The following is a 113,654-nucleotide window of genomic DNA, read 5'->3' as shown; positions in this document are numbered from 1 at the left end:
ACCCGAGTGATCGAGGAGCACGATCTGTCGATCGCCCAGAAGCTGGCGCACCACGCCAACATCCAGACCACGGCCAGTTATGACCGCCGCGATGACAACGAGCGCCGACGTGCGGTCGAGCGCTTCGACTACTGAACGATGGCTCCAGGCGCGTCACCGGGCGGGTGTGCAGGATGCTGCATCGTCAGCCAGCCCGAAGCGATAACCCACATCGATATCGGCCGCTGGCCGCCGGCAGTGGGTGCGGCTGAGGACGAATTCGAAGGCAGGCTCGTAAATGCCTTCGCGCATCACCGCACCGGCTAGGATTTCGACCTGGTACCAGCCGTTGTCCAGTTCGATCTGCGGGCGGCCCGGTGCCTGGTAGCGGGCGAGCAGGTCGCCCAGGGCCCTGGGAGTGAAGTGCTGAAGGATACGCCAGGTGAACAGCATCAGCGCCCCGTGCTCCACATGCACGACATACCCGGCACGGCGATGGACCAGGCGGCTGTCCGGCTGCAGGAGGGCCGGTATCGCCTCGTCGAGGCTGAAGATGATGTGGTAGGGCAGGTTGTCGATACCGGCCAGCGGCACGACCACGCCTTCGAGCACCGCGCGATCGCCGCTGTCCCCGGTGGTGAAGGCGTGGGCCAGGTCATCCGGCAGCGCATTGTCGTCCTGAAACCGCGCCAGGCGCTGGATATCGCCGAGCAGGAAGTAGTCGATCAGGTCGTTGAGCACTTCGCTGAATTCATAACGCATCGGGCGGCTCGCTGTTCAAGGGTGCGCCAGCAGGTCTGGGGAATGGATCGCAGGCTGCCGGGGACTCGACAGCCTGAGCGCTCATTGACGTTGGCTGATCTGGATGAGGTTGCCGCAGGTATCGTCGAACACCGCCAGGGTCAAGGCCTCATGGGTGATTGGCGGCTGGGTGAACACCACGCCGCTGGCGCACAGGCGGGTGTACTCGGCCTGGACATCGCGTACGGCGAACGAGGTGGCGGGAATGCCATCGTCCTTCAGCGCGGCCTTGTAGATCCGCGCAGCGGGGTGAACGTCCGGCTCCAGCAGCAACTCCACGCCGTTGGGATCGTTCGGCGAGGTGAGGGTAAGCCAGCGATGGCGGCCCATGGGGCGGTCGTCCTTGGGTTGAAAGCCGAGGACATAATGGTAGAAAGCCAGTGCCTTGGCCTGGTCGTCGACGAGGATGCTGGTCACCACGATCTTCATAGGCAGCTCGCTCTATAGGGCTTAGCTGTAAGTAAAGACGCTACGCTGGGTTTGGCCAGCCCTCACTGTGGGGAACCGAACATTGCGGTCCAGTAGATGCCCGCATCGCTTTTCGGGTCGACCGCATACGCCGCACCCAGCTCACGGTAATCGGGATTCATCAGGGTGGCGCAGTGCCCGGGACTGGCCAGCCAGCCGTCAACCACCTTGCGCGGAGTGTCGCGGCCTGCCGCGATGTCCTCGCCGATCTGCTGATACAGGTAGCCTGCCAGTTCGGCGCGATCCCCTGGGGTGCGGCCGTCACGGTCGATATGGTCGAAGAAGTTCTGGTTGGCCATGGCACGAGTATGATTGGCCGCGGCCCCGGCGAGAATCGCATTCCAGGTCAGGGGTTGGGCGGCGGCGAAGGGCTGGCCACCGCACTGGCGAGGCAGCTTGCGTGCCGCGTTGACTTCCTGCAGGAGTTTCTGTCCCTCGGCCTGCCAGTCGCCCAGGCGTCCGCTGAGCAGGGGACGGGCCAGCACGATGCGCCAGTCGCGGCCTTCCTGGCTGACCCCGATATCGACGAACTGCGGGTCGAGCACGACCTGGCAGAAGCTTTCCTCGACAGCGCTCATGGCCGCTTTGGCATCCCGCGGGCCAGACAGGCTGATGGCCTGCACGTTGACCATGGGGTAAGCCGCGCGGGTCATGGCTTGCTGCAGATCCCGGGTACCCTCGGGAGACAGTGCCAGGCGAGTGTCGCTGTTGAGCGGCGGGAGTTCCAGCGACGCTTCGCCGCCGCAGCGCTGGGCCTGGCTGCGGTAGGCGTTGATCGCTTCGATCAGTTGCGCTTCGTCGCCGCTGGTGGCCTGGGCACTGGCCGAAAACGCCAGGCTCGACCAGACGAGGCCGAGGCAGGCGAGGGATGACAGGACACGCATCAAGAATCTCCCTATGACTGGCAGCGGCCTCGTGGGGGCGCTGCCCATCCTACACAAGCTACCGGCTTTTGGCCTGGCCCGTGTGTTGCGATAAACCACCGGCGACTCAGTGGCGGCAAAAGAGGCAATAGACCGCGAATGAACAAAAAAGTGCAATTGATTGGAAATGGTTCTCAATAATCAGTATAAATGCGGCTCAACTTCATTTGCATTCGCCAGGGAGGCTCTAATCAGCACCAGGAGCCTTCCATGGCCAACACTCGCCCCTTGCGTCCGACTCTGCTCGCCCTCTGCTGTTCCCTCGGCTTCAATGTTCACGCCGCCGACGCCCCTCTTGAACTGGGCGCCACCGCCATCAATGCCGATGCCCTGAAACCGGCTTCTGGCCAGCTGCCGGAAACCTTCGCCGGTGGCCAGGTCGCGCGAGGAGGACAGATGGGCGTGCTGGGCAACCAGGACATGATGGATGTGCCCTTCACGCAAACCAGCTACACCTCGCAGTTGATCGAGGATCAGCAGGCCGAAGACATCGGCGACGTACTGCTCAACGATCCCTCGGTGCGCCAGTCGTTCGGCTTCGGCAATCAGTCCCAGGTGTTCGTCATCCGGGGGCTGCCACTGAGCGGTGACGACGTCTCCTTCAACGGGCTGTATGGTGTGCTGCCCCGGCAGATGATTTCCACCGATGCGCTCGAGCGGGTCGAGCTGTTCAAGGGGCCCAACGCTTTTCTCAACGGCGCCAGTCCTACCGGTACCGGGCTAGGCGGTAACGTCAACCTGCAGCCCAAGCGTGCAGGCGACGTGCCCACCCGTCGCTACACCCAGGACATCAGCAGCGATGGGCGCATCGGCGAACACCTGGATATCGGTCAGCGTTTCGGTGAGGACAATCGTTTCGGCGCACGCGTGAATCTGTCCCAGCGCGAGGGTGAGACGGCCGTCGACGATCAGGATCAGCGCAGCAAGTTGTTCGTCGCCGGCCTGGATTATCGTGGCGACGCGTTGCGCCTGTCGGGTGATTTCGGCTACCAGAAACAGCGTGTCAACCATATGCGCAACACCGTGCGCCTCGGCGCGGGCGTCACCGACATTCCGCGTGCGCCCAGCGCAGATCACAACTATGGCCAGGACTGGGGATGGACCCAGACCGAGGACACGTTCGGCATGCTGCGTGCCGACTACGACTTCAACGAGCACTGGAGCGGCTACGTGTCCGGGGGTGCCAAACGTACCCATGAAACCGGCTTCTATGGCACCCCGGTGTTGACCGACGCCGCCACGGGCGCCGCGACCATCGGCGGTTCGCAGATTCCCCATAACGAGGACAACGTCAGCTTCATGACCGGGCTGAACGGTCGTTTCCAGACCGGGCCGGTCAGCCATCAGCTGAACCTCGGCGCTGCGACCATCTGGACCGAGCAGGAAAACGCCTATGTGTTCTACAAGGCCAAGCCGACCAACATCTACGACACCACGCCGCTGTCTCGGCCGACCGCAGTCAGCCTCAGTGCCGGGCGCTTGAGCGATCCCGGGGTGACGGGCAAGACCCATAACCGCAGCCTGGCGCTGTCCGATACCCTTGGACTGTTCGATGACACCTTGCTGCTCACCGCTGGCGTGCGCCGTCAGCAGCTGCGGGTGGAAGGCTATGCCTACCGCGGGACCGGCGTGGATGCCGGCCGTACGGCTTTCTATGACGAAGCGGTCACCACACCGGTGTACGGTATCGTGTACAAACTCAACCCCTCCGTTTCACTCTATGCCAACAGTATCCAGGGCCTGGCCCAGGGCGCCACGGCCAGCGGTGAGGTGGTCAACCTCGGACAGGTGTTCCCACCCGCCAAGACCAAGCAGGTGGAGGCGGGCATCAAGCTCGATCGCCAGAGCTATGGTGCCAACCTGGCGGTGTTCCGCATCGAGCGGCCTACCGATGGCTATCGCGAGGGCAACCTGTTCGTGCAGGACGGCCAGCAGATCAACAAAGGCGTGGAACTGAGTGTGTTCGGCGAGCCGATCCAGGGCCTGCGCCTGATGGCCGGCGGCACGCGCATGGACACCGAACTGAAGAACACCCAGAACGGTACCAACGATGGTAACCACGCCGTCGGCGTGCCGACCTTCCAGCTCAACGCCAGCGTCGACTGGGACGTGCCGGGACTCGATGGCGTGGCGCTCAACGCGCGCATGCTTCGCACCGGCGGGCAGTATGCCAATCCGGGCAATACCCTCACACTGCCGACCTGGAACCGCTTCGATGTGGGCGCGCGCTATCGTGTCAAGGTCCAGGAAAAGGATGTCACCTTGCGTGTCAATGTGGAAAACCTCACCGACAAGAACTACTGGGCGTCGGCCAACGGCGGCTACCTGACTCAGGGCGATCCACGCCTGGTCAAGTTCTCCGGCACCATCGATTTCTGATCCTCTATCAGGGTTCAGGTCCTGGGCCGATAGAACAGGAAGTGCCGCGTCTGGGCGGTGCGTTCATACGCGCTCGCCCAACCGGGGCGCACATGGCGGTCATGAAAGAACAGTGCGCCGGCCGTGCTGTCCGGCAACTGCTGGTTCAGCGCCTTTCGCGCGATCTCCCTGGCCACGGCATAACGCGCCGGTTCCTCGACCTGGTCCGGACGGCCGTCGCACCACCAGGAGAACTGGCAACTGCGGGTGTGCACGCCCTGTTTCACCACGCCGCAGATGCTGTCGGAAAAGCCTTCCTTGCCGAGTCGGTTGAGTACCACGCTGGCCACGCCGCGCATGTCCAGGGCATCGGCGCCCTTGGCCTCCCAATAGACGGTGCGGGCCAGGCAGGTGAGGCTGTCATCCAGCGGGGCTTGCCCGCTCGGGTCGACGGCCTGGGCTTCGCTGCGGGTCAGTTTTTCCGTCGGCGCGGGCGGGGCGGCCTGCTCCACCACCCGCTGCTCCAGGGCCTGGGCCTTGTCTTCGGCGACGGCAGCTACAGCACTCGCGGCAGCGTGCGCAGCCGCCATCGGCACGGCGAGGGACAGGCAGATAAGGCTCAGGCAGTGACGCATGTCGCGGTATCCGTACGAATGGCAATCACCCATTCTAGCCAGACCGACTCAGCCCAGGGCAAGACTCAACATCAGCGGCAAGGTGACCGCCGCCACCATCGTCTGCAGTGCGATGATGGTGGCCATCAGCGGCGCGTTGCCGCCCATCTGACGCGCCATGACATAGGACGACGAGGCTGTGGGCAGAGCCTGGAACAGCACTGCGACCACGGCCGCCTGGCCGCTCAGGCCCACCAGCCGGCACAGACCGAAAGTGGTCAGGGGCATGACCAGGAATTTGAACAACGAGGCGGCCACCAGCGGTTTGACCTGTTTGCCCACGCGTGCACCGCCCAGTGCGGCGCCCACGCACAGCAGGCCCAGGGGCAGGGAGGCCTGGCCGAGTGTCTTGACCGTGGGCTCGAGTCCGGCCGGCAAGCCCATGCCGGTAACGCGCAGCAGCAGACCACCGGCGCAGCCGAGGATAAGCGGATTGGCGAAAATCGCCCGCAAAACGGTGAGCGCCGAACTGTGTCGCGCGCTGAAACGGGCGAACACCAGGACGCAGAGCAGATTCACCAGCGGCACGATCGAGGCATTGGCCACTGCGGCCAGGGCGATACCGGCGCTGCCATAGAGGCCGGCGGCCAGGGTCGCGCCGATGTAGTTGTTGAAGCGCACCCCGCCTTGGAATATCGACGTGAAGTCGGCGCCGTCGTGGGCGGCGAGCCCTTGATAGAGGATCAGGGACAACCCGCCGAGCACGGTCGAGAGCATCAGCACCGCGACCATGCCCAGCACGGGCACGCCGTCGAGGTTGGCGGTGGCCAGACCGTGCAGGAACAGCGACGGCAGCAGGACGTAGTAGCTCAGCCGCTCGGCGCCGGGCCAGAACTCGTCGGCGAGGAATCCGCGCAGGCGCAGCACGGCACCCAGGGCGATGAGCAGAATGATGGGCACCAGGGTGGTGAGCAGCAAGGACAGCATGGCGGGATCCGAGGTCGGGTACCGGCACAGAGTAGCGGGCCGTGCGTTTCAGCGACATCGTTATTCGAAGCGTGGCGTGAATCAGTACGCCCATACCTCCACGCGACGATTGCGCAAGCGACCTTGCGCCAGCTCGTTGTCCGCCACCGGCAGTTCGTCACCCATGCCTATCACCGCCCTGACCTGCACACCCTGGCGGGCCAGCTCACGGCGTACGGCCATGGCTCTGAGGCGCGAGAGCAGGGCTGCGCGGCCCGGGGTTTCGTTGGAGTCGCTGAAACCTACCAGCACGGCCTGATCCGCCAGCTTGCCTGTCTGGCGCAAGTAGTCGCTCAGGCGGCGTACGTCGCGCAGGGCCTTGTTGTCGAGGCTGGCGCTGCCTTCCTGAAAGCGGAAGTTGACGCTCAGCCGCTCGGCATCCGCTGACAGGCTGCGGTAGGCCGGTGGCAGCCCTGGGCGGGGCGGCACGGCAAACGCGCCGATCTGCTGGGACACGAAGCCCTGACGCGCGACGATCGCCTGTCCGGCCGGGCTCTGGCTGAAGTCGGCGAGCGCCCTGGCCAGCGGAGTCGGTTCGGCAGGCAGATAAAAGAACAGACGGCGCGACAGCGGATAATCTTCGCTGGCCACGTTCGCAGGCGTCGGCAGCAGGGCCGGGGCATCGCCTTCGGCGATCGCCAGCAGCCTGGCTCCATGCACGGCACTCAGGCTGCTGAAGCCGATGGCAGCGGGATCGGCTTGGACCTGCTGGGCGAGGGCTTCACCGGACTCGAAGCGTTCGGCGCCCACCGCCAGGGACAGGCCCTGCGGGTGCAGTACCAGCCTGCGAAAGGTGTCGAAGGTGCCGGAGCGATCGTCGCGGGCGTACAGGTGAATCGCGCCGCCTGGCACGCCCAGTTGCTCCCAGCGCGCGATTCGCCCGGAAAAGATGTCTGCCAACTGCACGGTGGTCAGAGCCTTCAGGCCATTGCCGGGGTGTACGATGATCGCCACGCCATCCAGGCCGATCACCTGTTCGCTCGGTGCGCTACGCAGCTCGCCCAGGTGCGCGAGCGCGAGGGCTTCTTCGGCGGTGATCGGGCGCGAGGCCGCTGCCATGTCGGCCTCGCCACGGCCAAGGGCGCTGAAGCCGGTGCTCGACCCGTGGGCCGCGACGAGGACGTTCAGGAGGGTGCCGCGAGCATCCTGCCCGCTGATCCGAACTTCGTTGGGCTGGCTGCCGGGTTGGGTGTGGATGTCCCGGGCGCCCTGGCTCAGCAACAACCCTCGCACCAGCGCAGGCGCCAATGCAGCACCTATGGTGTTGGAACCCTGGATTCTCAGCAGCACCGGCTGCGCGCACACCAGCGAAGGTATCAGGCAGATCAGCAGGAAGAGGACGCGAAGCATGCCGGAATCCTTGGGCACAGGCGTGTCCGGCAGACTACGACACGCTCGTGACCGAGGCGTGACAGGCGCGTCTAGCGCGGTGGCGGCTCGATCAACGTCGCCGGTGCCAGCGATGCCTTGTTCCGTGCGATCCAGTAGTACAGCAGGCCTGGCACCACCAGTCCGATCAGCCAGGACACATCGACGCCGCCCAGGTGCGCCACCATCGGTCCGGTGTACAGCCGTGTGTCGATGAAAGGCATCTGCACCAGAACGCCAGTACCATAGACCGCGATACCTGACCAGTTCCAGCGCCCGTAGCGGCCGTTCGGATCACCCAGGGCCGGAATGTCGTAGCGCTCGCGAGTGATGAAGTAGTAGTCCACCAGGTTCACCGCGCTCCACGGCACGAAGAAGGTCAGAAGAAACAGGATGAACGACTTGAACGCGCCGAGAAACGCATGCTGGCCCAGCAGCGCGACCAGTGTGGAGGCGCCGACGATCGCGAGGACGAACAGCAGCCGTTGCCTCCGACCGATGGCCACCTGCCCGCGAAACCCGCTGATGATCGTGGCGATGCACATGAAGCTGCCGTAGCTGTTGAGGGTGGAGATGGTCACCTTGCCGAAGGCGATGGCGAAGTAGAGCAGTGTCGCAGTGGCGCCGACACTTCCAAGCCCGACGATGTAGGCCACCTCGTGCCCGGCGAACCCATCACCGGCGATGGCAGCGGCGAACACGCCCAGGACCATCGATGCCTGCGCACCGATGACCGAGCCCAGCCCTGCGGCCAGGAAGGTGCTCAGTGCCGAAGTGCTGCGCGGCAGGTAACGCGAGTAATCGGCGACATAGGGTCCGAAGGCGATCTGCCAGGAGGCAGCCAGCGAGACGGCGAGCAGGAAAGACGCCCAGCTGAAGTGACGGTTGTCGAGTAGTTGGCCGATATCGGCGAGCGTCAGGATTCGGCTGAACAGATAGACGAAGGCGACGAGGCCAAGGACGCTGGCCACGCGGCCGATCCAGTGGATCACCCGGTAGCCGGCCAGGGTGACCAGCACGATGACCGCGGCGAACATCAGGATACCGGTAGTGTCGGCCACGCCGAGCAACTGCCCGATGGCTTGCCCGGACAGTACCGTCCCCGTGGCCGTGAAGCCCAGGTACATCAGGCATACCAGCACCATGGGGATCGCGGCGCCGTAGACGCCGAACTGCACGCGGCTGGAGATCATCTGCGGCAATCCAAGCCGGGGTCCCTGAGCGGCATGCAGGGCCATGACCGTGCCACCGATCAATTGCCCGAGCAGCAGCCCGATCAGCGACCAGAACACGTCACCGCCCAATACCACCGCCAGGGCGCCGGTGACGATGGCGGTAATTTGCAGGTTGGCGCCCAGCCAGAGAGTGAACTGGCTGTAGACGCGGCCGTGCCGCTCGCTTGGGGGAATGTAGTCGATCGAACGCCGCTCGATCAAAGGCTGGACAGGCATGCGTGTACTCCGCTTGGTTGTTGTTGTAAGGCGGGATGAACGACGATTAGCGTCCTCATATGAGCATGTCTATACAACTCGGTCAATTCATTCGCATGACTGCCTGAACAGCCTACTGTTGCGCAACGCTGGCGCCTAACTGTACTGGCCGGGATCGGCGCAATGGCCTTATGCTGTAACGAAATATGTCTATAAAAGTCTGAACAAGGAACCTGCAATGCCAGTCAAGGACCTGCTGATCGCCCTGGTGGTCATCGTCGCCTGGGGTGTCAATTTCGTGGTCATCAAGGTCGGTCTGGACGGCCTGCCACCGATGCTGCTGGGCGCGTTGCGGTTCTTGCTGGTAGCCTTTCCTGCGGTGTTGTTCGTCAAGCGACCCAAGTTGCCGTGGCGCTGGCTGATCGCGTACGGGGCGACGATCTCCCTTGGCCAGTTCGCATTCCTGTTCCAGGCCATGTACAGCGGCATGCCCCCAGGGCTGGCGTCATTGGTGCTGCAATCGCAGGCGTTCTTCACCCTGGGCTTTGCCGCGTTGTTCCTGGGCGAGCGGCTGCGTCCGGCCAGCGTGCTGGGCCTGTTGGTGGCGGCTGGCGGCCTGGCGCTGATCGGCAGCGAGGACGGCAGTCACGTGCCATTGGTGGCGTTGCTGTTGACGCTGTGTGGTGGGGCCATGTGGGGCATGGGCAATATCATCACTCGGCGTTTCGGCTCGGTGGATCTCGTGGCCTTGGTGATCTGGGGCGGATTGATTCCCCCTCTGCCGTTTCTCGCCCTGTCATGGTGGCTGGAAGGTCCGGAGCGCATGGGCCATGCGCTGGCCAACATCGGCCTGAATTCCATCCTCGCGCTGCTGTATCTGGCCCTGGTCGCCACCATGCTCGGCTATAGCCTGTGGAGCACGTTGCTATCGCGCCATCCCGCCGGGAAGGTGGCACCGTTCTCATTGCTGGTACCCGTGATCGGCCTGAGCTCCTCGGCCTGGTTGCTTGGCGAGCGCCTGAGCGCGATTCAGGGCTGGGGAGCGCTGCTGGTAATGGCCGGGCTGTTGATCAACGTGTTCGGCTCGCGGCTGGGACAGCGCCTGCGTGCGGCCAGCGTGCGGTAGACCACGGGGCAACGGGACGCTTCCGATGGCGGCAATGTGCCACTGGTCGGATGCCCGCTATGTCGGCCAGGCGTATCATCAGGAGCCGGCTAGTCTGCAAGCACGCACTGTCTGCCGAACGGTGGTGCTAACTCACCCCTTATTGATCCGGCGCAGCGGATCGGCGAGTAGCGCTCGCTACGGCTTGAGTGTTGTGGTTTTCTGGTGCGGCATTTCGGAAAAGGAGGATGTTATTCCATGAGAGTCAGGGACCAGACCTATTGGACGTGGGCCGATGGACAACTGCATAGCCGCTGTCACGATGAACGATTGAGCGACGGCACCAGTATCGACGTCCAGGTGCGACTGTCGCGACTTGGTGCCACCCAGCTGTTCCTGGGAATCTATGGCCCAAGCGGCAAAGCGCTCTGCGAGGAATATCACCGTGCGCTGCCGGGACAGACCATGACTCGCGCTCTGGTGTGGGGTGTGGATCGCGCTCGCGCCCTGGCCACTGGTGCCCTGGATACCGCGCAGCGCTGTCGCCTTCAGGCATGAAAAAAAGCCCGGCCGTTGTAGCCGGGCTCTTTCAACGACGAAGTTTCAGGCCAGTGGATCGATCACCCTCACGGACTGCCGCTCCCGAGCGGCAGGCCACTCTTGCTGCAAGGTCATCAGCACCCGTTCGACGAAACCGGTATCAGCTGCCGCTTTCTTGCCGACATACCCCTGACCACGACGGTAGACCTTGAACCGTGCGCACATGCTTTCGGGCATGTGCCGCTCGGATTCGTGCTCCACCGTGTTGGCCGGCAGGCGATCCAGGCGTACTTCGCCGGTCTGGCTGACCCAAAGCAGGTGATCGTCCTGGCTGTCCTTTCGCGCTGCGAACAGACGGGCCAGTTGATCGATCGTCGGATTGTTGTTCAGGTTCATCATAAAGCCCCCATTTCCCATTCGTTGGTGATTTTCACAGTTGGCGCTACCTCGATGTAGCGCACTACCTAGGCTGCTACAGCAGCATCGCAACAGGGGCTTTCTCACGCTGCCTTTTGGACAGATTCCCTCTCCAAGGACGGCCTGCGTTACCGCGCAGGCCGTCTGGAACACCCTTGCCATGGCCCCCGATCAGGGGGACGGCCTCATCATGCCCAAGCTTGGGGAAACCCGTCAATGATTTTGTAGTGATATTTTCAGAGCACTACATATTGTCGGACAATCCCTATTTTTCGACACCCATCAACTTCAAGGCACGACTTTGGACAGGATCGCGTAGGCAGCGCGGACCCGGTCGTCGTTTGGATAATTGCGGTTGGCAAGCAGGGCTATCGCCACGTCCTTGCCAGGTACGAACGCTACGTAGGCGCCGAAGCCGCTGGTGGCGCCGGTCTTGTTGTACCAGTAGTCGGGGCCGGCCGGCAGGGCAGGCTGCAGCTGCTGCGTCGCGTGAGGCTCGCGTACCATGCTGGCGTCGTTGCCGGCCACCAGCGTCTCAAGGTTCACGGGGTAGGGGTAGCGCTCCCAGCCCAGGCCCTGGGTCATCTTGCCCACCTGGAAGTATCCGGCGTGGGTGATGTCGATGGCCTGGCCGAGTGCGCGCGGCAGACTCTTGGGCTCGATCTGCAAGCGCAGATAGCGAAGCATGTCGGTGGCGTTGGTCTTGATGCCATAGGCCTGGTCGGCATAAGGGCCGGGGCTGAGGCGAACCGGTCGGTTCTGAGCGTCGTAGCCCTGGGCATACTGGGCGCGGGCGGTGTCCGGAACCTGAAGATAAGTGTGCTCGAGCCCCAGGGCGGGCAACAGTCGCTGGCTCATCAATGCGTGGAACGGACGCTGCTGTGCTCGCGCGGCCAGGTCGCCAAACAGGCCCAGGCTGGAGTTGGAGTAGCAGCGCTCGGTGCCTGACGGGGTCTTCTGTTTCCACTGTTGCATATAGCTCAGGGCTTGCTGCTCGTTGGTCACCTCGTCAGGAAATTGCAGCGGCAGGCAATCGGCACTGTAGGCGCCCAGGGCCAGTACGCTGGCCTTTCCCAGGTCGCTGCCGACGAGCGACGGCTGGTAGCGGCTGGCGGGCGCGTTCAGGTCCAGATGTCCTTCGGCGCTGGCCAGGGCGACCAGCGTGGCGGTGTAGGTCTTGCTGATCGAGCCGACCTCGAACAAGGTCTCGCGGGTGACCGGCCGTTCGCTCGCCTTGTCGGCGACGCCGTAGTTGAAATAGTGCTCCTGGCCATTGGCATAGACCGCCACGGCCATGCCGGGAATGTCCTGGGCCTGCATCAGCGGCCGGATGATCGCGTCGACCTGATGGCGCAGGTCGTCGGCCACAGCCGAGGTGCAGCCCAGTACCAGTGTCAGGGCCAGGAGGGTAGGGCGTAAGGTGGGCATCGTCTTGAATCCTTGCATGCAACGGGTCGATGTCCGTTCGGCGACATCGGTAGGCGTTCCGGCGTTAGCGCCGAGCGAGCGTAGACCTTATCGTCGAGGCCTGCATTTCGACAAGCCGTACGCTCGCTGAAGTGACCGTCCAATGTTTTCGACTGATGTCGAAAGCTCGCCTGACCACCCAACGGATGTCCCATGAAGTCTCTGCGCATGCTGTTCGACAAATTCACCCTGACCCTGTTGTCGGTGGTGCTGATCGCCACCTTCCTGCCCTGCTCGGGTGAGGGAGCGGTGATCTTCGGCTGGCTCACCAACCTGGCTATTGGCCTGCTGTTCTTCCTGCACGGTGCCAAGCTCTCGCGCGAAGCCATCATTGCCGGCGCCGGCCACTGGCGGTTGCATGCGCTGGTGTTCTCCTGCACCTTCGTGATGTTCCCGTTGCTGGGCATGGCGCTCAAGCCGCTGTTCGTCCCCCTGGTGGGTAATGAGCTGTATCTGGGCCTGCTGTACCTGTGCGCCCTGCCGGCCACCGTTCAGTCGGCCATCGCCTTCACCTCCCTGGCGCGCGGTAACGTGCCCGCCGCGATCTGCAGCGCGGCGGCCTCGAGCCTGCTGGGCATCTTCCTGACGCCGCTGCTGGTGATGTTCTTGCTCGGCGCCGCTGGCGACACCGGCTCGGGCCTGGATGCCGTGCTGAAGATCACCTTGCAACTGCTGGTGCCGTTCGTGGCCGGTCAGATCGCCCGGCGCTGGATCGGTGCGTGGGTCAAGAAGAACGCGCGCTGGCTGAAACTCGTGGACCAAGGTTCGATCCTGCTGGTGGTCTACACCGCCTTCAGTGAGGCCGTGATCACCGGCCTGTGGAGCAGCGTGTCACCGCAACACTTGCTCGGGCTGTTCGCCGCATGCGCTGTGCTGCTGGCCGTGGTGCTGCTGGCCACTCGCTTACTGGGACGTGTCCTGGGCTTCAGTCTCGAGGACCGCATCACCATTCTGTTCGCCGGCTCCAAGAAAAGCCTGGCCACCGGGGTGCCGATGGCGCAGGTGCTGTTCGTGGGCAGCGGAATCGGCGCGATGATCCTGCCGTTGATGCTGTTCCATCAGATTCAGCTGATGGTCTGCGCGGTGTTGGCCCAGCGCTATGCGGCGCGTGAACAACCCCTGCTGGACGAGCCGGCCGCCGGGTCCTGAGGGTGAGCGGCTGCGGTATGTCAGGCCGGCACCATGGCAAAACCTACGCCAAAGCGATTCCAGGCATTGATGGTGGCGATGGCCAGCGTCAGGTTGACCACTTCGGTGGGCTCGAAGTGCGCCAGCAATGCCTCGTACTCGGCCTGCGGCGCGCCGCGTTCGGGTAGTCGCGTCAGGCTTTCCAGCCAGGCCAGTGCAGCCCGTTCGCGGTCGGTGAAGAAGCGGGTCTCCTGCCAGACGCTCAAGGTCTGCAGGCGTGCTTCACCCTCTCCGGCCTGGCGCGCGTCGTTGGCATGGCGGTTCACGCAGTAGGCACAGCCGTTGATCTGCGACGCGCGCAGGCGCACCAGTTCCAGCAGCGAGTGCTCCAGGCCGCAATTGGCCAGGGCCTGCTCCAGGCCCGCCATGGCCTTGTAGGCCTGCGGCGCCACTTTGGCCCACTCGATTCGATCGTGCATCGTCATTCTCCGGTCCGCTGGGTTGAGGGCGAGCAGAGTAGCCCGCGGACGCGTCCGGGCCGATAGCCAATTTGCGCAATTCACAAGAGGCCAATGCCGGGCCGTCAATGGCACGCCGTGGTCTACGTCCAGGCCGTCGCAGCGAGGTCGACGTTGCCTGGATGGGTCCCAGCCCGCGGCGGTCAGCCGTGCTAGCCTTGCCACGACAGGACGCCGGGTGTCGGTCAGGTCTGACGTTCCAGAACAGCACGCACGCGATCCAGGGCTGGGTCGATATCCAGCAGCTCGATGGCGCCGAAGCCCATCAGCAGGCCGGGCTTGGGCGGTGTTTCGACGAAGAACGGCGCCAGTGAATACAGGCCCACCTCTGCCTCCCGAGCCTGGCGGACCAGTCGTTCGATGTCGACGCCAGGTGCAGCCAGTGCGCTCAGGTGGAACCCGGCACTGGCCGGCACGGCGCTCAGCCAGGGCGCCAGATCGCCTTCGATGCGGTTCAGCAGCCGCGCGCGCCGGGCAGCGTACAGCCCGTGGCAGCGACGGATGTGTCGGCTCAGATGACCTTCGTCGATGAACCGTGCCAGCGCCCACTGAGGCAAGGTAGGGCTGTGCCAGTCGCTCAGATGCTTAGCCACGCAGGCGGCGCGCAGCACGCTGGGCGGCAATACGGCATAGCCCAGGCGCAGCTCGGCCAGCAGGGTCTTGGAGAAGGTGCCCACGTAGGCGACCAGGCCATGTCGATCCAGGCGCTGCAAGGCGTCGACCGCCGGGCCCTGGTAGCCGAACTCGCAGTCGTAGTCGTCTTCGATGATCAAGGCGCCGAGCTCGGTCGCGCGGGCCAGCAAGGCCTCACGGCGCGCCTGGCTCATGGGCATGCCGAGTGGAAACTGATGCGACGGCGTGACGTAGATCAGCCGGGTTCCCGGGGCGATCTGCTCCACGCACAGCCCCTCGGCGTCCACGGCTACCGATTGCACGCGAGCGCCCAGGGCCAGGAACAACTGACGCGCCGGAGGATAGCCCGGGTCTTCCATGGCGACTTGCGTGCCTGGCTCGATCGATACCCGGGCGATCAGGTCGAGTGCCTGCTGGGCGCCGTTGCACACCAGCAGGTCATCGGCGTCGCAATGCACGCCCCGGGCGAAGGCGATGTGCCGGGCGATCGCCTCGCGCAGCTCGGGCAGACCCTGGGCGGGCACGCCGCGCTCGGGGTGGTGCTGGCTGCGGCGCAGCGCATGGTGAAGGCAGGTGCGCCAGCGATCGTATGGGAACTGCGCCTTGGCCGACAGGCCCCCAGCGAAATCGTAGCGCGACGGCGCCTGCAGCGCTGGGCGCGCCAGTACGGTGGCGCGCTGCTGCCAGCGTTCGAGGGTGTCGGCAGCCGCCAGTCGCACCGGCTGTCGAGCCGGTGGACGCGCCGTTCGACGGTCGCTGACGAAGGTGCCGCGGCCCACCACGGCATGTAGCCGGGCGTCGCTGGAGAGTCGCGCATAGGCCTCGGCCACGGTCTTGCGCGAAATGCCCAATTGCTCGGCAAGCAGCCGTGTGGGCGGCAGTTGCGTGCCGATTGCAAGATAGCCGCTGTCGATGGCCTCGCACAATTGCTGGTAAAGCTGATCGGTCAGGCCATGGCGGCCGGTGAGGCGGATATGCAATTCCATGGAGTTTTCCTAGTCGGCAGCACTAGCTTCCCGGTTCAGGCGAGCGACAGCAAGTCGCAAGCTGGCACGGGGTGGCGGCACGGGTCGAGCTGGGCGACAATCGCTGGTCCGACCCTGCCGCATTTGCGAGGACTTTCGATGAACGCTCATTTCCAGCGCGTGGACCTGAAAAAAGCCTACCGGCTGCTCAATCATGGGCCCACGGTGCTGGTATCCGCCGGCCATGAAGGGGTCGATGACGTCATGGCTGCAGCCTGGGCTTGCGCCCTGGATTTCGATCCGCCCAAGCTGACCGTGGTGCTGGACAAGAGCACCTTCACCCGAGGGCTGGTCGAGGCCAGCGGTTGGTTGGCCATTCAGGTGCCGACCGCTGCCCAGGCTCAGCTGGTTCATCGCCTTGGCACCCGTAGCCTGGGCAGCGAACCGGACAAGCTGGCCTCGAGCGGTGTGGTGATCGAGCGTGTCGATGCCTACGCACCGCCGCTGGTGCAGGGTTGCGCGGCCTGGCTGATGTGCCGGGTGATCGCAGAGCCGCACAACCAACAGGCCTATGACCTGTTCATCGCCGAAGTGGTGGAGGCCTGGGCGGACGACCGTGTCTTCAGCGACGGCCACTGGCAGTACGAGCGAGCGCCGGAGTCGTTGCGCAGCCTGCACTACGTGGCGGGCGGGCATTTCTACGCCATCGGCGAGGCCGTGGTGGTACCGGTCGACGCGTGAGCCCGGCCGCGGCTCAGTGCACCTGGCGGCGCTGCGTCACGCAGGCCTGCGCTTGCAGTTCCAGGGCATCGAGCCTCTGGTCGCGCTGGCGCTCGGCCTGGATCATCGCCGCTTCGCCGTGCTGCTTGAGCAGGTAGGCGTGGATCTGCCGGACTTCCAGCGTCTGGTAGATCGGCGCCGTATCCAGGCGACCGATCAACGCACCGCTGGCAACGCCGCTGCTGCTCATCAACACCTGCGCGTCGCGTACGCCTACTGCCTGCAGCCCCATGGCCTCGAACCAGGGGACGGCGTGGGCGAAGGCGGCGAGTTCGATGCAGTCGTAACGTCCGCCCAGGTCTGCCAGCAGTGCACGAGCGATACCCTGGCGGCGATGGCGGGGCGAGACCACGAGAAACGCCAGCGCGCAGGCTCGGGCGTCGTCCTGCGCCGGCAGGGCCAGGGCGAAGCCGAGCAGGCGATCGGGGGCGTCGGCCTCCAGCGCCAGGATCAGTTCGACGGCCAGGCCGCGCGTGCCGTCGAGCGCTTGCAGGTACTGGTGCACCTCGAGGCCAAGCGCGTACTGGTACAGCGGATACAGCGGATTGTCGGCGGCGATGGCGACGCTGCTCAGTTCGCCGACCTGCTCGATCACCAGTTGGCGGATCTGGTTCTGGAACGATTCGGGCGGCACGCCGGTCAGGCGACTGAGGATGAACATCAGGTACGGTCTCCGGCTGATTGAGACACCCCGTGGCGGGGGCGGGGTGCACAGTCTAACCGGTTTTGTCGGCCCGCCTCAGTGGCGCAGGGCGGCGAGCATCAGGTCGAGGTTCTGCACCGCCGCGCCCGAAGCGCCCTTGCCCAGATTGTCGAACACTGCGGTCAACAGCACCTGGCCGTGCTCGGGGTTGGCGAACAGCGCCAGGCGCAGGTCATCGGTATCGTTGAGGGCCTGTGGATCCAGGGCGGCGGCCGCACCCTGCTGGTGCAGCGGCATCAGCTGAACATGGCGTGCGCTTTGGTAGCGTTGCTCAAGGCACGCCTGCAGGTGCTCGGCGGTGGTTCCGGGCGGCAGCAGGCGCAGATGCAAGGCGATGCTGAGCACGATGCCCTGACGATAGTCGCCATAGCCCGGCAGGAACAGGGGCCGCGTGCCCAGGCCGGCATGGGCCTGGATTTCCGGCACATGCTTGTGGGTCAGTTCCAGGCCGTATAGTTGCAAGGCCGGGCCGCGCTGTTGCCCGGCTCGCTCGTGGCGCTCCACGGCCGGGCGGCCACCGCCCGAGTAGCCGGAGATGGCATTGATGGCCAGTGGATAGTCAGCGGGTAGCAGTCCGGCGTCCACCAACGGTCTGAGCAGAGTGATGGCGCCGGTCGGGTAGCAGCCAGGGTTGCTGACACGCGTGGCGCCCGCGATGCGCGCGGACTGATCGGCGTTCAGCTCTGCCAGTCCGTAGACCCAGCCCGGGGCGGTGCGATGGGCAGAGCTGGCATCGATCACCCGCACCCGCGGGTTGTCGATCGTCGCGACGACCTCGCGTGCGGCGGCGTCGGGCAGGCACAGCAGGGCGATGTCGGCGCTGTTGATGGCCTCGGCACGGCGGCGTTGATCCTTGCGCTCGGAGTCGGGCAGCGTCAACAGGCGCAGGTCGCTGCGACCGTGCAGGCGGGCGTGAATCTGCAGGCCCGTCGTGCCTTGGTCGCCGTCGATGAAGATCAAGGGCTGGTGCATGGTGGGGATTCCGTCATGAATGAGGGCAGGTGACCATCCTCGCGGATGTGCGGAAAAAATAAAATTTGAATATCGTGAGGCAAAGGTTCAGATTCTCTGAACGTCATATCGTCTTTGCAGTGGAGCCACGCTTTGCGCGAGATCAGCCTCGACCGCCTGCGTACCCTGGTGGTGATCGTCGACCTGGGCTCGTTCGCCCAGGCCGCTCGCCAGCTCAACCTCGCGCCGCCGACCATCAGCCTGCACGTCGCCGAACTGGAAACACGTGTCGGCGCAGCGCTGCTGACCCGTGCCCGAGGCCAGGTGCGGCCCACCGCGGTGGGTCAGACCCTGCTCGCGCGTGCTCGCCGCTTGCTGGCCGATGCCGACCAGGCGCTGGAGGATGTTCGTCGCCAGGTCGCCGGTTTGACCGGACACGTGCGCCTGGGCGCCTCCACCGGAGCGCTGGCGCACCTGCTGCCCAGCGCCCTGGCCGCGCTGCGCCGTGACCATCCGGGCATCGATGTGCAGGTGCAGGTACTGACTTCCCAGGCGTCTCTGGCGCGGCTGCGCGACGGCAGCCTGGACATCGGCCTGGTGGCCTTGCCCCAGTCGGCGGTCAAAGGCGTGAAGCTGTTGCCGTGGCGGCGTGACCCGATCCTGGCCTACGTACCGGCGGACTGGCAGCCGCCGGCACGGGTGACGCCGGCATGGCTGGCGGCGCGGGCCTTGATCCTCAATGACGGCAGTACTCAGTTGTCGCGCGTGACCGGCGAATGGTTCGCCGCGGCGGGTCGCTATCCGCAGGCGCGCATCGAGCTGAACTACAACGACGCGATCAAGAGCCTGGTGGCCGCCGGCTACGGCGCGACCTTGCTGCCCCAGGAGGCCGGGGCCGCCGAGCTGGACCGGCGTATCCTGTGCCGGCCTTTGCGGCCCGGGCTGTGGCGAGCACTGGGCATCGCTGTGCGGGAGCACGATCAGGAGCGTGCCACCGCTCATGTTCTGGCGGCGCTCGAGCATCTTCGTCAGTGAAGGTGGTGCAGCTGCGGGGTGGCCGAGCCCTGGGCAGTACGTGCTTCCCTGTGCCGACCAGGTCACGGATAATCCTCGACCACTCCAATTAGAAAGCCTGTGAGTCGGTAATGAACGAACCGCAAGTCAGCCCCGTCCCGCCTGCTGCCGGTGTGCGCAAGGCGCGCAAGAACAATCCGGAAAAAACCCGCGAGGACATTCTCCAGGCGGCCATCCACGAGTTCGTCGAGCAGGGCCTGGCCGGTGCACGGGTCGATGCCATCGCCGAGCGTACGGCCACGTCCAAGCGCATGATCTACTACTACTTCGGCAGCAAGGAGCAGTTGTACCTGGAGTGCCTGATCAAGCTGTACGGAGATATCCGCAAGACCGAGCACAGCCTGGACCTCGAATCCCTCGGCGCCGAGCAGGCCATCCGTCGACTGGTGGAGTTCACCTTCGACCACCACGACGGCAATGTCGAGTTCGTGCGCATCGTCTGCACCGAAAACATCCACTATGGCGAGTTCGTCAAGCAGGCGCCGGTCATCGGCGAGATGAGCAGCCTGGTGCTGCAGTCGCTTGGGCGTGTGCTTCAGCGGGGTGTGGAGGAGGGGGTGTTTCGCGCCGGCATCGAAGTCATCGACCTGCACATGCTGATGAGTTCGTTCTGCTTCTACCGGGTGTCGAACCGGCATACCTTCGGCGATATCTTCAAGATCGATCTGGCCGACGAATCCATCAAGGGCCGGCACAAGCAGATGATCGGCGACGCCGTCCTAGGCTACATTCGCGCGGAATGAGGGCGCTACCGGGCGTAGCTGAGTTGCAGGGCGCTCGGCCAAAGGGCCGCCGAGGCGGCCCCGTGACCGTCGCTGGTATCAACGTCGCAGCAGACGGTTGGCTACCAGGACAATGGCGGCACCGACCGCCAGTGCGGTCAACGGCTTTTGCTTGACGAACTGGGAGACATTCTCCACCGCGTCGCCATAGCTCTTGGTCAGCTGGCCGGCGGTCTGGCGCGCATCGCCTTCAGCGGCCAGTTCCGGATCTTCGAGAAATTCGCCAGCGGCGCTCTGCGCCTTGCCGATCACCTTGTCTGCGACGCCTTCGATCTGTTCACGCTTCATAGAGGTCAATCCTTCCTGTGAGTGGCCATGGATGATGGGTCACAAATTAGGGAGCCTCATCCGCGCATTAGTTCCGCGCGCGTGCAGGCTCACTCGCCCAGGCGCTGCTCGCGAGAAGGCGGGTAGCCGAAATAAGCGGCGTAGCACTTGCTGAAGTGCGAAACCGAGACGAAACCACAGGCCACCGCCACGTCCATCACGGACAGATCGGAATATTGCAGCAGGCGCCGGCTCTTGGTGATGCGCAGTTCCATGTAGTAGCGCCGTGGCGAGGTGCCGAGCTGGGCCTGGAACAAGCGGTCTATCTGACGCCGCGAGCGGCCGCTGTAGACGGCCAGCTGATCGAGGCTCAGGGTTTCCTCCAGGTTGTTTTCCATCAGCTCGACGATGGTCCGCAATTGCAGGCTCATGGATTTCTTGGCGCCTGGACCGACCTGGCGGTAGCGGGCGCCGGAGAACGACAGGATTTCCTCGACGCCTTCGGCCAGGGCATCGCCGTAGAGCCGTCGCACCAGCCCGAGCATGAGTTCCATGGCGCCATTGGGGCTGGCGGCAGTGAGCCGGTCACGGTCCAGGGTGAAGCTGGCGGGGGTGATGCGCGTCTGCGGACTGCGCTCGGCCAGGCTGGCGCGTTGCTCGGGGTGAATACTGCAACCGTAGTCGCCCAGCACGCCTGCGCGGCCGAGAAACCATGCGCCGTTCCACAGGCCGCCCAGCGCCATGCCCTGAGCGCAGCATTCGCCGATCAGGCGGTCGAGCTCGGGGTACTTGAGCAGGGTGCGCAGGCCGCCGCAGATCACCAGCAAGTCAAGTGCCTTCACTGCCTGAGGTTCGAGCTCGCTGGCGATCAGCTCCAGGCCCAGGTCGCTGAGTATCCGGTCACCGTCCAGAGACAGCGGAATGAACCGGAAGCTGTCGCCACGCAACAGATTGGCGGTGACCAGGACATCCATGGCTACGGTGAAGCTGGCCATCGAGAAGTGCTCGAGTAGCACGAAACCCACGCGATAGGGCGCCTGCTCGTCGCTGTTGCCAGACTTGAGCCTGAGCATGTTGCTGGTGCTGGTCTTCTTGCTGAACTGGCGAGGCGTGGGCACAGCGGACTCCGTTTCCATCGAGGGCGCAGCGAGTGTGCTACCCGGGCTCGGGAAAGACAATCATCCTGCATCTGCAGCAGTGTCTGGCCGCCGAATCGGGCGTGCATCGGAATGAACCCTTGCCGTTTGGCGCGAACCAATACAGTACAATCACACAGGAGAGCGCTCATGGAAATCGGAACGATCTGGATCGTCGTCGCGGTGGTGGTGATCCTCCTGCAGATCTGGGCGATCTGGCACATCATCGGCAGCGACCGGCGCGCCGAGCGCAAGATGCTGTGGGTCGTGTTCGTGGTCTGGGCGCCTATTCCCGGCTTGCCGATCTGGGCCTGGCGAGGTCCTCGCGCAGTGAAGGGCAAAGCGGTGCTCGAGGAAAAATAACTCCTCACACGAAGCGGCGGGCGAGGCGGGTGTTCGCCCGCCTCGCGCGAATCGCGCCCAGGCTTGACTATTGCAGCATCACGCGGAGCCTGGAACTCACCAGTACCGAAGCGCTATTTTGCGCAAGAAACTGCTCGTCTCGACCCTCATATCCATTCCCCGTCCTACCGCATCTCTTCTACACTAGCCCTGTCATTGGCGCCGCGAGTCCCGAATGTCCAGCACTCCGTTATCCGGCGTCAATCACCCGCTGCACGGGATCGCCCTCGTGGTGGCGGCCACGTTTCTGTTCGCCAGTCATGACGGCTTGTCGAAGTACCTCGGTGGGCTCTATCCAGTGGTGATGGTGGTATGGGCACGGTACGTGGTGCACACCGTGCTGATGGCAGGCATCTTTCTGCCACAGGCCGGCCTGCGCGTGCTGCGCACGCGTCGGCCCGTATTGCAGACCCTGCGTGCGCTGAGCCTGCTCAGCACCAGCCTGCTGTTCACGGCAGGCCTGCAGTACCTGCCGTTGGCAGAAGCCACCTCGGTCAACTTCCTGGCCCCTGTACTGGTCACCGCGCTGTCCGTGCCGCTGCTCAAGGAGCGGGTCACGGTCGGGCAGTGGGTGGCGGTGGTGATGGGCTTCATGGGGGTGCTGGTGGTGGTCCATCCGGGCGGTGCGATGTTCAGCCCGGCGATCCTGTTCCCCTTCGGCTCGGCCCTGGGGTTCTGTTTCTATCAACTGCTGACACGGATTCTGGCCGCTCACGACAGCCCCACCACCAGTAACTTCTATGCGGGCCTGTGCAACACCCTGATCATGAGTGCCCTGGTGCCGTTCTTCTGGCAGACGCCACAGCCTTCGCACCTGGTGCTGATGCTGGCGCTGGGCGGCTGCGGCATGACCGCGCATCTGCTGCTGACCAAGGCCTTTCGCCACGCCGCACCCGCCTTGCTGGCACCCTTCAGCTACTGCCAGATCGTGTTCGCCGGGCTGCTGGGGCTGCTGGTGTTCGGCCAGGTGCCGGACGCCATCAGCGTGGCCGGCATCGCCATCATCTGCCTGAGCGGATTGGGTGCAGCCTGGATGCAGCGCCGCCGCTAGCCGCTCAAAGACGCAGTCTATCGCCTTCGATCACTCGCTCTATTAGACCTGCGCGCAGTCTGGGCTAGGCTTTCCCCTGGTCCTGCCTTCTGCGCCTCGGGCGCCTTGGACCCAATCGTCACCCTGATGAGCGAACGGAACGAGCCGCGTGCTCGGCCCGCAGATCACCCGGCACAGACCGGCAAATCCGGATAACCGAACCTGCAAGGTAATCGCACATGTCCAACGAATCGAAATGCCCGTTCCACCATACCGCCGGTGAGGGCACCAGCAACCGTGACTGGTGGCCCGAGCAATTGAACCTGAGGGTGCTGCATCAGCACGGCAGTCAGTCCGACCCGATGGAGGCGGATTTCGACTACGCACAGGCCTTCAAACAGCTGGATTTCCAGGCGCTCAAGCGGGACCTGATCGCTTTGATGACCGATTCCCAAGAGTGGTGGCCCGCGGACTTCGGCCATTATGGGCCATTGTTCGTGCGCATGGCCTGGCACAGCGCCGGCACCTACCGTATCGCCGACGGTCGCGGCGGCGCAGGGTCCGGGCAACAACGGTTCGCCCCGCTCAACAGCTGGCCGGACAACGTCAGCCTGGACAAGGCGCGCCGGCTGCTCTGGCCGATCAAGCAGAAGTATGGCCGCAGCATCTCCTGGGCCGACCTCATCGTGCTGACAGGCAACGTCGCGCTCGAGTCGATGGGTTTCAAGACCTTCGGGTTCTCCGGCGGGCGTGCCGATGTCTGGGAGCCGGACGAAGACGTGTACTGGGGTTCGGAAAAGGTCTGGCTGGGGGGTGATACCCGCTATGGCAAGGCCCAGGCGCCAGGCCAGGGCGACCTGGTGGCCGAGCCTGCCAAGCATGGTGAAGAGCAGAGCCGCACCGACGCGGGCACGCGCGAGCTGGAAAATCCCCTGGCGGCCGTGCAGATGGGCCTGATCTACGTGAACCCCGAGGGGCCTGAGGGGCATCCCGACCCCGTCGCTTCGGGCAGGGATATCCGCGAAACCTTCGGCCGCATGGCCATGAACGATGAAGAAACCGTGGCCCTCATCGCCGGCGGCCATGCCTTCGGCAAGACCCATGGCGCCGGTCCTGCAGACAACGTCGGTGCCGAGCCCGAAGCCGCCGGCCTGGAACAGCAGGGTCTGGGTTGGGCCAACGCCTTCGGCAGCGGCAAGGGCGCCGACACCATCACCAGCGGCCTGGAGGTGACCTGGACATCGACGCCGACTCGCTGGAGCAACGAGTACCTGAACAACCTGTTCGACTTCGAGTGGGAACTGACCAAGAGCCCCGCCGGAGCGCACCAGTGGCGCCCCAAGGATGGCAAGGGTGCCAACACCGTGCCGGATGCCCACGATCCGTCCAGACGTCATGCGCCGATGATGCTGACCTCCGACCTGGCATTGCGCTTCGATCCGCTCTACGCGCCCATTGCCAGGCGCTTCAAGGACAACCCGGAGCAACTGGCCGATGCCTTCGCCCGCGCCTGGTACAAGTTGATCCACCGCGACATGGGACCGCTGGCCCGCTATCTGGGTCCAGAGAATCCACAGGAGGAGCTGATCTGGCAGGATCCGATCCCCGCCGTCGACCATCCTCTGGTCAACGAGCAGGACATCGCCGAGCTCAAGGCCAAGGTGCTGGCCTCCAGCCTGAGCGTGGCCGAACTGGTGGCCACGGCCTGGGCGAGCGCCTCGACCTTCCGCGGTTCGGACAAGCGCGGCGGTGCCAATGGTGCGCGGCTGCGCCTGGCGCCTCAGCGCTCCTGGGCGGCCAACCAGCCTGAGCAGTTGGACAAGGTGCTCAAGGTCCTGGAGCAGATTCAGGCCGACTTCAATGCGACCGGCAAACGGATCTCCCTGGCGGATCTGATCGTACTGGCGGGCTCGGCTGCGGTCGAGAAAGCGGCCAGGGACGGCGGGCAACCTGTCAATGTGCCCTTCCATCCTGGTCGGACCGACGCTACCCAGGCGCAGACCGACGTGGAGTCCTTCGCCGTGCTCGAGCCCCTGGCCGACGGCCTGCGCAACTTCAGCAAGGCCCGCTACAGCGTCAAGGCCGAGCGTCTGCTGCTGGACAAGGCACAGTTGCTGACACTTACCGCGCCCGAGCTGACGGTGCTTGTGGGTGGGCTGCGGGTACTGGGGGCCAATCATGGCGGCAGTTTGCACGGGGTGTTCACCGACAAACCCGGCGCACTGAGCAACGACTTTTTCCGGCACCTGCTGGACATGAGCACGCAATGGAAACCGGTGTCCGGTGACAACCATGTCTTCGAGGGTCGTGACCGCCAGACGGGGCAGTTGAAATGGACCGCCACCCGGGTTGACCTGGTGTTCGGTTCCCACGCCCAGTTGCGCGCCTTGAGCGAGGTGTACGGCGCCAGCGACAGCAACGCCAAGTTCGTCAAGGACTTCGTCGCTGCCTGGGTGAAAGTGATGGAGCTTGACCGTTTCGATCTGAAGTGAGCGCCGTGTCCGTGGCCCGTCCAGGGCCACGGCATTCCGATGAGATGGCACTCTGCAATCGCGACGTAAGCGCTTACAATCGCCGCGTTTGATTCCCATCACAGGCATGCTGGTCCATGACGCTCGATCCACCCACCCTGCTGGCACTCAGTGTCGCCCTCGCTGCTGCGGCAGCCTTGTACCTGGCCATCGAGTGGCGCAGTGTCCGCGAGCCTTCCCTGCTGTACTGGAGCGCCGGTTTCGCCATCATCATGGTGGGCTGCGTACTTGCACTGCTGCGCATCAACGGGTTGCTGGTGATCGGCATCTGGTTCGCCAACGGCCTGCTGATCCTCGCGCATTGCTGTTTTCTGCTCGGGGTGGCGCGCTTTACCGAAGTTCGCTTGTCTTCGTACTGGTGGCTGATCGCGCTGCTGTGGGGCGCCATGCTGGCATTGCCCGACGGCCCTTCGTGGTCGAAGACCATGATGGGGGTGCAGTCGCTGCTGGTGGCGCTGGTGTCACTGCGCGCGAGCCTTCTGCTGCGCCCGCACGGCGTCTCGCTCAGCGTGGGGGCGGTGCAACTGCGCTACGTGCTGCTGCTGCACGGGCTGTTCTACGTGGCCAAGGCCTTGACCGTGGTGCTGCCTGGTGCCTTGGTCGACCTGGCGGCCTTTCGCGGCGCGATCATTCAGATTTCCCTCATCGAGGGCGCCATGGCGATCATGCTCATCGCCTTGTCGATGACCGGCACGGAGCGCTACCGGCGCGAGGAGCGCATCGCCGTGCTGGCTGCGCGCGATCCGCTGACGGCGCTGTTCAACCGCCGCGCGCTGGAGATCCGTGGGCCGGTGCTGTTGCGCAACGTCGACCCAGCCCGCCCGGGCGCGGCCTTGCTGATCGACATCGATCATTTCAAGTTGGTCAACGACCTGTATGGTCACATTGCCGGGGATCGGCTGCTGGTGGCCCTGAGCGAGACCCTTCAGGCATTGTTGCCATCCCAGGCACTGGCGGCGCGACTTGGAGGTGACGAATTCATCGTGCTGTTGGGCAACGCACGGCGCGAGGAAGTGGAGGTGCTGGCTGCGCAGGTACGCGAGCGATTTGCACGCATTGCGCAACAGGCCTTCACAACGCCGGCGGCGGTCACCCTGAGCATTGGCGCGCACCTGTTCGACCAGCCGCCCGCGAGCATTGGCGCGCTGATCGAACTGGGCGACGCCGCGCTCTACCAGAGCAAGCGCGGCGGGCGCGACAGCCTGAGGGTGGTCGATGCGACCTGCGCCTGGATACCCGGCACGTGAATCACTCGGACTGCTTGGGTTGCACCACGATCGCCAGTGCATCGGGCTCGGCGCGGGCCTTCCAGCGCGTCTTTTCAGTCCAGTTGGCGGTGTCGATCACCGCGATTTCGTCGCCTCCGCTGATCGCCACATAGACGCGCTGACCATCAGGGGACACCACCGCGCCAATGGGCAAGGCTTCCTCGCCCAGTTGCGTGCGGCGGTACTCCACACCTTCGCGGGCCAGGCCGATGCGCTTGATCTCCTTCTTCGCCACCACGTCGAACACGGCCAGTTCGGCGGATTTGGCGCAGGTCACCAGAGCATACTTGCCATCTGGCGTCATCGCCACGCGGATCGGGAACACCCCTGTACGCAGTCGGTCGGTGACCTCCCTGCGCTGCGGGTCGACGATCACCACTTCATTGGCTTCGCGGTTGCTCACCCAGACCTGCTTGCCATCGGGCGTCACGGCAACACCTTCGCTGCCATTGCCGGTGGGAATGTCATAGAGTTTCTTCTTGTGCAACAGGTCCACCACCGACAACAGGCCACCGTCGACGTGGGTGACGTAGGCGCGCTCCGCGCCGGGCGCGACCGCGACCATGTGCGGCTTGCCACCGCCGACCGCGATGCGATCGGTGACGGTGCCCTGGACCAGGTCCACCACCAGCAGGCTCTGACTGTCTTCGGTGGTGACCACTACCCGCTGGCTGTCGGGCAGGAAGCGGATACCGTGGGGGCGCGAATCCTTGCCCAGGTCGATGGTGCGTACGACGCTGCGGGTTGGCCAATCGATCACGCTCAAGGTGTTGTTGGCCGTGCCTTGAGTGCCGTAGTTGCCGACCACCGCCAGCAGGTTGTTACCCGAAACGACTACCTCGTGGGGGCCGTTGCCGACCTTGAGGTAAGCCATTTCCTTGCCAGTGCCAGTATCCAGCGCCGAAACACTGGCGTCGGCCTTGTTACCCACCAGCAGCACGTCATCGGCGTGCACCAGCGCACTGCAGGCGAGCAGGGCGCTGGTCAGCACGACGCGGCGAATGGCAGAGGGTAGGGGGGCGAATAGGTTGGGCATGTCCGTCTCCTTCAGGGATGAGTTCCATGTTCACGCCCAATCTGTGACCTGCGCATCCACTTTGGAGTTCGCCCGCAAACGCTGCAGCGACCTGCGCTCAGCGCTTCTGCGAAGAGGGCAGGATGCGGTTGAGGACGGTACTGCCGTCGTTGCTGCGGGTCAGGTAGACCGGCAGAACCTTGGGCAGGTTATCGACCAGCTGGCGAACGTCGCGCGTGTCGTAGATACCGCTGATATGGATGCCGCCCACGGCGTTGTCGGCGAGCATCAGCGGCTTTTCCAGGTAGCGGTTGATCATCGGCAGCGCCTGGGACAGGCTGAGGTTGTCCAGCACCATGCGCCCGCTGCGCCAGGCGAGGCTGTTGGCGTAATCGTCGCTTTGCGCCAGTTGCGGCTCGAAGTCACCGGTACGGTAGCTGGCCTGCATGCCGGGCCCCAGATGATAGCCGCCCTCGTCGCCGTGGCTGGAAACCAGCACAGAGCCTTCGACCAGGGTCACCTTGACCTGGTCCTGGTATTTCCACACGTTGAACTGGGTGCCCGTAACGCGGATCTGGCCACGGCCTGCGTGGACGATGAACGGGTGCGTACTGTCATGGGTGACTTCGAAGAAGGCCTCGCCCTTGATCAGGTCGACCTGTCGATGGTGCTTGAAATTAAAGTAGCGCAGCTCGCTGTTCAGGTTGAGCTCGACCTGGCTGCCATCGGCCAACTGCACGGTGCGCACCTGCCCGGCACTGTCGAAGTGCTGGTAGCGATTGGGTAGCAAGCCCTGCTCCCAGCCAATCCACGCAATCGCCGGCAGCGCCAGCAGTGCGATCACTGCCGCCGAGGCCAGCGGCCGCCAGTTGCGCGGTGCAGTGGGACGGGCAGGGCGTGCGCGGGCAGGGGCCATGCGTGGCAGCAGGTCGGCGGTCTGCCAGATCTCAAGAACCGCCTGGTACTCCTCGGCATGCCGCGCGTCCATGGCCAGCCAGCGAGCGAACGCCTCGCGTTCCGCCTCCGAGCAGTCCTCGGCGTGCAGGCGCATGCACCAATGCGCCGCAGCATCGGTAATGGCATCGTCATCGGCAGCGGTGGGTCGGTCCTGGTTCATTGGGTCTCCGGGTTTTGCGCATTCTACCTTCAGCTGCAGATGGCGAGAACCGAGATAACGGTGAATCCCTATCAGTTGCGAGATTTTTGAGCGGTTCAGGCGCAGTGAGGCCTCGAACATGCCCGACAGCGCAGATGAACAATGATTTAGGTAGCAGCCTAATAAAGGCTTTGACATCTACTGCCTAGGCAGTAATATTTTCTAACATTATTGCGAGACGCATCGATGGCCCACTTCACCCCCGAGACCTTCGCCACTTGCTCGATCGGCATGCTGCTGGGGCGTGCGGCCTTGCTGAAGGACCGCATCCTGGACTGGCATCTGGAAGCCGACGGCGTGACGGCGGCGCAGTTCAAGGTGTTGATCATCATGACTCAGTATCGCGTCGATACGCCCGCCGAACTGTGCCGCTGTCTGGGTCTGGACAGCGGCTCGATGACTCGCATGCTCGACCGGCTGGTGCACAAGGGCCTGCTGCTTCGCACCCGCTGCCCGCAGGATCGGCGTCAGATCCGCCTAGCCTTGACCGTGGACGGTCAGCGCCTGGCTGATCGCCTCCCGGAAATCGGCGCCATGGCGTTGAACGAACTGGTCGGCAGCCTTGCGCCGGACGAGCTGAGCACGCTGGAAACCCTGCTGGCGAAGGTGCTCCTGGCCGCCGGCGACCCAATGACGATCGCCCGCTTCGGCGATCGCACTCCTGATCCGACTTGATTCGAAGGTAACGTCATGGCTACTTCCCCGGATGCACCCGCCAGCGCCGAAGCGCCGGGCGCCAATCGCAAGCGCAAGACCTGGCTGCTGGGCCTGCTGCTGGTGCTGGTCCTGGCGGGTGTTGCCGCCTGGGCCTGGTACACCCTGGTCGGGCGCTGGCATGAAAGCACCGACGACGCCTACGTCAACGGCAATGTGGTGGAGATCACGCCCCTGATCACCGGCACGGTCACCAGCATCGGTGCCGATGACGGTGATCTGGTACAGGCCGGGCAAGTGCTCCTGCGCTTCGATCCGAGCGACAGCGAGGTGGCGCTACAGGCCAGTCAGGCCAAGCTGGCACGGACCGTACGCCAGGTTCGCGGCCTGTACAGCAACGTCGATGCGCTCAAGGCGCAACTGTCCGCGCGCCAGGCCGAGCTAAAGAAGGCCCGCGAGAACTATGACCGTCGCAAGGTTCTGGCCGACAGCGGCGCCATTGCCGCCGAAGAGTTGTCGCATTCGCGTGATGACCTGGCTTCCGCGCAAAGTGCCCTGGACAGTGCCCGTCAGCAATTGAACACCAGTACCGCACTGGTCGATGACACCGTGGTCGCCTCGCATCCTGATGTGCTGGCCGCCGCCGCCGACCTGCGCCAGGCCTATCTGGACAATGCCCGCACCACGCTGGTGGCACCGGTCACAGGCTACGTGGCCAAGCGCACCGTGCAGCTGGGCCAGCGCCTGCAGCCTGGCACGGCGACCATGGCCGTGATTCCCCTGGACCAGGTGTGGATCGACGCCAACTTCAAGGAAACCCAGCTGCGTGACATGCGTATCGGGCAGCCGGTGGAGATCACCTCCGACCTCTATGGCAGCGACGTGACCTATCGTGGCCACATCGACAGCCTCGGCGCGGGCACAGGCAGTGCGTTCGCGCTGCTGCCGGCGCAGAACGCCACCGGCAACTGGATCAAGATCGTCCAGCGGGTGCCCGTGCGCGTGCATCTGGACCCTGATCAGTTGCGCCAGCACCCGCTGCGGATCGGCCTGTCGACGGTGGTCGAGGTGGACCTGCACGACCAGAGCGGTGCGATGCTGGCCCAGCAACCACCGCAGCAGGCCAGCTATGCGACCCAGGTGTACGATCGGCAGTCATCCGAGGCCGATCGCCTGATCGCCAAGCTCATCCATGACAACAGCGCCGCCAGCGGCAAGACGGCGCAACAATGAGCAACGGCGGCTCCGCCCAGTTCACTCCGCCCAGCCTGCTGCTGACCACCATCGGGCTGTCGCTGGCGACCTTCATGCAGGTGCTGGACACCACCATCGCCAACGTGGCGCTGCCGACCATTTCCGGCAACCTGGGGGTGAGCTACGAGCAGGGCACGTGGGTCATCACCTCGTTCGCGGTGAGCAACGCGATCGCCTTGCCGTTGACGGGTTGGCTGAGCCGACGCTTTGGTGAGGTCAAGCTGTTCATCTGGGCGACGCTGTTGTTCGTGCTGGCCTCGTTTCTCTGCGGGATCGCCCAGTCGATGCCTGAATTGGTGGGCTTTCGTGTGCTCCAGGGGGTGGTCGCTGGTCCTCTGTATCCCATGACCCAGACCCTGCTGATCGCTGTCTATCCGCCAGCCAAGCGCGGCATGGCCCTGGCGTTGCTGGCCATGGTCACGGTGGTGGCACCGATCGCCGGCCCCATCCTCGGCGGTTGGATCACCGACAGCTACAGCTGGCCGTGGATCTTCTTCATCAACGTGCCCATAGGTCTGTTCGCCGCGGCGGTGGTGCGTCAGCAGATGCGCGAGCGGCCGGTGACCACCAGTCGCCAGCCCATGGACTACATTGGCCTGCTGACCCTCATCGTTGGCGTCGGCGCCTTGCAAGTGGTGCTGGACAAGGGCAACGACCTGGACTGGTTCGAGTCCTCGTTCATCATCACCGGCACCCTGATCGCCGCCGTGTTCCTGGCCGTGTTCGTGATCTGGGAACTGACCGATCGGCATCCGGTGGTCAATCTGCGGCTGTTCGTGCACCGCAATTTCCGCATCGGCACCCTGGTGCTGGTGGGCGGTTATTCAGGGTTCTTCGGCATCAACCTGATCCTGCCTCAATGGCTGCAGACGCAGATGGGCTACACCGCGACCTGGGCCGGGCTCGCCGTCGCGCCAATCGGCCTGCTGCCGGTGATCATGTCGCCCTTCGTCGGCAAGTACGCCCATCGCTTCGACCTGCGACTGCTGGCGGGTCTGGCGTTCCTGGCGATCGGCGCGAGCTGCTACATGCGCGCCGGCTTCACCAGCGAGGTCGACTTCCTGCATATCGCCCTGGTGCAGTTGTTCATGGGCATCGGGGTGGCGCTGTTCTTCATGCCGACCTTGAGCATACTGCTGTCGGACTTGCCACCCCAGCAGATCGCCGACGGCTCGGGCCTGGCCACCTTCCTGCGTACCTTGGGTGGCAGTTTCGCCGCGTCGCTGACCACCTGGATATGGATTCGTCGTGCCGATCAGCACCACGCTTATCTGAGCGAGCACATCAGCCAGTTCGATCCGGCGACCCGGCACACGCTCGATCAACTCGGCGGGGCCAGCCCGCAGAGCTACGCCCAGCTCGAGCAGATTCTCAACAGCCAGGCCTACATGATGTCGACGGTGGATTACTTCACCCTGCTGACCTGGGTGTTCGCCGGCCTGATTCTGCTGGTGTGGTTCGCGCGTCCCCCCTTCACTGCGAAGGCGGGACCTGCGTCGGCGGGGCACTGACATACTGCCCGGGCTCAGCGTGTCGATGCCGCTTCATGGATGCGCCAGGTGAGGACCGGGGGCCGCATCGAGCAACGCCCCCACTTTGCTCACCAGCGTCTGCACGTTGACCGGCACGCCGATCACCTCTAGATCCAGGCGCTGCGGCGTCTCGATCGGTTGACCGGGTTCGGCGAGCAACACCGCCGCCACATTCACGACCGCTGCCTGGATCGCCTCGATCAACGCGTGCCCTTCGGGCTGACCCAGCAAGCGCGCCTCGCAGATCACCAGGCTGGGTCGCAGCCCCTGGCGAACGGTACACAGCGCCTCGCCGCTCCCGCCGCAGGCCTGCACGCGATAACCCGCTTCCTCGAGATACTCCTGCATCACCAGGCGCATCGCCGGCTGCTCTTCGATGAGCAATAGCGTGTGCTGCGGCGCTGCCTGGTGGCGCGGCAAGTAGAGGTGTACGGTCGTGCCTTTGCCAGGGCAGCTCTGGATCTGCATCTGCCCGCCTGACTGGCGTACGAACCCATACACCATCGAAAGGCCCAGACCAGTACCCTGGCCAAGGGGCTTGGTGGTGAAGAAGGGGTCGATGGCGCGCTCGATGACTTCCTGGGTCATGCCATGACCCTGGTCGGCGACCGCCATGTGCAGATAGTCTCCAGGCGGCATGTCCAGGCGTGCGCCGAGCTCGGTATCGATGTGCAGGTTCTCGCACTGGATGACCAGCGTGCCGCCTTCGGGCATGGCGTCACGGGCATTGAGGCAGAGGTTGAGCAGCGCGCTCTCCAGTTGCGGCGGGTCGATGCAGGTGAGCCACAGATCCTGAGGGGTGCGGTCGATCAGCCGTACCCGGTTGCCTATCGAGCTGAGAATCAGCGGCAGCAGCCCCGCGACCAGTTGCGGGATGTGGGTCGCCTGGGGTTGCAGCGTCTGGCGCCTGGAGAACGCCAGCAGGCGCTGCACCAGTGACGCCGCCCTTCCGGTGTCCAGTTGAACGCTGTCCAGCAGGTGGGCGGCCTCGGCGGGCCGTGCGTCGCGAAGCCGCTGCTGGGCCAGTTCCAGGGCTGCCTGGATGCTACCCAGCAGATTGTTGAAATCATGGGCGATTCCGCCGGTGAGCTGGCCGACGGCTTCCATTTTCTGCGCTTGCCGCAAAGCCTGTTCGGCTTCGCGAAGGCGCTCCTGTTCATTCACCCGCTCGGTGATCGGGTAGGCGAACAGATAGGCACCGATGATCTTTTGTTCGTCATTGCGCAGGCAACTCATGCGCAGCTCGTAGTGACGCTGGTTCGGCCGTGTGCCGATGCTCAGTACGTGAATCACCGACTCGCCCGCCATGGCCCGGTGCCACAACGGCTCCATGCGCTTGCCCACATCGGGTAACAGAGCCAAGGATTGCTCGAGGGATTCGCCGACCTGCGGCACGTAGCCGTGTTCGCGCTGGAAGGTGGCCCGTGCGGTTCGGTTGATCGCACGCAGGATCAAGCGCTTATCCATCACCAGGACATTGGCCAGGCTGCTGTCGAGCACATCGCCGAACAGCTTGCGTTCGGCCTGGGCCTGGTCCATGCGTTGTTCGAGCAGTTCGTTGCGGCTGAGCAGCGCCTCGCTCGAGGAGCGATCGCGGAAGATCACCGCCAGGCGTCGCTTGTCCACCGGTTGCAGGCGGTGGACGGAGACCGTGAGCAAGCGCCTGGCTTCGCGCAACTCATGGGTGAAGGCGACGCTGACCCCGGTCCGCTGCACCTGGGCGAAACGCTCGATCCATACATCCGCTTCATCGGGGATCAGCTCCCGCACGGTCATGCCCTGATGGCGGTGATAGCCGGCGTGGCGCACGCTGGCGACGTTGAGATACAGATGGCGGTAGTCACTCAGCGGACCACGTGGGGTATCGATCATTTCGACGACGCAGAAGCCATCGCTCATCTCGCGCATGAGCAACTCGAAGCACTGCTCCTTCATGCCGTTCTCGAGCATGGCCGCGCGGGCCTGCTCGCGATGCCAGGCCAGGGTGTGCGGGTCGGGTCGTTGGGCAGGCGGGGTGGACATGACAGCAGCTCTCTGGACAACCTGCCCTCACTATAGCCGTTCATCGGAGTGGTCTGGCTTCAGAACGATCCGGCGATCTTGCCCAGCGTCTGCATGGCCTGCTCGCGACTGGCGTCCCAGGGCGATCCGTAGTTGAGCCGTATGCAGTTGCCGAAACGCCGCGTGGGCGAGAATATCGGCCCCGGCGCAATACTGATGCCCTGGGCCAGGGCCATGTGGAACAGCTTGAGCGCATCCATCCGCTCGGGCAGTTCCAGCCACAGGAAATAACCGCCGGCCGGCTGGCTTACACGGGTTTCGGGCGGAAAATAGCGGGTGATCGCGGCGAGCATGCTCGACTGCTGGCCTTCCAGGGCGTAGCGCAGCTTGCGCAAGTGCCGGTCGAAGCCGCCGTGTTGCAGGTAATCGGCGATGGCCGCCTGGGCGGGCATCGAGGCGCACAGCGAGGTCATCAGCTTGAGTCGTTCGATCTTCTGGGCAAAACGCCCCGCAGCGACCCAGCCGATCCGGTAGCCCGGCGCCAGGCTCTTGGAAAAGGATCCACAGTGCATGACCAGCCCGTCGCGGTCGAACGCCTTGGCAGGCTTGGGTGCTTGTGGCGCGAAATACAGCTCGGCATAGACGTCGTCTTCGATCAACGGCACCTGGTGTTCGTGCAGCATGTCCACCAGGGCTTGCTTGTTCGCCTCGGGCATACTCGCGCCTACCGGGTTCTGGAAGGTAGTCATCGACCAGACGGCTTTGACCGGGTGCTTCTGCAGGGTCTGTGCAAGCACTTCCAGGTCCATGCCTTCGCGCGGGTGCACGGGAATTTCCACCGCTTTGAGTTTCAGGCGCTCGAGCACCTGCAGGCAGACGTAGAAGGCCGGTGCCTCGATGGCGACCAGGTCGCCAGGCTCGGTAACCGCCTGCAGGCACAGGTTGAGCGCTTCCAAGGCGCCATTGGTGATCAGCAACTCCTCCATCGGCAGCATGAGTCCGCCAACCATGTAGCGCAGGGCGATCTGTCGGCGCAGTTGCGGATTGCCCGGTGACAGGTCGCTGACCACTACCTGCGGGTCCATGGCACGGCTGGCGCTGGCCAGCGAGCGGGCCAGGCGTTGCAACGGAAACAGGCTCGGACTGGGGAAGGCCGAACCGAACGGCACGGTGTGCGGGTCTTTGATCGAGTCGAGGATCGAGAACACCAGGGCGCTGACATCGACGTCGGTCGATTCGCTGAGCGGGGCCTGGATGCGAGGCTCACTGAAATGGCGTGCCGCATGAGCATTGACGAAATAGCCCGAGCGGGGCCGGGCGCGGATCAATCCGCGTCGCTCCAGCAGGTAGTAAGCCTGAAACACGGTAGAGGGGCTGACGCCGTGGGTCTGGCTGGCATAGCGCACGGAAGGCACACGTTGCCCTGGCCCCAGCACGCCGGAGCGGATCAGTTCGGCGATATCGTCGGCGAAGCGTTCGTAGCGTTTCATCATTCCCTGACTTCGATTCGGCGCGCGGCAGTGGCGGCAGTGTACGCGACCTGCGTGACCGGCAGCGATGCATGGGGACGGCAGATCGGCTGTCTGGCCCTGCGGTGTTCGCTAGACAGAGGCATTCCCCGGGATCCGGTTGCTCACACGACTAGGGCGCTACCCAGGGCAAGGGCCATCACTAGCAGTGCTGCGGCGTAACCCAGCACACCCACGGTGCGCCTGCGCGCTACGTGGTACAGACCGCTGATGCCGCGAGTGTGGACAAGGCCGCAGTCGTTCGGTCGACGCGGTGCAGACTCCGGGTCGATATGAATGATGCGAAAGGGCACTCGTTCGTTCATGGTCAGTCGCTCGTCGGGTCGTTGTCAGACCCACCTACTATGGCCCGCTGACTGTGTGCAGCACAGGCTCAGGTCCTGCGCTAAAAACCATATCAGATGCGCCGTGAGAACGACCCGAGCCCTAGACTATCGAGCCAGGCGTAACATCGATCAAATGGCGACGATGATCTGCAGCACCGATGGCCATCAAGGCGTCGGCCTCGGCCTCGGTGATCGCGAAGCGCTCGCCAGCGAGCACGGCTACCGATAATCGCAGCCGCTCGTCGGTGACGATCTGGACTTCATGACCCAGGCCTTCGATGGTCAGCGTGTCGCCGATCAGGGTGCAGTGTGTGTGGTCGTCGATTCGCACCGGCATGGGAGATTCTCCTGAATGAGGTCGGTACTGTGACTGCGCAGACCGCGTTTTTTCTCAATCATGCCCGCACGCGTGCCCTGGCAGGCGGTCAATCGCAAGACAATGCTTTTGGAAAAACACTCTTGGAAGGGCTAGGGCATACCATCTGGAGCACCATTGGCTCCGAGTTCGCGGATCTCGCCGATGAAAGCGAGGTCACGCGCATCGTGGTTCGACTCACGATGGCAGCAGTGCTGGGCGCGGTGTTGGGTTTCGAGCGTGAGCACCGAGGCAAGTCGGCGGGTGTGCGCACCCACATGCTGGTGTCGATGGGTGCGGCGCTGTTCGTGCTGGCGCCGGGCATGGCCGGTGCAGACGACCAGGCGATGAGCCGGGTGATCCAGGGTATCGTCGCCGGCATCGGTTTCCTGGGTGCGGGGACCATCCTCAAAGGTAACGGTCGCGACACCAGTCATGTCAAGGGCCTGACCACGGCGGCAGGACTGTGGATGACGGCGGCGATCGGCACTGCAGCGGGTATGGGACGTGAAGCCACCGCTCTGGTGAGCACGCTGCTGGCGTTGCTGGTGCTCGGCAGCATGCCGCTGCTGGTAGGGACGGTGCAGCGCGAGAATGCTGAAAAGAAGGACGAGGAAAGCGCAAAACACTGAGGGGAGCCGAAGCTCCCCTCAAGATGTCGTTGCCTGCTCTTGTTATTATTCAAAACCGGCCTGTCATTGTTCTTGTCAGCCTGTTCCGGTGTAACCGGGCCCCTATCCGGGGCCAAGAGCAAACGTATTTTTTTGAGCGCTGACCTGCATTCATCCTGAAGGGTCCGATGCCGACTGTGGCTACCTCAAGGTAGTTTTGTTCTTCTGTGTCGGATCGCAGGGCATGGCCCTGGAACGCGTGCCTACTTCAAAAAAATCTGCTTGCTGCGCCTCTGCCGTGTTGTTCTTGTTGTGTCAGAGCCGGTGCATGTTGTTTTTATTGGGGTGTGACATTTTTTTATTTTTGTTGTGCCAAAGACAAAGCAGTTGGCGTGCCAACTTTTAATAACTGTTGTAAATCAGTATCTTACGTTTTTTTAGCAGATTTTCTGTCAGGGCGAATTCGCCGAAATGTTTCTGTGTTACCCGTTTTGAGCAGATCACTTGAAGCTGGGTAACACTCGCTGCCTCTGTTAGAGGATAGGTAACCAAGGCACATGGCCAGCGAGGTACTAAGCCCAGCTTCACCTTCGCAGGATCTGCCCAGCCTATGCCCCGACAGGTACAGAAATGTGTAATGCATTAATTTATCAAAACTGTACTGGTTAAAGCGTCGTGGGATCCGTTACCGTTGTTTCACTGCCCTGACCCCCCCAACGGAAAGACGCCCCATGCTCGGCTCGCAAGAATTGCTGACCGCTTTCATCCTGTTCGCCTTCGTTTCATCGATCACCCCCGGTCCCAACAACATGATGTTGCTGGCCTCCGGGGTCAATTTCGGCATACGACGCTCGATACCCCATGCCCTGGGCATCAGCCTGGGATTCATGCTGATGGTGCTGGGAGTCGGCTTCGGCCTAGGCGAACTGTTCAAGGTCTGGCCAGGGCTGTATGCGCTGCTGCGCTACGCAGGTGCCGCTTACCTGCTGTATCTGGCCTGGAAGATCGCCACATCCGGCCCGTTGCGCGGGGACTCGCCCGCGGCCGCCAGCCCGCTGGGCTTCTGGGGGGCTGTCGCGTTCCAGTGGGTCAACCCCAAGGCCTGGGTGATGGCGGTGGGTGCGATCACTACCTATACCCCGGCCCAGGGTTATGTACTCAACGTGATCGTGATCGCCGCATTGTTTGCCTTGGTGAACTTGCCCAGCGTCGGGATATGGGTCATGTTCGGTAGCGCATTGCGCAATCTTCTGCGCAATCCTCGCTGGCTGGTGCTGTTCAACGTCCTGATGGCCCTGTTACTGGTGATTTCGTTGTATCCGCTGCTGTTTGTAGAATCGTCCTTTTCCTGATGCGACGAGCGCGCTAGACGATGCAATTGATCCCCTGGTCCCACGACTGCTCAGATAACTTCACCCTGCGCGGCTGGCACAGCGAGCCGAGCGGCAGACCCTTGCTGCACTTCCTGCACGGCAATGGCTTCTGTGGCCTGGCATACGAGCCGTTGTTGATGCGTCTGGGCGAGCACTTCGATCTGTGGCTGAGCGATGCTCAAGGCCATGGCGACAGCGACCATGGCGGTCCGTTTCGTGGCTGGGACCGCAGTGCGGAGCTGGCGGTGGAGGCATTCCAGGCGGGTCGATCGGTGTTCGGCGAAGTACCCCGGTACGCCGTCGGGCACAGCTTCGGTGGGGTGCTCACCAGCCTGATCCTGGCGCGGCATCCGGCCCTGTTCGAGCGCGCAGTACTGCTCGACCCGGTGCTGTTCAGTCCAGCCATGCTCACTGTCATGGCCGTGTCCCGAGTCCTTGGCCTGCATCGTCGCCACGGGCTGGCGCGCAAGGCAGCGACCCGTCGCAGCCAGTGGCCGGACCGCGACACCGCGGTGTCTTCCTTGCAGGAGCGGGGGATCTTCAGGGGCTGGAGCGAGGCGTCGTTGCAGGCCTATGTCGCCCACGCGATCGGCGACTGCGGCGACAAGGTGGTGCTCAAGTGCCGGCCCAATCGCGAGGTGGAGGTGTTTTCCTCAAGGCCTACTCACCTTTGGCCGGACCTGCAGCGTATCGAGGCGCCCACACTGATCCTCCACGGGGAGCAGAGCTACCCCTTCGTGGTTCGCTCCGCGCAGCGGCTCGCCCGGCTCAACCCGTCGGTCACCGAGCAGCCAGTAGCGGGCGGGCACTGCTTCATGCAGCAGGATCCGGTGTCGGCCGCGCAGGCGATCGAGCTTTTCCTGCGCGGCTGAGGCCGGACGACCGGCCGCTCAGGCCAGTTCCAGCCAGATCGGCGCGTGGTCCGAGGGCTTTTCCATCGCTCGCAGGTCGTAGTCCACGCCCGCGTCCTTCAGGCGCGGCAGCAGGGCTTGGGAAGTCATGATCAGATCGATACGCAGGCCGCGCTTGGGCTCGTCCTCGAAGCCGCGACTGCGGTAATCGAACCAACTGAAACGGTCGGATACCTGGGGATGCAGATGGCGGAAGCTGTCCACCAGACCCCAGGCCTTGAGGCGCTCCATCCATTCGCGCTCCTCGGGCAGGAAACTGCATTTGCCGGTCTTGAGCCAGCGCTTGGCGTTGTCTGCGCCGATACCGATGTCGCAGTCCTGGGGCGAGATGTTGACGTCGCCCATGACCACCAGCGGCTGATCATTGCTGAACTGGCCTTCGAGCAGCGCCTGAAGATCGCTGTAGAAGCGCTGCTTGGCCGGAAACTTGGTGGGGTGATCGCGGCTCTCGCCTTGAGGGAAGTAGCCGTTCATGACGGTGATGGGGGTGCCATCGGCATCGGCGAAGGTGCCCCAGATGAAGCGACGCTGGGCGTCCTCTTCGTCGGTGCTGAAGCCTTTGACCAACGACAGCGGCTCGCGCCGCGACAGCAGAGCTACTCCGTAATGGCCTTTTTGTCCGTGAAAGTACACGTGATAGCCCAGTGCCTGGACCTCGGCCAGGGGGAACTGGTCGTCGCTGACCTTGGTTTCCTGAAGCCCGATGACGTCTGGCTGATGCTTTTCGATCAGTGCCGCCAACTGATGGGGGCGGGCGCGCAGGCCGTTGATGTTGAACGAGACGATCTTCATGGCTGGGCGTTCCTGATAACGGCAAAGCTCGGAATGCTAACTGACAACGGCTGCCTTCACCAGCGTCGAGGTCTGCACCCGCGGGGCACGCCAACGGCGGTGGAACGATGCGCGCCGGCGTGCCTCAAAGGCTCTGACCCGCCCATTGCACAAGGATCTTGACCATGCACGCCGACCCGGCACGCCTTTGCCTGCTCGACGATGGCTATCGCCGCGAAGTGCGCACCCTGCTGTACGAGAGCTACCCACGTGAACCGACCATGGCCTGGCTCTTCGACGCTGCGCGTGGGGGATATGAGCGCCGCCTGCGGGCGATGATTCGCGCCTGGGTGCGCCAGCATTTCTACATGCAGCTGCCTGCACTGGGTCTGCTGGTGGATGACCGCCTGGTGGCCGTGGCACTGATCGCACCGCCGCAGCGACGGTTGGGCGTCGCCGACAGCTGGATGTGGCGCCTGCGCATGCTGATCGGGGCAGGCCGCCGCAGCACCCGTCGTTTTCTCACCTACCAGGCTGCACTGGCGGCGTCTCTGCCCACCCAGCAAGTGCATGTGCTGTCGCTGCTCGGCGTGCACCCGCAATTTCAGGGGCAGCACTACGCCGAGCAGTTGTTGCAGGCTGTGCACGGCTGGTGCGTCAAGGACCTGGACAGCCAGGGCGTGGTCCTGAGTACGGGCAATCCTCACTACTTCGCTTTTTGCCAGCGTATGGGCTATCAGGAGGTCGGTGATCTGGCATTAGGCGATTTCAACGAACGGGTATTTTTCCATCCGAATTCCGGGTCGGCAAAAACCATAATCCCATGACTGATGCTGCGGCGGCTTACGCTGCCGCCTCGCTCTGGTAGCATGCCCGCCATGACGTATTCAGGACGATTCGGCTGGGGCCTGCTGCTGCTGGCCGCCAGTTGTACAGCATGGGGCCAGAGCGAATTGGTGGTGCGGGTCAAACCGGCCAACAAGGCGTTGCAGGCGAACATCGAAGGTTATATCGGCAGCCTCGGCGATCGCGACGAGGATGCCTTGCTGCGCTTCAGTCGCGGTGCCGAGGAGCAGGCCCGCAAGGCCGCCCAGGCGCTGGGCTACTACCAGGCGCAGATCGACTCGCAGATACAGCGGCCCGCCAAGGCCGACCAGCCTTTGCAACTGATCATCCGCGTACAGCCGGGCGAGCCCGTGCGCCTGCGTAACGTGCAGGTCCGTGTAGAGGGCCCGGCCAGCCAGATGAAGAACTTCCGGATCCCCGACAGCCCGGCGTTGCGCGCCGGACAGCCCTTGAACCACGGCGCCTACGAAGATGCCAAGCGCCTGATCCAGAACCAGGCCTCGCGCTACGGCTTCTTCGATGGCCGCTTCGCTCGGCAGCGCCTGGCGGTCGATCCACGGGCGGGGGTCGCCGACATCGACCTGGTGTACCAGAGCGGGCCGCGTTATCGCCTGGGCAAGGTCACCTTCGGCGGCGACGCCCCGCTGGACGACGACTTGCTGCAACGCATGGTGTCGTTCAAGCCCGGCACGCCTTACGACTCGGAGCGGGTGGCCGAGTTGAACAACGACTTGCAGTCCAGTGGTTACTTCGAAGGCGTCCGGGTGGACGCCGCGCCCACCGCCGCGGTGGATGGCGTGGTTCCAGTGGCTGTGCAGCTCGATACGCGCAAGCCTCGAACCCTCGGCCTCGGCCTGGGCTTTTCCACCGACGTCGGTCCCCGCGGCAAAGCCAACTGGACGCGGCATTGGGTCAACCCGCAGGGACACAGCTACGGCTGGGAAACCGAGATCTCCGGGCCCAGGCAGAACGTCGGGCTGTGGTACGACGTGCCGCTGGATCCGCCGCTGACCGACAAGCTGCGCTTCGCCGGTGGCTACCAGAACGAAGAGCTTTCCGGCACCGACACCCTCAGCAAGCTGCTGACCGTCGGCCCCGAATGGCACAGCAAGCTCCCCAGCGGGTGGCAACGGGTCATTTCCCTCAAGTACCAGCGCGAGGAATATCGCCTGGGCGATGACTCAGGGCTGAGCACCTTGCTGATGCCCGGCATCAGCTACTCCTACCTGCGCAGCGACAACCGCATCGACCCGCACAATGGCTATCGCCTGCAGTTCGACATGCAGGTGGCCAAGGAGGGGCTGGTCTCCGACACCAACCTGGTGCATGGCAATGTCATGCTCAAGGGCCTGACCACGCTGGCGCAGAACCATCGCTTGCTGGGGCGCGTGCAGTTTGGCGGCAGTGCCACCAACGGCTATGAAAAGAACGTACCGCCGTCGCTGCGCTTCTTCGCTGGCGGTGACCAGAGTGTGCGCGGCTACGATTACCAGACCCTCTCGCCCAAGAACAGCCAGGGTGATCGCATCGGGGGGCGGTATCTGGTCGCAGGCAGTGTCGAGTACCAGTACTCGCTGGCCGATAAGTGGCGGGTGGCGACCTTCGTCGACCAGGGTAACTCGTTCAACTCGCTGGAGCTGCCCAGCCTCAAGACCGGCGTGGGCATCGGCGTGCGCTGGGTGTCGCCGGTCGGGCCGCTGCGTCTGGACCTGGCCCGGGCATTGGACGATGACGGCGGGTTCCGTCTGCACTTTTCCATGGGGCCTGAACTGTGAAGCGCGTGATCAAACCCCTGCTTTTGGGAATGCTGGCGGTGGTGCTGCTGCTGATGCTGACCGTGGCGCTGGTGCTGGGAACCCAGGCGGGCAGCCGCTGGCTGCTCGGGCAGGTGCCCGGGCTGCAGGTCGACGATTTCCAGGGCGTGCTCGGCGGCCAATGGCAAGCGCGCACGCTGGTGTGGGCCCAGGACGACAATCGGGTCGAGTTGCAGGCTGCGCAGTTGCACTGGTCGCCAGCCTGTCTGTTGCGCGGCGTTCTGTGCGTGCAGCGCCTGCAGGCGGATCGCATCGATATGCGCCTGGCCCCCAGCCAGGCGGACCCGGATAGCGGTCCGTTGAAGCTGCCGGACCTCAAGCTGCCCGTCGGCATCGAGCTGGGTGAGGTCAAGGTCGGGCAGTTGCGCCTCGATGGCAGTGATCTGCTGGGCGACCTGCAACTGTCAGCCCACTGGACCGGACAGGGCATGCGCATCGATCAGTTGCAACTGCAGCGCGAGGACCTGCACCTGAGCCTGCAGGGTACCGTGCAGCCGCAAGGGGACTGGCCGCTGGAGGCCGATGCCTCCCTGCAACTGCCAGCTGTGGAAGGCCAGGCCTGGCAGCTGGCGCTCAACGTCAGGGGCGACTTGCTGAACACCTTGACCCTGAAGGGCCAGAGCAGCGGCTACCTGCAAGCCGGGATCGATGGCGAGCTGCAAGCGCTGGCCGAGCACCTGCCCGCCACCGTGCAGATCCGCGCCGAGGCCTTCCGCCCGTCGGCAGCCCTGCCCGAACCCCTGCAATTGAACCAGCTCCAGCTTCTGGCCAAGGGCGACCTGCTCAGCGGCTACGTACTCCAGGGGACGGCCAACCTACCCGCCGAGCAGGGGCCGATCGCTCTGGCGTTGAATGGCAAGGTGGATGCCCAGGGCGCGCAGCTCGACGCCCTGGACCTCAGTGCCAGCGATATCCAGCGACTGAAGCTACAAGCCAGCGCCGACTGGCGACAGGCGCTCACGGCCAAGGCCAGCCTCGATTGGCTGGACTTCCCCTGGTTGCGTCTCTACCCACTCGCCGAGCCCCCGCCGGTCACGCTCAAGCGCTTGATGGCGCAGGTCAGCTACGACGACGGTCGCTATCAAGGCCAGTTCAAGGGTGACCTGGACGGACCGGCAGGCGCCTTCAGCCTGTCCAGTCCCTTTGCTGGAGATTCGACACAGGTACAGCTCCCGAAGCTGGAACTGGTGGCGGGCCAGGGGCGGGCGTCGGGCAGTATTGCCTTGCGCTTTGCCGACACCCTGGCCTGGGATGTCGACTTGCAGTTGTCCGCTCTCGACCCTGCCTACTGGGTCGCGGAGTTGCCGGGCACGCTGGCCGGGCCCCTGCGCAGCAAGGGCGAATTGAGAAACGAGCGCTTGCAGCTCGAAGCCGAACTCGACCTCAAGGGCCGCCTGCGCGGCCAGCCGGCGCAGCTCAAGGCTGACGCCAAGGGGGCAGGCGAGTCCTGGACCCTCGGTACCTTGGCGATCCAGTTGGGCGACAATCGGATCAACGGCAGTGCCAGCGTGCAGGAGCGTCTGGCAGGGCGGGTAGACCTGGATCTGCCGCGCCTGGGGCAGCTTTGGCCACGGCTGCAAGGGCAGGCGAAAGGGCGGCTGGACCTGGCTGGCCGTCTGGCCGCGCCACAAGGCGCGTTCACCTTGCACGGTCAGCAACTGGCCCAGGATGACAACCGCCTCCAACGCCTGGACCTGGATGCGCAACTGGACAGCGCCCAGCGTGGGCGGGTCACGCTCAAGGTCGCCGGCATTCGTGCCGGTGACAGCGACCTGGGCACCCTCGACGTCAGTGGCCAGGGTGATCTGCGACAGCAGGCCATGACCTTGGCCCTCGACGGTCCGCAGCTCAAGCTCGATCTGGCGCTCGACGGGGCGCTGGCCAAGGGCGACTGGCGCGGGCGCCTGGCCAGCGGGCGTATCCAGGCCGGAGGTCAGGACTGGCGGCTTCAGGCACCGGCGCGGCTACAACGTCTGGCCAATGGCCAGATCGATTTCTATAGCCATTGCTGGCGCTCCGGCCAGGCCAGCCTGTGCGGGGACGACCAGCGCCTGGCGCCGGAGCCGCGCATCCGCTACCACCTCAAGCAGTTTCCCATCGACAGCCTGGCCCAGTGGTTACCCAAGGACTTCGCCTGGCAGGGCCTGCTCAACGCCGACATCAACCTGGATGTCCCGGCCAGCGGTCCGAAGGGCACGGTGAAGGTGGACGCCAGCGGCGGTACCCTGCGCCTGCGCGACGACGCACGATGGGTCGAGTTCCCTTACCAGACCTTACGCCTGGACAGTGTCCTGGCACCTCGTCAGGTCGATACCACCCTGTCGTTCAGCGGTGAGCGCCTGGGCCAGTTGAACCTGGCCACGCGCATCGACCCACTGGGCCGGGACAAGCCGCTGTCTGGCAGTTTCCGACTGGCCGGGGTGGATCTGTCGATCGCCCGACCATTCTTGCCGATGGTCGAGCGACTGGCTGGCCAGCTCAACGGTGACGGTCGGCTGTCCGGCACGCTGCTGGCACCGCAGGTCAATGGCAGCCTGACGCTCAGCGGCGGGCAGGTCAGTGGCGCCGAGCTGCCGGTCAGCGTGCAGGACCTGTCGCTGCGCGCACTGATCGTCGGCGAGCAGGTCCAGCTCGATGGTAATTGGCGCAGTGGCGAGGTTGGTCGTGGGCAGCTGTCGGGGGGGCTGACCTGGGGGCAGGCGCTCTCGGCTGACCTGCGCTTGCAGGGACAGCAATTGCCGGTCAGCGTGGAACCCTATGCCGCGCTCGAGGTAGCACCCGATCTGCGCATCCGCCTGGATGGCGACAAGCTCGCGGTGTCCGGCAAGGTCCAGGTGCCCAAAGGCAAGATCACCGTACGCGAGCTGCCACCCTCGACGGTGAAGGTATCGGACGATACCGTCATCGTTGGCCAGCAGACCGAGCAGGGTGAGCCGCCGATGGCGGTGGCCATGGACATCGATGTCGAAGTCGGACGCGACACCCTGGCATTCAGCGGTTTCGGCTTGACCGCCAATCTGCTCGGCCACGTGCATATCGGTGACAATCTCGATACCCGAGGGGAACTGAGCCTGGCCGACGGTCGCTATCGGGCCTATGGCCAGCGCCTGACCATTCGCCGGGCGCGGCTGCTGTTCGCAGGCCCCATCGACCAGCCTTACCTGGACATCGAAGCGATACGCCAGGTCAACGACGTGACGGCGGGCATTCGCCTGAGCGGAAGTGCCGAGCAGCCCACTACCACGGTGTTCTCCGAGCCGGCCATGAGCCAGGAGCAGGCGCTGTCCTACCTGGTGCTTGGGCGCCCGCTGGGCAACTCCGGAGAGGACAACAACATGCTGGCCGAGGCGGCGCTGGGGTTGGGGCTCGCCGGCAGCTCCGGGCTCACCGGTGGCCTGGCTTCGCGCTTGGGCATCGATGATTTCCAACTCGACACCCAGGGAGCGGGCAACAGTACCAGCGTGGTCGCCAGTGGCAACCTGACCGAGCGTCTGAGCCTGCGCTATGGCGTGGGCGTGTTCGAGCCGGCCAGTACCATCGCCTTGCGCTACAAACTGAGCAAGAAAGTGTATGTGGAGGCCGCAAGCGGGGTGGCCAGTTCACTGGATATTTTCTACAAGCGGGACTTCTGAGGTAATCGCCTGCGCGCAGCGCAGGCCCAAGTGAATTGAGCGGTGCGGTCAGCGGACCGTGGCCGCTGCGATGAACTCGTTGTCGTGTGGCGTCGGGTCGAGTGGTCGTGGTTGGCGCACGGGCTGTATGAGGTTGGTGTATTCCTCGATCAGACGGTTGATCGCCTCCGGTGCTTCGCAAGCCTGGAACTGCATGCGGATCTGCACCTCGTCAGGGTCGCGTCCCTCACCACGGCGGGACTGGGCGCCCACCGTGACTTTGAAATGCGCGCACGAGGTGGAAGGGTCCGACTGCCCGAGGGCCTGCTCACGTGCTTCGGCATCCTTGACGTGAACCGAGAGGTCTACCTGCATGCGCTCCAGCGCCAGCCCTCTGGGCGCGACCAGCGCGATGAGCGGGATGCGCAGTGTGTGGGCATCGTCCATGGCCACCTCGACCATCTTGGCGCGCATCGGCAGGCCCGGTTGCTCCTGGTCGACGTCGAAGAACTGATCGAAAAGCCTGACGTACTGCTGGGCAATCAGCGTATTGGTCGCCGCAGCGGCCTCCTGAAGCCCTCGGGTGATGTCGCGCAGGTCGCTGGAGATCATCGGGGACGGCTGGTGATCGGGCGTTCGTTTCACGTGTCAGCTCCAGTTCGAAGGCCGCAGGCGCGAGCTGGCCTGCGGCTGAAGGGGAGAACGGTGATGCTCAAGGCGTTTTGGCGTCTTGTTTTTCCGGCCCCGGGGCCTTGGTCTTGTCGTCGACCTTGGCCTGGTTTTCTGCCGTCGAGTTGTTGGTCTTGTCGTCGACTTTGGCTTGCGGATCAGGCAGCTTGTCGGTGTCCTGCACCTTGGCGGTGGGCAGCACCGTCGGCTTGGTCGCCGCGTCGGTCATGAAGTCGATGACACGCATCAGGGCCTCGGGCGGATCCTGTCGGCGGACGTTGGTGTTGAAGGCATAGCGGGCACGGGTGTCGGTCTTGCGCGTCTGTTCGGACTTGTGGCTCGCGCTGCCCTTCACGCTGAGCTTGAACGGTCCCCAGCCCAGGGAGCCCTCAAGGCTACCCTGAAGATCCTTGCTGGATCGATCCTCGGCCATCTGGTTGATGGTCATCTCGAACTCGATCCGTCCGTCCTCTATGGCGATGTTCGGATGCGTGATGGCGGCCAGCAGCGGAACCTTCAGGCTTTTCTTGACCGTGCCCTGCTGGGCGCCTTGTTCATCGACCAGTGTTTCGTCGTAGTCGAACTGGATGGCGACGGCCTTGCCTTCCTGGATGCAGACGTTCATCAGGAAGTCGGCGTACGACTTGCTTGCAGTGACCTGGGCCTGAATCATCGCCTGCAATGGCGCGGCGATCATTCGGTCCATCGGCAGGGCGTTGATGACCGAGCCTATCAGATTGCTGTCAATCGACATGGATGCATTTCCTCAACATGACGGTGGATGCGCGCCGTAACGCGCGATCAGTGGGCATGGTTGTCCTGACGGCGGATGTTGCCGATCTGCCGCAGGCTGAGCCCGTACTTGTCGGCCAGCAGGCTGCGCGAGAGCCCGCTGGCGCTTTCTTTCTGAATCTGCAGGTTGCGTAACTGCCGCTGGAAGTGGTCGCACTTGGGGATTTCCAGTGCGATGCCGGCGTAGCGCTTGATCAGCGCGTCCAGGGCGTCGGCTGGCAGCACGTCGGCCAGCCGGGTGCGGTCACGATGCTTGGGGATGTACTTGGGGCGCCCTCCATAGGCACAGGTCAGTCGGTAGGCATTTTCCAGACCGATACACTCGATCAGCGACTGCAGCGAGTGAGGAAGTTGGGAAACATCGACGGCGGTCAGATCTGGCATTTCCATGTGCATTTTCCTTCGGCCTTTGGCCGGGGCTGTGTTGTTCGGATGATTTTCATCCTTCGTCGTCAGCCGTTCCTAGGCGCCATCAGGCCTGTACCTTGTAGTTTCGAATGATTGCCATACGCAGGCATAAAGGCGTTTCTTCGTAGGACATTGCGCTGATCGTAGGCTGAAGGGCTTGGTTTCACAGGCTCGGGCTCAACTACACCAGCCTTGGGTCAGCCGCCCCTCATTCGCACGGGTAGGCGTTGGCCAATGTCACCAACCGCAGGTAGGGTTCGGGTTGGTCGCTGGCATTGGTCGGCAGCGCTCGCCAGTCGATGTCCAGGCACAGCGCGTGCAGCGCCTGCCCGCCGCGCTGGCCGACGATCTGCGTGGCGAACCCACGGCGGTAGCGCGCGTAGCTGACCGCGAAGGGCCTGACTTCATCTGCCGCAATCAGAACCTGGCGGGCCATGGCCGCCACCTGTGCAGGCTTCACGCTGAAATGAAGAGGGGCGGGCGGTTCGAGGAACAGGCCATTGGCGCGGACTCTTTGCCAGAGCTGTTGCCACTGGCTGGGGCCGCTTCGGGCCTCGAGCAGCACGCCGAGTTCGATCAGGCGCTCGCCAGGCGTCGTGGTGGTATCGATGGCCAGTGCGGGCGTGCAGTGGAGCAGCAGCAGGGTGCTGAGCAGCAGAGGGCGTTTCATGGGAACTCCCGAGGGTGGAGAGGGAGACCCATGCTTTCAACGGTGGGGGCAGGCGATCAGCAGGAAATGTCTCGTGTAGCCCAGCGCGGATGTATCATGGGCGCCGTTCCCCCGCAGCCTCTTGTCCCTGATGTTCGAAGGTATTGCCGATGACACACATGCAGCGTTTCAAATACTCGATTCTCATCATCGCTCTGATGATCGCGACCTTGTTCGGTCTGAGCCATTTGCAAAAGCAAGGCACGATCAGCGAGCAGACCTTCCAGTACCTGGCGATCGGCATCGCCGTGGTGGTGGTGGTGATCAACGGCGTGATGCGGCGCAAGGTCAAGTCCTGACCCGCACGGGTCGTCGCGATCGGCGCGGCACGCGTCAGCGCGCGGCGCCTTGCTCCAGCACTGCACGTGCCTCGGGTTGCAAGCTGTAACACTTGTCCGAGCCCAGGCTGATGACGCCCTCGCTGCACAACCGCTTGAGCACCTCGCGCACACTGAGAAACGACAACGGAATGTCCAGCAGTTCCAGCTGCGCATGCACCCCGCGCACCCCGATGCTGCGTCCGGTGCAGTCGGCCGCATGCAGGGCGTCGATGACCTTGAGGCGGATCAGGCTGGTGCGTAGCCCATAGGCGCGCAGCAGCTCGCGAATCTGCTCGTTGCCGACACGCTCGTGCGCGCCGACGCCGGCCTCGGGTGGAACGCGCTCGCCGGTGCCGTGGCGTCGTGGCTGAAGTGGCGGGTTGTGCATGCGAATGCTCCTTTTCCGTTCTGGCTGTCCCGAAACGTGAGTGCCTGATTACCTAGACGAACGAGCAGCGCAAATCTGCAACATCCAGGGCAAAATCAGTCACCTTCTGTACGGTCGGCCATTCGAGAGGCCTGCTGAACGAGACGCCCGGGCCCTGAGCCGTGCGTAAAATTTTCACCCGCCGACTCGTCTGATCGTGATGATTTCCCATTTTCAGGAGTGCCCGTGATCAGATTTTCGCGTCCCTTGTCGTGCCTGGGCCTGGCCCTCGTGCTGTGCAGCACGGCCTCCATCGCCCAGGCACGCGAGGCCACGGCCGAGGCATCGGCGCAGATCCGTCGCACCAGCTTCGGGGTGCCGCATATCCTGGCCAAGGACGAGCGAGGCCTGGGCTACGGCATTGGCTACGTCTATGCCCAGGACAACCTGTGCCTGCTGGCCAACGAGATTCTCACGGTCAACGGCGAGCGCTCGAAATATTTCGGCGCCGACGGCAAGACATTCGAGCAGCGCGACAATCTGGACAGCGACCTGTTCTTCACCTGGCTCAATGCTGCGCCTACCGTCGGCGCATTCCTCCAGGCGCAGTCCGCGCCCATTCGTCAGCGTCTGGAAGGCTATGCGGCCGGTTACAACCGGGCATTGGCCGAACGTCGGGCGCAAGGCCTGCCGGTAGAGTGTGCCGGCGGCGAATGGCTCAGGCCGATCACCAGTCTGGACCTGGTCAAGCTGACCCGCCGCCTGTTGGCCGAAGGTGGCATTGGCCAGTTCGCCGAAGCGCTGGTAGGCGCGCGGCCGCCGACTCAGGCCGCCCAGCCGGCGACGGCTGATTTCAGCGCAGCCCTGAGCCGTCAGCAGGCGTTCGCCGCCGAGCGCGGCAGCAATGCCATCGCGGTGGGGGCCGAGCGTTCGGCGAACGGACGCGGATTGTTGCTGGCCAACCCGCATTTTCCCTGGATCGGTGGCCTGCGTTTCTATCAGATGCAACTGACCATTCCTGGCCAGCTGGATGTGATGGGCGCAGCGCTGCCAGGGCTGCCGGTGATCAATATCGGTTTCAACCGCGATCTGGCCTGGACCCACACGGTCGACACTTCCAAGCACTTCACGCTGTATCGGCTGCAACTCGACCCCAAGGACCCCACTCGCTATCTGCTCGATGGCCAGTCCTTGCCGATGCAGACACAGCAGATCAGCGTCATGGTCAAGGGCGAGGGCGGTCGACTCGAGCGGGTGCAGCGTCAGGTGCATGTGTCCCGCTTCGGACCCGTGGTGCAGTGGCCTGGCCGGCTCGACTGGGACACCCGCTATGCCTACAGCCTGCGCGATGCCAACCTCGACAATACGCGCGTGATCGAACAGTGGTACGGCATCAACCAGGCGACGGGTATCGAGGCGCTGAAAGCTTCGGTGGCCAAGCTCCAGGGCATTCCCTGGGTCAATACCCTGGCGGTGGATGCCAAGGGACGGGCGCTCTACCTGAATCAGTCGGTGGTGCCTTATGTCGATCAGGCGTTGCTGGCGCAGTGCGGTGATCCCCGGCTGACGGGGCCGGCGGTGGTGCTCGATGGCGCGCACAGTGCCTGTCAGTGGAAGATCGACCCGGCTGCGGCGCAGCCAGGGATATTCCCGGCGCACCTGCAACCGAGCCTGGAGCGTACGGACTTCGTGCAGAACTCCAACGATTCGGCGTGGCAGGTGAATCCGGCGCAGCCGTTGACCGGTTTCTCGCCCTTGATCAGTCGTGAGAACCAGCCGCTGGGTATGCGCACGCGCTTCGCTCTGGAGCGTCTGCAAGGTCGCAACAAGCTCGACGCAGCTGCCCTGCAGCACCTGGTGCTGGACAATGAGGTGTACCTGGCCAGCCGCGAGCTGCCCGCGCTGCTCGACTGGTGCAAGCAAGCGCCGCAGGAGGTGCAGAGCGTGTGTACGAGCCTGCGCAGCTGGGATGGCAAGGCCGGGATCGACAGTGGCCCGGGGCTGCTGCATTTCATCAACATCATGCAGGCGCTCGCCGACCAGCCACAGGTGTGGCGCGTCGGTTTCGATGCGGCCGATGCGCAGCATACCCCGCGAGGGCTGGCGATCGAGCAGGCTGCGGTGCGTCAGGTACTGCGCGAGGCGGCACTGGCGTCGCTGCAGCAGGTCGAGCAGAACGGGGAGGGCAATGTGCAGCGCTGGGGGCAGTTGCAGCAGGCGGGCGACGCAACACCGGTCCCTGGTGGTCCGCAGGCGCTGGGCGTGTACAACGCGATGGTCAGCGTACCCGATGGCAAGGGTCGGCGGCACGTGGTAAGCGGTACCAGCTACCTGCAGTCGGTCAGCTTCACCGAGCAAGGGCCTCAGGCCGAGGGCTTGCTGGTGTTCTCGCAGTCCAGCGAGTCGGCCTCGGCCCATGCCTTCGACCAGACGCACGCCTTCGCCGCTGGGAAGCTGGCACCGATTCCCTTCACCGAGGCGCAGATCAAGGCTGACCCGCATTACCAACGCTATGAGATACGCGAGCGGGATGAAGCTGCCGTTGCCGGGCGCTCGCAATAGGGACGGCGTACTCCCGCGATGGGGCGCTGAGCCGCCCCTGCGCACACGCTGCGGTGTCGCAGGTCGCGTGTGCGACCTGCTTCAGACGAACTCGAAGGGCGCCAGCTGCATTCCCTGGTCATCCACCTGCAAGGCCCAGCCACGGCGGTCCCAATCGCCCAGCACGATACGCCGTGCCGGCTGCCCCTCGACCAGCAGCTTGTGCAGGGCGGGGCGGTGGGTGTGGCCGTGGACCAGGGTGAGCACGCCGTGCTCGGCCATGACCCGCGGCACTTCCTCGGGGGTGACGTCGACGATTTCGGTGTTCTTCATGCGCGTCTGCGTCTGGCTTTCGCTGCGCAGCTTGCGCGCCAGGCGCTGGCGCACCGATAAGGGCAGGTGACGCAGCAGCCAGAGACTCAGCGGGTTGCGCAGGTAGCGACGCAGCTTCATGTAGCCCACGTCGCGGGTGCACAAGGTGTCGCCATGCATCAGCAGCACAGGCTCGCCACCGAGCTCGACCACGCTGGGATCGGCCAGCAGGGTGCAACCGGCTGCCCGGCAGAACCCTTGGCCAATGAGAAAGTCGCGGTTGCCGTGCATCAGGTACACCGCCGTGCCAGCGTCGGCGAGCCGGCGCAGGGCCTGGCAGATCGAGCGCTGAAAGGGGGTCATGGCATCGTCGCCGATCCAGGTCTCGAAGAAATCGCCGAGGATGTACAGGGCGCGGGCCTGGCGGGCACGGCCGTCGAGCAGATCGAGAAACGCCCGGGTGATGTCCGGGCGTTGTTCTTGCAGATGCAGATCGGAGATCAGCAGGATCACTCAATGATCTCGGCTTTCTGGATGATCACATCTTCCTTGGGCACGTCCTGGTGACCGGCTTTGGAGCCAGTGACCACTTTCTCGATGGCATCGACCACTTCACGGCCTTCGATCACTTCGCCGAATACCGCGTAGCCCCAACCCTGGACGTTCTTGCCGCTGTGGTTGAGGAAGTCGTTATCCGAGGCATTGATGAAGAACTGCGCGGACGCCGAATGCGGCTCCATGGTGCGGGCCATGGCGATGCTGTACTTGGTGTTCTTCAGGCCGTTGTCGGCTTCGTTCTGGATACTGGCGCGGGTCTTCTTCTGGTCCATGCCGGCGTCGAAGCCGCCGCCCTGGATCATGAAACCCTTGATCACGCGGTGGAAGACGGTGCCGTCGTAGTGGCCGTCCTTGACGTACTGAACGAAGTTCTCGGTGGTTTTGGGCGCTTTTTCGGCGTTCAGTTGCAGAACGATGTCGCCGTGGTTGGTGCTCAGTTTGACTTTGGCCATGCTGAAATTCGCTCTTCGAGGCAATGAAAAATTAAGGGTGCAACCTACATGCTTGAACAGACGTGGCGCGAAGCTGTGACGACACACCGGTCGCCGCGTTCGATCGGTCGAGCCTGGGCAGGGTCTTGGAATAAATCGCGCCAGTTCGTCAATACCCCGCTGTCAGCAACTTGACTGCTTCGGCTATGATAGGCGTTTTGATTCAATCGGCCTACCCGGACCGGACATCTGCATTCAAGGATCCTATGAGCAAGCCCACCGACCACGCGACCAACGCCGCTGCCAAAGGCGCCCCCGCCGTTCCGGCGAACTTCCTGCGACCGATCGTCCAGGCCGACCTGGACTCGGGCAAGCACGGCAGCATCGTCACCCGCTTTCCGCCGGAGCCCAATGGTTACCTGCACATCGGCCACGCCAAGTCGATCTGCGTCAACTTCGGCCTGGCCCAGGAATTCGGTGGGGCTTGCCACCTGCGTTTCGACGACACCAACCCGGCCAAGGAAGACCAGGAATACATCGACGCCATCGAGCGCGACATCAAGTGGCTGGGCTTCCAATGGTCCGGGCCGGTGCGCTTCGCCTCCGATTATTTCGAGCAGCTGCACGCCTGGGCGGTCACCCTGATCGAGAGTGGCAAGGCCTACGTCTGTGACCTGACCCCCGAGCAGGCCAAGGAGTACCGTGGCAGCCTTACCCAGCCGGGCCGGAACAGCCCGTTCCGCGAGCGTAGCGTGCAGGAGAACCTCGACCTGTTCGCCCGCATGAAGGCCGGCGAGTTCAAGGACGGCGAGCGCGTGCTGCGCGCCAGGATCGACATGGCGTCGCCGAACATGAACCTGCGCGACCCGATCCTCTATCGCATCCGTCATGCCCATCACCACCAGACCGGTGACGCCTGGTGCATCTACCCCAACTACGACTTCACCCATGGTCAGTCGGACGCCATCGAAGGCATCACCCATTCGATCTGCACCCTGGAATTCGAAGGTCACCGTCCGCTGTACGACTGGTTCCTCGACAACCTGCCCGTACCGGCGCACCCGCGTCAGTACGAGTTCAGCCGCCTGAACCTGAACTACACCATCACCTCCAAGCGCAAGCTCAAGCAGTTGGTGGACGAGCAGCACGTCGACGGCTGGGACGATCCGCGTATGTCCACCTTGTCCGGATACCGCCGCCGCGGCTACACGCCGGCCTCCATTCGCAACTTCTGCGAGATGGTCGGCACCAACCGCTCCGACGGCGTGGTCGACATGTCCATGCTCGAATTCAGCATCCGTGACGACCTCGATCGCACCGCGCCGCGTGCGATGTGCGTGCTGCGCCCGCTGAAGGTGGTGATCACCAACTACCCGGAAGGCCAGGCCGAGCAACTGGAGCTGGCCCGTCATCCCAAGGAAGACATGGGCGTGCGCGTGCTGCCGTTCGCCCGTGAGCTGTACATCGACCGCGATGATTTCATGGAGGAGCCGCCCAAGGGCTACAAGCGCCTGGAGCCGGCCGGCGAGGTGCGCCTGCGCGGCTGCTACGTGATCCGTGCCGACGAAGCCATCAAGGACGCCGAGGGCCACATCGTCGAGCTGCGCTGCTCGTACGATCCGGACACCCTGGGCAAGAATCCCGAAGGTCGCAAGGTCAAGGGCGTGATCCACTGGGTGCCGGCCGAGGCCAGCGTCGAGTGCGAGGTGCGCCTGTATGATCGCCTGTTCCGCTCGGCCAACCCGGAAAAGGCCGAAGAAGGCGGCAGCTTCCTGGACAACATCAACCCCCACTCGCTGCAGGTGCTGACCGGTTGTCGTGCCGAACCTTCGCTGGGCCATGCCCAGCCCGAGGATCGCTTCCAGTTCGAGCGCGAAGGCTACTTCTGCGCCGACCTGAAAGACAGCCAGCCAGGGCGCCCGGTGTTCAACCGCACCGTGACCCTGCGCGATTCGTGGAGCAGCTGAGGAAAACCTTCGTGCTTAGCATCTACAACACCCTGAGCAAGACCAAGGAAGCGTTCAAGCCGCTGGACGGCAACAAGGTCCGCATGTACGTCTGCGGCATGACCGTGTACGACTACTGCCACCTGGGCCATGGTCGCAGCATGGTGGCGTTCGACCTCATCACCCGCTGGCTGCGCAAGAGTGGGTATGAGCTCACCTACGTGCGCAACATCACCGACATCGACGACAAGATCATCAACCGCGCGATCGAGAACGGCGAACCCTTCGACGCCCTCACCGCGCGCATGATCGAGGCCATGCACGAGGACGAGCGGCGTCTGAACATTCTGCCGCCGGATCAGGAGCCACGCGCCACCGACCACATCGCTGGCATGCACACGATGATCCAGACCCTGATCGACAAAGGCTATGCCTATGCCCCAGGCAATGGCGACGTGTACTACCGGGTCGGCAAGTTCGTCGGCTACGGCAAGCTGTCGCGGCGCAAGATCGAGGACCTGCGTATCGGCGCGCGTATCGAAGTGGGCGAGGCCAAGCAGGACCCGCTGGACTTCGTGCTGTGGAAAGGCGCCAAGCCTGGCGAACCGAGTTGGGAGTCGCCCTGGGGGCCGGGCCGTCCGGGCTGGCACATCGAGTGCTCGGTGATGTCCACCTGCTGCCTGGGCGAGAGCTTCGATATTCACGGCGGTGGCAGTGACCTGGAATTCCCGCATCACGAGAACGAGATCGCCCAGAGCGAAGCGGCCACCGGCAAGCCCTATGCGGCGGCATGGATGCACTGCGGCATGATTCGCATCAATGGCGAGAAGATGTCGAAGTCGCTGAACAACTTCTTCACCATTCGCGACGTGTTGCGCAAGTATCACCCGGAAGTGGTGCGCTACCTGCTGGTGGCCAGCCACTACCGCAGCGCCATCAACTACTCCGAAGACAGCCTGCGTGACGCCAAGGGGGCGCTGGAGCGCTTCTATCATGGCCTGCGCGGCTTGCCGCGGGTTGATGCCAAGGGCGGCGAGGCCTTCGTCGAGCGTTTCGGCGCCGCGATGAACGATGACTTCGGAACACCTGAAGCCTGCGCCGTGCTGTTCGACCTGGTGCGCGAAATCAACCGCCTGCGCGATAGCGATGTCGAGGCCGCCGCGGGTCTGGCCGGTAGGCTGCGCGAGTTGGGTGACGTGCTTGGCGTGCTGCAACTCGACGCCGACGACTTCCTGCGCGCCGGCGCCGAAGGCAAGGTCGATGCCGCCCAGGTCGAGGCCTTGATCCAGGCTCGCCTGCAAGCGCGTGCGGACAAGAACTGGGGTGAATCCGACCGGATTCGCGATCAGCTCACCGCCATGGGCGTGGTGCTGGAAGACAGCAAGGGTACCACAACCTGGCGACTGGCCGACTGAGGCGTGATCCGTGTCACGGCGGGGCCGCTGGGTGCGACCCGGCGCCGTGGCCCGGGCGCTTCGATGTGGTGCTTGGCATCATGAAAAACGGGGCGTTCCTGCTGGGAACGCCCCGTTTTTTCAGGCGCTGGCTGGCAGTCAGGCGACTTTTACGATCCACCCAGCTGGCGCTTCCACATCACCGCTCTGGATGCCGGTCAGCTCGTTGTAGAGCTTCTGGGTCACGGGGCCGACCTTTTCCAGGTCATGGAACACGTGCAGGTTGCCGTTGTACTCGATGCCGCCGATCGGCGTGATGACCGCAGCCGTACCGCAGGCACCGGCCTCGATGAAACGATCGAGCTTGGCGATCTCGACGTCGCCCTCGATCACCGTCAGGCCCAGGCGCGACTGAGCCAGCTCCATCAGCGACAGGCGAGTGATGCCCGGCAGTACCGAGGCCGATTTGGGCGTGACGAACTCGTTGTTGGCGGTGATGCCGAAGAAGTTCGCCGAGCCCACTTCCTCGATCTTGCTGTGGGTCAGCGGATCCAGGTAGATGGCATCGGCGAAGTTGGCCTTCTTGGCCTCGGCGCCGGGTTGCAGGCTGGCGGCATAGTTGCCACCGACCTTGGCAGCGCCCGTGCCCTGGGGAGCGGCGCGGTCGAAGCTGGAAATCTGGAAATTGTGCGGCTTCATCCCGCCTTTGAAATACGAACCGACCGGAATGGCGAACACCGAGAAGATGAATTCCGGCGCGGTGCGTACGCCGATATTGTCGCCCGTGCCGATCACGAACGGCCGCAGGTAGAGCGAACCCTTGCCGTACGGGGGAATGAACCTCTCGTTGGCCTTGGCCACCTGCTTGCACGCTTCGATGAAGGCGTCGGTCGGCACGTGCGGCATCAGCAAGCGGGCGCAGCTGCGCTGCATGCGCGCAGCATTCTGGTCCGGGCGGAACAGGTTGATCGAGCCGTCCTTGCAGCGATAGGCTTTCAGCCCTTCGAAGCACTGTTGGCCGTAGTGCAGGGCGGTCGAGCCTTCGCTGATGTGCAGCACGTTATCGTCGGTCAGGGTGCCGTTGTCCCACTGGCCATCGCGCCACACGGACAGGAAGCGCTTGTCGGTCTTGATGTAGTCGAAGCCCAGCTTGTCCCAGTTGATCTCGTTGCTCATGACACCCTCTATCGTCTTGCAATGGCCCGATCGGTCGGGCTGCTCGTGAATGCGCACCTGGTCACGATAATACATCCGCGCGGGATGGGAAACGTCCAGTCACTAATTGGCCTTTACGCCGGGTCGTCAATCTGCTCGCAGAACCTCAGGCGGTTGCCGAACGGGTCGTGAATCTGCATCTGCAGGCCCCAGTCGACCGGCTCGGCCTCGGGGCGGGCGTAACCATAGCGCTTGGCCTGGAGCTGAGTTTCCAGCTCTCGCAGGTCGGTCAGGCGAATGAACACGGTCGAGCCAGGCGTAGCGTCCCCGTGGTGCTCGGACAGGTGCAAAATCAAGTCGTCGCGATGAATCTGCGCATAGAGCGGCAGGTCGGGGGCGAAGCGGTGCTCCCAGTCGAGCGTGAAGCCCAGAAATTCCAGATAGAACTCCTTCGCTTTGTCGACGCAGAAGATTCGCAGTACGGGTATGGCGGGGGCAAGTGGCATAGGGGCTCCTGGTGCTGTAAGTGGCCCTTGGCGAAGGCGATGTGAAGTTGCCATGCCCGAGCGAAGACGGCGTTCGCAGTTTCACACATATCTACCACGGTCGATCGCCGAAAACTCGATTCCATGTGGCTGTTCCCGCACTGGAGTAGGTCATGGCTTTCGATACCACCACCGATGTGTCCGTCGACACCTTAATCGCCAAGCGCCTGCCCGTTTGGTTGAAGTCCGCCAGCGCTGCCCGCATCGCGGCGCTGCACCGCGCGTTGAGCGAACAACAGACCGCCCAGGACGCCGTGGCGCGATTGTTCGCGGGCCTGCGACCGCTCGAGGAGTTTGCCAGTGCACGACTGACCGAGGCGCTGGATGCGCTGGTCGAATCCTCGATCGACGTGCGAGGCAGTGTGATGCGTCGAGAGGTGCTGGTGCGCAGCCCGTCGGCGGTAGGTTGGGTTCCCGATGGCATCAGCCGCCATGTCGTGAGCCAGAGTCTGCTGGAGTGCGCATTGCACAATTTCGCCGCACGAGAAGCTTCGGGTGACGGCTGGCCGGATCGGGCCACGCTGCTCGATGCCCAGGGCAATACCCTCGACCTGCAACCGCACGTGTTTGCCGCCGCCTGTCGGACGCTGGATGTGGGGGGCTCGTATCAGCAGCATCTGCAGGCAGTCCTGCTGGCCGACGAGGCCCGGCGCCGTGCCACCGAGTCGATACTCGAGCAGGCTTGGCGCACCAGCCTGGGGGCCGCGCTGGAACTGGCGCGCACCCGCAGCGGTTTCGAGGAGGCGGCGGCGGCCCAGTTGCAACCACTGACGCTATCCCCGCCTCAGGCCTGCGACCTGGCAGCCATGGACATGCGCCTGTTGGGTCACCGGATACGCGGAGCGCTGCTGCTGCAACGGCCGAGGGCCAACGGGCAGCCCTCCAGCGCTGGGGTGATCGCCTGGATACCCGGCGATCCAGAGGGCGCGCTGAGCCTGCACGCCAGCGCTTCGGCGCTGTTTCACACGCTGGGTCGGCGCTTGCGCGACGCCGGTTACCGGCGCTTCTTCCAGCGCTTCGTCAGTCAGCGCGATCGCCTGGCCTTCGCCCGTACCTTCGAGCGGCTGGACCGGGCGGCGGCCACGGGTGACAGCGTCGGGCTGGATGGACGTCTCGAAGCGATCGGTGGTCCCGTCATGGAGCACTTGCGGCAGGTGCAGATCGAGACCTTGCTGGACGATGCGCAGGTACTGGCGGTACCTACCCGGTCGGTCGACAGCGCCGAGCGCGACCGACGCCTGCGCTGGCTGAAGGACTTGGGCCTGGACCTGCTGGGCCTGGCCAGCTTCTATGTGCCGCAACTGGGTCTGCCCGTGCTGGCCATCGCGGCCACGCAGATGACCGAGGAGGTGTTCGAGGGCTACCACGCCTGGACCTTGGGCGACCGTGAGGCAGCGCTGGGGCATCTGGCTGGGGTTGCGATCAACCTGGCGCAGTTGGGTATCGACGGCGCCACGGGTGCTGCGTTCCAGACCCTGGAACGCAGCACCCGGGTCGATGGACTCGTCCCCGTCAGGGGCGATGACGCCCAACTTCGATTGATCGACCCGCGCTTGCCAGGCTATGCCGTGCAGCCGCATACGCTGGCAGAGGGACAACGGGGCGTCATCGAAGGCGTCTGGCACGCAGGTGTCAACGGGCAAACCTACCAGGTGCACGGGGGTGTCGAGGCGTTGGCGGTGGTCCACCCGCAGCGTCCCGAGGCGCCCGTCATCGGCCTGGAGCACAATGGCGACGGTGGCGTGCGCCATGCGCTGGAAGGGGCTGCGCGGTGGCAGGGCGCGGGGCAGATGCTGCGTCGGCTCGGCACCGCGCTTGCCAGCGTGAGCGATCAGGCCGCTGTCGCGCTGCTGCGCACGGTAGGCATGGACGAGGGGCATCTGCGCCGTCTGCACCTGGAGAATGCGCCGATACCGGCACGCCTGTACGACGCTGCCCAGCGCTACCGCCTGCACCAGTGGTACCCCAGGCTGCGCGACGAGCTGTTCGAGGCCCAAGTGCAGGTTGCCCAGGCGATGCCCGCGCCAGCGGCAGGGCCGCTGCAACGTGACTTTCCTGCCCTGACCGCGCGAGCCTGCAGCGAGATCGTGGCGCTGGCCAACAGCGCGCAGTTGACGACCCTGCGTGAGCGGACCCGCGTACCGTTGGCGCTCGCCGAGCAGGCGCGCTGGATGCTGCGCGATGCGCGCCTGGACAGAGCGTGCGCGGGCTTCGAGCAGCGTGCTGCTGTGATCGCCGATACCGAGCAGTTGGCACTTGGGCTCATCGACGGCTGGTCGTCGTGGCCCCAGGACGTGCGCATCGAAGTGCGCGAGTCCACTGCGCCGGGCCGGGTCCGCGCGCAGATCGGATCGCAGACCGCAGCGGACCACCGCGCACTGCTGCTCACACGCAGCGGTTACCTGGCGGTCGATGGCCAGGGCGTGGCCGTGGCCGGCGCGCAGGCTGATGACGACCTGTTCCAGGGTCTGCTGTGGCTGATGGACGAGGTTCAGCGGCAGTCGCTGGGGCAGCCAGGCGAGTCAGCGGCGGGGTTGGCCGATGCTTTGGCTGACCGCGCCTTCGCCGATCGTGATCGGGCGGCCCTGCTGATCGGCATGACGCCGCCGCGGCTCGACGTGCGCCCTCCACAGCGATTGGGCGACGGGCGCATCGGTTATCCGTTGAGCGGGCGCGGCGAGGGGTCGCGGCACGCGCTGTTCAACGGCTACCAGCAGGTTTTCCCGACCTTGAGCGATGTGGAAATCGAGGTCTACCTGGAGACTGTGCGTCTGCGTGGTGAAGCGCCTTGGGATCATCTCAGGGCGCTGCACGACCAGTACGCCAGACTCAATGAAGGACTGGTGGCATGGCGTGAGCGCGCGACCAGCACCTTCGAGCGGGAGCAGCGGCGGCAGATCGCCACACGCCTGCGTCGATGCTGGCGACGCAAGCGTGCACAGCCCGACGGTCAGTACCAGTTGGTGATCGACCGCGAGCCGATGCCTGACCTGCCCAGCTTCGCCGCCGAGGTGCGTTTCGATCACGTCAGCCTCTTGACCTTGCGCGGTGCCGGCCTGCAGGATGTTCCAGCCGAGTTTCTGGCGCATTTCGCCAACCTGCGCAGCCTGGACCTGCGCGATAACCGTCTGCAGCGCATCCCCGATGGCCTGCAAGGGCTCACCCGGCTCACCCACCTGCAGTTGTCCGGCAACCGCATCGTCATCGACGATGCCGGCCTGAATCGCCTGAGTGGACTCAATGGCCTGGTAGAGCTGGATCTTTCGGGCAATCCGGTGGGCCAGCTGCCGCCGGTCGCCAACATGCCGCAGCTGCAGCGCCTGCTGCTGCGCAACACGGGGCTGACCGAGGTGCCGCTGGAGCTTTATACCCACTGGTCGCTGGAAGACATCGACCTGCGCAGCAACCGGGTCGAGACGCTGGACCCTGCGCTGGTGCAATCCCGGCGAGCCCTGGCCAGGCTGAGCCTGCACGACAATCCATTGCCCGGGCCAGTCAGGCAACAGGCACGGGCGAACCTGGATCAGGCGCAGGCCGCGGCGAGCTTGCCGTTGCGCCGGCATGGTGCTGGCGGCCAGGCATCGATGGAGCTCTGGCTGACGGGCATGGGCAGAGACGAGCGCCAGACACTGATCGGTCACTGGATGGCACTTTCGCTGGAGCCCGATAGCGCGGCCTTCATGCAGTTTCTGTACGACCTGGGGGCTTCCGATGACTACCAGTATCAAGGCATCGACTTGCGGCGAAGGGTCTGGGAGATCATCGAAGCCTGTGTGCAGAACAGTGAACTGCGCGAACTGGTGTTCCAGCAGGCGGCCGGGCCGCGAAGCTGTTCCGATCGTCTGCTGCTGACGCTCAGCCTGATCGAGGTACGTGTTCTGGCTGCAGTGCGCACTGCCGGGCTCGACCCGAACGCCGCGGACGCGGCCCTGGTGCGACTGGGGCGGGATCTGTACCGGCTGGACGAAGTGGATCGCATCGCGGGTGAGCACATCGCGGCGTTGGGGCCGAACGCCACCTTCGACGACGTGGAAATCTACCTGGTCTACCGGGCCGGGCTGGTGACCGCGCTTAGTCTGCCTGCACAGTCACGCTACATGTACTATCGCACCTTCGCCAACGTCACCCAGGACCAGTTGACCGCAGCTGCCAGCCGAGTGCTGCGCGAAGAGAGCGATGCGCGAGTCGCCGCTTCGCTGTCTCAACGCGAATTCTGGCAGACGTACCTGCGCCAGCGCGATCCCCAGGCGTTCGAAGCCTTGAATGCGCCGTATCACCAGCGGCTGGAGAGGCTCATGGAGAACACCCAGGACACGTCGCAGGCTCTGCTGGAAGCCATTGACACCCTGGCCTCGGAGCGTGACGGTGCCGAGCGAGCGCTGATCCTGGCGCGTACCCTGGACATGGTCGAGCGCTTCAGCAGGGGAGAGCTGGTGCTGCCGGCTGTGCAATGAGCGCGGCGCGGCTGGCGTAGCCATATTCAAAAAAAGCCTTGAGCGTGGAATTATTTAGTGTCCACTTGTATCTGACCGGTAGGGCCTGTTGCCACCATGGACGTGGCGACGGGTCGCCCAGCCTTTTTCCGCTGCGTCGGCCTCCAGGCCAGCGGATTGTCATGATCTGTCAGTTACAGAGTATTTGCCTATGAAATCACGCAAGAGAGTCAAGCCAATCGGCTTGAAGGACATCACCATCGTCGACGACGCCAAGATGCGCAAGGCCATTACGGCCGCTGCCCTGGGCAATGCCATGGAATGGTTCGACTTCGGCGTGTACGGTTTCGTCGCCTACGCGCTGGGCAAGGTGTTCTTCCCCAACGCTTCGCCGAGCGTGCAGATGATCGCAGCCCTGGCGACCTTCTCGGTACCGTTCCTGATTCGCCCCCTGGGCGGCTTGTTCTTCGGCGCACTCGGCGACCGCTACGGGCGCCAGAAAGTGCTTGCGGCGACCATCGTCATCATGTCGCTCAGCACCTTTGCCATCGGTCTCATACCGTCCTATGCCTCGATCGGTATCTGGGCGCCGATCCTGCTGCTGCTGGCAAAAATGGCCCAGGGCTTCTCCGTCGGTGGCGAGTATACCGGCGCCTCGATCTTCGTCGCCGAATATGCACCGGATCGCAAGCGCGGCTTCCTCGGCAGTTGGCTGGACTTCGGCTCGATCGCAGGCTTCGTGCTGGGCGCCGGTATGGTGGTGATGATCTCGACGATCGTCGGGGAAGAGAAATTCCTCGACTGGGGCTGGCGACTGCCCTTCCTGCTGGCCTTGCCACTGGGAATAATCGGCCTCTACCTGCGCCATGCGCTGGAAGAGACGCCAGCCTTCCAGCAACACGTCGACAAGCTCGAGCAGGGTGACCGCGAAGGCCTGGCCTCAGGGCCGAAAGTGTCGTTCAAGGAGGTCGCGACCAAGCACTGGCGCAGCCTGCTGACCTGCATCGGGGTGGTGATCGCGACCAACGTCACCTACTACATGCTGCTGACCTACATGCCCAGCTACCTGTCGCACAACCTGCACTACAGCGAAGACCATGGCGTGCTGATCATCATCGCGATCATGGTCGGCATGCTGTTCGTGCAGCCGGTGATCGGCTTCCTCAGCGACAAGGTCGGCCGTCGTCCGTTCATCCTGGTGGGCAGCATCGGGCTGTTCGTGCTGGCGATTCCGGCGTTTTCGCTGATCAACAGCGGCAGCCTCGGCGTGATCTTCGCCGGCCTGCTGATGCTGGCAATCCTGCTCAACTTCTTCATCGGGGTGATGGCCTCGACCTTGCCGGCGATGTTCCCCACGCATATTCGCTACAGTGCCCTGGCGAGCGCCTTCAACATTTCCGTACTGATCGCTGGCCTGACTCCGACCATCGCCGCCTGGTTGGTGGAAACCACCGATAACCTGTACATGCCGGCCTACTACCTGATGGTCATCGCCCTGATCGGCCTGGTCACCGGCCTGACCATGAAGGAAACCGCCAACAAGCCGCTGCGTGGCGCCGCACCTGCCGCATCCGATCTCGAAGAGGCCCGGGAACTGCTGCGGGAACATCACGATACCATCGAGCAGAAGATCGAGGACATCGATCAGCAAATTGCCGAGCTCGAGGAAAAACGCAAGACCCTGGTTCAGCAGCATCCCCGCATCGATTGATGCAAGCCCTTGCAACGCAGGTGCGGACCTGCGTTGCGAGGTAGGCGTCTTCCTTGATGCGCGTCAGAAAAGCCTCCCTATTGCCGCGCAGCGCGCATTCACGTGTTGGGCACCCTAGGCTCGGGGCTGTTCACGCGCAATCAGAGGAGACCCGCCATGGACACCCGAACCACCCTGTTGAGCGCTGCACTCGCCCTGGGACTGGCCGCATCGGCCGATGCCCAGGACGCGCCTGCGGCGCATATCAGCGTCACCGTAGGCAAACCGACCTTCGTTCACCAGCTGCGCTATGAAGTGATGTACAGCGAAAAGCCCTTCGAGCTGGCGACCATCTACTACTACGACAATGGCCTCTACAAGATCGTCTCCCCAGGTGAGGATCACTATGGGGTGTACCTGGTCATGGGCAAGATGACCGATGCGTTCTACGCCATCAGCTACCTGTCCCTGCCGTCCGACGACTGGGGGGGCAACGTGGCGCGTCACGACCTGCGGTTCGACAGTCGCCGCCAGGTGTTCGAACAGCAGGCGCTGAGCCATGAAGACCAGAACATTCCCCCGCAACGGGGAAGCTTCGTCCAGAGTACCCACAGTCATGCCGATCCGGCGCAGATCGCCTGGGAGCAGCCGTGAGACCGGGCACGGCCCAGGCAAAATAGGGTCAAGCCATAGGTAAATGTTGGGTTCGCGGCGCCTGCGGGCGAACGGGCGCTGAGGTAAGGTGCAGGAAAAGATCCTACCGAGGTGCCTGATGGCTTCCTACACCTTGCGTCAACTCAAGTACTTCGTCACCACCGTGGAGGCTGGCAGCGTAGCCGAGGCGTCTCGTCAGCTGTACATCGCCCAGCCCTCCATTTCCACCGCCATCAAGAGCCTGGAAGAAAGCTTCGGTGTGCAACTGTTCATCCGCCATCACGCCCAAGGGGTATCCCTGACCCCCAGTGGCAAGCGTTTCTATGCCAAGACCAAGGCCCTGTTGCAGATGTCCCACGAGTTCGAGCAGAACGCCCTGGCCGACAACGACACCGTTGCCGGGCAGATCGACATCGGCTGTTTCGAGACCGTGGCGCCCCTGTATCTGCCTCGGCTGATCGCCGGTTTTCGCCAGCGTTATCCGGGTGTCGACATCCGCCTGCGCGATGGCGATCAGCAGGAGCTGATCCAGGGACTTACCGCCGGCAGCTTCGACCTGGCGTTTCTCTACGATCACGATCTGGACGGCACTATCGAGGCGCAGTCGCTGATGCCGCCACAAAAGCCCTACGTGCTGTTGCCGCAGGGGCATCGCTTCGCGGGCCAATCCGAGGTTTCCCTGCGAGACCTGTGCCCGGAGCCGATGATCCTGCTGGACGTAGCGCCCAGCCGCACCTATTTCGTGAGTCTGTTCAACGAGCTGGGGCTCACGCCAAACATCGTTTTCAGTTCCCCCTCGATCGAGATGGTGCGCGGCATGGTGGGGCAGGGGTTCGGCTTCTCGCTGCTGGTGACTCGCCCACATTCGCCGTACACCTATGACGGCCAGCGCCTGGCGATGCTCGACATCAGCGAGCCGGTGACGTTGTCGGGGCTGGCGGCGGCGCACTTGAAACGTGTGCAGTTGACCAAGCCCGCGCAGTTGTTCGTGGCCTTCTGCAGGGAAGAGCTGGCCAGGCTGTCGGCATAGCGCAGCAGCGGCGGCTGCGCGTGCAGAAGGGGATCAGGCTGGCTCGGGCACCACCGCGATCACGTCGATCTCCATCAGCCACTCAGGTTGCGCCAGCCCGGCGACCACCAGCCCGGTGGAGATCGGGAAGACGCCTTTGAGCCATTGGCCAACCTCCCGGTACACCGCTTCGCGAAAGCGCGGGTCGGTGATGTAGGTGGTGGTCTTGACGATGTGCGAGAGGTCCGAGCCGGCCTCTTCGAGCAACTGCTTGACGTTCTTCATCGCCTGTTCGGCTTGCGCGCGCGGGTCGCCCAGGCCGACCAATCGGCCCTCGAAGTCGGTGCCGACCTGACCGCGCACGTAGATGGTATTGCCGGCGCGCACTGCCTGGCACAGGTCGTTGTCCAGGGTCTGGTTGGGGTAGGTGACCTGGGTGTTGAACATGCGTATACGGGTATGGGTTGGCATCACAAGGCTCCTAGGGGGCTGAGGTTGTCGCTGTGGGGCTGGTCGGCATGGCGCTGCCCGCGGTCGCGGTAGGCCAGGTAGGTGCGTTGCGTGGCGATGTGACCGGCCACGTGCTTGGCGTCGTGCCAGACGCCCCAGATGAACGACGAGCCGCGGCGCGACAGCCAGGGCAGGCCGAGAAAATAAATGCCAGGCTCACGGCCGACTCCGCGCTGGTGCTGGGGCTTGCCGTTGGCGTCGAAGGTGTCGACCTGCAGCCAGCTGAAATCCACGCCATAACCGGTGGCCCAGATGATGCTGGTTACCCCGGCCTTGTGCAGGTCCAGTTGCAGCAGTGGCTGGCTGAGGCATTGCGGGTCGGCCAGGTGTGCGCGCGCCTGGGGCTCCGGGGGCAGGTCCAGGCCGTTGCGTTCGACATAGGCATCGGCAGCGTCGAGCAGGGCCAGGTAGCTTTCATCGCCACGGCGGATGTTGTCGGCCAGATTGTCCTGGAACCTGGCCATCCCATCGCTGAACGACTGGGTCAGACCGACCAGGGTCATGCCTTGGTGGGCCAAGGCGCGGAAGTCGACGGTGTGCCCGCCGCGCGCGCCGCTGACGGCGATGGTCACGTGTTCGCGGCCGGGGCTGGCGACTTCCGCGTCCCATTCGCCCAGTACGCCCAGCCACCAGCAGAAATCGCGACCACGGTAGCTGCGAGGTGGGCGATCATGGGCGCCGACCGAGAGGTAGACCTGTCGCCCGGCGCGCATCAGCTCTTCGGCGATCTGCACGCCCGACGACCCGGCACCGACCACCAGCACGGCGCCCTCCGGCAGCTGGCCAGGGTTGCGGTAGTCCGCGGAATGGATCTGGTGCAAGCGCGCATCCTTCGGCGCGATGGGCGGAATCACCGGCCGCTGGAAAGGCCCGGTGGCGGCCACCACTCGATTGGCGCTGATCACGCCGTCGCTGGTGTGCACGGTGAATCCCGGACGGTGGGCGTTGCGCTCCACGCGGGTCACCTCGACACCAGTGCGCACCGGCAGATCATACGTGCGCACATAGCGTTCGAAATAGTCGGCGACCTGGTCCTTGCCGGCGAATGCGTCGGCGTCCATCTCGAAAGCCAGCCCCGGAAAGCGGTCGTGCCAGGCCGGGCCGTTGGCCACCAGCGAATCCCAACGGCCGCTGCGCCAGGCCTCGGCGATGCGCCGGCGCTCCAGCACCAGGTGCGGTACGCCCTGCGCGCTCAGGTGTTCGCTGATGGCCACGCCGGCCTGGCCGGCGCCGACTACCAGGGTGTCGATTTCGAGAGTGTTCAGTGTCATGTCCCAGCCCTTGCTCAGGCGATTGTATTGAGGCCGTTGGCACGACCGTCGTTGTTCGCCACCAGCCTAGGGACGCGGTAAATCCGACGAAAATAGTATTTAGCTGGGCTTTGGCGATAAAACGGCGAAGGGGCAGCAAGCGTGGGAACAGGGTACCGGGCGTGCCCGTGAGGCCCGTTTTTTGCTGGCCACTGCCGAGGAAAATGCTTGTTTCGTCGCGACGGGGGCTTGCCGAGAATGCCGGCAAACCCTGCAAGGAGTCGCACCATGACTTTCTCCATCCTCGGCCGTTGCCCGGACACCGGCCAGGTCGGCATCGCCATCAGTTCATCCAGCATCGCCGTGGGCGCTCGTTGCCCTTGGGTGCGCGGCGGCGTGGGCGCCGTGGCGACACAGAACATCACCTTGCCGGCACTCGGCCCGCAGATTCTCGATGCGCTGGAGCAGGGCCAGCAGCCACCGGCCGCTGCGCTGGACCAGGTGCTCAGGGCCAATGGCTGGAGCGAGTACCGCCAGGTGACGGTGATCGACAACCACGGTCAGGTCGCCTTGTTCACCGGTCGTCAGGCACTGGGCGTGCACCATGCCGTGGCCGGCCAGCAGTGCGCGGCGGCGGGCAATCTGCTGTCCGCGCCTGAGGTGATCGAGGCGATGGTGCAGGCCTTCGAGGCGGCCGATGGGCACCTTGCCGATCGTCTGCTGGCCGCGATGCAGGCGGCCGTGGCCGCGGGAGGCGAGGCAGGACCGGTGCATTCGGCGGCGTTGAAGATCGCTGGCGAGCTGACCTGGCCGCTGGTGGATCTGCGTGTGGACTGGGCCGAACACGACCCCATCGCTGAACTGGATCGGCTCTGGCAGGCCTACCGGCCGCAAATGCAGGACTACGTCACCCGCGCACTGGACCCGACCACGGCGCCGAGCTATGGAGTGGCGGGCGATGAGTGAGTTCGCCAGCCGCGAGCTGCTGCGTCGCCTGGTGGGTTTTCCCACCGTCAGCCGCGATTCCAACCTGGCACTGATCCACTTCATTCGCGATTATCTGGCCGAACAGGGCGTATCCAGCGAACTGTTCTTCAATGCCGAAGGCACCAAGGCCAACCTGTTCGCCACGCTGGGGCCGCAGGAGCGCGGCGGGGTGGTCCTGTCCGGCCACACCGACGTGGTGCCGGTGGATAGGCAGGCCTGGACCGTCGATCCCTTCGCGCTGAGCGAACGCGAGGGCAGGCTGTACGGCCGCGGCACAGCCGACATGAAGGGCTTCATCGCCTCGGTGCTGGCGGCGGTTCCGGCGTTCCTCGCCGAGCCCCTGGCCTTGCCGGTGCACCTGGCGTTCTCCTATGACGAAGAGGTCGGTTGCCTGGGCGTGCGCTCGATGCTGGAGGCACTGGCCCAGCGACCTCACCGACCGCTGCTGTGCCTGATCGGCGAGCCGACCGAACTCAAGCCGGTGCTGGGCCACAAGGGCAAGTTGGCGATGCGCTGCCATGTGCACGGCGCCGCCTGCCATTCGGCCTATGCGCCGCATGGGGTGAACGCCATCGAGTATGCCGCGCGATTGATCGGCCAACTGGGCGAGATCGGCGCCGCGCTGGCGCAGCCCGAACTTCACGACCCGCGCTTCGACCCGCCGTTCTCCACCGTACAGACCGGCGTGATCAGTGGGGGCCAGGCGTTGAACATCGTGCCCGAGCATTGCCGCTTCGATTTCGAAGTGCGCGCCTTGCCTGGCTTCGAGGCGTCGAGCGTGGCCGAGCGGCTTCGGGCCTACGCCGACGGCCAGTTGCTGCCGCGCATGCAGGCGGTCAGCAAGGGCAGCGCCATCACCCTCGAACCCTTGAGCGCCTATCCCGGGCTGGCCACCCCAGAGGATAGCCCGGCTGCTAAGGTGCTGGCGCTGATCAGTGGCTCGCGCGCCTTCGGCACAGTGGCGTTCGGTACCGAAGGCGGGCTGTTCGACCAGGCCGGCATCCCGACCGTGGTGTGCGGACCGGGCAGCATGGAACAGGGGCACAAGCCGGACGAGTTCGTCAGCGTCGAGCAACTGCGCGGCTGCGATACCCTGCTGCTGCGCCTGCGTGACTATCTGGCCAGCGGCTGAGGCGCAGGCGCTGCTCACTTACTGCATGGCCAGGCGCTGCTTGCGGCTCGGCGGAGCGAAGGCCTGGTCGATGTCGCTCAGGTCCTCGTCGGTCAGCGCCAGATCCGCGGCCTCGGCATTCAGACGCACGTGCTGCGGGCTAACGGCCTTGGGAATGGCGATCACACCGTCGTTGCGCGTTACCCAGGCCAGGCTTACCTGGGCGGGCGTGACGCCATGACGTTCGGCGACCGTCTGCAGTACGGGGTGGCCCAGCAACCGCCCAGCCTGGGCGAGCGGACAGTAGGCCATGGTCGGCAGGCGCTGGGCCTGGCTCCACGGCAGCAGATCGAACTCGATGCCGCGCTCGGCGGGGTTGTACATCACCTGGTTGACCGCGCAGCGCGAGTCGTCCAGTTCCTGCAGATCGTCCACGTCGAAGTTGGAAACTCCCCAACGGCGGATCTTGCCCTCATCGACCAGGCGCTCGAAGGCTTCCACCGTTTCTTCCAGGGGGTACTGCCCGCGCCAGTGCAGCAGGTACAGGTCGATGCGCTCGGTGCCCAGGCGTCTCAGGCTACGTTCGCACGCCTGGGCAACACCGCGACGGCTGGCGTTGTGCGGATAGACCTTGCTGGTCAGGAACACCTCGTCTCGACGCCCCGCGATGGCGGCCCCGACCACCGTTTCGGCGCCGCCCTCGGCGTACATTTCGGCGGTGTCGATCAGCGTCATGCCCAGGTCGATACCCTGCTGCAGGGCCGCCACTTCGGCAGCCCGGGACCCGCTGGATTCGCCCATGTACCAGGTACCCTGGCCGATGACCGGGACCTCCACGCCTGCCAACTTCATGTATCGCATGTCACCTCCGGAGGATGAGTGTGATTCAACAGTACGTCCAGCAGCGCCTGTGCGGCCGTGGACAGCGTATGGTCGCTCAGGGTGATGACGCCGATGCGTCGCTCCACCGTCGGCTCCACCAACGCCACGCAGCGTGCTCCGAGCTCCTGCATCTGGTTGATGCACAAGGCAGGGACAGCGCTCACCCCCAGCCCGTTCGCGACCATGCGGCCCACTGTCGACAGCTGGTGACTCTCGAATGCCACCGTCAATCGCCCGTGTTCGGCTGCCAGGTGCTGCTCGAGCAGCAGGCGTACCGCCGAAGGGCGCTGCAGGGCGATGAAGTCCTCGCCCAGCAACAGGCGCCAGCTCACTTGCGAGCGTTGGGCCAAGGGTGAATCGGCGGGTACCACCGCGACGAACCGATCCAGGTACAGAGGATGGAACTGCAACGCATCGCTGCGCTGGGGCTCGAACCCGATGCCCAGCTCGACGCGGCGATGACGCACCAGCTCCAGCACCTGCTCGTTGATCACGTCGTGCACGGTGACGTTGACCTTCGGATAGCGCTGACGAAACACCTTGAGCGAGCGCGGCAGCAGGTTGCCGGCGAACGCCGGCATGGCGGCCACCGAGACGCGTCCCAGTTGCAAGGTGAAGCGCTGGCGCAGCATCTCTTCGGTATCGTCCCAGTCGGCCAGCAGGCGCTGGGCCAGCGGCAGCAGCACCTCGCCCTCGGCGGTCAGCGCGACGCTGCGGGTGGTACGAGTGAGCAGGGCGCCGCCGAGGTTCTCCTCCAGGCCCTTGATGGTCAGGCTCAGCGCGGGCTGGGAAATGTGCAAATGCTCGCCCGCCTGGGCGAAGCTCTGATACTTGGCTACGGTGATGAAGGCACGCAGCTGTTTGACGTTCATGGCAGTGGCCTGGTTGTTTTGCAAAAGTTATCAATCGATGACTAAAACAAAATTAACAAATCAGTGGCCAGCGGTGAAGATGGCAGCACTGGCTCAAATAACGACAAAGGCGGATCAGCATGGCCGGACTGGACAAGCGTGTAGCAACCTATGAGCAGGCACTCGAAGGCCTGACCGACGACATGACCGTGCTGGCTGGCGGCTTCGGGCTGTGCGGCATCCCGGAAAACCTCATCGCCGAGATCAGGCGGCGTGGCGTCAAGGGCCTGACCGTGGTGTCCAACAATTGCGGCGTCGATGGCTTCGGCCTGGGGGTGCTGCTCGAGGACCGGCAGATCCGCAAGATGATCGCTTCCTACGTGGGCGAGAACGCCGAGTTCGAGCGTCAGTTGCTCAGTGGCGAGCTCGAGGTCGAGCTGACGCCCCAGGGGACCCTGGCCGAGAAGATGCGCGCCGGTGGCGCGGGCATCCCCGCCTTCTTCACGGCCACCGGCTACGGCACGCCCGTAGCCGAGGGCAAGGAGGTGCGCGAGTTCGACGGACGCCACTACATCCTCGAGCGTTCGATCACCGGCGACTTCGCCATCGTCAAGGGCTGGAAGGCCGATCACTACGGCAACGTGGTCTATCGCAACACCGCGCAGAATTTCAACCCGCTGGCCGCCACGGCCGGGCGCATCACGGTGGTGGAGGTCGAGGAGATCGTCGAGCCGGGAGTACTCGCACCCAGCGAGATTCATACACCCGGGATCTTCGTCGACCGGGTCATCGTCGGCACCTTCGAGAAGCGTATCGAAAAGCGCACCGTCAAGGCCTGAGCGCCCTCCCCAGAACGACAGAAGAACAACGAAGAGATCCAGACCATGGCACTGACCCGCGAACAGATGGCTCAACGCGTCGCCCGTGAACTGAAGGATGGCTACTACGTCAACCTCGGCATCGGCATTCCCACCCTGGTGGCTAACTACGTGCCGGCCGACATGGACGTGATGCTGCAATCGGAGAATGGCCTGCTGGGCATGGGCGAGTTCCCCACCGACAGCACCGTCGACGCCGACATGATCAACGCCGGCAAGCAGACCGTCACGGCGCGCATCGGCGCCTCAATCTTCGATTCGGCGCAGTCCTTCGCCATGATCCGCGGGGGCCATGTGGATCTCACGGTACTGGGCGCTTTCGAGGTAGATGTGCAGGGCAATATCGCTTCCTGGATGATCCCCGGCAAGCTGGTCAAGGGCATGGGCGGGGCCATGGACCTGGTGGCCGGCGCCGAGAACATCATCGTCACCATGACCCACGCGTCCAAGGACGGCGAATCCAAGCTGCTGCCGCGTTGCAGCCTGCCCCTGACCGGTGCCGGCTGCATTCGCAAGGTGCTGACCGACCTGGCCTATCTGGAAATCGACGACGGCGCCTTCATCCTGCGTGAAACGGCCCCTGGGGTCAGCGTGCAGGAAATCGTCGACAAGACTGCCGGCAAGCTGATCGTCCCGGACGATGTCAAGGAAATGACCTTCTGACTGACGGCTGCACCGCACTGCTATAGGGGCGACGGCTAATCGCCGCCCCACACCCTCCACTAATAAAACCAAGAAAGGAAAACGCCTTGGCCGCTGAAATCCAAGACAGCCGTTCCGCCCGCTTTGCCCTTCGCTGCTCCAACTGGGCCGAACGCTGGTTCCCCGACTCCTGGGTGTTCGCCGCCCTCGCCGTGATGCTGGTATGCCTGGGCGCGCTGGCCATGGGCGGCAAACCCACCGCTACCGCCAAGGCATTCGGCGATGGCTTCTGGAGCCTGATTCCCTTCACCATGCAGATGGCCTTCGTGGTCATCGGCGGCTATGTAGTGGCCAGCTCGCCGCCCGCAGCCAAACTGATCGACCGCCTGGCCCAGCTGCCGAAAAACGGCCGCTCGGCGGTGTGCTGGGTGGCGTTGATCTCGATGCTTGCGTCACTGCTCAACTGGGGCCTGTCACTGGTGTTCGGCGGCCTGCTGGTGCGTGCCCTGGCCCGGCGCCAGGAATTGAAGATGGATTACCGCGCCGCTGGCGCTGCCGCCTACTTGGGACTGGGCGCGGTCTGGGCCCTGGGGCTGTCGTCGTCGGCCGCGCAGCTGCAGGCCAACCCGGCCAGCCTGCCGCCGTCGATCCTGGCCATCACCGGGGTGATTCCGTTCACCGAAACCATCTTCCTGTGGCAGTCCGGGGTCATGCTGGCGGCGCTGGTGATCGTCTCGCTGGTCATCGCCTATGCCACTGCCCCCGGACCAGCCAGCGCCCGCAGCGCCCAGGACTGCGGCGTCGATCCCAGCTTCACCGCGCCGCCGCCGGCGCAGCGAACCCGCCCTGGCGAGTGGCTGGAGCATAGCCCCATTCTGATCCTGTTGCTGGTGGCCCTGGCCGCCGGCTGGCTCTACCAGGAGTTCGCCACCAAGCCGGCCATCACCGCCATCTCCGGGCTGAACACCTACAACCTGCTGTTCATCATGCTCGGTGCGTTGCTGCACTGGCGACCGCGCAGCTTCCTCGATGCGGTGGCCCGTGCCGTGCCGACCACTACCGGGGTGCTGATCCAGTTCCCGCTGTACGGCTCGATCGCTGCCATCCTCACCCAGGTGCAGGGCAGCGATGCCCAGACCCTGGCGCACCATATTTCGGTGTTCTTCACCCAGATCGCCACCCACGACACCTATGCCTTGCTGATGGGGGTGTATTCGGCGGTGCTCGGCTTCTTCATCCCATCTGGCGGCGGCAAGTGGATCATCGAGGCGCCCTACGTCATGCTGGTGGCCAATGACCTGCAATACCACTTGGGCTGGGCGGTGCAGATCTACAACGCGGCCGAGGCGTTGCCCAACCTGATCAACCCCTTCTACATGTTGCCGCTGCTCGGGGTGCTGGGTCTGAAGGCACGCGATCTGATCGGGTTTTCCTTCGTGCAACTGCTGGTGCACGTGCCGTTGGTGCTGGTGCTGCTCTGGGCGCTGGGCGCGACCCTGGCCTACGTGCCGCCGGTCATGCCTTGAGGGGGCTACCGTAGCCGGGCAGGCGCGCCCTGTCATTTCTGTCAGTAGGCGCGGCGCAGCGTTCTGGCTAGGGTCCAGCTTTGTGGCCTGGTTTCTCGCCAGGCAGGCATGTTCGCCGAGCCGGTTCCGCGCCCATGAAGGTCCTGTCCACACTCTTGCTGGTTGGGTTGCTGTGCTGTGAGAGCGCCTGCGCCTGTGCTGCAAACAGGCTGCTGATCGGCAGCCTGGCACCGTGCGGCGAGTGGCAGATGCCGCCTGTGGCAGCCTGGTGTACGACGGTCCAAGGGCTCTCTACAGTCAAGCCTAAGGTCATGATCGACGGTCAGGCACTGGCCGAGGCGTTCGTGGCCGTCACCTCGGCAGGGCTGCGGTTGACCATCCCTTCGACACTGCAAGCCAGTGGCCCCGTGTGGCTGGATGACGATGGGCGCCTCAGCAATGCGGTGTGGTGGAATCCGATGGGCGCTCAGGTGGTGGCCATCAAGCAGGAACGCGTCGAAACCATCGCCCCTGGGTTGGTCACTGCGCTCGACCTGTTGAGCCTGCTGCTGCACGAGGATGAAGGGGAGGCGCAGGCCCGCCGCATCGCCCAGCGACACGACCTGAAGATCGTCGGCGCCATTGCCGCGCTCGGCCTGTACCAGTTTCGCCTGCCGGCCTCCACTTACCTGTCGCGCGATGAATGGATCGCTCGATTGAGACAGGATCCGTCCGTGGAACATGTCCTGGTGGAGGACGACAATTCACTGCTGCCCGATGACCCGGCCCCTCAGGTGGAGTTGGCCGATCGACGCGGTTGGGAAGCCAACCGATTCACCGCAGCCGTGGAACTGTACCAGCGCCGGCTCGCCGATCCCGCCACGCCCCATGGTCCGCGTGTGCGCATCGGTATCGTCGAAAGCGGAGTGAATTTTCGTTCACGCGATTTCGCTCGCTTCGCACAGCCCTGCAGGGGTACGGCAGGTGTGTGCATCTATGCCGCGCAAAGCGGCGTATCCAGCCAGCATGGTTCGATCGTCACCGGCATCCTGGCGTCGGCGCTCTATCCGGGCGGAAACCTGGCGCTGCTCAGCCGGCTGGCCAAGGTCGGCAATGGCTTTGAGTTGCGGGTGGATCTGCAAACGGGCTCGGGCGTGACAGCGCGCGTGGCCAGTTCGGTCAATCTGGTCGAGGCGGGTGCGCAGGTGCTGAACTGGAGCTGGGGGGTGCACCGCCTCGGCGCACGTGACCGCAGCGGTGAACCGGTGCAGGCCAATGTGCGCTCTGCGCTGGCCCTGGACGGCTATGAAGCGCTGCTCGGGCGGTTCTTCGTGTGGCTGGAGCGCGAGCACCCGGGGGTGATAGTCATCAACTCCTCCGGCAACAGCGGGTCGGACACCGAAGACCATCTGCCATCGGGTCTGTACGCGCGTCAGTTGCTGGTAGTGGGCGCCCATCAGCGCAACCGCTGGGCCGGCCCGCTGAGCGATGCACGTGCTGTTCGCTGGCGCGACAACTCCAACCGGGGGCAACGCCTGGACATCGTCGCCGCTGCATGCCCTCATGCCTCGGCATCGACCGCGCCTAAGGTCGGGCGCGGCGGCGGCTGTGGAACCTCCTATGCTGCGGCACTGGTGACGGGCACGGTCGCGGCGATGCTGTCGGTGGACCCGCACTTGAAACCAGAGCAGGTCAGGCGCCTGCTTCGTGAGGGGGCATTGCCTTTCGCCGCGTTACCTGGACCCGGCACGCAGGCTTGGACCCCCTGCGGGCCCCAGCCTGGCTGCAGCAGGGTGCGGCGCTCCGAGCGCGTGGAGTGGCTGCGCCTGGACATGCATCGCGCCCTCGACCTGGCGCTGGACCCTGCATCCACCGGCGCCCCCGGCGGCAGGATGCGCGCTGAACCTGCACCCTGACTGCTGCCAGTCGACGCTCACTGGCGCCGCGATTGCCGATCGTCGAGTGTGGCGAGCTGGTTCGAGGCTTCCGGCAGACCGGTGACCTTGATCGAACGAGCACCCACGGCGAACTTGGCCCCCACTTTGGAAAACCGCTCCAGCAGCTGGAAGTTGATCGCCTGCTGGATGTCCATGTACAGGTTGTAGCCAGGATCGAGCACGATGTACACCGCCTCGAACTCCAGCGCCTCCTTGCCAAAACCGCGCAGGTGGGCGCGGTCGAAGCGCACCTGGTTCTGTGCCTTGATCGCTTCCTCGACGATCGCTGGAGCCTGTTTCACGGCTTCGGTCGGCGTGTCGTAGGACAGGCCGAACTCGAAGACGATGCGTCGCTCCTGCAGGCGCTTGTAGTTCTGGATGGTGCTGCTGATCATGCCGGCGTTGGCCATGACGATCTGCTCGCCGCCCAGGCTGCGGATACGTGTGGTCTTCAGGCCGATGTTCTCCACCGTGCCGGCCAGCGCGCCGATGACGATGAAGTCGCCTACCTCGAACGGCTTGTCCACGGCGATCGACAAGGATGCGAACAGGTCGCCCAGCACATTCTGTACCGCCAGTGCCACGGCGATGCCACCGACGCCCAGGCTGGCGACGAAGGCGGTGATGTTCACGCCCAGGTTCGACAGCATCGCCAGCAGCACCACCGACCACAGCAGTACGCGCGCGCCCCAGCCCGACAGCGTGGCCAGGGCGCTGCCACGGTAGGCGTTGCCGGCGTCATGGCGGGTGAAGTAACGGCTCAGGCCGATCGCGATGGCGCGGTTGGCCCACAGGCCGATCTGCAACGCCGCGACCACGAACCACAGACTGCCGACGCGGTCGAGCCAGCGCTCGGGCAGGTCGAGCACGCCCAGGCCGACCAGCAGCGAAGCCAGCATCAGCAGGACGTTGCTGGTGCCTTCGAGCACTTCGGTGACCAGCAGGCTGAACTGGCCTTCATGGCTGGACCACTGGTGGGCGCGGCGCTTGAGAAAGCTCAGGCCCCAGCGCGTCACCAGGAAGGTGACGACCGTGACGGTCAGCGCCAGCAGCAGGTTGAGGATGGAGATGCCGAATACCGTGGTGGTGGTCAGCAACTGCAGCAATCGTTCGTCCATCGGTTCTCCCTCCGAGATGGTGGTGTAGACAGGCTGTGCCGTCGAGGCACAGTCTGTTTAGAAGGGAGAGGGCGCCGAGGGTTTAACCGGATTTGCCTTTTTGCCTGCAGGCCGGCTCAGACGCTGCGGGTGAGGCCGCCATCCACGCGCAGATTCTGCCCGGTGATGTAGCCCGCACCTTCGCTGGCCAGAAAGGCGATGGTGGCGGCGATTTCCTCGGCCTTGCCGTAGCGCTGCAGCGGCACGCTGTCACGGCGTTGATCGGTGCCCGGCAGGCTGTCGATCCAGCCAGGCAGCACATTGTTCATGCGCAGGTTGTCCTTGGCGTAGGTGTCGGCGAAGAGTTTGGTGAAGGCGGCAAGGCCTGCCCGGAACACGGCCGAGGTGGGGAACAGGTCGCTGGGCTCGAACGTCCAGGCGCTGGAGATGTTGATGATCACGCCCTGCTGGCGTTGCTGCATGATCGGGGTGACCAGGCGGGTGGGACGCACCACGTTGAGCAGGTAGGTATCCAGGCCCAGGTGCCAGTCTTCGTCGCTGATCTGCAGAATCGGTGCGCGAGGGCCGTGGCCGGCGCTGTTGACCAGCACGTCGATGCGGCCCCAGCGCTGCAGCACGGCGTCGACCAGGCGCTGCAGATCGTCGTTGCGCTGATTGCTGCCCGTCACGCCGATGCCACCCAGTTCATTGGCCAGGGCTTCGCCCTTGCCCGAGGACGAGAGGATGGCCACCCTGAAACCGTCCGCGGCGAGCCGACGCGCCGCAGCGGCGCCCATGCCGCTGCCGGCGGCGGTGATGATGGCAACTTTTTCTTCAGACATGCGAGGCCTCCGAGGCTGTGTGGAGAAGAACAAGGGCACAGCCTAGCAAGGCACAGGGACCGGAGGGAGACATCGCGACAGGTCTCTGGCGATAGAAAATCTATCGTCTCAGGCGTTGCTGGCCTGGTCGATCAACCAAGCGCGCACGCGTTCGAGTGTCGCCGCGGATCGCTCCTTGCGTGGCCATACGAGGTACAGATGCTTGTCCATGGCCAGTGCCTGCTCGAACACCTTGACCAGCCGGCCGCTGCGCAGGTCGTCTTCCACGAACAGCTCACTGCACAGCGCCAGCCCTTGCCCGGCGAGTGCGGCCTCGATGGCCAGTGATGTCTGGTTGAAGCGCAGGTTTTTGCGCATGTTGGGCAGCGCCTGGCCGAACAGTTCGGCAATGTAGCGCGGCCAGACGTTGTGCGCGTCGTGCAGCAGCACGTAACGTTGCAGCCCGTCCAGGTCACGGGGTGGGCCTGTTCGAGCGAGCAGCGCCGGGCTGGCCACTGCGATCAACTGCTGATGCGCCAGCAACTGCGCGTTCAGGCCCGGCCCGAAGGGCGCTACACCATAGCGCACTGCCAGGTCGACGCCGTCGGCCTGGAAGCGCGACAGCCGCTCGCTGGCCAGCACCCGCAAGTCGATATCGCCGTGCAGCGCGGTGAAGGCGCCCAGGCGTGGAATCAGCCACCGCGACGCGAAACTGGGGGTGACGCTGACGGTCAGGTGACGATCGTCCGGGCGTAGCGCAGCCGTGGCCTCGCCGATCAGCGCCAGCGCGCTGCGGATGCTGTGGCTGTAGCCAAGGCCCGCGTCGGTCAGCCGCAGACCGCGCGGCAGGCGTTCGAACAAGGGCACGCCCAGGTGCGCCTCCAGGCCGCGGATCTGCTGGGCCACCGCCGCTTGCGTCACCTCCAGCTCGTCGGCGGCGAGGCGGAAATTCAGCTGGCGCGCGACCACTTCGAACACCCGCAGGGCGTTGAGCGGCGGCAGTGGGTTCAGCATCCTGGCGCCTCGCTGGCCGCCAGCGCGCGGGCGAGAAACGGCGCGGTGCGGCTGTGCCCGCAGGCCGCCACGGCTGCGGGCTTGCCACTGGTCACGATCTGTCCGCCTGCGGTGCCTGCACCTGGGCCGATGTCGATCACCCAGTCGCTCTGAGCGACCACGCGCATGTCATGTTCGACCACCACCACGCTGTGGCCCTGGTCCACCAGGCGATTCAACTGCACCAGAAGGCGGTCCACATCCTGCGGATGCAGCCCGTTGGTGGGTTCGTCCAGCACGTAGAGGGTGGACCCACGGGCGTTGCGTTGCAGCTCGGTGGCCAGCTTGATGCGTTGCGCCTCGCCACCGGACAGCTCGGTGGCCGGTTGCCCCAGTCGCAGGTAGCCCAGGCCGATGTCGGCCAGCACCTGCAGGCTGCGCCGCGGTGCCGGATGCTCGGCGAAGACCTCCAGGGCCTGGTCGACGGTCAGGCGCAATACCTGAGCGATGTTCAGGCCCTGCCAGGTCACCGCCAGGGTCTGCGGATTGTAGCGGTCGCCGTGGCAGGTGGGGCAGGGCGCATAGACGCTGGGCATGAACAGCAATTCCACGCTCACGAAGCCTTCGCCTTCGCAGGTAGGGCAGCGGCCCTTGGCGACGTTGAAGGAGAAGCGCCCGGCGTCGAAGCCGGCTGCCTGGGCCTGCTCGGTGGCGGCGAACAGCTTGCGCACGTGATCGAACAGGCCGGTGTAGGTGGCCAGGTTCGAGCGCGGCGTGCGGCCGATGGGCTTCTGGTCTACCTGCACGAGACGCTTGAGGTGCTCGATGCCTGCGCTGATGCGGCCCGTGCCACCCTGCACGGGCTCGTCTTCCAGGTTCTGCTCGGCCGGTTCCTCGGTGGAGGTCTGGTGGCCCAGGTGGGCCGCTACCAGCTCCAGCAGGGCCTGGCTGACCAGGCTCGATTTGCCTGATCCGGAAATGCCGGTCACAGCGGTGAAGCACCCCAGGGGAAAATCCGCTTTGAGCTGGTGAAGATTGTTGCGACTGATGCCGTCCAGGCTCAGCCAGTGCTGCGCAGCCCGAGGCTCGCGCTGGGCGGGCGCCTGCTCGGCGAACAGGTACGCGCCGGTGCGCGACTCGCTGACCTGCGCCAGACCTGCGGGCGGGCCGCTGTAGAGCACGCGCCCACCGTGCTCGCCGGCCGCCGGCCCGACGTCCACCAGCCAGTCGGCGCGGCGCATGGTGTCCATGTCGTGCTCGACCACGTACACCGAGTTGCCGGCCTGCTTGAGACGCAGCAAAGCCTCGAACAGCGCTTCGCTGTCGGCCGGGTGCAGGCCCGCCGAGGGTTCGTCGAGCACATAGATCACCCCGAACAACTGCGAGTTGAGCTGGGTGGCCAGGCGCAGTCGCTGCAGCTCGCCAGAGGACAGCGTGGGCGTGCTGCGCTCCAGCGCCAGGTACCCCAGGCCCAGGCCGAGCAGCGTGTCGATGCGCTCCAGCAGTTCCTGGGCGATACGTTGCGCGGCCAGGCGTTTTTCCAGGGACAGGTTGGGGGTGTGGCGCACATCCTGGCCACCGGTGTGTGGACTGTCGCCGCGCGCTGCCCGTTGCTGTCGCGCGTCACGGGCCTGGGCATGGGTGAGGGTGTCGTTGTCCTCGCTGGCCTGCCGCAGGTAGTGCGGCGCCGCTACCTCGCGCAGCACCTCGGCCAGGTCCTGAAGGGGCAGGCGCGACAGTTCGGCGATGTCCAGCCCGGCGAAGGTCACGCTCAGGGCCTCGGCCTTCAGGCGCTTGCCGGCGCAGACCGGGCAGGGGCTGGGGCGCATGTACTGGGCCACGCGCTTGCGCATCTGCGCGCTCTGCGAATGCATGAAGGTGTGCAGCACATAGCGCCGTGCGCCGCTGAAGGTGCCCTGGTAGCTGGGCTCGAGCTGCTGCTTGAGAGCCTTGCGCGTCTGCGCCGGCGTGAGTCCGGCATAGACCGGGACAGTGGGCGTTTCCTCGGTGAACAGGATCCAGTCGCGCTGGGCTTGTGGCAGGTCCTGCCACGGCACGTCGACATCGTAGCCGAGGGTCACGAGGATATCGCGCAGGTTCTGTCCTTGCCAGGCCATCGGCCAGGCTGCGACGGCCCGCTCGCGGATGCTCAGCGAAGGGTCTGGAACCAGGGTCGCCTCGCTGACCTCGAAGACCCTGCCAATGCCGTGGCACTCGGAACAGGCGCCCTGTGGGGTATTGGGCGAGAAATCTTCAGCGTAGAGCATGGGTTGCCCGGCTGGATAGCTGCCGGCGCGCGAGTAAAGCATGCGGATCGAACTGGACAAGGTCGTGACGCTGCCCACCGACGACCGTGCGCTGGGGGTGCCACGCTGCTGCTGCAAGGCGACCGCTGGCGGCAGCCCGTCGATGGCATCGACGTCCGGCACGCCGACCTGGTCGATCAACCGCCGTGCGTAGGGCGCGACCGATTCGAAATAGCGCCGCTGCGCTTCGGCATACAGGGTCGAGAACGCCAGCGACGACTTGCCCGAACCGGACACGCCGGTGAACACCACCAGCGCATCGCGCGGGATGTCGACGTCGACGTTGCGCAGGTTGTGTTCACGGGCGCCGCGAACGCGGACGAAGCCATTGGTGGCGGGGGCGGGGGTCTTGGACATGAGCGTTCCTTGTCGGGAGGCCAGGCCGTTGCGCGGCAGCCTGGTCGGTACGAGTGGCGTGCGGACAGTACCTAGGACCAGCGGGTGGCGCCACAGGTCCTTCGGCGTGCATCATTCAGCGTCTTCGGTCCAGGGTTGCCCTGCATCAAGCGCAGGGCGTCGAGTCAGGCTACAGTACGCAGTGTCCATTGCCACGACGCGCAGGTCCACATGCCCGATTGGTCCCTTCACCCTGTCTGTCCAGCGTCCGTCGACGAGGTGGTCGCCTTCGTCGACCAGGCCCGCCGTGCGCTGTTCCCTCTGCTCGCCCAGTCGCCGCTGCCCGACGACCTGTCACACTTCGCACAGCGCTACCTGCACGGCGAAGGCCGCTTTCTGGTCGCGCGTGCCCATGGCCGATTGATCGGAGCGATCGGCTACCTGCCCTACGACCACCGCTTCGCTCAACTGGACTATCGAGGGCTGAGGACGGTCGAGGTGGTGCGGCTGTTCGTTCACCCCGACCATCGTCAGCAGGGGGTGGCGAAGGCTCTGTACCAGGCGCTGCACGATCAGGCCCGCGAAGCGGGCGTGCAGTGCCTGTACCTGCATACGCACCCGTTCCTGCCGGGCGCCATCGCCTTCTGGGAGCGACAAGGCTTCACCCTCGTCGATGTCGAGCACGATCCGCTGTGGCGCACCACGCACATGCACTGCCTGCTCGATCAGGGCTGAACGCCCTGGGCAACGACGCTATACTGCGCGCCCTTTGTCACACCCCGGAGCCCTCTTATGCGGCAGGCCTTGCTGATCGTCGATGTGCAGTCCACCTTCAGCCCGCCCGAGTGGCTGGTCGATGGCATCCGTGCCCTGGCCGCGCGACTGCCCGCCATCGCTTCGGTCGAACTGCATGACGAGCGGGTCACGCCGTTTCAGCGCCAGCTCGGCTGGCACCCGGCCGCCGAGGACGAGTGCCTGATCGAGGCCGACGAGGTGTTCGTCAAGCATGGTTACGGGCAGCCCCGCGAGGCGATCGACTATCTCCTGGAACTGGGCGTGGAGCGTGTGCTGGTGTGCGGTCTGCAGACCGACACCTGTGTGCTGGCGGCGGGGTTCGCCCTGTTCGACGCGGGCCTGACGCCCACGCTGGTGACCGACCTGACGGTCGGCTCGTCCCTGGACCGCTCGGGGCAACTCGGCATTTCGCTGTGGACCCACCATTTCGCTCAGGTGATCACCGCCGACCAGGTGGTGGCCGGATTGTCATGAGCCATTGCCCTGAGGGATATGGGCGTGTTCAGCCGCTGGTGGCGTCGTCCGGATGGACCGCGTCGGTCGCCACTTCCACCGCTTGCCCGGCACGCAGGATAGCGGCACGCTGGCGTTCGTAGTCCTGAAGCGAAAGGCCGCGGCGTTGCAGGGCCTCAAGTTGGAGCTGGCGACTGTCTTCGACGCTCGGAGCATGGGTTTGCGGGGGGCTGGCGCAGCCGGCGAGCACCGCGATGACCAGGGCGGCGGTGATGGACATCGACAGGCGGATAGCATTGTTCATGCGAGTGTTCCGGGATAGCAGAAGGCTGGCGGGCCGATGAGTCCACTGTATCGGGCAGTCTTGCTGGCCGGAAATCGTCATGCTCGATAGTCACTATCGACCACGACTATCGACCATGGCTATCGCCAGCCATCATCGACCACGCGGGGCTGATCCGGCCCAGGGCCGCCGCGACCGGACATGACCATCGTCACTGTCGCGCGACACAGGAAGTGGCATGCTCTGCGCCGGCTGCTGCTTGCCTGCCGGCCTGTAGTCTCTGGCAGAACGCAAGACAGGAGAAGAGGAAAACGCTGAACCAAGTGTCCGCTGCAAGCGCCTACACAGTTGAGATCACTGTTTGTCGCCGTTGAGACCAGACGAGGAACGCCTGATGATCGAGCGCCGTTTTTGCAGTGTGCTGTTGCTGTCGCTGGCCGCCATCCTGTCGCCGGGCCTGGCGTGCGCCGCAGACGAATGCGTGCACCTGACCGCCACCGGCAATCCCGAGTACCCGCCGTATCTGTGGCGCGACCCGCAGGATCCCCAGCACCTGATCGGCGCCAATGCCGATCTGCTCCAGCACCTGGCCGAAGAACTCGGATTGCAGCTGGAAATCACCTACGCAGGCCCTTGGGCCCGCGCCCAGGAAGAAGTGCGCATGGGCCGCATCGACCTCCTGGCCGGCTACTTTTTCACTCGGGCGCGCGAAACCGAGGTGGACTTCATCCAGCCGGCCTTCCTGCACACGCCAAGCGTGGTCTGGGTGCGCAGTGACTCGCCCATCGCCTACCAGAGCTGGGACGATCTGCGCGGCCTGAAGGGTGGTGTACTGGTCAACAACAGCCATGGCGAGCGCTTCGACGAATTCGCACGCACCAACCTCAACCTGGAGGCCGTACCGGGTGCGCGCCAGGCCTTCGAGAAGCTGCTGCACAAGCGCAGCGACTACGTGGTGTTCGAGCGCTTTCCGGGGATGGCCCTGGTACAGGTGCTGGGCATCGACACCCAGGTGCAGAGCCTGGAGCCACCCATTTCCAGCGAGGGCCTGTACCTGGCGATATCGCAGGATTCCCCGTGCAATCAGCCGCCGCTGCGCGCCCGGTTGGCGGCGAAGATGGAGCAGATCCTCGCCAGCGATCTGCCTCAGCGACTGGTGACCGAGAACCTGCAGCGCTGGAAAGCCCAGCAGGCCAGCGCGCAGACGCACTGAATCTGGATCCGGAAACTGGACGGCCCTTGGCAAGACTTCGCGAAACAAATCCCGGATAATGGCGCCCATTTCGTTTTACGCGCCGGTACCCCGCATGGAAATCAAGGTCAATTTTCTCGACAACCTTCGACTCGAAGCCAAATTCGACGACTTCACGGTGATCGCCGATCAGCCGATCCGCTACAAAGGCGATGGCTCGGCCCCTGGTCCGTTCGACTACTTCCTGGCCTCTTCGGCGCTGTGCGCGGCGTACTTCGTCAAGCTCTATTGCCAGACCCGCGACATTCCTACCGAGAACATTCGCCTGTCGCAGAACAACATCGTCGACCCGCAGAACCGCTACCAGCAGATCTTCAAGATCCAGGTGGAGCTGCCCGAGGACATCAGTGAAAAGGACCGCCAGGGCATCCTGCGCTCCATCGACCGCTGCACGGTGAAGAAGGTGGTCCAGGCCGGTCCGCAGTTCGTCATCGAACAGGTGGCCAACCTCGATGCCGACGCCCAGGGACTGCTGATGCCGGTGGCGGACAGCAGCACCCGCATCGCCGGCAAGGACCTGCCGCTGGAGCGCACCATCGCCAACCTGTCGGGGCTGCTGGCAGATCTGGGGATGAAGATCGAGATCGCCTCGTGGCGCAACATCGTCCCCAACGTCTGGTCGCTGCACCTGCGCGACGCCCATTCGCCGATGTGCTTCACCAATGGCAAGGGCGCCACGAAGGAAGCGGCACTGGCCTCGGCGCTGGGCGAGTTCATCGAACGACTGAACTGCAACTTCTTCTACAACGACCAGTTCTGGAGCGCTGAATTCGCCGAGGCGCCGTTCGTGCACTACCCGAACGAGCAGTGGTTCAAGCCGGGCCCCAAGGACGCGCTGCCCGAAGAGATCCTCGACGACCACTGCCGGGCGATCTTCGATCCGGACGGCGAGCTGCGCGGTTCGCACCTGTACGATACCAACTCGGGCAACAAGGCCCGTGGCATCTGCTCGCTGCCGTTCGTGCGCCAGTCCGATGGCCAGACCGTGTTCTTCCCCTCCAACCTGATCGAGAACCTGTACCTGAGCAATGGCATGAGCGCCGGCAATACCCTGGCTGAAGCACAGGTGCAGTGTCTCTCGGAAATCTTCGAGCGGGCGGTCAAGCGCGAAATTCTCGAAGGCGAGCTGTGTCTGCCCGACGTGCCGGCGCAGGTCCTGGCGCGGTATCCGGGTATCGTCGCCGGTATCCAGGGCCTGGAGGAGCAGGGCTTTCCGGTGCTGGTCAAGGATGCCTCGCTGGGCGGCGAGTTCCCGGTGATGTGCGTGACCTTGATGAACCCGCGCACCGGCGGGGTGTTCGCCTCCTTCGGAGCGCACCCGAGTTTCGAGGTGGCGTTGGAGCGCAGCCTCACCGAGCTGCTCCAGGGCCGCAGCTTCGAGGGCCTGAACGACCTGCCGCAGCCGACCTTCGAAAGCCACGCGCTGACCGAGCCGAACAACTTCGTCGAGCACTTCATCGACTCCAGCGGCGTGGTGTCCTGGCGCTTCTTCAGTGCCAAGGCGGACTTCGCCTTCGTCGAATGGGACTTCTCCGGTCAGGGGCAGCACAGCAACGAGCAGCAGGCGCAAACCCTGTTCGACCTGCTGCACGACCTCGACAAGGAAGTCTACATGGCGGTATATGACGACCTGGGCGCCACGGCCTGCCGGATTCTGGTGCCGGGCTACTCGGAAATCTATCCGGTGGAAGACCTGATCTGGGACAACACCAACCGCGCCCTGGGCGTGCGCGCCGACGTCCTCAACCTGCATACCCTCGACAGTCGCGCCCTCAAGCTGCTGTACAAGCGCCTCGACCAGCTGGAGGTGGACGAATACACCACCATCACCACGCTGATCGGGGTCGAGTTCGACGACAACACGGTGTGGGGCCAGTTGACCATCCTGGAGCTCAAACTGCTGATCCAACTGGCCTTGCAGCGCTTCGAGGAGGCCAAGGAGCTGGTGGAGATGTTCCTGCAGTTCAACGACAACAGCGTCGAGCGCGGCCTGTTCTACCAGGCACTCAACGTCGTGCTGGAGGTGGTGCTGGACGACGACCTGGAAATGGCCGACTTCGAGGCCAACTTCCGACGCATGTTCGGCGACGCACGCATGGACGCCGCCCTGGGCTCTGTCGACGGCAGCGTGCGCTTTTACGGCCTTACGCCGACCGGCCTGGACCTTGCGGGTCTGGAGCGGCATCAACGCCTGCTCGACAGCTACCGCAAGCTGCACGCGGCGCGGGCGCGCGCAGCTGGCTAGGCCGACGGGGCGTCCCGACTGGCCGGGAGCTGCCAGTCGGCACGCCCGATGTGTCCTGGACCCGGGAACTTGACGTCAGACCTGCCGGTCCATTTTGTAATGAAACTGTCATACAGCAGCCATTGCGTTAACGAGCAGGTCCGATGCCCCACGCCAGTCCCCCCGAGAAGTACCGAGCCACCGTCATTTGCTTTCATGAAGGGCGGGTGCTGCTCGTGCGCAAGAAGGGCGGGCGATGGAATTTTCCAGGCGGCACCGTCGAGCCTGGCGAGTCGCCCCACGCCGCCGCGGCGCGGGAGCTCTACGAAGAGACAGGGCTAGGCGACAAGCAGTTGCTGCACCTGTGTACCGTGGAAATCGCCGGGGTGTGCCATCACCTGTTCACGACGCATCAATATCCAGGCGACAAGCCCATTGCCCGCAGTGAAATCGTCGCCTGCAAATGGGTCGCGCGCCGAGCCCTGCAACAGGCGCCGCTGAACCCGACGGCAAGGTCGCTGCTGGCCCTGGGCATTCCGGCCTTGTCGGCCTGGGCCGCCTGAATCCGGCATCTTAGCCCTTCGCGGCGAGGCGCGCGCGTGCCACCCGCGAGCCGTTCTGGCGTCCCAGCACGTCACTGATGCGTTGGCCTGCGGCGACCAGTCGGTCCAGGTCGACGCCCGTCTCGATGCCTAAACCCTGCATGAGGTACAGCACATCCTCGGTGGCGACGTTGCCCGTGGCGCCCTTGGCGTAGGGACAGCCGCCCAGCCCGGCCACCGAGCTGTCGAACACCTGGATCCCCTCGAGCAAGCCGGCATAGACGTTGGCCAGGGCCTGCCCGTAGGTGTCGTGGAAATGGCCGGCCAGGCGCTCGCGGGGGACCTGCGCCGACACCGTGTCGAACAGGCGGCGGGTGTCGCCGGCGGTGCCGGTGCCGAGGGTATCGCCCAGAGAGACCTCGTAGCAGCCCATGTCGTGGAGTGCACGTGCGACCCTGGCCACTTGCTGGGGATCGACCTGACCTTCGTATGGGCAACCCAACACACAGGACACGTAGCCACGCACCCTGACGCCATGCTGCCGGGCAGCATCCATGATCGGTTCGAAACGTTCCAGGCTCTGGGCGATCGAGCAGTTGATGTTGCGCTGGGAGAAAGCCTCCGAGGCGGCGGCGAACACCGCCACCTCCCTGACGCCTGCCGCCAGCGCGTCCTCGAACCCGCGCAGGTTCGGCGCCAGGGCTGCGTAGGTCACTCCTGCGCGTTGTGCGATGCCGGCGAACACCTCGGCCGACCCGCCCATCTGCGGTACCCATTTGGGCGAAACGAAGCTGCCGACTTCGATATAGGACATGCCGGCTTCGGTCAGGTCGTCGACCAGGCGCACCTTGTCGATGACGCTGATGGGCTGTGCTTCGTTCTGCAGGCCGTCGCGGGGGCCGACTTCGACCAGACGGACCTGTGCGGGCAATGACATGGCGAGGCTCCTGTAGCGATTCAATGGGAGGTGGGCGGCGTGGCGGCCAGGGCCTGTTCGCAGCGCTCCTGGGCGGTGTCCAGCTCCAGGTGCATCTGCTGGATGTCGAGCATCTGCTGCTCGAGTTGCGCGCGGCGCTCGGCGATTTTCGCCAGCATGCTGTTGAGCTGCTTGTGATTGCCGCCGCTGGGGTCGTACAGCTCGATCAGCTCGCGGCACTCGGCCAGCGAGAAGCCGATGCGCTTACCGCGCAGGATGAGCTTCAGGGTGACCTTGTCACGCGCCGAATAGATGCGTTCCAGGCCACGCCGCTCGGGCCTGAGCAAGCCTTGCTCTTCGTAGAAACGGATCGCGCGGGTGGTGATGTCCAGCTCGCGGGACAGGTCGGAGATGCTGTAGGTGGGGGTACTCATGCTCGGGCTCGCTGGAACGGTGCACCACGCTACCGCCAGCTTTACGTATACGTCAAGCAGAGGCGGCGCTGGCGGTGCGCCTGTAATCCTTGGGCGTCTGTCCGGTAAGCCGTTTGAAGAAGCGGGTGAAGTAGGTCGGATCGCTGAAGCCCAGGCGATCGGACACCTGGGCGACGCTCATCCGCGTATAGATCAGGTTGCGCCGGGCTTCGAGCAGCAGCCGTTGATGGATCACCTGCAGGGCGCTCTGGGCGCTGAGTGCGCGGCACAGCTGGTTCAGTTGCAGGCTGGTGACACCCAGGCGCGTCGCGTAGGCGTCGATCGACAGGTGATCGGGGTAATGCGCTTCCACGAGGCGCAGGTAGCGCCCCAGCAAATGGCGGTCGCGCTCGTCGCGAGTGCGCGGCGCCACGCCGAGTTGCTGGCGGCGGCCGATCCATACCATCAGCGCACTGACCAGTGCTTCGAGCATGGCCGCACGGCCTGGTGCGTTGCCGGCATATTCGTGCTGCAGCGTCTCGACCAGCGCACGCAGGGACGACCGATCCCGGCCTACCGGATAGCAGCCTGGAGCGGTCAGCACGGCCAGCGGCGCGCCCAGTCGCTGTTCGAGGGCGGCGACCAGCGCCGGGCCGAAGCTGAGCACATGGCCCTGGATGTCGGCACTGAAGCGAAAGCCATGCACCGTCATCGGCGGCACCACCTGGATGGCCGCCTCGCGAATTTCCCGGCGCTCACCTTCGATCTCCACCGACGCCTGGCCACGCTGCACGTAGAGCAACTGGAACAGCTCGGGGTGACGATGCGCACGAATCTCCCAATGGTGCAGGCGGCTGCGTGCCTGAATCGACTCGCAGTGCAGCAGGTCGGTGTCGGGCCAGCCGTGGTGCTCGCCGTAGAGCTGAAACAGCGGAATGCCGGGGAGGGGGGATGTCATCGTCCGAGCCTGTTCGTTGATCGCACACGATTTTCGAAAGTGCAGTTCTTTCATCGGATATCGCAATTACGAGCCTTGTTCGGCCAGTAAAAATGCAAGCGCATACCCTACTCATTCGTGCCGGCCGCTGCCAGCCCGGCATCGACAAGGCGAGACAACAACAATGAAAACCCAGGTTGCAATCATCGGTGCCGGCCCTTCCGGCCTACTGCTCGGTCAACTGTTGAACCAGGCCGGTATCGACACACTGATTCTCGAACGCCAGACCCCGGACTATGTGCTGGGGCGGATCCGCGCTGGCGTACTGGAGCAGGGCACCGTCGACCTGCTGCGCGAAGCGGGCGTATCGGCGCGCATGGACCGTGAAGGCCTGATTCACGAAGGGGTCGAGTTGCTGGTCGGTGGCCGCCGCCAGCGCCTGGACCTCAAGGCCCTGACCGGCGGCAAGACGGTGACGGTCTACGGTCAGACCGAAGTCACCCGCGACCTGATGCAGGCGCGCCAGCAGAGCGGGGCACCGATTGTGTATGGCGTCAGTGAGGTGGAACTGCACGATCTCGAACGGGAACGCCCCTATGTCACCTTCATCAAGGACGGCCATCTGCAGCGCGTGGACTGCGACTTCATCGCAGGGTGCGATGGCTTCCACGGCGTGTCGCGCCAGAGCATCCCGCAGGGTGTACTGAAACAGTTCGAACGCGTGTACCCCTTCGGCTGGCTCGGGCTGCTGGCCGATACCCCCCCGGTCAACCATGAGCTGATCTATGCTCACCATCCGCGGGGCTTCGTGCTGTGCAGCCAGCGCTCTGCCACCCGCAGCCGCTACTACCTGCAGGTGCCGGCGAACGAGCGCGTGGAGGACTGGTCGGATGCGCGTTTCTGGGATGAACTCAAGGCGCGTCTGCCCCAGGACGTGGCCAGCCGGCTGGTCACCGGGCCTGCGCTGGAGAAGAGCGTCGCGCCGCTGCGCAGCCTGGTGGTCGAGCCGATGCAGTATGGCCGGCTGTTCCTGGTGGGTGATGCGGCGCATATCGTGCCGCCGACCGGTGCCAAGGGCCTCAACCTGGCGGCATCGGACGTCAACTACCTCTACCGGATCCTGCTCAAGGTGTACCGGGAAGGGCGCCACGAGTTGCTGGAGCGCTATTCGCAACTGGCGCTGCGCCGGGTGTGGAAGGGCGAGCGCTTCAGCTGGTTCATGACCCAGCTGCTGCATGATTTCGGCGATGAGCAAGACGCCTGGGATCGCAAGATGCAGGAAGCCGATCGGGACTATTTCCTGAACTCGGTGGCCGGGCAGGTGAATATCGCCGAAAACTACGTTGGCTTGCCGTTCGAGACGGTGTAGGCGCCAGGCTACGCCAGCGCGATGGAGGGCGAGGGGCCATGGCGTCGACGCAGCGCCGCCCTTCAGCGCCGGCCCATGTCGCCCTCGAGCAGTGCGGCCATCTCGCTGAAACCTCGGGCCTTGGCGTGTTCGAGCGCGGTGACGCCCTCCTTGTCGGCGATGGCTGGGTCCGCTCCCGCATCGAGCAGCGCGCGCACGATCTGTACATGACGCGGCCCACCGTCGCCGAGGATCACCGCTTCCAGCAGGGCCGTCCAGTGCAGCCTGTTGAGGTGGTTCACATCCACACCGGCCTGGATCAACAGCTGCACCGTCTGCACGTGGCCGCGCTCGGCAGCGGGGATCAGTGCGGTACCGCCATAGCGGTTGGTGCTGGTGAGGTCGGCGCCATGGGCCAGCGTCAGGCGCAGGATCTCGTTCAGGCCGCTGGCACCGGCATACAGGTAGGGACTGTCCTGGCGGGCGTCCTTGGCATTGACGTCGGCGCCGGCCTCGATGAGCACCCTGGCCGCCTCCAGATGATTGCCCAGGGTCGCCAGCATCAACGGGGTGCGACCCTGGGCGTCGCGGGGATCGAGGTCCACCGGTTCCTTGAGCAGGCGACCGATGGCTGGGGCATCGCCGCGCTGGGCGGCATACAGCAGGCGGGTGTCCATGGATGAGGTCTCGGCGTGGGCGGCAAGGCAGGCGAGCGCGACCAGCAGGCAGGCGGCGAGGGACGGGCGCATGGGTCGATCTCCCTGGGTGCAGGGCTCGATCCTAGAAGAGTGGGCCGGTGCCCTGGAAACGATTTATCTGGATGACCGGCAGTGGGATTACGAATACCTGCACATTGCCGGGGTGGCGGCAGCGTGCTAGAACGCAGGACCGTCATTCATTGACTCAATACCTTCATGCCCCCTAGCGCCAAACCGAATAGAGCCTTGTTCGACCTCGACCTGTTGCGCGCGATCGTCGTGGTCGCCGACTGCGGCAGCTTCACCACGGCTGCGTCACGCCTGCATTCGACCCAGTCGACCATCAGCCAGAAAGTGCGGCGCCTCGAAGACATGGTCGGCCACCGCCTGCTGGTGCGCGGGCATCGCGACGTGCTACCCACCGATGCCGGCCAGACCCTGCTGGGCTATGCCCGGCACATGCTGGCCCTCAACGACCAGATGATCGAGGCGATGGCTGGCGCGCTGGTCGGTGTCACCGTACGCCTGGGCGTGCCCGAGGATTTCGTCGGTGGACGCACCACCACGGCACTGGCGGCGTTCAGCCGGCAGCATCGGCAGGTCAAGCTGGAGGTCACCAGCGGCCTGTGTCGTGATCTGAGCCAGGCCTACGACAACGGCGAGCTGGACCTGGTGCTGCTCAAGCAGCGGCGCAACAGTCGCGAGGGCATGGCCTGCTGGCCCGAGCGCCTGCAATGGATCGACAGCCTGCGAACCCCGGCCTTCGAGCTGGACCCGGTGCCGTTGGTGACCTTTCCGCCACGCGGGCTGTACCGCGAGGACATCATCCAGGCCATCGAAAGCATGGGGCGGCGCTGGCGCATCAGTTTCACCAGCTCCAGTCTGTCGGGTATACAGGCGGCGGTGGCCGATGGCATGGGCGTCAGCCTGTTGCCGCCGCGCGCGGCCACCGGCGAACATCGTGTGCTGGGGGCTGCCCAAGGGCTACCGGAGGTCGACAGCTATGAAATCGTCGTGGTCCACCGGCCCACGGCCGATGCCATGGTCACGGCGCTGGCCGAGGCCCTGAAACACTTGCTGGCCGGCGAAGGGCTCTAGTGTGGTGTGTCACACGTAAAGGCTATGAATACCGGCGCTTTTCATGCTCAGGCGGCGATGCGGCTTCTCGCCGTAGCTGGGGTACGACTCGTCGCGGCGCCCTGCCTGAGCATGAACATCACCAGGCCTTTATCAGCGTTACTTGTGTAACGCCACACTAGCGCGCGACAGCCTGGCGCGTAGCGGTTGACCACCTGCGCACCACTGCGTAGCCTTGCCGCTTCGAGGTTCTCCGGCCAGGTCGGAGCTAAGACGGGAATGCGGTCGAGCCGCAGCTGCCCCCGCAACTGTAAGCACTGAAGGCAGGACAGAGCCACTGCGCGTGCGGGAAGGCGTCCTGCTCACGGCCCCGCGCCGTACAGTGCGAGCCAGGAGACCTGCCTCGCAACGTTTTCGACCTTCAACCGGGCGGGGTGATCCGGTGGCGAACGGGCCAGACCGAGCGGTCGCGGCTGTCGTCCCGCATGCCCGCACCATAGCAGCCAAGGGCATCGCCACATGAAAACACTGGCCAAACTTCCGGTCACCATCGTCACCGGCTTCCTCGGCTCGGGCAAGACCACCTTGCTTCGGCACATGCTCGACAACGCCCAGGGTCGGCGCATCGCGGTGATCGTCAACGAATTCGGCGAACTGGGCATCGACGGCGAAATCCTCAAGCAGTGCAGCATCGGCTGTACCGAGGAAGAGGCCAACGGCCGGGTCTACGAGCTGGCCAACGGCTGCCTGTGCTGCACCGTGCAGGAAGAGTTCTTCCCGGTCATGCGCGAGCTGGTGGCGCGGCGCGGCGACCTGGACCATATCCTCATCGAGACCAGTGGCCTGGCCTTGCCCAAGCCGCTGGTGCAAGCCTTCCAGTGGCCGGAAATCCGCAACGCCTGCACGGTCGATGCGGTGATCACCGTGGTGGACAGCCCGGCCGTGGCGGCGGGCACCTTCGCCGCCTACCCCGACCAGGTCGACGCCCAGCGCAAGCTCGACCCCAACCTGGACCACGAATCGCCCCTGCACGAACTGTTCGCCGACCAGCTGGCCAGTGCCGACCTGGTGGTGCTGAACAAGGCCGACCTGATCGACGCCGACGGCCTGGCCAAGGTCCGCGCCGAAGTGGCCGAGGAATTGCCGCCTGCGGTCAAGGTGATCGAGGCCAGCAGCGGTCGGCTGCCGCTCGAGGTGCTGATCGGCCTGGGCGCCGAGTCGGAAGTGCACATCGACGCCCGCCGCACCCACCACGATTCGCACCACGACGGCGAAGGCGAGGACGACCACGATCACGACGCCTTCGATTCCATTTCCATCGACCTGCCCGAAGCCGACGAGCGTCGCCTGCTCGATGCACTGAGCCAGCTGGTGAGCGAATTCGGCATCCTGCGCGCCAAGGGTTTCGCGGCGATCCCCGGCAAACCGATGCGCCTGCTGATCCAGGGCGTCGGCACCCGTTTCGACAAGCACTTCGACCGCGCCTGGCGTGCCGACGAGCCGCGCATCACGCGCCTGGTGCTGATCGGCCAGGACCTGGACGCGGTGCAACTGGAGGCGCGCCTGCGCCACGCCCTGGACGCCTGATCCATGCACCTGCTGCGCACCCAGCCCGGCGGCTTCGTGCCGGACGACAGCATCGCCGACCTCGGCCAGACGCCGGCCGAGCTGGTGATCCTGTGCAGCGGCGATTCGCACCTGGCGCTGCTCGCCGACACCGCCGAACAGCTGCCGGCCGACTTCCCCAGCCTGCGCCTGGCCAACCCCATGCAGGTGCAGAACCACGCCTCGGTCGACCTCTACATCGACCAGGTGCTGCGACATGCCAAGGTCATACTGGTCTCGCTGCACGGCGGTGTCGGTTACTGGCGCTATGGCGTCGAGCAACTGGTGGCGCTGTCCGCCAGCGGGGTGCAACTGATCCTGGTGCCCGGCGACGATCGGCCCGACCCTGAACTGACGGGGCTGAGCACCGTGCCACGCGAGCAGGCCGAGCGGCTCTGGCATTTCCTGCGCCAGGGCGGGAGGGCCAACGCCCTGAACCTGTTCAACTGCCTGGCCAGCCAGTGGTTGGGCCGGACCTACGCCTGGGAGGCCCCGCAGCCGCTGCCACGCACCAGCGTCTACCATCCAGCCAGGCCGACGGCGCGGCTCGAAGACTGGTACGGCCAATGGCAGCCCGAGCATCCGGTGGCGCCTGTCCTGTTCTACCGCTCGCACTTGCAGGCGGCCAATACGGCGTTCATCGACGTGTTCTGCCAGCGCTTGCAGGCGGCGGGGTTGAATCCGTTGCCCATCGCGGTGGCCAGCCTCAAGGAGGCCGGGTGTCTGGAGCAGGTCGAGGCGTGGCTGGACGAGGTCGATGCCGAGGTGGTGATCAACACCACCGGCTTCGCCCTGTCCAGTCCCGAGCGACCCAACCTGCGGCCGCTGCGCCGCGACGTACCGGTGCTGCAGGCCATCTGCGCCCAGGACAATCAGCCGGCCTGGCAGGCCAGCGAGCAAGGCCTGGGTGCGCGTGACCTGGCGATGCACATTGCGCTGCCGGAACTCGATGGACGCATCATCACCCGTCCGGTGAGCTTCAAGGACCTGGCCTGGCGCAGCGAGCGCAGCCAGTCGGACGTGGTGTGCTACAAGGCCCACCCCGAACGCATGGACTTCGTCGCCGAGCTGGCGCGGCGCTGGGTCGAGCTGGCGCGCCTGCCCAATGCGCACAAGCGCGTGGCGCTGGTGCTGGCCAACTATCCCACCCGTGATGGGCGTATCGGCAATGGCGTGGGCCTGGATACACCCGCGGCAGCCTTGAACATTTTGCAGGCGTTGCAGGCGGAGGGTTATCCGCTGGAGGGCCTGCCCGCGACCGGAACGGCACTGATCCAGGCGTTGCTGGGCGGCGTGACCAACGACCTGGCGCACCTCGACCAGCGACCCTGCGCCCAGAGCCTGGCCCTGGACGACTACCTGCACGCCTTCGCCGGCCTGCCCGAGGCCAACCAGCGCGCAGTGATCGAACGCTGGGGCCGCCCCGAACAGGACCCGATGTTCCGCAGTGGACGGATGATGGTGGCCGGCCTGCGCTTCGGCATGACCTTCGTCGGCATCCAGCCCGCACGTGGCTACCAGGTGGACCCAAGCGCCGTCTATCACGACCCGGACCTGGTGCCACCGCACGCTTACCTGGCCTTCCACTTCTGGCTGCGCCATGCCTTCGCCGCCGACGCGGTGATCCATGTGGGCAAGCACGGCAATCTGGAATGGCTGCCGGGCAAGGGCGTGGGCCTGTCCGCCGAATGCTGGCCGGATGCATTGCTGGGGCCACTGCCGAACATCTACCCGTTCATCGTCAATGACCCCGGCGAGGGCGCCCAGGCCAAGCGCCGCACCCAGGCGGTGATCATCGACCACCTCATGCCGCCGCTGACCCGCGCCGAAACCTACGGACCGCTGCGTCACCTGGAACAGCTGGCCGACGAGTACTACGAAGCGCAGCTGCTCGATCCGCGCCGCGCCCGAGAGTTGCAGCGCGACATTCTCGAGCTGGTCAAGGCCAACCACATCGACCGTGACCTGCAACTGGAGGGGCAACTGGACGATGCCGCCGTCTGGCTGCCGCGCCTGGACACCTACCTGTGCGACCTGAAGGAGTCGCAGATCCGTGACGGTCTGCACGTGTTCGGCCAGTCACCCCAGGGTCGGCTGCGCAGCGACACCCTGCTGGCATTGTTGCGGGTCGAGCGCGGCGATGGCCGCGACGGCAATGCCAGCCTGCTGCGGGCGCTGGCGCACGCGCTGGACCTGGCATTCGACCCGCTGGACTGTGACCTGGGTCTGCCGTGGCACGGCCCACGTCCTGCGCTGCTGACGTCGATGGACGCCGCCGCCTGGCGCACCCATGGCGACACCCGCGAGCGTCTCGAGCTGCTGGCCTTGGCACTGATCGAAGGGCGCCAGGTAGCGGCCGACGACCTGCCGTGGCAGGGCGTACGCGCGGTACTGCACGCTTTGCGCGAGCAGGTGGCGCCCAGTCTGGATGCCTGCGGGCGGGCCGAGATCGAGGGTCTGCTGGCCGCCCTGGCCGGCCGCTTCGTGCCGGCCGGGCCCAGCGGCGCGCCGAGCCGTGGGCGGCTGGACGTCCTGCCTACCGGGCGCAACTTCTACACCGTGGACGTGCGCAATCTGCCCACCACCACCGCCTGGCGCCTGGGCTTCGCCTCGGCCAATCTGATTCTGGAACGCCACCTTCAGGAGCACGGCGACCACCTGCGCCAGCTGGGGCTATCGGTATGGGGCACCGCGACCATGCGCACCGGGGGCGACGACATCGCCCAGGCCATGGCGCTGATGGGCGTGCGGCCGGTGTGGGCCACCGGCAGCCAGCGGGTCGACGACTTCGAGATCCTGCCATTGAGCCTGCTGGACCGCCCCCGGGTGGATGTCACCCTGCGCGTTTCGGGTTTCTTCCGTGATGCCTTCGGCAACCTGATCCGCTTGTTCGACGCCGCCGTGCAAGCCGTGGCAGGCCTGGACGAGCCGGAAGATCTCAATCCGCTGGCTGCACGGGTGCGCGGTGAGCGCGAGGCGCTGCTGGCCCAGGGCATGGAGGCCGAGCAGGCCGCCCGCCAGGCCGGTTGGCGGGTGTTCGGTGCCAAACCGGGTGCCTATGGCGCCGGCGTGCAGAACGCGATCGATGGCCGCCTCTGGCAGACGCGTGCCGACCTGGCCGAGGTGTACCTCAACCACGGCGGATACGCCTACGGGGGTGCCGATGACGGCACCCCGGCCCGCGCGCAGTTCGCCCAGCGCCTGGGGCAGATGCAGGCGGTCTTGCAGAACCAGGACAACCACGAGCACGACCTGCTCGATTCCAACGATTACTACCAGTTCCAGGGTGGCATGCTGGCCGCGTCCGAGACCCTGTCCGGCGCCACCGTGGCCGGTTATCACGGCGATCATAGCCAGCTCGACCGGCCGCGCATCCGCACCCTCAAGGAAGAACTCAACCGCGTGATCCGTGCCCGGGCGCTCAATCCGAAGTGGATAGACGGCGTGAAGCGCCATGGCTACAAGGGCGCTTTCGAGCTGGCGGCCACCGTCGACAACCTGTTCGCCTTCGACGCCACCACGCAGCTGATCGATGACCATCACTACCAGGCGCTGACCGATGCCTACGTGCTCGATCCCGCCACCCGCGACTTCATGCGCGAACACAACCCGCACGCCTTGCACGACCTGACCGAACGCCTGCTCGAAGCCCAGCAGCGCGGTCTGTGGCAAGCGCCGGACGACTACCGCGAGGCCCTCGAGCAGCAGTTGCTCGACGGTGAGGAACAGGCCTGAGATGACCGAACCCCTGCAATTCCCCCTGGCCGCCGTGGTGGGCGCCGACGACCTGAAGCTGGCCTTGTGCCTGAACGCCATCGACCCGAAGATCGGCGGTGTGCTCATCGAAGGGCCGCGTGGCATGGCCAAGAGCACCCTGGCGCGTGGCCTGGCCGACCTGCTCGGCGACGGGCCGTTCGTGACCTTGCCGCTGGGTGCGACCGAGGAACGCCTGGTCGGCACCCTGGACCTGGAGGCCGCGCTCGGCCAGGGCCAGGCGCGCTTTTCGCCGGGTGTGCTGGCCCAGGCCGATGGCGGCGTGCTGTATGTCGATGAAGTCAACCTGTTACCCGATCCGCTGGTGGACTTGCTGCTGGACGTGGCTGCCAGCGGCACCAACCGCATCGAGCGTGACGGCATTTCCCATCGGCATGCCGCGCGCTTCGTGCTCATCGGCACCATGAACCCGGAAGAGGGCGAGCTGCGCCCGCAACTGCTGGACCGTTTCGGCTTGAACGTCGCCTTGCAAGGGATGCCGACGCCGGCCGATCGGCAGCAGATCGTGCGGCGCCGTCTGGCCTTCGACAGCGACCCGCAGGGGTTCTGTGCACAGTGGGCGGCGGCCCAGTCGCAGCTGCGCGAGCGATGCCAGCAGGCACGCGAGCGATTGTCCGCCATCGCTCTGGACGATCAGGCCCTGGATTGGATCAGCGAGCGCTGCTTCGCAGCCGCTGTGGACGGTGTGCGTGCGGATCTGGTCTGGCTGCGCGCGGCCCGTGCCCACGCTGCCTGGCGCGGCGTCACCATGATTGCGCAGGAGGACGTGCAGGCGGTGGCCGAATTCGCCTTGCGTCATCGACGTCGGCCGGACGCGTCAGCCCAGGGTCAGCAGCCGCCGCCTGCCGCAGGCCAGGCTCAGCAGCAAGCGGAACAGCCTCAGAGCGGAGCAGGGGACTGGGGCGCGCTGCCGGCGCAGCCGGTGATCGCCCAGGCACGTCGCGAGGTGCCGAACTGGGCAAAAAAGCCCTGAGCATCCGCGCTGCTTCGGCTGCGGATGCCACCCCCAAGGCTGGCACGCGCATCGGCGCCCGCCGTGGCCACACGCAGAGTGCTGCGCGGGGACGTCCGGCCTGGGCCAGGACGCTGCTCAAGGGCCGGCCGACCCGGCTCGATCAACTCTGCTGGCAGCAGCAGCGTGGACAGGCGCCTGAACTGTGGCTGGTGATCGTCGATGCGTCTGCCTCGACGCGTCGCCACGGCGCGCTGGCCCAGGCCAAGGGTTTACTGGCGAGCGTGTTCGACCAGGCCTATCGCCAACGCGCCCGCCTCACGCTGCTCACTGCCAGCGGCAGCGCTCCTCAGTGGCAGCGGCACGGGTTGAAAGCCTCGGCGGCGCTGCAACCGTGGCTGCGCCTGCTCGGGGCTGGCGGGGGAACACCTTTGCTGGCTGCCCTGGAGCAGGCCCGTCAGTGGCTGCTAAGGCGCGCCAAGGCCTATCCCCATGAAATACAGCGGTGTCTGGTAGTGACCGATGGACGTTTGCAGCGCTGGCAGCCGGTACGGCCCTTGCCATGCCCTTGCGAACTGGTGGATATCGAGACTGCGCCGGTGCGTCTGGGGCGCGCTGCACAACTTGCCAATGAACTCAATGCGCACTACCAGCATATCGAGCAGTTCAAAGTACTATGAATTGGGCGTGGCTGCGGCAATCGGACGCAGGACTTGCAAGTTGCCATGTTAGCAGCAGAAAGTTGCCCGCGCGGGGGCGGGGGCACAGCGGGAGTTAATGCGCGCAGCGAGTGCGTACGATCATTTCGGCATCGACCAGGGTTGCAAGTCATAGCCCTTGTCGCACAATTCGGCGCGAACTTCCTGGATCAGACTCACCCATTGCTTACGGTCGGAATAGATGCGTGAGGAAACCTGTTTGCTGCCAATGCGGGTACTGGTCCGGTCGATCACTGCCAGGCTCAGCTCACCAGTACCGTTGGGTGCATCCCAGGCAACGCACTGGAAAGGTTCGAAGGCGTGGTCGGCGATCAGCAGTGCTTCGTTGACACGGAGCGGGGCATTCATGGTTCGGTCTCTCTTTGGTCCCAAACAGCTAGATGACGATCCGCGCTGCCTGAATGAATGATTGCAGCGCGGGGTTATGGGTACTGATGCTCCAAGTTGCCGGTGAAGTCACAAGGTCGTTGAAAAAAATTATTCAAGACCTCGCAGTCGTCCATGACGTACGCCGCGTGTGACGACAGCCCATGCAATTAATTCCCCACGGCGTACAGCATCTCTCGATTTGGCAGACAAACGGTCATGGCCTGCGTCAAGTTCATTGCTACTGTTAGTTCGGCCGCCGCAAGTTACTGTTTCTCTTCTGAAAACGGATATTTGGCGCCAAGGACAGGTCATGCCCGGATCCGCCATGCAACGCCGTTTGCTCGTCGTCGACCCCTGCGACGACTGTCAGCGCCTGCTGCCCGTGCTCGCGAGCGCTGGCTGGACCGTGCGCAGCAGCACCCTGGACGCTGCAATGCAACAGGCATGCGACATCGGCGTGTTGCGCCTGCAGGCCTCGCATCTGCAGCAACGGCAAGCGATCGAGGACCTGATCGCACGCAGCGATACCGAGTGGATCGCGGTGCTGAGCGTGCAAGAGTTGCGCTTGCAGGATGTCGGCGATTTCGTCAGTGAATGGTTCTTCGATTTCCACACACTGCCTCTGGATCTTTCCCGCGTTCAGGTCACCCTGGCACGCGCCTATGGCATGGCGCGCTTGCGTGGCCGGCCAGTACTGCCGGCGGCGCCGACCGAGCACGAACTGCTGGGGGACAGCCGGCCCGTACGTGAACTACGCCAACTGTTGGCCGAATTGGCGCCGACCGAGGCAACCGTGCTGATCCGTGGCGAAAGCGGTACGGGCAAGGAGTTGGTCGCGAGGCTGCTGCACCGGCAGTCGCCTCGACACGACCAGCCGTTCGTCGTCATGAATTGCGCTGCGCAACCGCCGCAGGCCGTGGCCGGCCTTCTGGCGGCGGCCCAGGGCGGAACGCTGTTCATCGACGAGCTGTGTGACCTATCCTTGGAGGCTCAGGCCGAACTGCTGCGAGCGCTTGAAGGGCGAGCGCTCGGCATGCCGGGTTCGCCCGCGGATATCCGGGTGCTGGCCGCGACCCAGCTAGATCCCGCGCAAGGGCGGATGTCCGAGGCGCTGCGTCATCGCCTCGACGCCGTGGCGGTGGTCATTGCACCGCTGCGTGAACGCCACGGTGACCTGGCCATCCTGGCCAACCACTTCGCACGCTTCTACAGCCGCCAAACCGGGCGCCGACCACGTGCCTTCAGCGACGAGGCGCTGGCTGCGATGGGGCGTCATGACTGGCCAGGCAATGTACGTGAGTTGGCCATTCGCGTGCGCCGGGGACTGGTTCTGGCCGAAGGTCGACATATCGGAGCTCAGGACCTGGGCTTGCCGGCACTGGACGAGGCGCACGCCCCCTTGGGTACTCTAGAAGACTACAAGCACCGCGCCGAGCGCCAGGCACTGTGCGATGTGCTCAACCGCCACAGCGACAACATGAGCATCGCCGCCAAGGTGCTGGGCATCTCCCGCCCCACCTTCTACCGCTTGCTGCACAAGCATCGGATCCGTTGAGCCAGGGCGAGCGGCTTCGCCCGATCAGCTCGACTGGGCGATGTCGCTGTCGTTCGGGCCATCTTCCAGCGCCTCGTCCTCGCCGGGCAGGGCGGTAATCACACTGAAGTCGCTCACTTCCACCTCGCCTGCGCCATAACCGAGCAGGTGGAAGGAAAACGCCTTGCGCTGCTGCGGGTTGTCGAAGCCGAATTCCAGCTCCAGCGGACGGTCGGCCGTGACCAGGATTTCGTCCGGCAGGCCCAGCGGCACGTCCTGCTCCTGCTGTTTGGCCTTGAGCTGCAGGTGCGCGCCGTGAGCCGTGTCCAGCGCGCGAACCTTGACCCTGACCCGGGTATGCGAACCTTCCGGCATTTCCAGGTATTGGGCGCCGATGAGGTTGTCGGCCCAGTCATCGCGGATGGCCTGACGCAGGGCGATCGCCGTGGGGCCGCCGAACTGATAGCGCAGGTTCAGCGGCGTGCGCTGCAGCGACTGGTCCAGCACCTCGGCCAGGGCGTCGATCTGTCGACCCAGCGCAGCGTCGCCACGACCGAGCGCCCGTGCCTGGTCGGCAATGAAGCCGTCGCTGGCGTAGCGCCGGCAACGCTGCTGGAAATCGCACTCGCTCAAGGTGCCGCGACCGTCGTGATAACGCAGCAGGCCGTTGGTAAAGGAGATCATCTCCCGCCCGGTTTCATAGTCGCGGAACAGTGAGCGGCCGGCGAGGGCTGCCGGTATCGGCAGGGTGAAATAGTCGAGCAGGGAAGTGGCCAGGTCGACATGGCCGTAGGTGCCCGCCTTGAGTCGTGGCAGTTGGCGCTGTTCGGGTGCAAGGGTCAGGTTGAACCCCCAGGCCGACGCCAGACGTACCCCGTCGATGCCGTGGGATTCATCCGAGGTGATGACCACCAGCGTGTCTTCCAGCACGCCCTGGTGCGCCAGCTTGTCGAGGAACGCGCCAAGCGCGTCGTCCAGATACGCCACTGCCGCCTGTTTCGGCGTGGCATGGCGTTGCAGGTAATCGTCCGGGGCGGAGTAGGGCTGGTGGGTGCCGACCGTGAGCAGGGTGAGCATCCATGGTTGGTCGCTTTGCCGCAGGTGCTCCACGTAGTCCGCCGCGCCCTCGAAGAAGGCCCGGTCGTCCTTGCCCCAAGGAAACTCCAGGTGATTCGGATTGCGGAACCATTCCACACCGTGCACGGCATCGAAGCCCACGTGGGGCATGATCCGGTCCTTGGCCATGAAGCGCAGACCGGCGCCTTGCAGGTAGTGCGTGCTGAAGCCGGCCTGGCGCAACTGGGCGGGCAGGCAGGCCTGGTTGCGCTGGTCCTGGGTGAGCAGCTCGACGCCCTTGGGCGTGCCGTTGGCGAGCTTGTCGTAGTCGCCGCAGAGCATGGCGTACAGGCCGCGAATGGTCTGGTGGGTGTGCAGGACGTAGTCCGGCGTGTTCATGCCGCGCTCGGCCCAGCGGCTGAGGTTGGGCATCGGCTCCGCGTTGAAACGGCTGTGCAGGGCTTCCCGGTTGGCACGCAGGTAGGCCCCCGGGATCCCCTCGAGGGTGATCAGCAGCAGGTTGCGGGCACGTCCCGGCGCATCCAGCAACTTGCGCCCGTCCAGGTCGCTCTGGGTGAGGCCAGAGCTGGGCAGTGGCGTGACGCTGAGGTCGTGGCCCAGCCATTGCCGGGCCTTGAGCTGCAGGTCGCTGCCGGCGGCGCTGAGCAACTGATGGCCAAGACTGTACTGGCGCCACGGCTCGCTGTCGCTGGGCAACAGCTGCTCACTGCCCCAGTGCAGGCACAGCAGCAGGGCTGGCGCCGCCCAAGCGTGGCGCGGCAGGCCGGTTGACGGTAGGCGTCTGGCGCGCCAGTGGCTCAACGACCACAGGCCGATACCCCCGCCCAGAAGCCATGGCAGCCAGGGATGGGCCAATACGCCCGAGGTGGAGTTCTCCATGAATTGCGGATCGAACAGGTAGGCCAGGTCGCCGCTGTCGGGCAGGCGGCCAACCGCATTGACCAGTTCGGCAGACGCCACCAGCAAGCCGGCCCAGGCGAGCAGCACAGGCAGCGCCAGCCACCAGGGACTGCGCTGCAGCACGAACAGCAACAGGCTGCCGACCACCAGGTCGGAAAGGTAGCCTTGCGGGGCGGACCAGCCAAGCGATGCGCGGATGGCCAGTGGCAGCGCCACCACCAGCACGGCCAGCGTGGCGAGCCGGGCGCGGGGGTGGCCGAGCAGAGTGTTCACGAACGGATAGTCCTTGCCATGAAGATGTCACGAAAATGTGCTCCATCATACCAGCGGGGAATGCCCGGGGCTGATCATGACAAGGATGGTTACCATTGCCTCGGTGGCGTGCCTGAACACCGTCATCGTCGACGCGTCAGTGTCTGCGTGGCTGCGGGCTCAGATCCACACGTCGTTCAGGGCGGTACGCTCGCCGCCTTCCTGCCCGGTATTCAATACCCCCTCCGGCTCGATCATCATCAGTTTGGCCTCGCCCTCGGCGGCGGTACGGTGCTGCACGCCGCGCGGCACCACGTACAGCTCGCCCGGTGCGACGTACACCGGGCCCTGCGGCAGATCGATGCGCAGGGTGCCTTCGAGCACGATGAAGGCTTCATCGGTTTCCGGGTGCGAATGCCAGATGAACTCACCCTCGATGCGTACCACCTTGAACTGGTAGTCGTTCATCTGCGCCACCACCCTCGGGCTCCAGGGCTGCTCGATCAGGCCCACCTTGTGCAGCAGGTTCACCGGGCGTGGGGTGGGCGACGTGGACGATGTGGACATGGCGATTCCTCGTTGATTGGAGTCCTCAGCCTATCGCTCCTCGTCAGTGGGCTTCTTGTACGATCCTGCAACTCGGCGCGAGGCGTGCAGGCGCTCCAGCCAGCGCATGGGCGGCACCCCGTAGCAGCGGGTGAAGTGCCGGGTCATGTGGCTCTGGTCGTGAAATCCGGCGGCCAGCGCGGCATCGACCAGGCTGAAACCATCGAGAATCAGCCGCCTGAAGCCGTCGAGCCGGCGCAGGGTGACGAAGCGATACGGGCTGGTTCCGTAGAGCGTGCGAAAATCCCGGGACAGGCTCCAGCGTTCGCGGCCACTGGCCTGTTCGAGCATCCCCAGGGTGATGTCGTGGTGCAGATGCTCGAGGATGAACGCGCGGGCACGTTCGGCTGCCACATAGTCCAGGCACTTGCGTCCGCGTGGCTTGCCGGCGACGGCGCGCAGGGCGGTGGCCAGGTCGTACAGGGCGTCCTGTTCTTCCAGGGCATCGAGCGGGTGGTCGAGCGCCTGCACGAAGGCTTCGCTGGCTCGGTACAGCCGAGGATCCTCCGACAGCCCGCCGCCGATGTAAGGCAACGGCGCGCCCTTGAGCACGTTCTGGATCAGCGCCGGATCGATGTAGGCCATGCGGTAGCCGAAGCCGGCGTCGGTGCCCGCCATGCCGTCATGCACCTCGTCCGGGTGCAGCACCAGGGTATTGCCCGGCAGGCCGTGGCGCAGGGCACCCTTGTAGTGGAAACTCTGCACGCCGGTGAGGGTGCGACCGATGGAGTAGGTGTCATGCCGATGCGAGTCGTAGCCGTGGCTGCCGAACCACGCCTCGATGCGTTCCACCCCGCTGGGCTGTGCGCTGCGAATGACCCAGTCCGAGACCGGCGGGCGAGGGGGTGAGAGGGGCATGGCACGTGGCGTCCGGAGATTGGGTTGGCCGATGGAGATGTTCTGGCCGCGGGGACCATGATAGTTGGCCTGGATTGGAATATCGATGAAACGGATTACCGTTGGAGATGAATAGGCTGGCAGCTAGGTATGGGCAAGATCGAATAGGGTACACGCCACGACATCCGTCACCCTGATCCGAGCCCTGTCTTGGTATAGAAGCCCAAGTGAGCGGTGGCATAGGCCCGCAGCGCGCGAATCAATCGCTCATTATCAACGTATAGGTCCCGGTATGTCCGCTCTAGGCCATCTCGCAGGCGCTCTGGTTCTGGCTGTGTTCTTCGATCGATCGATACGCGCCCGCCGCCAGCGCTTGTGTGTCGGTGCTTCGCTGGTAGTGCTTGGTAGCATGGGCAGCCTCATCGCAGGCGATGCGCAATGGTGCGGGTTGGATGCTGGATATGTGTCGGTCATAGCGGTAGGCGTTGGCGCTGGGCTGATGGCGAGGTGTCGTAAATTCGAACTCGGATGATCGCGACCAGACCTTGGTGTTCCCGGTGGGGGCGTCGAGTCCGATTCATTCGTGCCATTCCGGGGGGGGCACAGCATCCGGCATCCAGCGCTTTCTAACCTTAGGCGTCTCCCCGCGTCTGCAATTTCACCACTGAAGCCTCACCCGTGCTCGAATCATGAATCACCAGGAACTGCTCCTGGGACGGCGCCTGTGCGAGCAGCTCGCCGTCGGCACGCCAGATGCCCGAGCCACCAGCCCCAAGATAGTCGTCGGCAGGGCCTATGCAGTTGGCCATCACCACGGTCATGCCGAATGCCTGTGCCACCTCGGCGTAGTGACGCCAGGCCGCGTCCATGCCGGCGGCGGACTTGGCCACGCTGGCCATGTACAGCGTGGCGCCGGCCTCGGCGGCCTCGCGGGCATGGGTCGGTTGCAGGGACTCGAAGCAGATGGCCGGCGCGATCATCTGGCCGGCGCACGGATAGATCCGCTGGGTCTGCCCAGGTGTGAAGAAGGGCTGTTCGTCCGGGTGCAGGAGCCGCTTGGAGTATGGGGTCAGCACGGCGTTGGGTCGAAACACCAAGAGTGCGATCTCAACGCCGTTCGGTCCGCTCAGAGGCGCCCCCGCTGCAATCAGCATGCCGGAGTCATCGCTCAGCGTCTGCAAGCTGGCCAACCGAGCGTCCTGCGTCTGGATCGCCAGCGCGCGGATCGTGGCGGTCTGGTAGCCGGTCAGGGACAGTTCGGGAAAGAACAGGGCGTCGACGCCCTCGGCCGCCGCCTGGCGTGCGACCGACAGGTGCCAGGCGAGGTTGGCGTCGATGGGCCCGGGGATCGAGGCGATCTGTGCCGCGGCGATCTTCATGGTCGGCTCCGTGCAGACGAGGCGGGCAGCATACACCTTGGGCCACAGTCGGCGCAGCCCAGGCCGTGGTCGAGAGCGCCACGCCGGCACGACTAATTTGCGTCCCGCGCGATCCGTCCTCTACAGCAATACCGATCCGCGGGCCAGTCGACCTGCGTGACCCTGCCATGAAAGTGTGAACAAGGAGGCCCGTCATGGGTGTTGCCGTGGGATTCAACGTGCGTCCGTTGCTGCCGGCCCAGGGGCGTTTGCCGCTGCTGGTCGAGGCGACCGAGGAGGGCACTGGTCTGCTCGAGGTGTTCGAGGCACTCAAGGACCTGGTGGACGAGCACCTGCTGCGAGACGGCGGCATCCTGTTCCGAGGTTTCGAGCTGGACGGCGCCGAGGCCTTCCGTCAGTTCGCCGCGCGCTTCGGTCATCCCCTGCTCAACTACGAGTTCGGTTCCACACCGCGCACCAACGTGACCCAGGGCGTCTATACCTCCACCGAGTATCCCGCGCACCAGAGCATCCCGCTGCACAACGAGCAGGCCTACTCGCGCGACTGGCCGATGAAGATCTGGTTCTACAGCATGATCGCCGCCCGCTCCGGGGGTGAAACGCCGATCGCCGACAGCCGTGAGGTGTATCGACGCATTCCCGAGCACATCCGCGAGCGCTTCGTCAGCAAGGGGCTGATGTACGTGCGCAACTTCGGCAACGGCCTGGACGTGTCCTGGGAGCAGGTGTTCAACACCGAAGACCAGCAAGAAGTCGAGGCCTACTGCCGCGCCCACGGCATCACCTGCGAATGGAAGGACGACGGCGAGCTGCGCACGCGCCAGGTGTGCCAGGCCGTGGCCCGTCATCCCACCACCGGCGACATGGTCTGGTTCAACCAGGCGCACCTGTTCCACATCTCCAACCTGCCGCCCGAGGTGCGTGAGAGCCTGCTCGACATCGTCGACGAGGAGGACTTGCCGCGCAATGTCTACTACGGTGACGGCTCGCCGATCGAGGACGAAGTGCTGGCGCAGATTCGCGGCGTACTGGACCAGTGCATGATCAGCTTCCCCTGGCACGAAGGCGACGTGCTGATGCTCGACAACATGCTGGCAGCCCACGCTCGCGCGCCGTTCGAGGGCAGCCGCAAGGTGATCGTGGCCATGGCCGAAGGTCACTCGGCCGATCTCGCCTGACCCGTTGCGCGGTGCCGCGGCCCGAGCCTCAGGTCTCGGGCCGCGGCGCGCCTGGCTGGGTGCCCTGCCGCCTGCGAGCAGGCGCCGATCGCCGCTAAATCAGCCTTGTGGCCATTCGTTCTTGTTGATGCGACCGGACCTTCCGATCGCGCCGCCGATCAGCAAGGACCCCAGACATGAATGCCGCAGACGCCCAGACCCTTTCCCGCCGTTTCATCGAGCTGCCCGAGGACAAGCGCCGCCTGTTCCTCGAAGGGATGCGACGCGAGGGCATCGACTTCGCGCAACTGCCCATGCCGTCCTGTGAAGGTCTTGCCGAACGCGACGGGCTGTCCTATGCGCAGCAGCGCATGTGGTTCCTGTGGCAGCTGGAGCCACACAGCGCGGCTTACAACCTGCCGATGGCCGTGCGCCTGGATGGTGAGTTGCAGGCCTGGGCGCTGGAGCAGGCGTTCAGCGTGCTGGTCGAGCGGCATGAGTGCCTGCGTACCACCTTCGCCCAGGAAGGCGAGCGTGCCGTGCAGCGGGTGTCGCCGGCCGCGCCGGTCAAGATCCAGCTGATCGACCTCAGCGACTGGCCCCAGGCCACGCGCTGGGAGCAGGCGCAACAGCAGATGGCGGCCCAGGCCAACCAGGCCTTCGACCTGGAGCGCGGGCCGCTGCTGAGCATCGTCCTGCTGCGCCTGGCGGCGCAGGAGCATGTGCTGTTGCTGACGCTGCACCACATCATCGCCGATGGCTGGTCGATGAACATCCTGATCGACGAATTCATGCGCAGCTACGATGCCCTGGTCGCCGGCCAGGCGCCGTCGCTGCCGGCGCTCAAGGTGCATTACCGCGACTATGCCCTGTGGCAGCGCAGCTGGTTGCAGGCGGGTGAGCGCGAACGCCAGCTGGACTACTGGCGCGAGCAGCTCGGCGAGGAGCATCCGCTGCTGGAGTTGCCAACCGATCGCCCGCATCCCGCCCAGCCCAGCCACCAGGGCGAGCGCCTGGAGCTGGTGCTCGACCCGGATCTGCGCCAGGCCCTCAAGCAGCTGGCGCAGGCCCAGGGCGTGACCCTCTCCACGGTCCTGCTGGCCGCTTTCAAGGCCCTGCTGATGCGCTACAGCGGCCAGACCGACATCCGCGTCGGCGGGTTGATCGCCAACCGCACCCGCAGCGAGACCGAGGGCGTGGTGGGCTTTTTCGTCAACACCCAGGTGCTGCGCAGCCAGCTCGACGCCCAGCAATCCTTCGCCACGCTGCTGGCGCGGCTGCACCAGGCCGTGATCGGCGCCCAGGCGCATCAGGACCTGCCATTCGATGCGCTGATCGAAACCTTGCAGCCTACCCGTAGCCAGAGCCATACGCCGCTGTTCCAGGTGATGTTCAATCACCAGCCGCTGGTCACCGACCTGCACAGCGTGCAGTTGCAGTCCGGCCTCCGGGTCGGCTACCTGAGCGAACAGCAACTGGCGGGCGCTGGCCGTCGGCATGCCGCCACCAGTGACCTGATGCTCGACACGCGCGAAGAAGGCGAGCAACTGTTCGCCGCCTTCACCTACGCCACCGACCTGTTCGAGCGCGACACCATCGCCGCCCTGGCCACCCACTGGCAGCAGCTGTTGCAGGCAGTGTGTCGCGATGTGCAGCAACCTCTGGGACAGTTGGCGTTGCTCGGTGAGTCCGAGCAGCAGGCGTTGTTGCAGTATCCGCCCCAGCCTGAGCACGCCTTGCAGCCCGTGCAGGCGCTGTTCCAGGCCCAGGCCCTGCGCACCCCCCAGGCCCAGGCGCTGGTGCTGGCCGGGGCCGTAGAATCGCCATCGATGTCCTATGCCGAGCTCGAGGCGCGCAGCAACCGCCTGGCTCACTACCTGCGCGAGCAAGGCGTAGGGCCTGACAAGCTGGTGGGCGTAGCGCTGCAGCGCTCGCTGGAGCTGGCCGTGGCCCTGCTCGGCGTGCTCAAGGCCGGAGGTGCCTACGTGCCGCTGGATGTGCAGGCGCCGGCCGAGCGGGTGTCCCAGGTGCTGGGCGACAGCGGCCTGTACTGGCTGCTGACCGAAACTGCGCAGTTGCCGGGCCTGCCAAGCCAGGAGGGCGTCACCTGCCTGTGCCTGGACCGCCTGGCGCTGGATGAGTGGCCCGCCGAGCCGTTGCCCATCACCGTGGCGCCAGAGCACCTGGCCTATGTCATCTACACCTCCGGCTCCACCGGGCGACCCAAGGGCGTGGCCATCAGCCATGGGGCGCTGAGCGAATTCATCGCGCGGGCCATCGACTACAGCGACCTGCGTGAAGGCGACCGCGTGCTGCAGTTCGCCACCAGCAGCTTCGATGGATTCGTCGAGCAGTTCTTCCCGCCGCTGTGCCATGGCGCTTGCGTGGTGCTGCGTGACGACCGTCTGTGGGACAGCGCGGCTCTGCATCAGGTCTTGATCGACCACGGCGTGACCCTGGCGGATCTGCCAGCCGCCTACTGGCACTGGCTGGTGCAAGACTTCGCGGCCCGGCCACCGGCCAGCTACGGGGCGTTGCGCCAGATCCACGTCGGCGGCGAGGCGATGGCCGTCGATGGCCTGCGCCTGTGGCGCTTGGCGGGCCTGGGGCATGTGCGCCTGCTCAACACCTACGGCCCGACCGAGGCCACGGTGGTCTCGACCGTGCATGATTGCAGCGACCTGCACCACGATGCGGTGTCCTGGCGCGGCATTCCCATCGGCCACGGCCTGGCCGGGCGGCCGCTGTATGTGCTCGACGATCAGCTTGGCCTGCTGCCACCCGGCGCCATCGGTGAGCTGTACATCGGCGGCCCTGGACTGGCGCGGGGTTACCACGGCCAGGCGGCGCTGACGGCGCAACGTTTCGTCGCCGACCCGTTCCGCGAGGGCCAGCGCCTGTACCGTACCGGCGACCGGGCGCGAGTAGGCCCTGGCGGCGCGATCGAGTACATCGGTCGGGTCGACCATCAGGTGAAGATTCGTGGTTTCCGCATCGAGCTGGGTGAGATCGAGGCGCGCCTGCAGCAGTGCCCGGGGGTGCGCGAGGCCGTGGTGCTGGCCGTGCCGCTGCAAGGCGGGCAGCAACTGGTGGCCTACGTGGTGCCCGAAGGGGCGGTGATGGAGGACGAGGCCGAGCAAGCGCGACTGCGTCAGCAGGTGCGTAGCCTGCTAAAGGCGCGCCTGCCCGAATACATGGTGCCCAGTCACCTGGTGCTGCTGCCGCGCCTGCCGTTGACGGTCAGCGGCAAGCTCGACCGCAAGGCGTTGCCGGCGCCGGATCCGAGCCTGGTGCAAGCCCAGTACCGTGCGCCGCAGACCGCGCCGCAGCAGCAACTGGCGCAGATCTGGAGCGAGGTGCTGCAGGTGGACGCCGTAGGGCTGGACGATCACTTCTTCGAGCTGGGTGGGCATTCGTTGCTCGCCGCTCAGGTGCTGGCCAGGGTCAAGGATCGGCTGGGGGTGGTGCTGGCGCTGCGCAGCCTGTTCGAGTTGCCGACCCTTGGTGAGCTGGCGGCCGAGGTCGAGCGGCTGGCGCAGGGCGAGGCTGGAGCCGACGACTGGTCGGATATGGACGCGTTCATGGGTTCGTTGGAAGGAGTTCAGGCATGAGTGGCAGCATGGCAGCACGTATCGCGCAACGCTTCGTCGGCTTGCCGCTCGAGCAACGGCGTCAATTCCTGGCCAAGCTGCGCGCGGACGGCAAGGACTTCAGCCTCCTGCCAGTGGTCGAGTCGCGTCATGACGTGGCCAGCATTCCCTTGTCGTTCGCCCAGCAGCGCCTGTTCTTCCTCTGGCAACTGGAGCCGCACAGTCCGGCTTACAACATGGCCGCGGCGCTGCGCCTGCGCGGGCGCCTGGACGAGCAGGCCTTGCAACGGGCCTTCGATCACTTGCTGGAGCGTCACGAGGTGCTGCGCACGGTGTTCGCCACCGATGCCGATCAGCCGCGCCAGGTCATCCTCCCGGCCCAGCCGATGGCGCTGGAACGGGTCGATTTGAGCCAGGTGCCCGGCGAGCGACGTGAAGCCGACCTGGCGGCGCAGGTCGACCTGGCCAGCGAGCGACCTTTCGACCTGCTGCACGGCCCGTTGCTGCGCGCCAGCCTGTATCGCCTGGGGGGCGAGGAGCACGTGTTGCTGGTGTGCATGCACCACATCGTGTCCGATGGCTGGTCGATGGATGTGATGGTCAGGGAGTTCGTGCAAGGCTACCAGGCTTTCAGCCAGGGCCTCACGCCAGCGCTGCCGGCCTTGCCGGTTCAGTACGCCGACTACGCCATCTGGCAGCGTCGCTGGCTCGAGGCCGGGGAGGGCGAGCGTCAGCTCGACTACTGGCGCCAGCAATTGGGTGAAGAACAACCGCTGCTGGAGGTGGCCAGCGACTTCGCCCGGCCATTGACCCAGAGCTTCGAGGGCCAGACCCTGAGCTTCGACTTCGGCCCCGAGCTGTCCCGGCGCCTGAGCGCCTGCGCACGCGCCCAGGGCCTGACGCTGTTCATGCTGGTGCTGGCCGGTTTCTCGCTGTTCGTCTCGCGGCTGTCGGGCCAGCGTGACATCCGCATCGGCGTGCCCAATGCCAACCGCAGCCGCGCCGAGGCCGAGGGGCTGATCGGCTTTTTCGTCAACACCCAGGTGCTGCGCTGCCAGGTGGACGAGCGCCTGAGTTTCGATGCGCTGCTGGGCCAGGTGCGCGAAGCCGTGCTCGGTGCCCAGGCGCACCAGGAGCTGCCGTTCGAGCAACTGGTGGACGCGCTGGTGCCCGAGCGCACCCTCGGCCACAATCCTCTGTTCCAGGTCAAGTTCAACCAGAACGTCGGCATGCAGCGCCAGCGTACCCTTGCCTTGCCAGGGCTGAGCGTCGCCGAGTATCCGCTGGACAAGGCAGGCACCCATTTCGACCTGGCGCTGGACATCACCGACGATGGGCAACTGATCCATGGCCAGATGACGTTCGCCAGCGACCTGTACCGCCGCGACACAGTGCAGGCATTCATTCCGGCCTTCCTGCAGTTGCTTGGGCAATTGCTGGACGCGCCGCAGTTGCCGTTGCACCGTCTTGGGGGGCCGGGGGTGGCGGCGGCCGGGGGGGGGG

At 65.1% G+C, this 113,654-nt stretch carries 100 protein-coding genes and 1 riboswitch (1 of these 101 running past the window's edge); of the genes, 51 read left to right on the top strand and 49 right to left on the bottom strand.

The window, feature by feature from the left end; translation table 11 throughout:
* Positions 1–135, top strand: the 3' end of a protein-coding gene (locus tag IAE34_RS00495; protein ID WP_442793181.1) for a site-specific integrase. It extends 711 nt beyond the left edge of the window; the window shows 135 of its 846 coding nt (coding positions 712–846); the start codon falls outside the window, past its left edge; its stop codon occupies positions 133–135.
* Positions 136–153: 18 nt separating this feature from the next.
* Here the strand turns inward: IAE34_RS00495 and IAE34_RS00490 are convergent, their stop codons facing one another.
* The 3 genes from IAE34_RS00490 to IAE34_RS00480 all read right to left on the bottom strand — a co-directional run bounded on the left by IAE34_RS00490 (position 154) and on the right by IAE34_RS00480 (position 2,132).
* On the bottom strand, positions 154–741 hold the full coding sequence (locus IAE34_RS00490) for a hypothetical protein (RefSeq protein WP_200136902.1): 588 nt from the start codon (positions 739–741) through the stop codon (positions 154–156).
* 81 nt (positions 742–822) lie between these two features.
* The gene (locus IAE34_RS00485) at positions 823–1,209 is read right to left on the bottom strand and encodes a VOC family protein (RefSeq protein ID WP_200136901.1); all 387 of its coding nucleotides are present in this window, start codon (positions 1,207–1,209) and stop codon (positions 823–825) included.
* Between the two features lie 62 nt (positions 1,210–1,271).
* Positions 1,272–2,132, bottom strand: coding sequence for a CAP domain-containing protein (locus tag IAE34_RS00480; RefSeq protein WP_200136900.1), 861 nt, complete (start codon positions 2,130–2,132; stop codon positions 1,272–1,274).
* Positions 2,133–2,381: 249 nt separating this feature from the next.
* Here IAE34_RS00480 and IAE34_RS00475 point away from each other — a divergent pair, with 249 nt between their 5' ends.
* Complete coding sequence (locus IAE34_RS00475) at positions 2,382–4,550, top strand: TonB-dependent receptor (protein ID WP_200136899.1); 2,169 nt, start codon at positions 2,382–2,384, stop codon at positions 4,548–4,550.
* Positions 4,551–4,564: 14 nt separating this feature from the next.
* On the opposite strand, the gene IAE34_RS00470 is transcribed toward IAE34_RS00475, so the two are convergent.
* From IAE34_RS00470 to IAE34_RS00455, 4 genes are all read right to left on the bottom strand, one after another.
* Positions 4,565–5,164, bottom strand: a complete 600-nt coding sequence (locus tag IAE34_RS00470; RefSeq protein ID WP_200136898.1) for a cell wall hydrolase — start codon at positions 5,162–5,164, stop codon at positions 4,565–4,567.
* 48 nt (positions 5,165–5,212) lie between these two features.
* Positions 5,213–6,130 carry an AEC family transporter gene (locus tag IAE34_RS00465; protein ID WP_200136897.1) on the bottom strand — a complete coding sequence of 306 codons (918 nt, stop codon included), beginning with the start codon at positions 6,128–6,130 and terminating at the stop codon, positions 5,213–5,215.
* Between the two features lie 81 nt (positions 6,131–6,211).
* Positions 6,212–7,519: a substrate-binding domain-containing protein gene (locus IAE34_RS00460; protein ID WP_200136896.1), complete on the bottom strand. Its 1,308-nt coding sequence runs from the start codon at positions 7,517–7,519 to the stop codon at positions 6,212–6,214.
* 71 nt (positions 7,520–7,590) lie between these two features.
* Positions 7,591–8,988, bottom strand: coding sequence for a purine-cytosine permease family protein (locus IAE34_RS00455; protein WP_200136895.1), 1,398 nt, complete (start codon positions 8,986–8,988; stop codon positions 7,591–7,593).
* Positions 8,989–9,205: 217 nt separating this feature from the next.
* Here IAE34_RS00455 and IAE34_RS00450 point away from each other — a divergent pair, with 217 nt between their 5' ends.
* Both IAE34_RS00450 and IAE34_RS00445 read left to right on the top strand, forming a co-directional pair.
* Complete coding sequence (locus IAE34_RS00450; protein ID WP_200136894.1) at positions 9,206–10,093, top strand: EamA family transporter; 888 nt, start codon at positions 9,206–9,208, stop codon at positions 10,091–10,093.
* Between the two features lie 237 nt (positions 10,094–10,330).
* Positions 10,331–10,630, top strand: coding sequence for a hypothetical protein (locus IAE34_RS00445; protein ID WP_200136893.1), 300 nt, complete (start codon positions 10,331–10,333; stop codon positions 10,628–10,630).
* Positions 10,631–10,675: 45 nt separating this feature from the next.
* On the opposite strand, the gene IAE34_RS00440 is transcribed toward IAE34_RS00445, so the two are convergent.
* Together IAE34_RS00440 and ampC are read right to left on the bottom strand one after the other, a co-directional pair.
* Positions 10,676–11,011 (bottom strand): hypothetical protein, encoded by a 336-nt coding sequence (locus IAE34_RS00440; RefSeq protein WP_200136892.1) that lies wholly within the window; start codon positions 11,009–11,011, stop codon positions 10,676–10,678.
* A 306-nt stretch (positions 11,012–11,317) separates the two neighbouring features.
* A complete protein-coding gene (gene ampC, locus IAE34_RS00435; RefSeq protein ID WP_200136891.1) occupies positions 11,318–12,457 on the bottom strand; it encodes a class C beta-lactamase in 1,140 nt (379 codons plus the stop codon).
* A gap of 192 nt (positions 12,458–12,649) precedes the next feature.
* Here ampC and IAE34_RS00430 point away from each other — a divergent pair, with 192 nt between their 5' ends.
* The gene (locus tag IAE34_RS00430) at positions 12,650–13,645 is read left to right on the top strand and encodes a bile acid:sodium symporter family protein (protein WP_200136890.1); all 996 of its coding nucleotides are present in this window, start codon (positions 12,650–12,652) and stop codon (positions 13,643–13,645) included.
* A gap of 20 nt (positions 13,646–13,665) precedes the next feature.
* Here the strand turns inward: IAE34_RS00430 and IAE34_RS00425 are convergent, their stop codons facing one another.
* On the bottom strand, positions 13,666–14,103 hold the full coding sequence (locus tag IAE34_RS00425) for a carboxymuconolactone decarboxylase family protein (RefSeq protein WP_200136889.1): 438 nt from the start codon (positions 14,101–14,103) through the stop codon (positions 13,666–13,668).
* 224 nt (positions 14,104–14,327) lie between these two features.
* Positions 14,328–15,761, bottom strand: a complete 1,434-nt coding sequence (pdxR, locus tag IAE34_RS00420; protein ID WP_200136888.1) for a MocR-like pyridoxine biosynthesis transcription factor PdxR — start codon at positions 15,759–15,761, stop codon at positions 14,328–14,330.
* 138 nt (positions 15,762–15,899) lie between these two features.
* Between pdxR and IAE34_RS00415 the strand changes: the two genes are divergently transcribed.
* On the top strand, positions 15,900–16,481 hold the full coding sequence (locus tag IAE34_RS00415) for a flavin reductase family protein (RefSeq protein ID WP_200136887.1): 582 nt from the start codon (positions 15,900–15,902) through the stop codon (positions 16,479–16,481).
* Positions 16,482–16,494: 13 nt separating this feature from the next.
* Here IAE34_RS00415 and IAE34_RS00410 read toward each other — a convergent pair whose 3' ends face one another.
* A complete protein-coding gene (locus IAE34_RS00410) occupies positions 16,495–17,181 on the bottom strand; it encodes a GNAT family N-acetyltransferase (protein WP_200136886.1) in 687 nt (228 codons plus the stop codon).
* Positions 17,182–17,259: 78 nt separating this feature from the next.
* Positions 17,260–18,195: an N-acetyl-gamma-glutamyl-phosphate reductase gene (gene argC, locus IAE34_RS00405; RefSeq protein ID WP_200136885.1), complete on the bottom strand. Its 936-nt coding sequence runs from the start codon at positions 18,193–18,195 to the stop codon at positions 17,260–17,262.
* Positions 18,196–18,327: 132 nt separating this feature from the next.
* On the opposite strand from argC, the gene IAE34_RS00400 reads away from it, so the two are divergent.
* Positions 18,328–19,209: a LysR family transcriptional regulator gene (locus IAE34_RS00400; RefSeq protein ID WP_200136884.1), complete on the top strand. Its 882-nt coding sequence runs from the start codon at positions 18,328–18,330 to the stop codon at positions 19,207–19,209.
* A 110-nt stretch (positions 19,210–19,319) separates the two neighbouring features.
* A complete protein-coding gene (locus tag IAE34_RS00395) occupies positions 19,320–19,991 on the top strand; it encodes a TetR/AcrR family transcriptional regulator (protein WP_200136883.1) in 672 nt (223 codons plus the stop codon).
* 78 nt (positions 19,992–20,069) lie between these two features.
* Here the strand turns inward: IAE34_RS00395 and IAE34_RS00390 are convergent, their stop codons facing one another.
* On the bottom strand, positions 20,070–20,318 hold the full coding sequence (locus IAE34_RS00390) for a CsbD family protein (protein WP_200136882.1): 249 nt from the start codon (positions 20,316–20,318) through the stop codon (positions 20,070–20,072).
* An 89-nt stretch (positions 20,319–20,407) separates the two neighbouring features.
* Positions 20,408–21,415, bottom strand: a complete 1,008-nt coding sequence (locus IAE34_RS00385; protein ID WP_200136881.1) for a GlxA family transcriptional regulator — start codon at positions 21,413–21,415, stop codon at positions 20,408–20,410.
* A gap of 168 nt (positions 21,416–21,583) precedes the next feature.
* On the opposite strand from IAE34_RS00385, the gene IAE34_RS00380 reads away from it, so the two are divergent.
* The 4 genes from IAE34_RS00380 (at position 21,584) to IAE34_RS00365 (ending at position 26,643) form a co-directional block, all read left to right on the top strand.
* Positions 21,584–21,796: a PLD nuclease N-terminal domain-containing protein gene (locus IAE34_RS00380; RefSeq protein ID WP_200136880.1), complete on the top strand. Its 213-nt coding sequence runs from the start codon at positions 21,584–21,586 to the stop codon at positions 21,794–21,796.
* Positions 21,797–22,010: 214 nt separating this feature from the next.
* On the top strand, positions 22,011–22,886 hold the full coding sequence (locus tag IAE34_RS00375; protein ID WP_200136879.1) for a DMT family transporter: 876 nt from the start codon (positions 22,011–22,013) through the stop codon (positions 22,884–22,886).
* Positions 22,887–23,104: 218 nt separating this feature from the next.
* Positions 23,105–25,357 (top strand): catalase/peroxidase HPI, encoded by a 2,253-nt coding sequence (gene katG, locus IAE34_RS00370; protein ID WP_200136878.1) that lies wholly within the window; start codon positions 23,105–23,107, stop codon positions 25,355–25,357.
* 116 nt (positions 25,358–25,473) lie between these two features.
* Entirely contained in the window at positions 25,474–26,643 is a 1,170-nt protein-coding gene (locus IAE34_RS00365; protein ID WP_200136877.1) for a GGDEF domain-containing protein, read from the top strand.
* Position 26,644: 1 nt separating this feature from the next.
* On the opposite strand, the gene IAE34_RS00360 is transcribed toward IAE34_RS00365, so the two are convergent.
* The gene (locus IAE34_RS00360) at positions 26,645–27,700 is read right to left on the bottom strand and encodes a YncE family protein (protein ID WP_200136876.1); all 1,056 of its coding nucleotides are present in this window, start codon (positions 27,698–27,700) and stop codon (positions 26,645–26,647) included.
* 97 nt (positions 27,701–27,797) lie between these two features.
* A complete protein-coding gene (locus IAE34_RS00355; RefSeq protein ID WP_200136875.1) occupies positions 27,798–28,796 on the bottom strand; it encodes a FecR family protein in 999 nt (332 codons plus the stop codon).
* Between the two features lie 225 nt (positions 28,797–29,021).
* On the opposite strand from IAE34_RS00355, the gene IAE34_RS00350 reads away from it, so the two are divergent.
* The 3 genes from IAE34_RS00350 to IAE34_RS00340 are packed head-to-tail and all read left to right on the top strand — an operon-like array spanning position 29,022 to position 32,254.
* Entirely contained in the window at positions 29,022–29,510 is a 489-nt protein-coding gene (locus IAE34_RS00350; RefSeq protein WP_200136874.1) for a MarR family winged helix-turn-helix transcriptional regulator, read from the top strand.
* Between the two features lie 15 nt (positions 29,511–29,525).
* Positions 29,526–30,722 (top strand): HlyD family secretion protein, encoded by a 1,197-nt coding sequence (locus tag IAE34_RS00345; protein WP_200136873.1) that lies wholly within the window; start codon positions 29,526–29,528, stop codon positions 30,720–30,722.
* Positions 30,719–32,254 (top strand): DHA2 family efflux MFS transporter permease subunit, encoded by a 1,536-nt coding sequence (locus tag IAE34_RS00340; protein ID WP_200136872.1) that lies wholly within the window; start codon positions 30,719–30,721, stop codon positions 32,252–32,254. The genes IAE34_RS00345 and IAE34_RS00340 overlap by 4 nt, the downstream gene beginning before the upstream one ends.
* A gap of 33 nt (positions 32,255–32,287) precedes the next feature.
* Here IAE34_RS00340 and IAE34_RS00335 read toward each other — a convergent pair whose 3' ends face one another.
* The 4 genes from IAE34_RS00335 to IAE34_RS00320 all read right to left on the bottom strand — a co-directional run bounded on the left by IAE34_RS00335 (position 32,288) and on the right by IAE34_RS00320 (position 36,468).
* Entirely contained in the window at positions 32,288–34,297 is a 2,010-nt protein-coding gene (locus IAE34_RS00335; RefSeq protein ID WP_200136871.1) for a PAS domain-containing sensor histidine kinase, read from the bottom strand.
* Between the two features lie 59 nt (positions 34,298–34,356).
* Entirely contained in the window at positions 34,357–35,766 is a 1,410-nt protein-coding gene (gene mapR, locus IAE34_RS00330; RefSeq protein ID WP_200137321.1) for a GntR family transcriptional regulator MpaR, read from the bottom strand.
* Between the two features lie 143 nt (positions 35,767–35,909).
* Positions 35,910–36,110, bottom strand: a complete 201-nt coding sequence (locus IAE34_RS00325) for a hypothetical protein (RefSeq protein ID WP_200136870.1) — start codon at positions 36,108–36,110, stop codon at positions 35,910–35,912.
* Between the two features lie 121 nt (positions 36,111–36,231).
* On the bottom strand, positions 36,232–36,468 hold the full coding sequence (locus IAE34_RS00320) for a DUF3203 family protein (RefSeq protein ID WP_200136869.1): 237 nt from the start codon (positions 36,466–36,468) through the stop codon (positions 36,232–36,234).
* Positions 36,469–36,611: 143 nt separating this feature from the next.
* Between IAE34_RS00320 and IAE34_RS00315 the strand changes: the two genes are divergently transcribed.
* From IAE34_RS00315 to IAE34_RS00305, 3 genes are all read left to right on the top strand, one after another.
* The gene (locus tag IAE34_RS00315) at positions 36,612–37,118 is read left to right on the top strand and encodes an MgtC/SapB family protein (protein ID WP_325100963.1); all 507 of its coding nucleotides are present in this window, start codon (positions 36,612–36,614) and stop codon (positions 37,116–37,118) included.
* Between the two features lie 710 nt (positions 37,119–37,828).
* Complete coding sequence (locus IAE34_RS00310) at positions 37,829–38,449, top strand: LysE family translocator (RefSeq protein WP_200136868.1); 621 nt, start codon at positions 37,829–37,831, stop codon at positions 38,447–38,449.
* A 20-nt stretch (positions 38,450–38,469) separates the two neighbouring features.
* Positions 38,470–39,342 (top strand): alpha/beta fold hydrolase, encoded by an 873-nt coding sequence (locus IAE34_RS00305; RefSeq protein WP_200136867.1) that lies wholly within the window; start codon positions 38,470–38,472, stop codon positions 39,340–39,342.
* Between the two features lie 18 nt (positions 39,343–39,360).
* Here the strand turns inward: IAE34_RS00305 and xthA are convergent, their stop codons facing one another.
* Positions 39,361–40,173 carry an exodeoxyribonuclease III gene (gene xthA / locus IAE34_RS00300; protein ID WP_200136866.1) on the bottom strand — a complete coding sequence of 271 codons (813 nt, stop codon included), beginning with the start codon at positions 40,171–40,173 and terminating at the stop codon, positions 39,361–39,363.
* Positions 40,174–40,337: 164 nt separating this feature from the next.
* Here xthA and IAE34_RS00295 point away from each other — a divergent pair, with 164 nt between their 5' ends.
* Genes IAE34_RS00295 through IAE34_RS00285 form a run of 3 tightly spaced genes read left to right on the top strand, consistent with a single transcriptional unit; the run spans position 40,338 to position 46,444 of the window.
* Complete coding sequence (locus IAE34_RS00295) at positions 40,338–40,979, top strand: GNAT family N-acetyltransferase (RefSeq protein ID WP_200136865.1); 642 nt, start codon at positions 40,338–40,340, stop codon at positions 40,977–40,979.
* Positions 40,980–41,030: 51 nt separating this feature from the next.
* Positions 41,031–42,773: an autotransporter assembly complex protein TamA gene (locus IAE34_RS00290; RefSeq protein WP_200136864.1), complete on the top strand. Its 1,743-nt coding sequence runs from the start codon at positions 41,031–41,033 to the stop codon at positions 42,771–42,773.
* Complete coding sequence (locus IAE34_RS00285) at positions 42,770–46,444, top strand: translocation/assembly module TamB domain-containing protein (RefSeq protein WP_200136863.1); 3,675 nt, start codon at positions 42,770–42,772, stop codon at positions 46,442–46,444. The genes IAE34_RS00290 and IAE34_RS00285 overlap by 4 nt, the downstream gene beginning before the upstream one ends.
* Before the next feature lie 48 nt (positions 46,445–46,492).
* Here the strand turns inward: IAE34_RS00285 and IAE34_RS00280 are convergent, their stop codons facing one another.
* The 4 genes from IAE34_RS00280 to IAE34_RS00265 form a co-directional block, all read right to left on the bottom strand.
* Entirely contained in the window at positions 46,493–47,035 is a 543-nt protein-coding gene (locus tag IAE34_RS00280) for a DUF2589 domain-containing protein (RefSeq protein ID WP_200137319.1), read from the bottom strand.
* Between the two features lie 100 nt (positions 47,036–47,135).
* Positions 47,136–47,846, bottom strand: coding sequence for a DUF2589 domain-containing protein (locus IAE34_RS00275; RefSeq protein ID WP_200136862.1), 711 nt, complete (start codon positions 47,844–47,846; stop codon positions 47,136–47,138).
* 47 nt (positions 47,847–47,893) lie between these two features.
* Entirely contained in the window at positions 47,894–48,274 is a 381-nt protein-coding gene (locus IAE34_RS00270) for a Mor transcription activator family protein (RefSeq protein ID WP_200136861.1), read from the bottom strand.
* Positions 48,275–48,500: 226 nt separating this feature from the next.
* A complete protein-coding gene (locus tag IAE34_RS00265) occupies positions 48,501–48,962 on the bottom strand; it encodes a hypothetical protein (RefSeq protein WP_200136860.1) in 462 nt (153 codons plus the stop codon).
* Positions 48,963–49,111: 149 nt separating this feature from the next.
* On the opposite strand from IAE34_RS00265, the gene IAE34_RS00260 reads away from it, so the two are divergent.
* Complete coding sequence (locus IAE34_RS00260) at positions 49,112–49,300, top strand: hypothetical protein (protein WP_200136859.1); 189 nt, start codon at positions 49,112–49,114, stop codon at positions 49,298–49,300.
* Between the two features lie 34 nt (positions 49,301–49,334).
* Here IAE34_RS00260 and IAE34_RS00255 read toward each other — a convergent pair whose 3' ends face one another.
* Positions 49,335–49,709 carry a fe2+ zn2+ uptake regulation protein gene (locus IAE34_RS00255; RefSeq protein ID WP_200136858.1) on the bottom strand — a complete coding sequence of 125 codons (375 nt, stop codon included), beginning with the start codon at positions 49,707–49,709 and terminating at the stop codon, positions 49,335–49,337.
* 225 nt (positions 49,710–49,934) lie between these two features.
* Between IAE34_RS00255 and pvdQ the strand changes: the two genes are divergently transcribed.
* Complete coding sequence (pvdQ, locus tag IAE34_RS00250) at positions 49,935–52,250, top strand: bifunctional acylase PvdQ (protein ID WP_200136857.1); 2,316 nt, start codon at positions 49,935–49,937, stop codon at positions 52,248–52,250.
* Between the two features lie 81 nt (positions 52,251–52,331).
* Here pvdQ and lpxH read toward each other — a convergent pair whose 3' ends face one another.
* The gene (gene lpxH, locus IAE34_RS00245; RefSeq protein ID WP_200136856.1) at positions 52,332–53,054 is read right to left on the bottom strand and encodes a UDP-2,3-diacylglucosamine diphosphatase; all 723 of its coding nucleotides are present in this window, start codon (positions 53,052–53,054) and stop codon (positions 52,332–52,334) included.
* The gene (locus IAE34_RS00240) at positions 53,051–53,551 is read right to left on the bottom strand and encodes a peptidylprolyl isomerase (RefSeq protein WP_200136855.1); all 501 of its coding nucleotides are present in this window, start codon (positions 53,549–53,551) and stop codon (positions 53,051–53,053) included. Before IAE34_RS00240 ends, lpxH begins: the two co-directional genes overlap by 4 nt.
* A 245-nt stretch (positions 53,552–53,796) precedes the next feature.
* Between IAE34_RS00240 and IAE34_RS00235 the strand changes: the two genes are divergently transcribed.
* Complete coding sequence (locus IAE34_RS00235; RefSeq protein WP_200136854.1) at positions 53,797–55,497, top strand: glutamine--tRNA ligase/YqeY domain fusion protein; 1,701 nt, start codon at positions 53,797–53,799, stop codon at positions 55,495–55,497.
* An 11-nt stretch (positions 55,498–55,508) separates the two neighbouring features.
* Positions 55,509–56,891: a cysteine--tRNA ligase gene (gene cysS, locus IAE34_RS00230; RefSeq protein ID WP_200136853.1), complete on the top strand. Its 1,383-nt coding sequence runs from the start codon at positions 55,509–55,511 to the stop codon at positions 56,889–56,891.
* A 138-nt stretch (positions 56,892–57,029) separates the two neighbouring features.
* On the opposite strand, the gene IAE34_RS00225 is transcribed toward cysS, so the two are convergent.
* A complete protein-coding gene (locus tag IAE34_RS00225) occupies positions 57,030–58,046 on the bottom strand; it encodes a branched-chain amino acid aminotransferase (RefSeq protein ID WP_200136852.1) in 1,017 nt (338 codons plus the stop codon).
* A gap of 113 nt (positions 58,047–58,159) precedes the next feature.
* Positions 58,160–58,531, bottom strand: a complete 372-nt coding sequence (locus IAE34_RS00220) for a glyoxalase superfamily protein (protein ID WP_200136851.1) — start codon at positions 58,529–58,531, stop codon at positions 58,160–58,162.
* Positions 58,532–58,683: 152 nt separating this feature from the next.
* On the opposite strand from IAE34_RS00220, the gene IAE34_RS00215 reads away from it, so the two are divergent.
* From IAE34_RS00215 to IAE34_RS00200, 4 genes are all read left to right on the top strand, one after another.
* Positions 58,684–63,024, top strand: coding sequence for an NEL-type E3 ubiquitin ligase domain-containing protein (locus IAE34_RS00215; RefSeq protein ID WP_200136850.1), 4,341 nt, complete (start codon positions 58,684–58,686; stop codon positions 63,022–63,024).
* Between the two features lie 190 nt (positions 63,025–63,214).
* The gene (gene proP / locus IAE34_RS00210; protein ID WP_200136849.1) at positions 63,215–64,714 is read left to right on the top strand and encodes a glycine betaine/L-proline transporter ProP; all 1,500 of its coding nucleotides are present in this window, start codon (positions 63,215–63,217) and stop codon (positions 64,712–64,714) included.
* Between the two features lie 156 nt (positions 64,715–64,870).
* Positions 64,871–65,347, top strand: a complete 477-nt coding sequence (locus IAE34_RS00205) for a hypothetical protein (protein WP_200136848.1) — start codon at positions 64,871–64,873, stop codon at positions 65,345–65,347.
* Between the two features lie 118 nt (positions 65,348–65,465).
* A complete protein-coding gene (locus IAE34_RS00200) occupies positions 65,466–66,377 on the top strand; it encodes a LysR family transcriptional regulator (protein WP_200136847.1) in 912 nt (303 codons plus the stop codon).
* A gap of 33 nt (positions 66,378–66,410) precedes the next feature.
* Here IAE34_RS00200 and IAE34_RS00195 read toward each other — a convergent pair whose 3' ends face one another.
* Together IAE34_RS00195 and IAE34_RS00190 are read right to left on the bottom strand one after the other, a co-directional pair.
* On the bottom strand, positions 66,411–66,827 hold the full coding sequence (locus IAE34_RS00195) for a RidA family protein (RefSeq protein ID WP_200136846.1): 417 nt from the start codon (positions 66,825–66,827) through the stop codon (positions 66,411–66,413).
* Positions 66,827–68,137: a flavin-containing monooxygenase gene (locus IAE34_RS00190; RefSeq protein ID WP_200136845.1), complete on the bottom strand. Its 1,311-nt coding sequence runs from the start codon at positions 68,135–68,137 to the stop codon at positions 66,827–66,829. Before IAE34_RS00190 ends, IAE34_RS00195 begins: the two co-directional genes overlap by 1 nt.
* 267 nt (positions 68,138–68,404) lie before the next feature.
* Between IAE34_RS00190 and IAE34_RS00185 the strand changes: the two genes are divergently transcribed.
* Together IAE34_RS00185 and argE are read left to right on the top strand one after the other, a co-directional pair.
* Positions 68,405–69,082 (top strand): DUF1028 domain-containing protein, encoded by a 678-nt coding sequence (locus IAE34_RS00185; RefSeq protein ID WP_200136844.1) that lies wholly within the window; start codon positions 68,405–68,407, stop codon positions 69,080–69,082.
* Positions 69,075–70,235 carry an acetylornithine deacetylase gene (gene argE / locus IAE34_RS00180; RefSeq protein WP_200136843.1) on the top strand — a complete coding sequence of 387 codons (1,161 nt, stop codon included), beginning with the start codon at positions 69,075–69,077 and terminating at the stop codon, positions 70,233–70,235. Before IAE34_RS00185 ends, argE begins: the two co-directional genes overlap by 8 nt.
* A gap of 18 nt (positions 70,236–70,253) precedes the next feature.
* On the opposite strand, the gene IAE34_RS00175 is transcribed toward argE, so the two are convergent.
* Positions 70,254–71,075, bottom strand: a complete 822-nt coding sequence (locus IAE34_RS00175) for an aldo/keto reductase (RefSeq protein WP_200136842.1) — start codon at positions 71,073–71,075, stop codon at positions 70,254–70,256.
* On the bottom strand, positions 71,063–71,968 hold the full coding sequence (locus tag IAE34_RS00170; RefSeq protein ID WP_200136841.1) for a LysR family transcriptional regulator: 906 nt from the start codon (positions 71,966–71,968) through the stop codon (positions 71,063–71,065). The genes IAE34_RS00175 and IAE34_RS00170 overlap by 13 nt, the downstream gene beginning before the upstream one ends.
* 119 nt (positions 71,969–72,087) lie before the next feature.
* On the opposite strand from IAE34_RS00170, the gene IAE34_RS00165 reads away from it, so the two are divergent.
* The 4 genes from IAE34_RS00165 to IAE34_RS00150 all read left to right on the top strand — a co-directional run bounded on the left by IAE34_RS00165 (position 72,088) and on the right by IAE34_RS00150 (position 76,888).
* Entirely contained in the window at positions 72,088–72,786 is a 699-nt protein-coding gene (locus tag IAE34_RS00165; RefSeq protein WP_200136840.1) for a CoA transferase subunit A, read from the top strand.
* Between the two features lie 45 nt (positions 72,787–72,831).
* Entirely contained in the window at positions 72,832–73,488 is a 657-nt protein-coding gene (locus IAE34_RS00160) for a CoA transferase subunit B (RefSeq protein WP_200136839.1), read from the top strand.
* A gap of 86 nt (positions 73,489–73,574) precedes the next feature.
* Entirely contained in the window at positions 73,575–74,993 is a 1,419-nt protein-coding gene (locus IAE34_RS00155) for a short-chain fatty acid transporter (RefSeq protein ID WP_200136838.1), read from the top strand.
* A gap of 311 nt (positions 74,994–75,304) precedes the next feature.
* On the top strand, positions 75,305–76,888 hold the full coding sequence (locus IAE34_RS00150) for a S8 family serine peptidase (protein WP_200136837.1): 1,584 nt from the start codon (positions 75,305–75,307) through the stop codon (positions 76,886–76,888).
* A gap of 17 nt (positions 76,889–76,905) precedes the next feature.
* Here the strand turns inward: IAE34_RS00150 and IAE34_RS00145 are convergent, their stop codons facing one another.
* From IAE34_RS00145 to IAE34_RS00130, 4 genes are all read right to left on the bottom strand, one after another.
* Complete coding sequence (locus tag IAE34_RS00145; protein WP_200136836.1) at positions 76,906–78,027, bottom strand: mechanosensitive ion channel family protein; 1,122 nt, start codon at positions 78,025–78,027, stop codon at positions 76,906–76,908.
* Between the two features lie 116 nt (positions 78,028–78,143).
* Positions 78,144–78,848 carry an SDR family oxidoreductase gene (locus IAE34_RS00140; protein WP_200136835.1) on the bottom strand — a complete coding sequence of 235 codons (705 nt, stop codon included), beginning with the start codon at positions 78,846–78,848 and terminating at the stop codon, positions 78,144–78,146.
* A gap of 108 nt (positions 78,849–78,956) precedes the next feature.
* A complete protein-coding gene (locus IAE34_RS00135) occupies positions 78,957–79,841 on the bottom strand; it encodes a LysR substrate-binding domain-containing protein (RefSeq protein ID WP_200136834.1) in 885 nt (294 codons plus the stop codon).
* Positions 79,835–82,483 carry an excinuclease ABC subunit UvrA gene (locus tag IAE34_RS00130; protein ID WP_200136833.1) on the bottom strand — a complete coding sequence of 883 codons (2,649 nt, stop codon included), beginning with the start codon at positions 82,481–82,483 and terminating at the stop codon, positions 79,835–79,837. The genes IAE34_RS00135 and IAE34_RS00130 overlap by 7 nt, the downstream gene beginning before the upstream one ends.
* A 210-nt stretch (positions 82,484–82,693) precedes the next feature.
* Between IAE34_RS00130 and IAE34_RS00125 the strand changes: the two genes are divergently transcribed.
* On the top strand, positions 82,694–83,197 hold the full coding sequence (locus IAE34_RS00125; protein WP_200136832.1) for a GNAT family N-acetyltransferase: 504 nt from the start codon (positions 82,694–82,696) through the stop codon (positions 83,195–83,197).
* 57 nt (positions 83,198–83,254) lie between these two features.
* A complete protein-coding gene (locus tag IAE34_RS00120; protein WP_200136831.1) occupies positions 83,255–83,731 on the top strand; it encodes an isochorismatase family protein in 477 nt (158 codons plus the stop codon).
* A 28-nt stretch (positions 83,732–83,759) separates the two neighbouring features.
* Here the strand turns inward: IAE34_RS00120 and IAE34_RS00115 are convergent, their stop codons facing one another.
* Positions 83,760–84,014 (bottom strand): hypothetical protein, encoded by a 255-nt coding sequence (locus tag IAE34_RS00115; RefSeq protein ID WP_200136830.1) that lies wholly within the window; start codon positions 84,012–84,014, stop codon positions 83,760–83,762.
* 373 nt (positions 84,015–84,387) lie between these two features.
* On the opposite strand from IAE34_RS00115, the gene IAE34_RS00110 reads away from it, so the two are divergent.
* The 3 genes from IAE34_RS00110 (at position 84,388) to IAE34_RS00100 (ending at position 88,032) form a co-directional block, all read left to right on the top strand.
* Positions 84,388–85,206 (top strand): substrate-binding periplasmic protein, encoded by an 819-nt coding sequence (locus IAE34_RS00110; RefSeq protein ID WP_200136829.1) that lies wholly within the window; start codon positions 84,388–84,390, stop codon positions 85,204–85,206.
* A 94-nt stretch (positions 85,207–85,300) separates the two neighbouring features.
* Positions 85,301–87,490, top strand: a complete 2,190-nt coding sequence (locus IAE34_RS00105) for an OsmC domain/YcaO domain-containing protein (protein WP_200136828.1) — start codon at positions 85,301–85,303, stop codon at positions 87,488–87,490.
* A 143-nt stretch (positions 87,491–87,633) separates the two neighbouring features.
* Positions 87,634–88,032 carry an NUDIX domain-containing protein gene (locus IAE34_RS00100; protein WP_200136827.1) on the top strand — a complete coding sequence of 133 codons (399 nt, stop codon included), beginning with the start codon at positions 87,634–87,636 and terminating at the stop codon, positions 88,030–88,032.
* Between the two features lie 10 nt (positions 88,033–88,042).
* Here the strand turns inward: IAE34_RS00100 and IAE34_RS00095 are convergent, their stop codons facing one another.
* The 3 genes from IAE34_RS00095 to IAE34_RS00085 are packed head-to-tail and all read right to left on the bottom strand — an operon-like array spanning position 88,043 to position 90,298.
* Positions 88,043–88,948 carry a hydroxymethylglutaryl-CoA lyase gene (locus IAE34_RS00095; RefSeq protein ID WP_200136826.1) on the bottom strand — a complete coding sequence of 302 codons (906 nt, stop codon included), beginning with the start codon at positions 88,946–88,948 and terminating at the stop codon, positions 88,043–88,045.
* A 20-nt stretch (positions 88,949–88,968) separates the two neighbouring features.
* Positions 88,969–89,361 (bottom strand): MerR family transcriptional regulator, encoded by a 393-nt coding sequence (locus IAE34_RS00090; RefSeq protein WP_200136825.1) that lies wholly within the window; start codon positions 89,359–89,361, stop codon positions 88,969–88,971.
* 52 nt (positions 89,362–89,413) lie between these two features.
* Complete coding sequence (locus IAE34_RS00085) at positions 89,414–90,298, bottom strand: helix-turn-helix domain-containing protein (protein ID WP_200136824.1); 885 nt, start codon at positions 90,296–90,298, stop codon at positions 89,414–89,416.
* 163 nt (positions 90,299–90,461) lie between these two features.
* Here IAE34_RS00085 and pobA point away from each other — a divergent pair, with 163 nt between their 5' ends.
* A complete protein-coding gene (gene pobA / locus IAE34_RS00080) occupies positions 90,462–91,646 on the top strand; it encodes a 4-hydroxybenzoate 3-monooxygenase (RefSeq protein WP_200136823.1) in 1,185 nt (394 codons plus the stop codon).
* Between the two features lie 62 nt (positions 91,647–91,708).
* Here pobA and IAE34_RS00075 read toward each other — a convergent pair whose 3' ends face one another.
* Positions 91,709–92,374, bottom strand: a complete 666-nt coding sequence (locus IAE34_RS00075) for an ankyrin repeat domain-containing protein (RefSeq protein ID WP_200136822.1) — start codon at positions 92,372–92,374, stop codon at positions 91,709–91,711.
* On the opposite strand from IAE34_RS00075, the gene IAE34_RS24465 reads away from it, so the two are divergent.
* From IAE34_RS24465 to IAE34_RS00050, 6 genes are all read left to right on the top strand, one after another.
* Entirely contained in the window at positions 92,373–92,504 is a 132-nt protein-coding gene (locus IAE34_RS24465) for a hypothetical protein (protein WP_267908818.1), read from the top strand. The genes IAE34_RS00075 and IAE34_RS24465 overlap by 2 nt on opposite strands.
* 35 nt (positions 92,505–92,539) lie before the next feature.
* Positions 92,540–93,421 carry a LysR substrate-binding domain-containing protein gene (locus IAE34_RS00070; RefSeq protein WP_200136821.1) on the top strand — a complete coding sequence of 294 codons (882 nt, stop codon included), beginning with the start codon at positions 92,540–92,542 and terminating at the stop codon, positions 93,419–93,421.
* A 208-nt stretch (positions 93,422–93,629) separates the two neighbouring features.
* Positions 93,630–93,820, top strand: a riboswitch (cobalamin riboswitch).
* Positions 93,821–93,919: 99 nt separating this feature from the next.
* On the top strand, positions 93,920–94,987 hold the full coding sequence (cobW, locus tag IAE34_RS00065; RefSeq protein ID WP_200136820.1) for a cobalamin biosynthesis protein CobW: 1,068 nt from the start codon (positions 93,920–93,922) through the stop codon (positions 94,985–94,987).
* Positions 94,988–94,990: 3 nt separating this feature from the next.
* Positions 94,991–98,740, top strand: a complete 3,750-nt coding sequence (gene cobN / locus IAE34_RS00060; protein ID WP_200136819.1) for a cobaltochelatase subunit CobN — start codon at positions 94,991–94,993, stop codon at positions 98,738–98,740.
* A 1-nt stretch (position 98,741) separates the two neighbouring features.
* The gene (locus IAE34_RS00055) at positions 98,742–99,752 is read left to right on the top strand and encodes an ATP-binding protein (RefSeq protein WP_200136818.1); all 1,011 of its coding nucleotides are present in this window, start codon (positions 98,742–98,744) and stop codon (positions 99,750–99,752) included.
* Positions 99,753–99,802: 50 nt separating this feature from the next.
* Positions 99,803–100,411 (top strand): vWA domain-containing protein, encoded by a 609-nt coding sequence (locus IAE34_RS00050; protein WP_325100962.1) that lies wholly within the window; start codon positions 99,803–99,805, stop codon positions 100,409–100,411.
* Positions 100,412–100,531: 120 nt separating this feature from the next.
* Here the strand turns inward: IAE34_RS00050 and IAE34_RS00045 are convergent, their stop codons facing one another.
* On the bottom strand, positions 100,532–100,798 hold the full coding sequence (locus IAE34_RS00045) for a hypothetical protein (protein ID WP_200136817.1): 267 nt from the start codon (positions 100,796–100,798) through the stop codon (positions 100,532–100,534).
* Positions 100,799–101,129: 331 nt separating this feature from the next.
* Here IAE34_RS00045 and IAE34_RS00040 point away from each other — a divergent pair, with 331 nt between their 5' ends.
* Complete coding sequence (locus IAE34_RS00040) at positions 101,130–102,374, top strand: sigma-54-dependent transcriptional regulator (protein ID WP_200136816.1); 1,245 nt, start codon at positions 101,130–101,132, stop codon at positions 102,372–102,374.
* Between the two features lie 24 nt (positions 102,375–102,398).
* Here the strand turns inward: IAE34_RS00040 and IAE34_RS00035 are convergent, their stop codons facing one another.
* The 4 genes from IAE34_RS00035 to IAE34_RS00020 all read right to left on the bottom strand — a co-directional run bounded on the left by IAE34_RS00035 (position 102,399) and on the right by IAE34_RS00020 (position 107,404).
* Entirely contained in the window at positions 102,399–104,603 is a 2,205-nt protein-coding gene (locus IAE34_RS00035) for an LTA synthase family protein (protein ID WP_200136815.1), read from the bottom strand.
* 159 nt (positions 104,604–104,762) lie between these two features.
* Entirely contained in the window at positions 104,763–105,149 is a 387-nt protein-coding gene (locus IAE34_RS00030) for a cupin domain-containing protein (protein ID WP_200136814.1), read from the bottom strand.
* Positions 105,150–105,179: 30 nt separating this feature from the next.
* The gene (locus IAE34_RS00025; protein WP_200136813.1) at positions 105,180–106,046 is read right to left on the bottom strand and encodes an AraC family transcriptional regulator; all 867 of its coding nucleotides are present in this window, start codon (positions 106,044–106,046) and stop codon (positions 105,180–105,182) included.
* A 611-nt stretch (positions 106,047–106,657) separates the two neighbouring features.
* Entirely contained in the window at positions 106,658–107,404 is a 747-nt protein-coding gene (locus IAE34_RS00020; protein ID WP_200136812.1) for a carbon-nitrogen hydrolase family protein, read from the bottom strand.
* 194 nt (positions 107,405–107,598) lie between these two features.
* Between IAE34_RS00020 and IAE34_RS00015 the strand changes: the two genes are divergently transcribed.
* The 3 genes from IAE34_RS00015 to IAE34_RS00005 all read left to right on the top strand — a co-directional run.
* On the top strand, positions 107,599–108,582 hold the full coding sequence (locus tag IAE34_RS00015; protein WP_200136811.1) for a TauD/TfdA family dioxygenase: 984 nt from the start codon (positions 107,599–107,601) through the stop codon (positions 108,580–108,582).
* 176 nt (positions 108,583–108,758) lie between these two features.
* Positions 108,759–112,172, top strand: a complete 3,414-nt coding sequence (locus tag IAE34_RS00010) for a non-ribosomal peptide synthetase (RefSeq protein ID WP_200136810.1) — start codon at positions 108,759–108,761, stop codon at positions 112,170–112,172.
* Positions 112,169–113,654 (top strand): condensation domain-containing protein (locus tag IAE34_RS00005; protein WP_233630855.1); only part of this gene is annotated, 1,486 nt, incomplete at its 3' end. The genes IAE34_RS00010 and IAE34_RS00005, both read left to right, overlap by 4 nt.

Origin of the sequence: Pseudomonas sp. S30, assembly GCF_016518545.1 — a bacterium.
Classification (GTDB): domain Bacteria; phylum Pseudomonadota; class Gammaproteobacteria; order Pseudomonadales; family Pseudomonadaceae; genus Aquipseudomonas.
Note: the sequence above shows the minus strand (reverse complement) of the source record. Positions and strands in the feature narration are given on the sequence as shown.

Excerpts from the sequence above, each read along its gene's own strand:
- IAE34_RS00490 (WP_200136902.1), bottom strand. The coding sequence starts at position 741 with ATGCGTTATGAATTCAGCGAAGTGCTCAACGACCTGATCGACTACTTC.
- IAE34_RS00485 (WP_200136901.1), bottom strand. The coding sequence starts at position 1,209 with ATGAAGATCGTGGTGACCAGCATCCTCGTCGACGACCAGGCCAAGGCA.
- IAE34_RS00480 (WP_200136900.1), bottom strand. The coding sequence starts at position 2,132 with ATGCGTGTCCTGTCATCCCTCGCCTGCCTCGGCCTCGTCTGGTCGAGC.
- IAE34_RS00475 (WP_200136899.1), top strand. The coding sequence starts at position 2,382 with ATGGCCAACACTCGCCCCTTGCGTCCGACTCTGCTCGCCCTCTGCTGT.
- IAE34_RS00470 (WP_200136898.1), bottom strand. The coding sequence starts at position 5,164 with ATGCGTCACTGCCTGAGCCTTATCTGCCTGTCCCTCGCCGTGCCGATG.
- IAE34_RS00465 (WP_200136897.1), bottom strand. The coding sequence starts at position 6,130 with ATGCTGTCCTTGCTGCTCACCACCCTGGTGCCCATCATTCTGCTCATC.
- IAE34_RS00460 (WP_200136896.1), bottom strand. The coding sequence starts at position 7,519 with ATGCTTCGCGTCCTCTTCCTGCTGATCTGCCTGATACCTTCGCTGGTG.
- IAE34_RS00455 (WP_200136895.1), bottom strand. The coding sequence starts at position 8,988 with ATGCCTGTCCAGCCTTTGATCGAGCGGCGTTCGATCGACTACATTCCC.
- IAE34_RS00450 (WP_200136894.1), top strand. The coding sequence starts at position 9,206 with ATGCCAGTCAAGGACCTGCTGATCGCCCTGGTGGTCATCGTCGCCTGG.
- IAE34_RS00445 (WP_200136893.1), top strand. The coding sequence starts at position 10,331 with ATGAGAGTCAGGGACCAGACCTATTGGACGTGGGCCGATGGACAACTG.
- IAE34_RS00440 (WP_200136892.1), bottom strand. The coding sequence starts at position 11,011 with ATGATGAACCTGAACAACAATCCGACGATCGATCAACTGGCCCGTCTG.
- ampC (WP_200136891.1), bottom strand. The coding sequence starts at position 12,457 with ATGCCCACCTTACGCCCTACCCTCCTGGCCCTGACACTGGTACTGGGC.
- IAE34_RS00430 (WP_200136890.1), top strand. The coding sequence starts at position 12,650 with ATGAAGTCTCTGCGCATGCTGTTCGACAAATTCACCCTGACCCTGTTG.
- IAE34_RS00425 (WP_200136889.1), bottom strand. The coding sequence starts at position 14,103 with ATGCACGATCGAATCGAGTGGGCCAAAGTGGCGCCGCAGGCCTACAAG.
- pdxR (WP_200136888.1), bottom strand. The coding sequence starts at position 15,761 with ATGGAATTGCATATCCGCCTCACCGGCCGCCATGGCCTGACCGATCAG.
- IAE34_RS00415 (WP_200136887.1), top strand. The coding sequence starts at position 15,900 with ATGAACGCTCATTTCCAGCGCGTGGACCTGAAAAAAGCCTACCGGCTG.
- IAE34_RS00410 (WP_200136886.1), bottom strand. The coding sequence starts at position 17,181 with ATGTTCATCCTCAGTCGCCTGACCGGCGTGCCGCCCGAATCGTTCCAG.
- argC (WP_200136885.1), bottom strand. The coding sequence starts at position 18,195 with ATGCACCAGCCCTTGATCTTCATCGACGGCGACCAAGGCACGACGGGC.
- IAE34_RS00395 (WP_200136883.1), top strand. The coding sequence starts at position 19,320 with ATGAACGAACCGCAAGTCAGCCCCGTCCCGCCTGCTGCCGGTGTGCGC.
- IAE34_RS00390 (WP_200136882.1), bottom strand. The coding sequence starts at position 20,318 with ATGAAGCGTGAACAGATCGAAGGCGTCGCAGACAAGGTGATCGGCAAG.
- IAE34_RS00380 (WP_200136880.1), top strand. The coding sequence starts at position 21,584 with ATGGAAATCGGAACGATCTGGATCGTCGTCGCGGTGGTGGTGATCCTC.
- IAE34_RS00375 (WP_200136879.1), top strand. The coding sequence starts at position 22,011 with ATGTCCAGCACTCCGTTATCCGGCGTCAATCACCCGCTGCACGGGATC.
- katG (WP_200136878.1), top strand. The coding sequence starts at position 23,105 with ATGTCCAACGAATCGAAATGCCCGTTCCACCATACCGCCGGTGAGGGC.
- IAE34_RS00365 (WP_200136877.1), top strand. The coding sequence starts at position 25,474 with ATGACGCTCGATCCACCCACCCTGCTGGCACTCAGTGTCGCCCTCGCT.
- IAE34_RS00360 (WP_200136876.1), bottom strand. The coding sequence starts at position 27,700 with ATGCCCAACCTATTCGCCCCCCTACCCTCTGCCATTCGCCGCGTCGTG.
- IAE34_RS00355 (WP_200136875.1), bottom strand. The coding sequence starts at position 28,796 with ATGAACCAGGACCGACCCACCGCTGCCGATGACGATGCCATTACCGAT.
- IAE34_RS00350 (WP_200136874.1), top strand. The coding sequence starts at position 29,022 with ATGGCCCACTTCACCCCCGAGACCTTCGCCACTTGCTCGATCGGCATG.
- IAE34_RS00345 (WP_200136873.1), top strand. The coding sequence starts at position 29,526 with ATGGCTACTTCCCCGGATGCACCCGCCAGCGCCGAAGCGCCGGGCGCC.
- IAE34_RS00340 (WP_200136872.1), top strand. The coding sequence starts at position 30,719 with ATGAGCAACGGCGGCTCCGCCCAGTTCACTCCGCCCAGCCTGCTGCTG.
- IAE34_RS00335 (WP_200136871.1), bottom strand. The coding sequence starts at position 34,297 with ATGTCCACCCCGCCTGCCCAACGACCCGACCCGCACACCCTGGCCTGG.
- mapR (WP_200137321.1), bottom strand. The coding sequence starts at position 35,766 with ATGAAACGCTACGAACGCTTCGCCGACGATATCGCCGAACTGATCCGC.
- IAE34_RS00325 (WP_200136870.1), bottom strand. The coding sequence starts at position 36,110 with ATGAACGAACGAGTGCCCTTTCGCATCATTCATATCGACCCGGAGTCT.
- IAE34_RS00320 (WP_200136869.1), bottom strand. The coding sequence starts at position 36,468 with ATGCCGGTGCGAATCGACGACCACACACACTGCACCCTGATCGGCGAC.
- IAE34_RS00310 (WP_200136868.1), top strand. The coding sequence starts at position 37,829 with ATGCTCGGCTCGCAAGAATTGCTGACCGCTTTCATCCTGTTCGCCTTC.
- IAE34_RS00305 (WP_200136867.1), top strand. The coding sequence starts at position 38,470 with ATGCAATTGATCCCCTGGTCCCACGACTGCTCAGATAACTTCACCCTG.
- xthA (WP_200136866.1), bottom strand. The coding sequence starts at position 40,173 with ATGAAGATCGTCTCGTTCAACATCAACGGCCTGCGCGCCCGCCCCCAT.
- IAE34_RS00295 (WP_200136865.1), top strand. The coding sequence starts at position 40,338 with ATGCACGCCGACCCGGCACGCCTTTGCCTGCTCGACGATGGCTATCGC.
- IAE34_RS00290 (WP_200136864.1), top strand. The coding sequence starts at position 41,031 with ATGACGTATTCAGGACGATTCGGCTGGGGCCTGCTGCTGCTGGCCGCC.
- IAE34_RS00280 (WP_200137319.1), bottom strand. The coding sequence starts at position 47,035 with ATGATCTCCAGCGACCTGCGCGACATCACCCGAGGGCTTCAGGAGGCC.
- IAE34_RS00275 (WP_200136862.1), bottom strand. The coding sequence starts at position 47,846 with ATGTCGATTGACAGCAATCTGATAGGCTCGGTCATCAACGCCCTGCCG.
- IAE34_RS00270 (WP_200136861.1), bottom strand. The coding sequence starts at position 48,274 with ATGGAAATGCCAGATCTGACCGCCGTCGATGTTTCCCAACTTCCTCAC.
- IAE34_RS00265 (WP_200136860.1), bottom strand. The coding sequence starts at position 48,962 with ATGAAACGCCCTCTGCTGCTCAGCACCCTGCTGCTGCTCCACTGCACG.
- IAE34_RS00260 (WP_200136859.1), top strand. The coding sequence starts at position 49,112 with ATGACACACATGCAGCGTTTCAAATACTCGATTCTCATCATCGCTCTG.
- IAE34_RS00255 (WP_200136858.1), bottom strand. The coding sequence starts at position 49,709 with ATGCACAACCCGCCACTTCAGCCACGACGCCACGGCACCGGCGAGCGC.
- IAE34_RS00240 (WP_200136855.1), bottom strand. The coding sequence starts at position 53,551 with ATGGCCAAAGTCAAACTGAGCACCAACCACGGCGACATCGTTCTGCAA.
- IAE34_RS00235 (WP_200136854.1), top strand. The coding sequence starts at position 53,797 with ATGAGCAAGCCCACCGACCACGCGACCAACGCCGCTGCCAAAGGCGCC.
- IAE34_RS00225 (WP_200136852.1), bottom strand. The coding sequence starts at position 58,046 with ATGAGCAACGAGATCAACTGGGACAAGCTGGGCTTCGACTACATCAAG.
- IAE34_RS00220 (WP_200136851.1), bottom strand. The coding sequence starts at position 58,531 with ATGCCACTTGCCCCCGCCATACCCGTACTGCGAATCTTCTGCGTCGAC.
- IAE34_RS00215 (WP_200136850.1), top strand. The coding sequence starts at position 58,684 with ATGGCTTTCGATACCACCACCGATGTGTCCGTCGACACCTTAATCGCC.
- proP (WP_200136849.1), top strand. The coding sequence starts at position 63,215 with ATGAAATCACGCAAGAGAGTCAAGCCAATCGGCTTGAAGGACATCACC.
- IAE34_RS00205 (WP_200136848.1), top strand. The coding sequence starts at position 64,871 with ATGGACACCCGAACCACCCTGTTGAGCGCTGCACTCGCCCTGGGACTG.
- IAE34_RS00200 (WP_200136847.1), top strand. The coding sequence starts at position 65,466 with ATGGCTTCCTACACCTTGCGTCAACTCAAGTACTTCGTCACCACCGTG.
- IAE34_RS00195 (WP_200136846.1), bottom strand. The coding sequence starts at position 66,827 with ATGCCAACCCATACCCGTATACGCATGTTCAACACCCAGGTCACCTAC.
- IAE34_RS00190 (WP_200136845.1), bottom strand. The coding sequence starts at position 68,137 with ATGACACTGAACACTCTCGAAATCGACACCCTGGTAGTCGGCGCCGGC.
- IAE34_RS00185 (WP_200136844.1), top strand. The coding sequence starts at position 68,405 with ATGACTTTCTCCATCCTCGGCCGTTGCCCGGACACCGGCCAGGTCGGC.
- argE (WP_200136843.1), top strand. The coding sequence starts at position 69,075 with ATGAGTGAGTTCGCCAGCCGCGAGCTGCTGCGTCGCCTGGTGGGTTTT.
- IAE34_RS00175 (WP_200136842.1), bottom strand. The coding sequence starts at position 71,075 with ATGCGATACATGAAGTTGGCAGGCGTGGAGGTCCCGGTCATCGGCCAG.
- IAE34_RS00170 (WP_200136841.1), bottom strand. The coding sequence starts at position 71,968 with ATGAACGTCAAACAGCTGCGTGCCTTCATCACCGTAGCCAAGTATCAG.
- IAE34_RS00165 (WP_200136840.1), top strand. The coding sequence starts at position 72,088 with ATGGCCGGACTGGACAAGCGTGTAGCAACCTATGAGCAGGCACTCGAA.
- IAE34_RS00160 (WP_200136839.1), top strand. The coding sequence starts at position 72,832 with ATGGCACTGACCCGCGAACAGATGGCTCAACGCGTCGCCCGTGAACTG.
- IAE34_RS00150 (WP_200136837.1), top strand. The coding sequence starts at position 75,305 with ATGATCGACGGTCAGGCACTGGCCGAGGCGTTCGTGGCCGTCACCTCG.
- IAE34_RS00145 (WP_200136836.1), bottom strand. The coding sequence starts at position 78,027 with ATGGACGAACGATTGCTGCAGTTGCTGACCACCACCACGGTATTCGGC.
- IAE34_RS00140 (WP_200136835.1), bottom strand. The coding sequence starts at position 78,848 with ATGTCTGAAGAAAAAGTTGCCATCATCACCGCCGCCGGCAGCGGCATG.
- IAE34_RS00135 (WP_200136834.1), bottom strand. The coding sequence starts at position 79,841 with ATGCTGAACCCACTGCCGCCGCTCAACGCCCTGCGGGTGTTCGAAGTG.
- IAE34_RS00130 (WP_200136833.1), bottom strand. The coding sequence starts at position 82,483 with ATGTCCAAGACCCCCGCCCCCGCCACCAATGGCTTCGTCCGCGTTCGC.
- IAE34_RS00125 (WP_200136832.1), top strand. The coding sequence starts at position 82,694 with ATGCCCGATTGGTCCCTTCACCCTGTCTGTCCAGCGTCCGTCGACGAG.
- IAE34_RS00120 (WP_200136831.1), top strand. The coding sequence starts at position 83,255 with ATGCGGCAGGCCTTGCTGATCGTCGATGTGCAGTCCACCTTCAGCCCG.
- IAE34_RS00115 (WP_200136830.1), bottom strand. The coding sequence starts at position 84,014 with ATGAACAATGCTATCCGCCTGTCGATGTCCATCACCGCCGCCCTGGTC.
- IAE34_RS00110 (WP_200136829.1), top strand. The coding sequence starts at position 84,388 with ATGATCGAGCGCCGTTTTTGCAGTGTGCTGTTGCTGTCGCTGGCCGCC.
- IAE34_RS00105 (WP_200136828.1), top strand. The coding sequence starts at position 85,301 with ATGGAAATCAAGGTCAATTTTCTCGACAACCTTCGACTCGAAGCCAAA.
- IAE34_RS00100 (WP_200136827.1), top strand. The coding sequence starts at position 87,634 with ATGCCCCACGCCAGTCCCCCCGAGAAGTACCGAGCCACCGTCATTTGC.
- IAE34_RS00095 (WP_200136826.1), bottom strand. The coding sequence starts at position 88,948 with ATGTCATTGCCCGCACAGGTCCGTCTGGTCGAAGTCGGCCCCCGCGAC.
- IAE34_RS00090 (WP_200136825.1), bottom strand. The coding sequence starts at position 89,361 with ATGAGTACCCCCACCTACAGCATCTCCGACCTGTCCCGCGAGCTGGAC.
- IAE34_RS00085 (WP_200136824.1), bottom strand. The coding sequence starts at position 90,298 with ATGACATCCCCCCTCCCCGGCATTCCGCTGTTTCAGCTCTACGGCGAG.
- pobA (WP_200136823.1), top strand. The coding sequence starts at position 90,462 with ATGAAAACCCAGGTTGCAATCATCGGTGCCGGCCCTTCCGGCCTACTG.
- IAE34_RS24465 (WP_267908818.1), top strand. The coding sequence starts at position 92,373 with ATGGGTCGATCTCCCTGGGTGCAGGGCTCGATCCTAGAAGAGTGGGCC.
- IAE34_RS00075 (WP_200136822.1), bottom strand. The coding sequence starts at position 92,374 with ATGCGCCCGTCCCTCGCCGCCTGCCTGCTGGTCGCGCTCGCCTGCCTT.
- IAE34_RS00070 (WP_200136821.1), top strand. The coding sequence starts at position 92,540 with ATGCCCCCTAGCGCCAAACCGAATAGAGCCTTGTTCGACCTCGACCTG.
- cobW (WP_200136820.1), top strand. The coding sequence starts at position 93,920 with ATGAAAACACTGGCCAAACTTCCGGTCACCATCGTCACCGGCTTCCTC.
- cobN (WP_200136819.1), top strand. The coding sequence starts at position 94,991 with ATGCACCTGCTGCGCACCCAGCCCGGCGGCTTCGTGCCGGACGACAGC.
- IAE34_RS00055 (WP_200136818.1), top strand. The coding sequence starts at position 98,742 with ATGACCGAACCCCTGCAATTCCCCCTGGCCGCCGTGGTGGGCGCCGAC.
- IAE34_RS00045 (WP_200136817.1), bottom strand. The coding sequence starts at position 100,798 with ATGAATGCCCCGCTCCGTGTCAACGAAGCACTGCTGATCGCCGACCAC.
- IAE34_RS00040 (WP_200136816.1), top strand. The coding sequence starts at position 101,130 with ATGCCCGGATCCGCCATGCAACGCCGTTTGCTCGTCGTCGACCCCTGC.
- IAE34_RS00030 (WP_200136814.1), bottom strand. The coding sequence starts at position 105,149 with ATGTCCACATCGTCCACGTCGCCCACCCCACGCCCGGTGAACCTGCTG.
- IAE34_RS00025 (WP_200136813.1), bottom strand. The coding sequence starts at position 106,046 with ATGCCCCTCTCACCCCCTCGCCCGCCGGTCTCGGACTGGGTCATTCGC.
- IAE34_RS00020 (WP_200136812.1), bottom strand. The coding sequence starts at position 107,404 with ATGAAGATCGCCGCGGCACAGATCGCCTCGATCCCCGGGCCCATCGAC.
- IAE34_RS00015 (WP_200136811.1), top strand. The coding sequence starts at position 107,599 with ATGGGTGTTGCCGTGGGATTCAACGTGCGTCCGTTGCTGCCGGCCCAG.
- IAE34_RS00010 (WP_200136810.1), top strand. The coding sequence starts at position 108,759 with ATGAATGCCGCAGACGCCCAGACCCTTTCCCGCCGTTTCATCGAGCTG.